A 114,336-nucleotide genomic window follows, 5' to 3' on the forward strand; every position below is an offset into this window, starting at 1 on the left:
ATCCTGTCGACATCGTATGTTGTAGGATGACGTATGAATTGTTGGTGTAGCAGGCGCGGAAGGCGCCATAAGGATCGATGCAATGGAACTGTCTCCGCTCTACATTCGCGTTCACCCCAATGACAACGTCGCGATCGTCGTCAACGACGGCGGCCTGGGTGAGGGCGCAGTATTTCCCGATGGCCTTGTGCTGCGCGAGCGCGTGCCACAAGGACACAAGGTCGCGCTTGCCGATCTTTCGGAAGGCGACGAAGTCATTCGCTATAACGTGGTGATCGGCTATGCACTCAAGTCCCTGCCGAAGGGAAGCTGGATCAACGAACACGTGATCCGGATGCCGAGCCCGCCCGGACTCGAAGATCTGCCGATCGCGACCATCAAGGCGCCGGACATGCCGCCGCTCGAGGGCTACACCTTCGAGGGCTACCGCAACGCTGACGGCTCGGTCGGCTCACGCAACATTCTCGCCATCACCACGACCGTTCAGTGCGTGGCCGACGTGGTTCAGCACGCGGTGACGCGAATCAAGGCCGAGCTGCTGCCGAAGTATCCCAACGTCGACGATGTCGTCGGTCTGGGACACACCTATGGTTGCGGCGTAGCAATCGATGCCCCCGACGCGATGGTGCCGATCCGTACTGTGCGCAACATCAGCCTGAATCCGAATTTCGGCGGCGAGGTGATGATGGTCAGCCTCGGCTGCGAGAAGCTGCAGCCAGAGCGCCTGATGCCGCCGGGCACGATTCCCATTGCCGCGGCCGCCAACGTTGCGGAAGTCGCCGACATCGGCGACCTCGAGTCAGACTCGAATGGCGATGTCGTCGTGCTTCAGGACGACGCACACGTTGGCTTCCAGTCGATGATCGACTCGATCATGAAAACGGCCGAAGGCCATCTGAAGCGGCTGAACAATCGCCGTCGCGAGACATGCCCGGCATCCGACCTGGTGATCGGCGTGCAATGCGGTGGCAGCGACGCATTCTCGGGGCTGACGGCCAACCCTGCGGTTGGCTTCGCGACCGACCTGCTGGTGCGCGCCGGTGCGACGGTCATGTTCTCCGAGGTCACCGAAGTGCGCGACGGTGTCGACCAGTTGACGGCACGCGCGGCAAACGCCGACGTGGCGGCGGCGATCATCCGCGAGATGCAGAGGTACGACGATTATCTGAAGCGCGGCGGCGCCGACCGCAGCGCCAACACGACGCCGGGCAACAAGAAGGGCGGCCTGTCGAACATCGTTGAAAAGGCGATGGGTTCGATTATCAAGTCGGGCAACTCGGCCATCTCGGGCGTGTTGTCGCCGGGCGAAAAGGTCAAGCAGAAAGGCCTGATCTACGCGGCGACGCCGGCTAGCGATTTCATCTGCGGCACGCTGCAACTGGCCGCGGGCATCAACCTTCACGTGTTCACGACCGGCCGCGGCACGCCGTACAGCCTCGCGGAAGTGCCGGTGATCAAGGTCGCGACGCGCTCGGATCTCGCACGCCGCTGGCATGACCTGATGGATATCAACGCCGGCACCATTGCAACCGGCGCCGCGACCATCGAAGACGTGGGTTGGGAGTTGTTCCGCCTGATGCTCGACGTGGCAAGCGGGCGCAAGCAAACCTGCGCGGAGAAGCTCGGGCTTCACAACGCGTTGACGCTGTTCAATCCGGCGCCGGTGACCTGAGCGTGGTGCCGGTCAGTCGTTAATCAAAAAATAACCCGTTCAGAAACCCAGCTACGAGTTCATGACTAAAAAAACAATCCTGAGCGCTATCGCCGGCGCGCTGATCGGCCTCACCGTTTCTGGCGCCAGCCACGCTGCAACTTACGCGTATGTATCGAACGCCGACAGCGAAGATATTTCGGTGTTCAGTCTCAACCGGTCGACCGGGGCGCTCGACGCAGTCGAGACGGTTCACGTCGGCGGGACCGCGATGCCGATGGCAGTCTCCCCGGATCACCATCGCCTGTACGTCGGTCTGCGGTCGAAGCCGTACCGGGTGGTGAGCTTCGCGATCAACCCGATCGATGGCCGCCTGATTCAGCTGGGCACTTCGCCGCTGGCCGAAAGCATGGCGTATCTGTCCACTGACGCAACGGGCCGTTATCTGTTTTCTGCTTCGTACGGCGGCAATCTTCTGGCGGTCAACCCCATCGCTGCCGATGGCGTGGCGGGCGAGGTCCAGCAGACAGTCAGCACCGGTCCGATGGCCCATGCCATCCGCAATGCGCCGGATAACCGCTATGTGTTTGCGTCCGTGCTCGGTTCCGATGCTTGGCTGCGCCTGAAGTTCGACGCATCGAACGGTCATCTGACGCCGGATGCCGCCCCCGCGTATGCGCTGCCGGAAAAATCGGGCCCGCGCCACTTCGTATTCTCGGCGGACCATCGCTTTACTTACCTGATCGATGAGCTTGACGGCAAGCTTCATGTGCTTGCCTTCGACGGTACCCGCGACACCGTCAAGCCGATTCAGACCGTCTCGATTCTGCCGCCTGATTTCAAGGGCGACAAACCGTGGGGCGCGGACCTTCATCTGACACCGGATGGCCGCTTCCTGTATGCATCGGAGCGCACGTCGAGCACGCTGGCGGCTTATCGTGTCGATCCGGCGTCGGGCAAGCTCACGCGTATCGGCACGTATCCGACGGAGAAGCAGCCGCGCGGATTCAATATCGATCCGTCGGGCAACTATCTGCTTGCAGTGGGGCAGTTATCGACAAAGATGAGCGCGTATCGCATCGACCGGAAAACGGGTGCGTTGCTTGCGCTTGGGCAGTACCCGGTGGGTAAGAACCCGAACTGGATCGAGTTCGTGGAGTTCGACGGCTCGAACTAACCTGATCGTCGTGTCACGCTGACGCATTCGCGCGTATCTGGCATTCGCGCGAATGCGGCACAGATGGGTGTTTCAAAGCATGTCGAATGGCCCGTGCGGTAGACGCACGGGCCATTTTTTTGGTGTGCGAAATATCCAGGCATCGCGATGCGGCAGCTACACGATTAAATCGTGTTCCAGCGCATGAAGTCACCCAATTTTCGCTCAAGTCGTCGGCTGGAAATGCCGTTAAAACGTCAACGTACAACTTCGGGTTGAAAAGCGGCATGCGCAACATATCGGTTCAAAACAGCCTCCTCGGTGTCTTTCTGGTCTTCGCGACAATGATCGTGATCGGTGGCGTGGTCGGCGTCACGACGCTTAGCCGCGCAAACGCCAACCTGGAGCGCATTCATCGAATTGCGACGCAGGAAATACTCGTGAACGATGGATACAAGGATTCCACCCGCACGCGTGCCGCGTTGACGCGGGCCTACTCAGCGCTGAAAGAACGCAATGACCAGGCGACGCGCGATTCGGCGCTGAAAAGCGCGGCGACGACGTTCCAGCGCGCAGCCGACGAAACCGAATCATTCCGGAACGCGGCGGCGTTTCGCGGTCTGGACGACGAGTTGAAGCAACAGTTGGTCGCATCGTCCGCGCGTCTCGCGACGATCCTGAGCCAGGCCACCGACGCGTTGCGCGCGGGCGATACCAACGCCTATGTGCAGATCAACGACCGGGATATCACGGCAGCAGGCCAGGCATACACCGCGAACGTCGAGAAATTCCAGACTCTGGCGAATAACCTGTCCAACGACGCCGTCGCGCAGGTCGACAGGGAATATGTGTGGGTCGTCAGCATGGTCATTGTCGGCGTCTGCGGTGCGCTGGTGCTGATCGTGGTCGCGCACTTCGCCTTGCGGCGTGTTGTTACCGTACCGTTGAAGGACGCGGCCACGTTGCTCGATCAGATTGCGAAAAACGATCTGACGGCTCGCATTCCCGAGGCCGGGAACAACGAGATCGGTCAGCTCTTTGCTGCAATGCGCCGGATGCAGCGCGGTCTGTCGCTGACCGTGGCGAACGTGCGGAGCAGTTGCGAAGCGATTTACAGCGGGGCGCGGGAGATTGCCGCGGGCAACCAGGACTTGTCGAGTCGCACGGAGCAGCAGTCCGCTGCGCTGGAAGAGACCGCCGCCAGCATGGAAGAGCTGACGTCCACGGTGAAGCAGAACGCCGACAATGCACAGCAGGCGAGCCAGCAGGCCGCGAGCGCGGCGCAGGTGGCGCAGGATGGCGAAGGCGTGGTGGATCGCGCAATCCAGACGATGACTGCGATCACGGAGAGCTCGCGCAAGATCGCGGAGATCACCGGCATGATCGACAGCATTGCTTTCCAGACCAACATCCTCGCGCTCAATGCAGCGGTCGAAGCGGCGAGGGCGGGGGAGCAGGGCCGCGGTTTCGCCGTGGTCGCGAGTGAGGTTCGCAGTCTCGCGCTGCGAAGCGCGGATGCTGCAAGGGAAATCAAGACATTGATTGGCGCGTCCGTGCAGGACGTCGAGAATGGCAATACGCTTGTGACGCGAGCGGGACAATCGATGCGGGACATCGTCGGCGCCGTGCGGAGCGTCGCGGTCATCATGAACGAGATCAAGTCGGCGACGATCGAGCAAGGCACGGGCATCGAACAGGTCGGCCAGGCCGTGAGCCAGATGGACCAGGTCACGCAGCAGAATGCCGCCCTTGTCGAAGAGGCGGCTGCTGCGGCGAACGCACTTGAGCATCAGGCGCAATCCATGACCGAAGCAGTCGCGGAGTTCCGCCTGACACAGGCATCTACCTTGTAATCGTGATGGGCTGAAGCTGGCCCGGATCAATCGATCCCGTGAAAGACGGCGTCGTCCGGTCCGAGATATACCGGCGGACGCCACGCGGCATCACGCATCGAATGCTGCACGAGCTTCTCGACGCCCAGTAGTATCGCGAAAATCGCCATCCGCACGGGAATGCCGTTGTCCGTCTGACGGAAGATCGCGAGCCGCGAGTCGTGATTCAGGTCGACGCTCAGGTCGTTCGCGCCCGGCCGGCTATCGCGCGGCAACGGATGCATGATCAGCGTATCGATGCCGCACACCGTGTCGACCAGCGCCTGATTGATCTGGAAATCCGGCGTGTAGCCTTCGAACGATTCGTCGGTAAAGCGCTCCTTCTGGATGCGCGTTGCGTAGACGACGTCCGCGCCGCGCAGGCCGGCGGTCAGATCATGGGTCTGCTCGATGACGTGTCCGTTGCGCGAGATCTGCTCGACGATATACGTCGGCATTTCGAGCATCGGCGGCGAGACGAGCGTGAACTTGATGCCGCGATAGAGCGCAAGCAGCTTCACGAGCGAGTGCACAGTGCGTCCGTATTTCAGGTCGCCGACGAGCGCGATATGCGCGCCGTCGACAATCTTGCCGAGCCGCGAGAACTCACGCTGTATCGTGTACAGATCGAGCAGCGCCTGGCTCGGATGCTCGCCGGGGCCGTCGCCGCCATTGATCACCGGAATGTTGGTGGCGCGCGCGAATTCGGCCACAGAGCCCTGCTCCGGATGGCGGATCACCAGCGCGTCGACGTAGCCGCTCATCACGCGGCTCGTGTCGTAGATCGATTCGCCCTTGGCCATCGACGAAAACGTGAAACCCGTCGTATCGCACACCGAGCCGCCGAGCCGGCAGAATGCGGCGCCGAAGCTCACGCGGGTCCGCGTGCTGGCTTCGAAGAACAGGTTGCCGAGCACCGCACCTTCGAGCACGCGTGAGATTTTCCGGCGGCGTGCGATGGGTTGCATGATGTCGGCCACGCGGAACAGCGCTTCGACCGAGTCGCGCGAGAACTGGTCGACGGATAGCAGCTGCGGCCGGCCTTCGAACAGCATCTGACTCGCTAGCGACTGCGAATCTACGCTTTGCGTATAGCCTTCATTGGGCACGCCGCTGACGACGATTTCCGACACAAAACGCTCGACGATCTCCGGCATGGCGCGCGATTCCTGCGAATCGTCCGGCAGCAGCCACGTATCGAGCGCCCGACGCGATACGCCGATGCGGCTCGCGAAGGTCTCGCGGGTCATGTTCATGCGACGCATCGCGTCGCGCAGGAAGGCTTGCTGAGGAACGCTCATGCGGGTCACCCGTCGGTGGTGGTTGAGGTTGGTTATATACGCTGTGCGTATATTAATTCGACGGTGAGAGAAGTCAAGAAATTTTGCGACAAACCGCCGCTGCCCCGCGCCGATGGCGGGCCCGCCCGAAGAAGGGCGCGCGATCTGGCATTCGTTTGCCCGGCTCGTCGGCACGATGTTCGACGAGCCACGTGAAAGCGCGGACTTACATCATCCCGCCGGAGTTGCTGCTGCCCGCGTTGCCTGTTCCACCGCCTGGTGTCGTTGTCGAAGGCGTGGCGGGAATCGGCTGCGCGGCGCCTGCCGCCGTGACGATTGAAAGCGTTGCGATTTGCGGGCCGCCGTCGCCGATCGCGCCGGCCGCCTGCAGCGCATCGAGATCGTGGTCGATCCCTTCGTGGTTGGGAATAAAGGGCGTGGTCAAAAAGTTCGGCACAGATAGTGTCAACGCGAAATGTTGCTGGAGGCTGGTCACGACGGCGGTCTGCGCGTTCAGCACATCGGTCTGGTTGCCCAGCACCAGCTGAAACCGTGCGTTGCTCGCGAAGCTGGCGAGCAACCCGGCCTCATCTGTGCCGAGCTGGCCGCTGAGATACCCGAGCAGCAGGTCGGTTTCCGGCGTGACGTTGAAGGTGCCGCTGGCGAACGCGACGGAATGGAACGTGCGTCCGTTGGCAGTCGCCGTGACGAGGCAGGGCAGTACGGCCTTGAGTGCGACGTTGAACTGGCCATTGGCGTCTGCGGTCGCGCTTGCCGTTCCCTGCACGCAACTCACGCTGATCGTCGCGCCGGCCAATGCCTTGCCGCTCGCGGCCGTGCCCGATACCGTCATGCTCGATGGCGTCGCGGCTGGACTGGCGCTGCCACCTCCGCCGCCACCGCCGCCACCGCATGCCGTGAGCGCCAAAAGCATCGCCGCGCACAGTGAAGCGGGCGCGGAGCGAGGGAAACGCGCGTCGTGAATGTTCATGACAGCCTGCCGTCGGTCGATGAGACGAACGCACCCGCGCCGTGCGGTTGCGCCGCCTGCGTGTGATTGACTATCCGACGTAAACGACTGCGACGGTGCGCATATTCCCGACGCGCGCTTTTCTACGCTTTGCAAATTGTTGTCCCCTCGCTCACCTGCGAAGCCAGTGCGACTCGCCGAATGCCGGCGCCCAATGGGACTAAAGTCCCATACCTTGACAACACGATTACAACTAGACTCTTGTCGAGTTCAGTTCGTCCTTGAACTGGTGGAATAAGGCCGGATCGCCGGCTACCAACATCTTGTAGCGGTCGGCGCTGAGAAGCGCCGACCGGCGTGGCCGGGGTTCAGCCACCACGCAACGCAACGCGTTCTGCGCGAGTTCCCCGGCGTCCGATCAAGCTTCAGCGTTTCGAAGGAGAACCCCATGACGAATGGAAAATTTCTGGTCTTCGCCACCCTGGTGGCCATGGCGTCAGCGGCATGGGCGCAGCAGGACACCAGTGTGCAAGTGATGAAAGCGCCGGGCACGGCAACCATCAAGGGAACCAGAAGGGTGACGGCCACGGTGCAGGATATCGATGCCGCGACGAGGACCGTTTTGCTAAAGACGCCAAACGGCAAGGTCGTTGAAGTGGTCGTCGGGGATGAAGCACGCAACTTTGACCAGCTCAAGGTCGGCGACGTCGTCAATGCTGTTTACCGGGAATCACTCACCTTGAGCCTGAAGAAAAAAGGCGGCGACACGCCTTCGGTCGAAGAGAACGCGTCGATGGAGCGCGCGCCTGCTGGCGCAAAGCCCGGCGGCACCGTGGGCCGGGAAGTGAAAATCGTAGCCGACGTCGTCGCGGTCAACCCAAAAACCAGGACCGTCACGTTGAAAGGCCCCAAGGGCAACACGCTAGACCTGAAAGTGGAGGACCCCGCGCAGTTCGCAAACATCAGGAAGGGTGATCAGGTGGATGCCGTTTACACCGAAGCTCTCGCCATTTCCGTCGAGTCAGCTGTCAAGAAGTAGGTAGCTTGCCGGTTTGTTATTCGTCTTCCGCGCAGCTAGACTCAACAAGAGGCAACGTGCGGTGGCGACTTGCGACGACGGCCTGGTGGCAAGCAGGCCAGACTGTCGAGAAGGGTCAAGGTGTCGTAGTCAGGATTGATTGATCGGCAATCGGCAAACGCCTGACAAAATCCGCGGCCTTGCTCTCAGGAGACAGCGTGAAACACTTCATTGTGAGGCGCACGCCACGCACTATTGCAGGCCTGTCTCTGCTTGCGGCCGTCATCTGGCTGAACCCCGGGCATGCTCAGCCCGTCGAAACAGGGCCGCTGAGCATCAGCGGTTCTCTCGTCGTCCAGGGACCGGTGACGGTGGACGGCCCGCTCACTGTGGCAGGCGATATCTTCGTTCACGGTCCACTTACGGCCGAATGGCTCGCACAACTTCCCCCGAACGACCCCGCAGTGCGCAGGCATTGGGGAGGAAGGACATTTCATGGTCCGCTTACCGTGCACGGCCCACTGATCGTGCATGGCGACCTTGAAGTACGCGGCCCGCTCACGGTGGACGGGCCTGCCGGTGCCGTTGGAAACATCGATGCCGAAGGCCCGATTGTCGAGCGTCGCTGAGCGCCATGAGCAGGCTGCTCAGCGCGGTCCGTGAACGGCCGCTTCAGGTACACGTGCCCGGCAGCATAACGGGTCGAACCCGGCGCGCGGTTGACTGGGAGCCCCAGGCAAAAGCGCACGATGACGCCCGACAGGTCCTGCTGCCGGGGTTGCACACCTGCTGCCTGTTGCCTGTCCGGCTAGTTCCCGTAGCGACTGACCGCAAAGTCGTCGCTGGTAATCGCCGGCGTTGTGCCTGACATCAAATCCGCCAGCAGTTGTCCCGAACCGCAGGACATGGTCCAACCCAGTGTGCCGTGGCCGGTATTGAGCCATAGACCCTTGATCGCGGTCGGGCCGATAATCGGCGTGCCATCAGGGGTCATCGGCCGCAGGCCAGTCCAGAAGCTGGCTTGTGTCACGTCGCCTGCATGCGGGAACAGGTCGGTGACAACATATTCCAGTGTCTCACGCCGGGTACCGTGCAGTTCCTTGTCGAAGCCCACCAGATTAGCCATGCCCCCCACGCGAATTCGATCTTCAAAGCGGGTGATCGCGACTTTGTAGGTTTCGTCGAGGATGGTCGAGACGGGTGCCTGCGCAGCGTCGGTAATCGGCACAGTGATCGAATAGCCCTTGACGGGATAGACCGGAATGCTGACCAGGCCGCGCAGCAGTGCGGTGGAATAGCTGCCGAGTGCCACAACACAAGCGTCTGCAGTCAATGTTTCGCCGTTTGAATGCACTCCCTTTAGCGTGCCATCTTCGACTACCAGGCCATCGATGCTGCGCTTGAACAGGAACTGCACGTGGCGTGCTTGCGCCATCTCGGCCAGTTTGCTGGTGAACACATGACAGTCACCGGTTTCATCGCCTGGCAAACGCAGGCCTCCGACCAGTTTATTCTTTGAGCCCTCAAGCGCCGGTTCGGCGCGAGCCAGTTCGTCGCGCGACAGCAACTCATAAGACACACCCATTTGCTTCAGAACGGCGATGTCCTTGGCGGTACCGTCCATTTGTTTTTGCGTGCGAAAGACTTGCAGCGTGCCCTGCTGGCGACCTTCATAGGTGATGTGGGTATCGTTGCGCAGCGCCATAAAGCAGTCGCGACTATATTCGGCGAGCCGCACCATGCGTGCCTTGTTGACGGCATAGCGCTTTTTAGTGCAGTTAGCCAGCATCTGTGTCAGCCATTGCACCTGAAACAAGGTGCCGTCCGGCTGGAGTGACAGTGGCGGATGCTTCTGCAGTAGCCATTTGATGGCCTTGGCGGGTACGCCCGGCCCGGCCCACGGCGACGCATAGCCCGGTGAAATCTGGCCGGCGTTGCCGAAGCTTGTCTCGAGCGCTACAGCGGGTTGGCGATCAAGAACCACCACCTCATGACCGGCGCGCGCCAGATACCAGGCGCTCGTGACACCGACCACGCCTGCTCCAAGAATCAAGATTCGCATCAAGGTCTCCTGCAAAAAGACTGTTCATTTCTGATTCTGGTGCAAATGCAAAGTATGAACGATGCGTCGGTGTTGCATAAATCGGCATCCCCTCGTTTTCCCTACACTGAGTCAAAGGGAGGCGATCGGGCCGTGGCGCAGACTCAAAGCATAGTCAGTTGAATAGTATGCGATTTCTGTGTGTGTTCGGGCCGTTTGAAAATCGCGCTGCGCGTCATTCCACCTTGGTCGCAGCGAGCTCGAAGCCTTCGTCGAGCCAGCCTGTGATGCCGCCGATCATCACCTTGACCGGGCGGCCGAGCTGGGCGAGCTTTATCGCGGCGCGTGTTGCGCCGTTGCAGTGAGGGCCCGCACAATAGGTGACGAAGAGCGTATCGCGTGGATACTCAGCGAGCTTCGACGCAACAATCTTTCCGTGCAGCAGATTGACGGCGCCCGGTACATGTCCGCGCGCGAAGAGCGCGGGGCTGCGCACGTCGAGCAGTACGAAATCGATGGAGTGCGGATCGCCGGCTTCAAGTGTCGCATGTACATCGGCACAATCGGTTTCGAACGCGAGCGACGAACTGAAGTGGGTGAGCGCCGCGGCACTATCGGCAGCGGGAACGGCTGAGACGGGCGACATGTGAGATTCCTCATGAGTGTTGATGCGATGCATTGTCCCGTTCTCATGGACAAATGGATAGCGGCGCAATTGACAATATCCGGTAACATCTCGCCATGCATGGTCATCTTGTCGTCGCGCTGGTTTACGACCGGCTCTGTACCTTCGAATTCGGCTGCGCGACCGAACTGTTCGCGCTCGACCGTCCGGAACTCGGCGTCGACTGGTATCGCTTCGCGGTATGCGCGGCTGAGAGCGGGCCGATCCGTGCGGCCGGCGGCATCACGGTCGCCGCGCCGTATTCGCTGCGTATGCTGGACCGCGCAGACACGATCGTCATTCCCGGCTGGCGCGATGCCGACGAAATTCCGCCCGAACCGCTGTTGAAGAAAATCCGCGCCGCGTATCGGCGCGGCGCGCGGCTGTGCTCGATCTGCTCCGGCGTGTTCGTGCTTGCGGCAGCGGGCGTACTCGATGGCAAGACCGTTACGACGCACTGGCGCTACGCGGAACGTCTCCAGCGCCGCTATCCGCAGGTAACGGTCAAGCCTGACGCGCTGTATGTCGACGAAGGGCAGATCATCACGTCAGCGGGTTCGGCGGCGGGTCTCGACATGCTGCTGCATCTGGTGCGGCGGGATCACGGCAGCGCGGTGGCGAATCGCGTGGCGCAACGGCTTGTTGTGCCGCCGCATCGCGAAGGCGGTCAGGCGCAATTCGTGCCGCGTCCGATGCCGCAGGATGAAAGCGGGCGCCTCACGAAACTGATGGACTGGGTGCGCGCCAACCCGGCGCGGCTGCACACGCTAGGCTCGCTGGCGCAACGCGCCGCGATGAGCACGCGCACCTTGCAGCGGCAGTTTCACGATGCAACCGGAATGGCGCCGTATGAATGGCTGGTGCGCGAACGCGTGGCGATTGCGCGCGACCTGCTTGAGCAGCAGGCGCAGTTGCCGATCGCGCGCGTTGCGGAGCTGGCGGGCTTCGGCTCCGAAGAATCGATGCGACGGCATTTCCGCCGCATCGCGCTCACGAGCCCGGCCTCATACCGCCGCAAGTTTTCCGGTCAGGAAGCGCCTCTGTGAGCGCGCATGTTTAACCGGCCCGAATCGGCGCACACTGCGTATTACGACATCGAACACATCGACTGCACAACCTGAGAGCGCGACATGCTGCCTGCTTCCACATTGCAAGAAGTGATCCTGCGAATGACGTTCGCGATGGTGATCGGCGTCATCGTCGGCATCGATCGCAACCTGCGCGGCAAGCCGACCGGCATGAAGACGCTCGGGCTCGTGGCCCTCGGCTCGTGTCTTGCGACGATGGCCGGCATGGGCTTCATCGTCAACGGCATTGCCGCCGATGCGAACGTATCGCGCGTGATTCAGGGCATCGTCACCGGCATCGGATTTCTTGGCGCCGGCGTGATCGTACAGAATCCGTCGCAGGACAAGATACGCGGACTCACCACGGCCGCCTCGATCTGGGTTACCGCGGCACTTGGCATCGTGTGTGGGACAGGCGCGTGGTCGGTTGCGGTCGCGGCGCTGGTGCTCGTTTTTGCGTTGCTGACGATCGGCCGCTTCATCGAAAAGCCCCTGCATCGTTTCTGGTTGAGGAGGCCTCAAAAAGAGCGTGAAGAAATCGCGGCCACTGACGATTGATACGCGGCGGCTCACGCCGCGCATCGATTCAAACGCGCCATTCCAGCGCGTTATTCAAACGCCTTGTCGTTAGGGTTCGCGTAGAGCTTCTGCAGCGAATCGCTCATCGGAAAATCGAAGCTGATGTTCCTGGGCGGCACGGGTTTCATGAACCATTTGTCGTACATCGTCGTGATTTCAGGGCCTTTCATGACATCCGCCAGCGTGTCGTCGATCAGCTTCCTGAACTCGGGATCGTCCTTGCGCAGCATGAAGCCATACGCTTCTGACGATTGCGGCGTGCCGGTAATCACCCAGTCGGCAGGCTTTGCCGTCAACGCGCGCGTACCCGCAAGCAGCACGTCATCCATCATGTAAGCCACCGCGCGGCCGCTTTCAATCGTAAGGCGGCCTTCGCCATAGTCTTTGGCGCTGATGATCTGCATGTTCATCTTCTTCTCTTCATTCATCTTGCGCAGGATGCGTTCCGACGTCGTGCCCTGATTCGTCACGACGGTTTTGCCGGCGAGGTCGGGGAAATCCTTGATGCCGGCGTCCTTGCGCGTCAGCAGGCGCGTTGTCGCGACAAAGAACGTGTCCGAGAACGACACCTGATTCTGGCGTGACGTCAGGTTCGTCGTGACGCCACATTCCAGATCGACGGTGCCGTTCTGCACGAGCGGTATGCGGTTCTGCGACGTGACGGGGATGAAGCGGACCTTCAGATCCGCCCGCTTTGTCTTTGCCTTGACCGCTGCAATGATGCGGTCGCATAGATCCTGCGAAAAGCCGACCACCTGATTGTTCGTATCGACATAGGAAAACGGCACCGAGGTTTCGCGATGCCCGACTGCGATCACGCCGCTGGTCTGGATTTTCGCGAGCGTGGACGTCGCGTCCTGCGCAAACACGCCCTGCGCGGCGGCAAGACTGGCAACGAGACAGGCAGCGAGAGCGGGCAGTGTCGAGGTTTTCATGGCGTTTTCGGATCGATGTCAGGTTTGGGGGGACGCGAACGGAGCCCCGGGCACCGTTTTGCATTTGTCTACATATGTTGTCATGAAAAAATATTATGCAACATATGTTAACTACCGATGTAGTGCGACCGGCTCGTGCCGGATCGGTGGAACGCCCAGCCCGGATGGGAAGGCGGGGAGTTGAACCGATGCAGGAAACGGCGGCGCTGTCTTCGCAGGCAACTGACCGAACCAGTCGTTGCTGCCGGGAAAATGCGGGGAAAGCTGGGGAAAGGCAGAACACAGCGGCCGGGCGAGGCAGTGAAACGGGCGTAGTGCGTGGCTGCGTCGACAAACGGTTCCGGCATTCGTCGGGCGATTCAAGGCTCAGGCTCAGTTTTGAGCTACTTCGTTTGATGGGGTTCGTCCGTTTCTGGCGGGGCGCCGGGCAGCGGCGCATTGAATCCTGATGCGCCGCTCGACGTCGTTCTGCGTTCATTCATGAGAATGCCGTTTTCGTCGAACTCGAACACGACAGTCGACGATCGGGTATCGGCTCCACCGAACAGCGGACCAATGAGGGGAATAAAACTTTCGGGGTGAGGCCTGGATGTGATGAATGAATAGATCAACACGGTCGATCCATCTCTCAGCGTGGTCTGTACCGTTGGAGACCCGAGCACAGCGACAACGTCTTCAAGGGTGCTGAACCCCCGCTTGAAGTTCGACAATTGCTCCGGTTTGACGTCGATGCCTGCCGATACACAGGCAGCCATCGCGCTGCAAAGCACAATAACCGCACGCATACGCTTCATGTCGGCACCACTGCTACCCCTTGGGCCGCGACCGAAGAATCAATGAACGCACCTTCCGCGCTTGCGTGTCCGGTGCGTCGGCGCACGAGCGGCCCGGCCGGACACTTACAGAAGGTCCTATCGCGTCGGCTTTGCTCGTCGGTGCATTTGCCTTTTCCCTTGATCGATGCGATATGGGCGGCATCTCTCGTCTGGGAGACTTCAGAAACGAAGGCGCCAAAACGGGCGGCGCGCCGCGCCTTGATACGCCTTTCTCATAGGATACATCTCTGCTGCGACAAGCGCGCCGCCACGCGCTAGCCAGCCGAAAGCCAGCCGACGCCGACGATTCCTGTCGAAAGTCGAACGGCGGCTTTCGGGGCGTGCGCGGGTTTCGTGACCACAAACGCACGCGGGCGTTTCTCTCAAGCCTGGGTCCCGTCCGGCGGCACTTTGCGCTCAAGCGGCATCTGCTGCGCGCTTCGCGCTATCGCAAACATCTCGCGGCCCGATTTGCTGGACTTCCCGCGTGCCGCGAGCGCCCGTCCAGCGCGTGACCGTGTGCGCATCGATGTCGAAGAGGTCTAGAACCCGTCCAAGCGTGTGATCGATCATCGATTCGAGACTGTCGGGCCGTGCGTAAAACGCGGGTACGGGTGGGTAGATGATCGCGCCTGTCTCCGTGGCTGCCGTCATGTTGCGCAGGTGCCCGAGATGCAGCGGCGTCTCGCGCACCATCAGCACGACCCGCTTGCGTTCCTTGAGCATCACGTCAGCGGCCCGCGACAACAAGGAACCTGTGTTACCCGTTGCGATCTCCGCTAGCGTTTTCATCGAGCAAGGTGCGACGATCATGCCATCGACGCGGAAGGACCCGCTCGAAATGGCAGCGCCGATATCGGTATTTGGATAATGCACGTCGGCCAACGCCTGAACGTCCAGAAGTCGCTGGTCAGTCTCGTACGCAAGGGTGACCTGCGCCGACCGGCTCATCACCAGATGCGTCTCCACCTTCAATTCGCGCAGCAGTTCGAGCAACCTGACGCCATACACCACACCTGAGGCGCCACTGATGCCGACCACGATTCGTGTGGGTCGATTTTTTTCTGTCATGTCTATCTGCCGGAAGCGGACGGAAAAGCTGGCTTTCCCATTCGTGTTGCGAAGGAGGTGGGTGAAGGTTGCATCACACGCGCGTGGCGACACAAACGAAATCTGTTCATGTCTTGCATGAAGCCATTTCATCGAGATCCTATGCATCGCATGGCTCGTCCTGACACGCATTACAGATGAAATTCATTCATGAGCCGTATGAAAAATCACCGTTTGCGGGGCCGGTAGTTCTCCTTCAGTCTCCGATCAGAGCCTCGTATGCAATGCCGTGCGGGGCCCTCGAACGTACAGGAGGAGACAGCGCCAGTTCAATGCGAACTTTCGCGGCGGCGCATCGACGACAGAGTGGGCGAGGCGCGTGGAAACGCTGCGCAGTGCTCATCGATCAGACGCCGGATTAGCGGACGCGGTCGCCGCAGGATCCACTGCGCATGCGAGCGACGGCGTACGCGTCTGGCCCTTTGACTCACACCGGCGATGTCTGTCCGTCCCCCTGTACGCGCCGCTGATATGTATGCATGCCGACTGCGAGGCTGACCGGCCCGTGAGGCAATCCCTTTGATTCTCAAACCGGATAACCATGAAGAACTACCCTTCCTTCCAGACGCATCTACAGGCCTTAGAAGAAAAAGGCCTGGTCGTTCACGTTCATCGCGAGATCAACAAAGACACCGAATTGCATCCACTGGTGCGCTGGCAACTGCGTGGCGGGATCCCGGAATCGGACCGCAAGGCGTTCGTCTTTCACAACGTCGTGGACAGCAAGGGTCGCAGGTACGAGTTGCCCGTCGTCGTAGGCGCGCTTTCGATCAATCGCGAAGTCTATTCGATCGGCATGGGGGTTCCGGTCGAGGATATCGGAAAGAAGTGGCAGTACGCCAAGGGCAACCCTATTGAGCCGACCGTGGTGCAAGAAGCTGCGTGTCAGGAGGTCTGTTACATCGGCGACGATCTGGATGTGGACGGTCAAGGTCTTGAACATCTGCCGATTCCGATCTCGACGCCGGGCTTCGACAACGCGCCGTACACGACCTGCTCGCAGTACATTTCCGTGGACCCGGAAAACGGTGTCCAGAACATGGGCACCTACCGCGGCCAGATCAAGGGGAAGCGCCGCGTGGGTTGCAATCCCTCGATCGAAATGGGGCAGGGAATCTATCAGCACTGGCTGAAGTACAAGGCGATGGGCAAGCCAATGCCGGCGGCGCTCGTGATCGGCGGCCACCCGGCCGTGTCTTTCTGCTCGGTGCAAAAGCTCCCGATCGACGTGGACGAACTCGGCGTGGCGGGCGCGATCCTGGGTGAATCGCTGCGCGTGGTCAAGTGCAAGACCAACGACCTGCTGGTGCCGGCCGACGCGGAAATCGTCATCGAAGGTTTTGTTCCGACCGATTCGCTGGAGCCCGAAGGTCCGTTTGGCGAGTCGCACGGGCACGTGAATCTGCAGGAATTCAATCCGTACATGAATGTCACGGCGATCACGCGCCGCAAGAATGCTCATCTGGTTTCGATCATAAGCCAGGTGACGCCAAGTGAAAGCTCACTCGTCAAGAAGGTCGCATTCGAGCCGCTGTTCCTCGATCACCTCAGGAATTCGCTGCGCATCTCTAGCGTGGAGAAAGTGGTGATGCATGAGCCGCTCACGAATCTGCGCAAGCTCGTGATTGTCGTCTTTAGCGACAAGGCGACCGAAACCGAAATCTGGCGCGCGTTGCTGGGTGCGGCTTCGCTTCAGCCGGCGGTCGGCAAGCTGGTGGTGGCAGTGAGCAACGACATCAACCCGGAGAACAGCGACGCAGTCTTCTGGTCAATGAGCTATCGGATGAATGCGATCAAGGACGTGCAGATCATGCACGGACGCGACACGGGCCATGGCCCGCGCACGTCGGGCGCACAACGCGGCGACGACGCGGTGGATGGCGTGATCCTGATGAATGCGACGCGTAAGGAAAAACTGCCGCCGCTGTCGCTGCCGACGAAGCCGTACATGGAGAACGCGAAAGCCATCTGGGAAGAACTGGGTCTCCCGGCGTTACGCCCGGAATGGCCCTGGTATGGCGTCTCGATGGGGGACTGGGACGAGCGGAATGAAGCCATGGCTCAGCGCGCGGTAAAGAGCGAGTACTTCGACACAGGCGAAGAGCAGACGCACCAGCGCGTTGGCCCGGAATGGATCAACAAGGACTCGGGCTGGTACTTCGAGAAAAACGAAGCGGAGTAGCGATAGTAGGCCCGGCGCGGCTGGCCTGGCATCGAGTCAGACCGGCAGGCGCTTTCGCCTGCGGGGCAGTCGCGCGCCGGCGATGCCGATATCAGATCGCTTCAATAAAACTAAATCAATGGAGGAGATATGCACGGGAAGAGAGGAGTTGTCGCAACAGATCGCACCGGTTGCATGACGCGATCACTGGCCGCCCTGGCGCTGCTTGGGCTCGCCACAGGCGCGGCACATGCCCAGAGCAGCGTTACCTTATACGGATCGCTCGACGGAGGTCTGCGCAATCTGGTGAACGGGACCAAAGGCGGCGGCGCGGCGCTCACGATGGCGTCAAATGGCACATACAACTCGAATAGATGGGGTTTCGAGGGCAAGGAGGACCTCGGTGGCGGCTACTATGCCCGCTTCAATCTTGAAGCCGGCTACGTGCTGTCGACGGGCGCCAACAACAACACCAGCAATCAGATCTTCCAGCGCACGTCGACAGTCGGCCTTGGCGGTCCGTTTGGTCAGGTCGACATCGGCCATCAGTTCACGCTGCAGCACTTTCTGATCAAGGATTTCGAGCCGTTCGATTTTCACTACCTCGGCATCACAGAATCGACGGCGATCTCCGGCGGTGTAACCGGACGCGACGACAACGCCATCAACTACCGGGGCATCTTCGGTCCCTGGGTGATTCGCGGCACCTATGCTCTTGGCGGCGTGCCCGGCAGCGCTGCGCATGGCTCGACGTTCGCGGGCGGCTTCAACTATCGCACGGCGCTGGTCAAGCTGGGAGCCGGCTACACGCACAAGTCGAATCCGTTGTCGGCGACCTCTTCCGCGTATTTCGGAGACGACCAGTACACAGCAGGCGGCACGCTCAGCCTGGGTCCCGTCGACGCGATGGTCGGCTATTCGCTCAACATCCAGAACACCCCGGCGTCCGCGAAAAGCCAGACCCGAAATCAGTACCTGTGGGGCGGGCTGCGCTATCAGGCGACGCCCTTTTTCAATGTGACGGCCGCCTACTATGACAACAAGAACACGACGGCTGCAGTGGATGGGAGAAAGGACGTGGCGATACTGGGGATTGTCTATCTGCTGTCAAAGCGCACCGAACTCTATGCGGACATCGACTATACGAAGTTTACCGGCGGCTATGTGACCAATTCGACGCTCAACCCGTCGGGTCATTCGAAGCAAACTGGCGTTTCGTTTGGTATGAACCACTGGTTCTAAAGCTGCAGCGAACGAACGCTGAAATCCGGTTGGGGTCTCCAGACGCCAACCGGATTTTTTGTTGATGACGCGCCAGAACGTAAGCGCCTTGAATCATGTTTCAAAGAGGCGGCCGGGCGGCCGCCTTGGTGAAGACTACTTCGCAAACCGCACGATGCAACAAGAAGCCTCAGTGGTCATCGAGTGAGCCCTGAGCGTTGAAGTGCGCGCGTATTGTTTTCGTGTAGTGCAGGAACGCCGGCGTCGCCATCACTTCGAGTGGACGTGGTCGCGGAAGGTCAATGTCGTAGATGGCGGCAATCGAGCCAGGCCGCTCCGACATGACCAGAACCCGGTCCGACAGAAACACCGCCTCGGAGATGCTGTGTGTGATGAGAAGAACGGTTTTCTTCGATTCCATCCAGATCCGCTGCAACTCGATGTTCATACTTTCGCGAGTCATTGCATCGAGCGCACCGAAGGGCTCGTCCATCAGCAGCACAGTCGGCTCGTGCAGCAAGGCGCGGCAAATCGAAACGCGCTGCTGCATGCCTCCTGAGAGCTGCCACGGGTACTTTTCTTCGAATCCCTTGAGGCCCGCCATCTCGATCAGACGCATTGCCCGTTCGCGGGCTTCGCGCATCGGCATCCTGCGCATTTCGGCTTGAAGCAGGATGTTCTGCAGCACGTTGCGCCATGCGAGCAGCACGGCGTTCTGGAACACGATGCCCACGTTCTTTTGCGGTCCCCGTATCGGATTTCCGGAGAGCGTCATCGACCCGGATGAGATCGACTCGAGACCGGCCACCATCTTGAGCAGCGTGCTCTTGCCGCAGCCCGACGGCCCGACGACCGACACGAACTCCTGGTCGCGAATGTCGAAGTCGAGCGGCCGCAGCGCTTCCATCGTGCCTTGACGACTTGCATAACGCTTGGTCACGTCGCGCAACTGGATCAGCGCTCGTGCGCTTGCGTGCGTGGTCGACCGGTGGGGATTGTCGCTAAGCTTGAGTACGGAAGTCATATCGAGGCTGGTTTCGGGAAGTGGGCGAGTGAAGGACGGGGCAAGCGCGCGTCTGCGCGCAAGGCGGCTCATGGTACGAAGACCCCGGTGTAGTATCTGGCCGGGTCGTTCGCTGATTTATCCAGCTTACTGTATTGCACGATCGCCGACACGGAATCAGTGATGTTCTTCGCGCTGACATGAAAGATGGGCGCGTTCCTGGTTTCGGCCGTGCGGTAGAACGGAATCGTTGCCTTGAGCGTCCGGATCATCGTGTCGCGCGATCCTGCGGCTGGCAGCGTCTTGAGCAAGGCGTCGACAGCGACGGCCGGATCTTTCTCGCTCTCGCTGACCGATCTGGCGGTGGCGCGCATGAAGCGCTTCAGCAAGTCGGCGTTGTCCTTGATCATGTCGTCACGGGCGATGATGCTGAGCGTGGCCACGTTGACGTTGTAGTCGGCAAACAGCAGCGCGTGCGCGGGCTTTCTGGTGGCCTGTTCGACGGAAATCAGTGGAATGGTCGCGAAGCCAACGAGGAGGTCGGCCTGGCCGGTAATCACCGCATTGATCGTCGTTTGCGGATTGCCGGTGATGGTCTTGAAGTCCGATTCCTTCAACCCGACCTTGTTCATGAACATCGTCCACAGCTGGGACGATGCGTCGCCCGGCGCGACCGCGACGGTCTTGCCTTTGATGTCCTGCGGGGTCTTGATGTTCTTTTCCGCAAGACCGACGACCGAAGTCGGATTCTCCTGCATCAGCACGCCGATCGCTTTCACCGGCGCGCCCATCGCCGCGACCTTGACCATCGTGCTGAAGTCGGCATAGCCGATGTCGACGTTATGGGTGGCGACGGCCTGTACGGTCGGTCCGGAGCCGTGCCCTTCCATGAGCTTGAGGTCGATGCCCTCCGCGTCGAAATAGCCCTTCACCTTGCCGAGATAGAACGGCGCGACCGCACCATTGACGGTGTAGTTCAGCATCATGGTGACGGAGTCTTTCGCGAGCGCGTTGCTGCATAAGACGGCGACGCTGATCGCGGCAGCGGCGAGACGGGATAGGGTTCTGTACTTCATGTTGTCTCCTGCTTGTTATATGACGTGGATATCTGGATGAGAAGCGAGCCGCGGCAGTAGCGGCTCACGAGCGACCCAGGACTCGCGAGCGATGCGACGAGTGCCACGGAATCGCGACGCGTTCGAGCATGTCGATCACCACGAACAGCAGCGCCCCGATTACCGACAGCACGACGAGTGCGGAGAAGATCAGCGGCTGGTCGAAGTTGCCGTTGGCGCGTTGCAGGACGAATCCGAGCCCGGAGTTCGCGCCGACGAACTCGCCGACCACTGCGCCCACTACTGCAAGCGTGATCGACACTTTCATGCTGGAGAAGATCGACGGCAGGGCGTGAGGCAGGCTGATCTTGAAGAACGTCTTTAGCGGTGAACTGCCCATCGATTTTGCGAGGTCGATCAGGTCTTTCTCTACCGACTTGAAGCCCATGACCGTCGACACGACCACGGGAAAGAAGCCGAGCAGAAACGCCACCAGCACGCGCGGGAAAAGACCAAAGCCAAACCAGACGACGAACAAGGGTGCGATCGCCACCTTCGGAATGCTTTGTGAGAACACGACCAGCGGGTACAGATAGCTTTCGATGAGCGGCGACGCTGCCACCAGCATCGCAATCGGCACGCCGATCAGCACCGACAGCGAAAAGCCACCGAGGGTCGCGTAAAGGGTCGGCAGCGACTCCTGCAACAGCATTTGCCACTGGGCGGCGATCTGCTCCATGATCGCCACAGGCGTCGGTACCAGGTATGGCGGGATCTTGAAGATCCGGATCACGAGGTCCCATGTCACCAGCAGAACGAAGATGAGCAGGAGCGGGCGCACCCACTGCGAAGTGAGGATTTTTTTAGCGGAGTTCATGACGTTCGACCTTTGTGATTGACCGATTGAAAAGTGGACCGCCGGATCGGCTAACGGCGATGTGGCTAGTGATGGGCTTGCGGGTGCGCGCGCATTGCGCGTTCGTCACGCAACGGGGCGTGGAGCCGCTGGAAGCCGACGCCGTGGCCAGGATCGGGGCCCCGGGGGCACAGGCGGCCGGTGTGATCGCTGGTGCTTCCGCGACGACGGCGTGCCGATGCGGTACACCTTCGCAGGAAGATTGCAGGCGACCAGGTCAGCGGGCAAACGGTAATTGTTCATGCTGCATATGAGAGAAATTCATCCCGGCCGCGCTGCGCCCGGGTATGCGTGCTGCCCGGAACGGCCATTCGCAGCCAATGAATTGTTTTCATACATCGCATGAAAGATCATCGTTTGCTGCCGTACCGACGGACCAGCAATATCCGGCTGCGGGGCTCAATTCCCGAATCCAACCCTACCCGACAGCCTGCGGAACACGCGATGAACAATCAATTCAATCCCGATCTCGTGTCGTCCCACGTCACAGAGCGAGACGGCACGCGCATCGGATACAGCCTGTATGGCGGAACCCGGAACCCCATACGGGTCGTGCTGGTGCATTCGCTGGCGATGGATCGTCATTTCTGGACACCGGTTGTGCAGAAACTCCTTCCCCGTGCTTCGGTTCTTGCAATCGATGCTCGCGGTCATGGCGCTTCTGACAAGGCTGCGGGCCCGTACACCGTGCCGCTCTTCGCGCAGGATGTGCATGACTTAGTGGCCGCACTGCAATTTCAGCCCGTCCTGATCGCGGGCGCATCGATGGGCGGCTGCGTTGCCCTTCAGTTCGCGGCGACCTATCCGGATATTTGCACCGCGGTGGGTCTCATCGACACGACCGCGTGGTACGGCGAGACGGCCTCGCAAGACTGGAATGCACGCGCGCAGAAGGCTGAAACCGGTGGCCTGGCGCCGCTCGTCGATTTCCAGGCAACCCGCTGGTTTAGCGACGCGTTCCGTGCCAACCATCCCGACGTACTACAGCGCTGTGTCGACACGTTCCTGCGTAATGACGTCGCTGCGTTCGCCGCGACAGGCCGGATGCTGGGCGATTTCGACGGTCGGGCGCTGATGCCGGATGTCAAGGTGCCGTGCTGCGTGATCGTCGGCGAGGAAGACTATGCCGCGACGCCGGCCATGGCGCGCGCGCTTCATGCAGGGATTGCCGGTTCGACGCTGGTGGAAGTTCCGAAGGCGCGTCATCTGACGCCGCTCGAAACCCCGGACGTCGTCGCCGCGGAATTGCACACCCTGCTCGACCGTGCGCACTGCGGCCGCTAGACACGTTTTCGAAGTGCCGGCAGGCACGCCGCAATCGTGCGGCAATGACCGCGCTTGTCCTGCCGGCGCTCGCGGAACAGATGAAGCGCGCTGCCAGCGCAGCGCGTCACAAAAAAAGGAGTGCACCCGATGATTCCGTTTGAGCTCGCGAGGCCGAGGTCGCTCGAAGAGGCGATTGGGCTGCTGGATCCGGAGGATCCAGACATTCGCCCTGTCGGCGGCGGCACGGCGGTGATGTTGATGATGAAGGCCGGCGTGCTGCGACCCACGCGGCTCGTAAGCCTGCGTGACATCGAACCCGCGTATTCGCAGGTGCGGATCGGCGGGAACGGCGAATTGCGCATCGGCGGGCTGACACGCCTTGCAACGCTCGAACACTCGCCTCTCGTCAAGGAGGGCTGGCCGATGCTCTCGCGCACGCTCCGCACGCTTTCGAACGTGCGCGTGAGGAACGTTGCGACGCTCGGCGGCAACCTGGGTCACGCGGACCCGCACATGGACCTCCCGCCGGTGCTGACCTCGCTCGGCGCGCGGGTCACGTTGAGCGGCCCGCAGGGCGAGCGCACGGTGCCGATGGAGCAGTTGTGCACGGGCTACTACGAGACGGTGCTGGCCCGCAACGAGCTGATCTCGGAAGTGATCGTGCCGCCACAAGCCGGCAGGCCCGCCGCGTACATGAAAGTGACGACGCGCGCGGCCCACGACTGGCCCGCGCTTGGCGTCGCCGTTGTGCTCGACATGCAGGGTCCGCGGATTCGCAACGCGAGCGTGATCGTCGGCGCCGCGACCGATAAACCGACGCGGCTGACGAAGACTGAGGCGTTACTGCGCGATGCGCTTCCCGACGAGATCACCTTGCGTCGTGCCGGCGAAGAGGGCGCGCAGGAGCTGGATATCGTCGGCGATCCCCACGGCTCGGCCAGCTACAAGAAACAACTGCTCAGGGTTTATCTGGGTCGCGCAGTGCGCTCGGCACTTGCCGCCACCGCTGGCAAACCGGCCGGCCATCACGGAACCCATGCATCATGAAAATCGAAACGGCTCTGGACGAGCAACCAGCAGAGAAGCAGGTGGGCCGCTCCCTAAACCGCCTCGAAGCCCGATCAAAGGTGACCGGGCGCGCGGAATACATTCATAACCTCGTGCTGCCGCGCATGCTTTACGGCAAGATATTTCGCAGCACCGTCGCGCACGGCAGGATTGTCAGCATCGACACGAGCGCGGCGCGCGAGATGGAGGGCGTCTTCGGCGTCTACACCGCGCAGGACATCCTGCGGGTCATACCCGAGCCCTATTTCGGTCCGGCCTTCCATGACCAGCCGATTCTCGCGCTCGAGAAAGTCCGTTATATCGGCGAGGCGGTTGCCGTCGTGCTCGCGGCCGATCCGCACATCGCCGAGGAGGCCACGCATCTGATCATGGCCGAGTACGAGGAATTACCCGCCGTGTTCAACGAAGTCGAGGCGGCGAAATCGGGCGTTCTCGTACACGATTTCCTGAGGCCGGCCGGCACGTTTCCCGATCTGAAGCATCTGGCCGGTCGCAGCGGCACTAACGTCGCGCTCGATTTTCAGCTCAGGCGTGGCGATGTCGACGCGGCATGTGCGGCCGCGGCACACGTGTTTGAGGACACGTTCACGACGCAGCAGGTGATGCATACGCCACTCGAACCGATGGTGTCGATTGCGGAGCCGGGCGAGGACACGCTGACGGTGCACACCGCGTCGCAGAGTCCGTCGTTCGTGCGGATCGAAATCGCGCGCCTGCTCGGCTGGGCGGAAAACCGCATACGCGTGAAGTCGGCGCTGCTGGGCGGCGGTTTCGGTGCGAAGCTGTATATCAAGCTCGAGGCGCTCGTGGTCGCGTTGTCGTTGCTCGCGCGGCGCCCGGTAAAGATTTCGCTGACGATGGAAGAGCAGTTCTTCACCATCACAAAGCATGCAACGACGTTCCGGATGAAGACTGCGGTCTCGGCCGACGGCCGCATCACCGGGCGCAAGTGCGAAGTGTGGTGGAACGGCGGCGCTTATGCGGATATCGGCCCGCGCGTCACGCAAAAATCGGGCTTCACGGCGTCGGGGCCCTACGACATCGAGAACGTTTCGATCGATTCCTACGCGGTGTATACGAATCTGCCGCCTGCCGGCGCCTTCCGCGGCTTCGGTATTCCGCAGATGGTGTGGGCCTATGAGAGCCACGCGGACATGATCGCGCGTGCGCTCAGGATCGATCCGGTGGAGTTCCGTCGCCGCAACATTCTGCGGGAGGGACGGCCGCATGCAACGGGCACGCCGATGCAGGATGCGGCCATCGACCTCGTGCTCGAGCGCGTCGCCGGGCGGATGAACTGGAACGCACCGTTCGAGCGCGGCACGGGCACGGTGCGTCGCGGGCGCGGCATCGGTATCGGCTTCAAGGCGCTGGTTGCGCCGACGACTTCGGTTGCGATGGTGAGTCTCGCTGGCGACGGCAGTTGCACGGTCTACTCAAGTACGGTCGATATGGGCCAGGCGTCGGAGACGGCGATCGCGTTGATGGCGGGCGAAGTGCTCGGCATTCCGGCCGAAAGGATCAAGGTGATGCGGCCGGATACCGACGTCACGCCTTACGACATGGCCACGCTCGGTTCACGTTCGACGTTTCATATGGGACACGCAGTGCGTCTCGCGGCGGAAGACGTATGCAGGAAACTCGTCGACATCGCGAATGAACTCGGCGTGCCACCGGTTCCGGCGGCACGCGCCGGCGAGTTGCTGCGGCGCAAGTACGGTATGCAGGCCGGTAACGTCGTCGGTATCGGCAGCTTCATTCCGGCCTACGAGTCGCCGGCGTATGAATCGGGACAATCGGAGAACATCACGCCGAACTGGATGGTCGGCGGCTGCGGCGTGGAAGTGGAAGTCGACACCGAGACGGGGCATTTCAAGCTGATCCGCTTCGAGCACGTCGTCGATTGCGGTACGCCGATCAATCCCAAGGTGGTCGACACGCAGATTTCGGGCGCGGCGATCATGCAACTCGGCATCACGATGTTCGAGCGCATGGACTTCGATGAAGTGGGGCAGCTTCGCAATGCTTCATTTGCCGAGTACAAGATCCCGGGCATCCATGACATCCCGCCTGTGATTGGCCGCGAGACCGTCGACTCGGTGCAGCACAACGGCCCGTTCGGCGCGAAGGGCGTCGGAGAGAGCTCGACCTTCGGTGTCGCGTCGGCCATCGCCGAAGCGATCGAGGACGCGGTGGGCGTTCGGCTTAAATCGTTGCCGCTGACCCCCGAATCCGTTTTCCGCGCATTGTGCGTCTTGCGCAACGCGCCGCTGTCCGAGGAGTAGTCCATGAGTGCCACGTCCATTACGATCCACTTCACGCTGAACGGCGAACCGGTGAGCGCGGTCATCGAACCGCATCGAACGATTCTCGAAGTATTGCGGCAACACTTTTCGCTGTACGGTGCCCGGGAAAGCTGCGGTCAAGGGCTGTGCGGGTGTTGTACGATCATCGTGAACGGCGAGAGTGTGTCGGGTTGCCTGTTTCTGGCGGCGATGGTCGACGGTGGCGAAGTCGTCACGATCGAACATCTCGATGCCAACGGTCAGCTCGATCCCGTGCAGCAGGCGTTCATCGAATGCGGGGCGTTTCAGTGCGGATTCTGCACATCCGGCTTCATCTTGATGAGCCACCAGTTGCTCGACCGCAATCCCGACCCGACCGAAGCCGAAATCAGGCATTTCCTGTCCGGCAATCTGTGCCGTTGTGCGGCTTACCCCGAGATCATCGAAGCCGTTAAACTCGCGGCGCAAATGCGCAGGTCGGAACAGAAGGAAGTGCTCGCATAAAGCAGTCGCGCTTGTCCCGCGCATCGGTTCAGCGGTGCAGACATCGCATGAAGCCGGCTGTGTGGAGAACAACAACGAAGGAGACAGTCGATGCAGCGACCCTTGGAAGGGCAGGGTGACGGCACGCGTGGGTCGCGCATGCCGACCGCGGTCACGATCAACGACGGCGTTGCGCCCGTCGTCTGGTACCGGTCGATCAACCGGCAACAATGGAGCGCGCTCGTTGCGTCCAATCTCGGCTGGTTCTTCGACGGCTACGAGACCTACGCGCTGATTCTCACAGTTGGCGGCGCACTCGGTCAGTTGCTCGAACCTTCCGCGCATGCGCAGATTCCGTTCTACGCGGGTCTTACCATCGCATTGACGCTGCTTGGATGGGGCATCGGCGGACTGGTCGGGGGTGTGCTCACCGACTACATCGGCCGCAAGCGGATGATGATGCTGGCGATTCTCGCGTACTCGCTGACTACGGGCCTGAGCGCGCTCTCGTGGAACTGGGCGTCGTTTGCGGCGTTGCGCTTCGTAGTCGGGCTGGCGATGGGTTCGGAGTGGGCGACCGGCACCGCCATGACCGCCGAAATCTGGCCCGACCAGCATCGAGGCAAGGGCGCGGGACTCATGCAGTGCGGCCTCGGTATGGGTTTCTTCGTGGCATCGCTGGTGTGGCTCTTCATGAGCGGCATGGGTCAGCATGCATGGCGCTATATGTATCTTCTCGGTGTACTGCCGGGACTGGCTACCTTGTGGATGCGCGCCGGTATACCGGAGTCGGAGCAGTGGGCACGTGTCGACGCGGACCGCAAGGACGCGCAGGTTCGAAGGAAGGCCGGCATGGCGCTCGACGATCGGGAACAGGCCCTCGCGCGTCTCACGCTGTTCGACCTGTTTGCGCAACCGAAATTGCGCCGTCGCACCGTGATTGCCGTGTTGATGTCGCTTAGCACGACGCTGGGCTGGTGGGGTATCTCCACGTGGGTGCCGCCGTATATCGGTTCGGTCGCGGCGCAAGCGGGGCTTTCAGCGCCGGCCTGGGCGAGCTTTGCTGGCATGGCATACAACGTGGGCGCGATCGCAGGCTACATTGGTCTCGGCTTTCTTGCGGACACATATGGGCGCAAGCGTGTCACCTTCCTGTTCTTCGCGATGGCGTTCGTACTGACGCCGGTGCTCTTCATGTGGACGCACGATGTCGTGCTCCTGCTCGCGGTCGCGTGCGTCACGGGATTCTTCAGTCTCGGCCAGTATACGTGGATGCCGACATGGCTACCCGAACTGTATCCGACGCGTGTACGCGGCACGGCGATAGCCTTCTGCTTCAATGTCCCACGCTTTCTTGCGTGGAGCGGTCCGCTCGTCGCAGGAACCCTGATCGCGCGCTTTGGTGGCTACGGTCATGCGGCAGTGACAGTCGGTTTCATCTATCTCGTGGGTCTCGCGCTGGCTCCGCTGCTGCCGGAAACGCGAGGCAAACCCTTACCTGAGGAGGTTTGAACAATGAATTTCGTTTTTACGACCGATGCGCCGGCGCCGGGAGGGCACTATTCGCAGGCAGTTCAGGCGGGTGGCTTCACATTCGTGTCCGGCATGCTGCCGGGGCCGGGCGTCGCAACCGAAGGCCCGGACAACTTCGAGCGTCAGGTGCGCGCGACGCTGCAGCATTGTGAGCACGTCCTTACCGAAGCAGGATGCAGGCTGACCGACGTCGTGCAGTGCACCGCCTATATCGTCGGTGTCGGGCACTGGCCGGAATTCAACCGCATCTATGCGGAATACTTCTGCGACCACAAGCCGGCGCGCGCCGTCGTGCCGGTACCGGAACTGCATCATGGATTTCTCGTCGAGCTGCAGATGGTGGCCCATACATCGGCTTGACGAAGGAGCCGCCACTAGTCGGGCATTGACGGGACAGGAGAACAGCGATGGACAGCATTGACGTAGCCGTCTTGCAGCATGCAGTCGACTGGCTCGGGGCCGGTCGCCGCGTCGTGCTCGTCACCGTGACCCGGACGTGGGGCTCAAGTCCGCGGCCTGTCGGCTCGATGCTGGCAATGCGTGATGATGGCGTCGTAAGCGGCTCGGTGTCGGGTGGATGCGTCGAGGACGATCTGATGGATCGTGCGCGCGGCAATTATTCGCCGGCGGGCGGCCGGAGGTGGCGACTTACGGCATCAGCGCGGAAGAAGCCCTGCGTTTCGGCTTGCCGTGCGGAGGCACGATGGAACTGGTCATCGAGCCGCTTTGGGGTGACGGGTCGCTGGCTGGACTCGTCGATCTCGCGGCGCAACTCGCACAGGGCGCGCTGATCGGACGCGAACTGGATATCGCAAGCGGGCGCACGCGTCTTCGTTGTGCATTGCCGGACGAACAATTGCGCTTTGACGGCAAGACGCTCGTGACCGTGCATGGTCCGCGCTATCGTCTTCTGATCATCGGCGCGGGCGATCTGTCGCGCTTCCTTGCGACGATCGCATGCGGACTCGGCTATCAGGTGACCGTCTGCGACCCGCGGGAAGAATACGCCGATGCGTGGAGCCTGCCGAACGTGAGCATCGTGCGCTCCATGCCCGACGACACGGTGCTCGATATGCGTCTCGACGCGCACAGCGCGGTCGTCGCACTGACGCACGATCCAAAGCTGGACGATCTTGCCCTGATCGACGCGTTGAAGACGGATGCGTTCTACGTTGCCGCCATCGGCTCACGCAGGAACAGTGACAGGCGACGCGAACGCCTCAAGCTCTTCAACGTCAGCGATGCGCAGCTTGGCCATTTGAGCGGACCAGCGGGCATTTTCATCGGCAGCAGGACGCCGCCGGAGATTGCCGTTTCGATCGCCGCGGAGATGACGGCTGCGAAGAACGGCGTGAGCTTGCCGAAAACGCTTCAGGTCGCGCAGGCGAAGGCCGCGCATGAGGACGTTTCCGCGCATGCCCTATGCCCCATCCTGGCAGAGACGGTTTGACGGTTCTGGCGGCGCGACTACTCGCACTCGGGTAGATCCCTGGCGGTATTGACGATTTGCCACCACTGTTGCCGCAACTCGTCGCGCAGGATCTTGCTGCGGGCGTTCCGCGGCAGCGATGCCACAAGATAAACGTGCTTCGGCCATTTCTCTCGGGGGAGATGCGCTCGACAGTACGCACGCAACTCTTCCGCATCGGGAGCGGTGCCCGGGTGCGGGACGACGAAGCATACGGATTCCTGCCCGTACACGGGGTCGGGAACGCCGAGGGCCGCTACGTCCTGCACATCCGGATGGCCCAGCATCGCGTCCTCGATTTCCTGTGGAACGATCTTGACGCCGCCGCGGATGATCAGGTCGTCCATCCGCGCTGCCATTCGTACGAAGCCGTCCGCGTCACGCGCCGCAACGTCACGGGTAAAGAGGGGCGCACCACGAATGGGTTTGATGGTGCCGTCCGCACACAGCAGCCCGAGCGCAAGCTTGGGTCCGCTCACGACCACCTGGCCTTCCACGTCGGGGCCGCACGACACGCCATCGGGGTCGACGATATCGAACTCGATATGTGCGACGGGATAGCCGACGGTGCCGATCCTGCGTCGTTGCGTCCGGTTGCCGCACATCCAGCCCGCCTCCGACGAGCCGTAGAGGTTCAGTATCCGGATGCCATAGTGCTTTTCGAAACGCGCCCACTGGACGGGCGACAGCGGAGCCGTGCTGCAGGTCATCGCGCGCAACGTCGCGAAGGTTCCGTCACGGGTGTCGACAGGCGCTTCGAGGAGCATGTTCAGCACCGTCGGCACGCCCGCGCTCACGGTGACACGATGGCTTTTGATCCAGTCCGCGAACCGGCTCATGGAAAAACGGCGTGCGACGTATAGCGTCGAGCCAAGCTGCAGGAACGGCATCAAACTGAGAATCTGCGCCGAATACCAGTCGAACGAACGATACTCGAGCGCGCGGTCATCGACGTTCAAACCCAGCAGATCGATGCTGTCGAGACTGTTCAGCCAGTAGCATGCGTGATCGTACACGACGATCTTCGGCATGCCGGTCGTGCCGGACGTACAGCACATCGATGCAATATCGCCGGGTGCGGATGCCGTGGCGCCTTCTGGAAGGGCGACGTCGTCGCGATCGTCGCTGTCGAGCCGTAGCGTCTCGGGCGCGGCCTCATCTGCGCCGGTTGACGACCAGGCAGCAAAGCGCGTCACCGGCCCGTCCGTTACCGCACAGATGCTGTCGTCCCCATTCGCGGGAGCGAGGACGAGTGCGGGCGCGATGGTGTCGATCAGCGTGCGGGCGATCGCGGGACGGACGAAGGACACATCCAGCGGACACACGACCGCGCCGATGCGCCAGATGCCAAGCCACAGAAGCAGTTTGTCCAGCCCCTCCGTGCCGGCGAGTACGACGCGCTCGCCCTTTTTTATACCGCGGCGCAGCAACTGGCGTCCAATTCCATCTACGACACCAGCCAGTTCTTCGAAGGAGATGCTCTTGCGGTCATCGACGTCGACGATCGCAGGTTTTTCGGGCGTCCGGCGCCTATGCTGTTCGAGCAGAACCGCTACGGTGCGATACGGCGGGTCGGCTACCGGCTGAGAGGTGCTGGACATGGAGCCATATGGCCTTCGACTGACGACGCGGACGAAGCGTGGCGCGTCGCAGAAGCTGTCTCGCGAGCCGGGTTTTCACCTAGTCGCGCAAGCGCCCATTCGCGAAACTGCTCCACCTTCTTCATCCTGGCCTTGTCGTTTGGCGACGTAACGAAATAGGCGGAGTTCGACGGCACTCGCAGGTCGAATGGCGCGACGAGTTTGCCGCTCGCGAGATCGGCGTCGACGAGCGGCGTGCGGCCGATGGCAATGCCGACGCCGTCGACCGCGGCGGCAAGCGACGTCAGTTGCAGATGGAATACCGACTCGCTGGCAAATTCGACGGGTTTCTGGACAGCTGCTTCGAGCCACGCGGGCCAGTCATCCTGATACATCGAGTAAAAGTACGTGCGAATCTGCCGCATCCGCGCGAGGCATTCTGCGATCGAGCCGAATTCGCCAGTCTCCGCGAGCACCGCTGGCGAGCACACAGGGAAGAACTCTTCGCCATGCAACCGGTCGGCGCGCGAAGATGCCCAGCGCCCCGAGCCGTAGCGAATCGCGACGTCATAACTGTTGCGCTCGAATTCGTTGAAGGTCGAACTGGTGGCGAGATGAACAGTGATCTCGGGATGGTCGCGCTGGAATTCCGGCAGCGCCGGGATGAGGCATTTCACGGCATACGTCGGCAGACACGTGACGGTTAGAACCGTGCTCGGCTTTTTCTTGCGCGCGTGTGCCGTTGCAATCGACAGAAGATTGATCGCTTCGTGCACGGAATTCAGATACTCGCGTGCGGCCGGCGTCAGCGTGAGCACGTTGCGCCGACGAACGAACAGCTTGATTTCCAGCCGGTCTTCAAGGGTCTTGATCTGATGGCTGATTGCGGTTTGAGTCAGTTCAAGTTCCTGTGCTGCGCGCGTGAAGCTGAGATGTCGCGACGCTGCTTCGAAAGCAAGCAGGCTCTGCAAGGAGGGAATGTACGGTCTCATTCGGCGTCAGGGCGGTGCGAGGTCGTCAGGTATCCGATTGTAGTCGGTTTCATTGTTGTGTTCGCGCGCCCGGTTCATACGAATGCGCAACGCGGCTCCCAATGGAAAGGGAATGACGGATGATCAGCCGGTTACGTCCAGCGAGGAAATGAAAGTTTCTCATGTCGTGTATGAGAAAAGTTAGTTTGCGCGTGCGGAAAGCGCTCATGCACTCTTCGATCTTGCTGCCCAACGCATTGAATGACGAACCGTGGTTCCTCGAGGTAACGCCTTCACAGACGCTAACGCATCAACCATTCTGAATTCGGAAAACCATGACTATCGCAAGAGTGAAGGTCCGGACCCCACTCGTGGAGATGGAAGGCGACGAGATGGCCCGCGTCCTGTGGCAATGGGTTCGCGATGAATTGATCCTGCCGTTCGTGGACGTGAGCCTCATCCAGTTCGATCTCTCCATCGGCAACCGCGACAGGACGGACGACCAGGTGACACTGCAAGCCGGACAGGCGGCGAAGGAATACGGCGTGTCGTTGAAGTGCTCGACCATCACGCCGGATCGCGCAAGGCAGCAGGAGTTCGGACTCGCACGGCTTTATCCGTCGCCTAACGGGACGATCCGTAACGCGCTTGACGGAACGATATTCCGTGAGCCGATTATCTGCGTCAATGTCCCGCGCCTCGTCGCGCATTGGAGCCAGCCGGTGGTGATCGCGCGTCATGCGTTCGGCGAGCAGTACCGTGCGAAGGAAATAGTCGTGGGCGGCGCCGGCACGATGAAGCTCGTGTTCGAACCGGCTGACGGCGGCGAGCCGCTCGTTCAGACCATTCACGAATTCCCGGGTGCTGGCGTGGCGCTCGGCCTCTTCAACCTCGACGAGTCGATTCGCGGATTCGCTCGCGCGTGCCTGAACTTCGGGCTGCAGAGGGGCTACCCCGTTTACTTCTCACACAAGGGTACCGTGCTCAAGCAGTACGACGGACGTTTCAAGGAGATCTTCGCCGAGGTGTTTGAAGAGTTCGCACAGGCGTACGAGGCGGCGCAGCTCGTCTATGAGCCGCGTCTGATCGACGATATGGTTGCGTTCAGCCTTAAATCGTCGGGTGGTTATCTCTGGGCCTGCAAGAACTACGATGGCGACGTGCAGTCGGACTATCTCGCACAGGGCTACGGATCTCCAGGCCTCATGACGTCCGTGCTGATGTCGCCCGACGGGCGTTGCATACAGACGGAGACAGCACACGGTACGGCGGTGCGCCACTACCGGCAGCACAAGCGAGGCGAGCCGACATCGAGCAATCCGCTCGCGACGATCTTTGCGTGGAGTCGGGCGCTCTGGCAGCGGGGCCGCCTCGACGAGACGCCCGATGTGATGAACTTTGCGGCGACACTCGAGCGGACGTGCATCGAACTGGTCGAAGCCGGCACCATGACGCGCGACCTGGCGCTGCTGATCAGCCAGGATAGCCCTTACGTCGGAGCGGGCGCATTCGTGCGGCGCGCTGGGCGTGCGTTGCAGGCGCGCTTGAATTGATGCATGGCTCGGGGACGGATTCGCCGCGACCCGTGACACGCGATATTCACGACGCGCGGACAACAGATTGGAAGCGGCGCGCACGAAGGCCTTCCAGGTAGCGGGTGTGGAGAACAATTTTGAATATCGATGTGCTGGATAACCCCTTCCTGGCGAGCCTGGGCGCCACACGTACCGGGTGGCGCGAAGGCTTTGCGGAGTTTTGTGTCTGCTTTCATCCTGCGTTGCTGAACAGACAGGGCGTGCTGCAGGGCGGTGTGATCGCAACGCTGCTCGATGCTGCCTGCGGATATGCGGGCCTTTACAGTCCCGATCCGCAGCGGCCGGTTCACGGCGTGACGCTGTCGCTGACGTTGAACTTCCTCGACAAAGGCCTCGGCGACACGGTCATTGCGCGAGGTTTCCTCGAACGCAAGGGCAAGTCGATTTTCTTCGCGCGTGGCGAGGCGTGGATCGACTCCACGACGCTCATCGCGACCGCACAGGGCACATTCAAATACGCCGGTGGCCGTGCAAGGCGGGAACAGCTGGCGCGCGGGAGCAGCGGAAGCGACTGAGCGGCGCGCCGCCCCCATGTCGCCTCGCCCGCGCATGAAAGAATCTCATCCCGAGCATGAAAGATGGTCGTTTGCGCCCGTCCTGCGATTGCTTCAATGTTCCATTCGAGAAGCGATAGAGCAACAAGGCAGCGTATCCGCTGCGGCAGCGCATGACGCGCATGAATATCAAGGAGACCGAGAAAGTGACAAGTACGTCGACGACCCATTCGCTCGACCTCAGGGCCTGGCTCGAGGAGGCACGCTCGCTTGGCGAGCTGACCGAGGTGTCGGGAGCCGACTGGAATCTCGAACTCGGCGCGATAAGCGAGCTCAATGTGAAGAAAGAGCGGCCGTCTGCACTGCTGTTCGATGATATTCCCGGCTACCCGAAGGGCTTTCGGGTGCTGACCTGCAGCACGGCCAGCCCGGCGCGTCTGTCCTCGATCCTGCGCATCGGTCATGAGTCCACGCATCGGGGGCTCGTAGAGACGCTGCGGGGAAGGCCGAAGCAATGGCAGTCGCAGGCCCCGGAATACGAACCCGTCACCGTTGCCAACGGGCCCATCTTCGAGAATGTGCAATCCGGTGACGATGTCGATCTGTTTTCGTTTCCGTCGCCGCTGTGGCACGAGAAAGACGGCGGCCGCTATATCGGCACCGGCTGCCTGGTTGTCACCAGGGATCTCGACTCGGACTGGGTCAACGTCGGCACGTACCGTGTGATGATTCACGACAGGGATCATGTCGGACTCGACATGATCCCCGGCAAGCACGGTGCGATCCAGTACGACAAGCACATGAAGGCCGGCAAGCCATTTCCCGTTGCGATCGTGATCGGCTGCGATCCGCTCGGCTATCTGATATCGGGCATCGAAGTGCCGTTTGGCATGTGCGAACTGAACTATGTCGGCGCGATCCTGAAGCAGCCGGTGTCGGTCGTACACGGCCAGTTGACCGGTCTGCCGTTCCCGAGCGCGTCGGAGATCGTCATCGAAGGGTACGCGCATCCGGGCGACGTGAAGATCGAAGGCCCGTTCGGCGAGTTTCACGGCTATTACCCGGGCAAGGCGGAAACCGCGCCCGTGGTGACGATCGAGCGCATCTACTATCGCAACGATCCGATCATCATGGGCAGCCCGCCGGCGAAGCCGCCTAACGACTACTCCTATTCGAAGGCGGTCATGCGCTCGGCGCTGCTGCTCGACGCATTGCAGGCTGCCGGCGTGCCCGACGTCGAAGGTGTGTGGGCACACGAGATTGGCGGCGCGCGCATGTTTAACGTGGTGTCGATCAGGCAGCGCTATGCGGGACATGCTCGCCAGGCTGGGCACATCCTCAGCCAGTGCGGCGTCGGCGCTTATATGTCGCGCTATTCGATCGTGGTAGACGAGGATATCGACCCGTCGAATCTTCAGGAGGTCATGTGGGCGGTGGCAACGCGCACCGATCCGGATATCGATATCGACATCATCAAGAGAGGCATGGGATCCAAGAACGACCCGATGTCGATCGCCAATCCCTACAAGGCGCCGTTCAACGCCAAGGCAATTATCGACGCATGTCGTCCCTATGACTTCCTCAAGGAGTTTCCGGAAGTCGCGGAAGCGAGCAAGGAACTGCAGGAAAAAACGCGCGCGAAGTGGCAACACATCCTGGGCTAGCCGGCTGATGCAGCGCCGATGTTCGATGAGGTGATTCACCTGCACGTGCGGGCCGGCAAGCGAGCCGCGGTGACGGCGTAATCGACCCGGCACCGTTGGCGCGTCACCCGGAAGCTTCAACACCCAACCATGCTTGATCGCAACGCCCTGCGAGGGGCTCGCCTGCCCCGGCGATGTCCGGGGAAGGAAAAGGAGAGCTGTAAATGGAACTGACTGGCGAACAAATCTTGCCGCTGCCGCGAGAACGTGTATGGGCGGCATTGAACGACCCCGAGATCCTGAAGGCCTCCGTGCCGGGTTGCGAGTCATTCGAACGTGTGGATGAGAATCAGTTTCAGATGGTGATGGCTGCTTCGGTCGGCCCTATCAAGGCCCGTTTCAAGGGCAAGATGACGCTGACTGACTTGCAGCCGCCCCAATCCTATTCGCTGACGTTCGAAGGCTCGGGTGGCGCAGCCGGGTTCGGCAAGGGTGGCGCGCGTGTCGATTTGCTGCCCGAGGGCGTGGGTACGAAGCTCGTATACAAATCGCATGCTCAGGTGGGCGGCCGCCTTGCACAAGTCGGCGCGCGACTGATCGACGGCGTGGCGAAAAAGATGGCGGAAGACTTTTTCGGTCGCTTTACTGCGGCCGTAACGGGTCCGCAAACGCAAGTCGAAGACGATGGGGCGATGATCGGCCAGCCGGGTGACGCTCGCAGGTCAACGCCGATGGCAGGCAGCGCTATACCGGGTGCAAGCGCAGCCACCCAGCGCGGTGCCGACGACACCAGGGCGATCGGCAACCGCAAGGTGTGGCTCTGGGCGGCCGGCGCGATCCTGGTGGTCGCTGCGGCCGCCGCCTACACGCTGCACTGATACGAAAAGCTTGGTAAATCCCGCGCGTCTCGCACCACCGGCAGCACCAGACCGGCCGCCTGACGACCAATAAGCGGGTATCGAATGAGGAGACCGAGATGCAGGAAGGCGGCGTGTTGCAGAGCGCAGTGAGCCGGAGTCAGGCGTGGGAACCGATGGCTGGCGCATCGTCGGCGAGAGCGGAGCTGATTCGACGCATCGAAAGCGTGCCGTTCTCGTGGTGGCATACGAAGGCTCGCATCATTGTGGGCAGCGCCACTTTTTTCGACGCGTTCGATGCCCTGTCGATTGCCTTTGTACTCCCGGTGCTGATCGGCTTATGGCACATCGAACCGTTGCAGATCGGTGTGCTCATCGGCGCCAGCTACATCGGGCAGTTCGTCGGTGCGCTGATTTTCGGCTGGTACGCCGAACGCCACGGCAGAATCAGGAGCGCAACGATCTCCATCGGCATTATGTCCGTGATGAGCCTCGGTTGTGCGCTGAGTGGAAATTTCACGATGTTGCTCGCCTGCCGGTTCATTCAGGGTATAGGCGTGGGTGGCGAAATGCCGGTTGCCGCGACCTACATCAGCGAACTTTCCAACGCGCGCGGCCGGGGCAAATACTTCATGCTGTACGAGGTGATCTTCCCGGTTGGCCTCATGGCGACCGGACAAATCGGCGCGTGGCTCGTGCCGACGATCGGCTGGAAGATCATGTTCTGGATCGGTGCGGTGCCGGGGCTGTTGATTGCCGCGCTAGTGTCGCGGCTTCCGGAGTCGCCGCGCTGGCTTATCAGCAAGGGCCGTCTCTCCGAAGCCGAAGCCGTGATACGTGAAATGGAGGCAAGCACCGAGCGGCGCATTGCACCAGGTCAATCCGTGCAGCAACACAAAACCGAAGCGGCTTCGAAGGCCGGCTGGCGGGAAGTCCTGTCGCCGCTTTATCGCAGCCGCACGTTGATCGTGTGGCTTCTGTGGGCCAGCGCCTTTTTCGTCGCCAACAGCCTGAACAACTGGTTGCCGACGCTGTACCGCTCTGTGTATCACCTGCCATTGCAAACCGCGTTGCGCGCTGCATCGATGACAAATGTCGCGCAGGTGGTGCTGCTGCTCGTATGTGCATACAGCATTGATCGCGTAGGACGTCGCAGCTGGACGGTCACGGCCTTTGTTGTCGCGGCCGCGCTGCTGGCTGCCCTGGGTTTGTTCGGCGCGCACAGTGTGTGGGGCGTGATGATGCTCGGTACGGTGAGCTACGGGTTGATCGGCTCGATTGCCGCAGTGCTTTACCTGTACACGCCCGAGGTCTATCCGACGCGTATGCGCGCCACCAGCACCGGCCTCGCGACTTCGTGGTTGCGCCTGGCATCGGCGGTCGGACCTTCTCTCGCTGGCCTGCTGTTGCACAAGCAGGGTATCGGATCGGTATTCCTGATGTTTGCGGGCGTGAGCGTGGTCGGTGCGCTAGGCGCCTTGAAAATGATCGAGACACGTGAGCGGAGTCTCGAAGAGATCGCACCCTGACGCGCGGCAATGGGCTGCGATGACTTTTAAAAGACGAGACGCACGGGTTGCAGGAAATCGTGCGGTCCGTTTGCGTTGACAAGTGAATTAGCCTCCCGGGTTACCTATATGGTCGACATCAACGTACCGCATGCGACATCAACCGCAAGAGGCGATTTTGACGCGTGGCCTTGCGCGCTGCAAACGCTTCTTGACGGCATGGACATCGAGTCAAAGGGCAGTTTCACCGCTTCGCTGCTCGCCGTCGACGAGAGCGCCCGGGTGCGCACTTCGCTACTGAGTGTTGGCGAACTCTTCGTGCCCGACGCACATGCGCTGTGCTTCGCGTTGTGGTCCAGTTCACGGACCGCGCGCGCAGTCCATTCGACGGGGCGTGCAGCACTGACTTTTGTCTTCGACGAAGCTTTCTATCAGTTGCAGTTGAATGCTCGTCCGGTTTCCTGCGGCAATTTTCCGCTGACGTGTTTTGTGGCGACCATCGAGGCGGGAGAGTCGCAGCGGGTGGACTATGCACGCTTGACGACTGGAATCAGTTTTCAGCTACAGCAACACAAGACCGTGATCGAGCGCTGGTACGGACAGGTGCAGGTATTGAAGCGACTGGCAAGCATGCATGCTTGAACAGCGCCCGACCGACCGCGTGCGTCCTCGACTGTAATCAATCGCTTCCGTGGAATCCAGGCATGCGCCGTACTGCGCACTGTATGTAGCGTTAAGATAAAGGGTTTACGCTACAACGGGTCTTCGGAGGCCAATCATGAAAGGTCTTTTTCAAGCTGCCGCGATCGCGGCAGTACTTGCTGCGCCTCTTTCCTCACATGCTCAGTCACAATCATCCGTTAGCCGCGCGCAAGTGCGGCAGGAACTGATTGAAATCGAGAACGCCGGCTACAACCCGTCGACGTCCGACTCCACCGCCTATCCGGAGAACGTTCAGGCAGCTGAGCGTCGTCTGGATGCCCGCAATGGGCAAGATAGCGCCTATGGGGGTGTAGCCGCGGGTTCAGGGCGCTCAGGCAGCGGAAGAACGTTCTATGAAGGCGACGACACTCAATAACGCGGTCTATGCGCCGAGTAGCACGCCTGTACGCACCGGACGCGTGCCCGTGACGCGCCCAAGCGGCGCGCCCGCAGTCGCGAAGCGGATGGCACGCCGCATATAGAGGACGCCATCCGTGTGGCTGCTGATCGTGGTCGTCTCGTCCGTCAGTGGATCGACGATGTCGAACAGCGGATCGCCCGCGCGGATCGTGTCGCCGATTTTCGCCCGATGCACGACGATGCCGCTGACAGGCGCATAAAACTGCTCGCTGCCGGCGAGCGGAGTCGCGGGAAAAGGCAGCGGCGGCAGCGCTTTCGGCTCACCGCGAATCGCCCCACGCGACATGAGGTAATCGATGATCGCGTCGGCGTCCTGCTGCGCAACGGCGTACGACACATCGCGCTGTCCGCGGCATTCGACCGTGACCGCGAGCGTGCCATCCGGTACGGGCTTGCCGGCAGGCATCTGCTGCTGAAGATTCCAGCAGATCAGGCTGTGCGCTTCGTCAAAGGCCTGGCCGCCGGAGTGGGTGGCGAGTAGCGAGGCTTCGGCGCCGAGATAGCGGGCAAGCGGTTCGATCGACGGCCACGCGGCTTCGGTGGTGTACACGTGCATCACGGCTTCGAGCGAGCAATGCAGATCGATGACGAGGTCCGCATCGAACGACTGCTTGAACAGCGCGAGTTGCAACGATTCGAATTCGGTCAGCGGCGCCTGCTGCGCGAGTTCTTCGCGCAGCAGTTCACGGATGATGTCGCGATTGCGCATGGCGTCGGCGCCGAGCCGATCTTTCGCGCGCTCGGCGAGCGTCGGAAACTCCAGGAAGTGACGGTTGAAGTTCTTGCCGCTCGCCAGGTCGAAGCGTCCGATGAACTGTCCCATCACGTATTGTCCGAGGCCGACCGGATTGGCGACCGGCACCAGCACGATTTCCGCGGCCAGCGCGCCGGCCGCTTCGAGTTCGAGCAGACGGCGTTTCAGCAGAACGGCCGTGAGCATCGCAGGCGTTTCGTCCGCGTGCAGCGCCGACTGGATGTAAATTTTTTGCCCGCTGTCCGATGAATCCGACGAGGGACCAAAGTGGAAACTCACCAGTTCGCGGTGCGTGCCGACGGCGGGTGACAGAAGGGGCGTGGTCTGCTTTTGCATGCGTGTTCCGTTCAAAGAGACGTTGCGGCACTTTACTGCAGGGTTGTGGCCCTGCGCCGCGGTTCGTTACGGTCGATAGCGGGAGTGTGTGCACGCATGCTAAGGCATAGAGGTGAATCGCAAAAGAGCAGTCCGGGCTATCATGATCACTTTATGTGATCGCAGATCTGCGACCTATGGCGTTGACACTTTCCCAATTGCGCGTGTTTTCCGCGGTCGCGCAGCATGGCAGCATCCGCGCGGCGTCGCGTGCGCTGGGTATCGCGCAGAGCGGCATTACGCATCAGTTGCAGAACCTCGAACTGATGCTCGGCACCACGCTCGTCACGCGCACCAATCGCGGCATCGCGTTGACGGCGTTTGGCCAGCGTCTGTTGCTGCGGGCGGGGACGATTCTCGGTGAGTGCGAGCGGGCCGAGCAGGAGATGCAGCAGTTGAGCGGCGATTACACGGGCGAGGTCTCGTTCGGCATGTCCACTGAACCGCTGATCGATGCGCTCGCACCGGTTCTTGCCGAATACCACGCGCGTTTCGGCAAGGTCGCGTTGCGTCTGCGTACCGGCACGTCGCGGATGATGATCTCGCGGATTCGCGACGGCACGCTCGATTTCGCGGTGGCGCTGGTATCGAAAGAGAGCGATACAGCGGATCTCTCGGTGACGACGCTGTATCCGTCCGATCCGGTGATTGTTTGCCGACGCGGCCATCCGAAAGCATCGGCGACCTCGCTGGCTGAACTGGCGGACTGCACGTGGGTGGCGACGCCGTCTCCCAACCCCGCCGGCGACGTGCCGTCGAACCGGCTGGCCGATCTGTTCGTCGAACACGGCCTTGCGCCGCCGAAGGTCATTGCCACCGTCGAAGGTCTGTTCGAGGCGCTTCATCTTGTCGCGCAGACGGACTGTCTTTCGCTGGAACCGTCGATCCTCACGCAGCGCGGGCTTTTCGCTCAAACGCTGGTGACGATCCCCGTGCGCGAACGTGTGACGCCGCAGGACGTCTGCCTGCTTCAGCGCGCGTCGATGCCGCTGACGCCAGCAGCCCAGCAACTCGCGACGATGCTCGCGTCATACACCCGAACCCTGCATGCGCCCCGCAATGCCGACGCGGAAGGCGGCGCGTCGTTAAGCGATTGAAGCGCGGCCCGTCACCTTGGCGCTTCTTTATGCATGCGCCGGATCGGGCCGCGCGCCCGGATGCTCCACGACGGTATCGTCGATCGGAAAATGCAGCATCGCTGCAAACACCCCCGCAATGGCCGTAGCGCCCCATATCAGCGAATACGAACCGGTCACATCGAAGACGAATCCACCCAGCCACGCGCCCAGAAACGAGCCGAGTTGATGGCTGAGGAAGCACACGCCGAACAGTGTGCCCAGATGACGCGTGCCGAATACCTTCGCGACGAGTCCACTAGTAAGTGGCACCGTTCCGAGCCAGGTGAGACCCATCACCGCTGCAAAGACGGCAACCGAGACCGTTGTTTTAGGCAGAAGGAAGAAGATCGCGATGGCGGCGCCCCGGATCAGATAAAGCCAGCCCAGCACGTACTGCTGGCGAAAGCGTCCGCCCAGCCACCCGCACGCCCAGCTGCCTGCCATGTTGAAGAGGCCGATCAGCGAAAGCGCGGTTGCGCCTGCACCAACGGGCATGTGGCAGAGAAACAGATAGCCCGGCAAGTGCGTGGCGATAAAGGCAAGCTGGAATCCGCAGGTAAAGAAGCCGATGGTCAGGAGGCGATATCCGCGATGCCGGCATGCCTGTGCAACGACGGTCCGCAAGGACGACGCGGGCGGCCCCGAAAGCGGCGCAGCGCCTCCATTCCGGCGATCAAGCAACACGCCAAGCGGCGCGGCCACGATCAGCACGAACGCGAGCACGAGAAGCGACGATGCGATCCCCGACGTTTGCCGGACCGTCTGTGCGAGCGGCACCATGAGCACCTGACCGAGCGAGCCGCCCGCGCTCGCCAGCCCCATCGCCACGCTGCGCTTTTCGGCGGAAGCCAATCGACCGACCGCGGTGAGCACCACACCGAAGCTCGTGCAGCTGATTCCGATGCCGACCAGCACGCCCATGCCGACGACGAGCAACGCAGGCGATGACGTCAGCGCCGCAAGGGCCAGGCCGCCCGCGAAGGCGGCCGCGCCGAACGCGACGACCGGTGTGCATCCGTAGCGGTCTGCTGCCGCGCCCGCGAATGGCTGCGCGAATCCCCACACCAGGTTGTGCAATGCGATGGCGAACGCGATGAGCGTGACAGGCACGCCGCGGTCAAACGAGAACGGGCCGATGAAAAGGCCGAAGGTCTGGCGTACGCCCATCGCTGCACTCAGGATGAGTGCGGCCGCAACGATCACGAGTGCGGTGCGGGTTTGCTGGGATGCAGGGTGCGTGTAGTGTGCTGTCGACATCGTTCAGTCCTCCTCGCGCCAATACTGGCAGCGGGTGACTGAGGCATCAAAGGAAAAGATTTTGACGACAGGTGAGGGTGGCTCACCTGAACATTCAGGAAGCGGGCGCGGTTCGGTCAGGATCTTCGCTGCGCGGTTCCAGATCGACAGCAGCGAAGGTGTCTGCATTGTCTTCGACGGTTGCGGCTTCTTGGAGCAGCCATTGCCGGAAGGTGGCGAGATCGGGGCGATGATCGGCGGCTTCCGCGCTCACGAGCCAGTACGCGGTGCCGGCGACAATCACCTCCGGACTGATTTCGACGAGCGCGTTCGCAGTGAGTTCGCGATCGACGAGCGGCCGTCTTCCAATCGCCACGCCCATGTCCATTACGGCGGCCTCGTACGCAAGCTGGACGGTATCGAAGCGCATGCCGCCTGACGGTTCGATATCCTGCCTGCCTGTTCCGTCCAGCCATGCCTGCCAGTCTTCGCTTGCTGAATCGACGTGAAGCAGCTTTGCGCGACGCAGATCGATGTTGCCCTCGCTATCGATGAGCGTAGCGCGGTACGCCGGACTGCACACCGGCACCAGGCGTTCGCCGAACAACCGGTGCCATGTCGCGCCGGCAACCGGTTTGCGGCTCAACCGGATTGCGAAATCGAAGCCATCGTTGGGGAATTCGACCAGCCTTCGCGAGGTATCGACGGTCACGTTCGCGTCGGGCCAACGGCTGCGGAATGCGTGCAGTCGCGGCAATAGCCAGCGGGACGCGAGGGTGGGCGCGCAGCTCACGGCGATCGTGCGATGCGCCCGCCTGTCGGGCAGACGCTGTGTACCGGTCGCAATCAGCTCAAACGCTTTGGAGATGTACGGCAGATAATCCGCGCCCTCGGATGTGAGCGAAAGCCCACGAGGTTCGCGAACGAAGAGTTCGACGCCGAGTGCCTGTTCAAGGCCGACGATCGCATGACTGACAGCGCTTGGCGTCACGTTGAGTTCCGCTGCCGCGAGCTTGAAACTCTGATGTCTCGCGGCCGCTTCAAAGAATCGGAGCGACGAAAGCGGAGGAAGACGAAGCGGCATTGCATCTCCAGCGAAGCAGGTTTCAGGCGTGATGGTTGGGCACCGCGAAGCTGGACGGCTCTGCGGAAGCTTAAGCGGGTCGACTGTGCTCATCATAAATGCAATGCGCGTCGTCGAGAATGCGCATCAACGAGCGTGCGTTGCGCTGCCCTGATCTTCGAGGCAGTTATTGAAGATCACACGCGTCTGTCCCACGCTCACTGGTCCGGCTTCAGTGGCTGCGCGCGCTCCACTCGCATACGCCCAGGCGGCTCGAAATAGGTCCCGAAACGCACGAGCCCCGCTTTTTTCAGGTGACAGGTCATCCAGAAGCTGACCAGCAGGCCGGGGTCGGGCCTGTCGTCGACCTCGACATCAATTGCGCGGATACGCGGCTCGAACTTCAGCAGTGTTGCCTCCATCCGGTTCCTGAGGTCGTGAACGGAGGCGGGAAGATTCCTGTACACGTCGGTGAGATCCGGGAGCCCATAGTCGGGCACGTGCTTCAGCGCTCCGGCGCGCGTGTTCAGGATGCGCCGGATATTCGCCTGGACGCTGAGGATTTCTAGCGTTTTATCGTCGTGAGCTTCGAGCGGCTCGCCGTCGATATGGCCGAGCAGCATGTCGTAGAGGGAGGGGCCGGCGGGCATCGCATTGACCTCAGGTCGAAGCTTCGGTGGCAGGAACATGACCGACCGTTTCGTTGTGTTCGCCGTCGGCGCGGTCGACGAAATCGATCATGAGGTTGCCTTCATCCGACGCCCCGAAGGAAGTCCCCTTGGGGGACATCGACAGCCGGATCTCGGCGGGTGCCAGACCATCGGCCATCCTGGCGAGCAGTTCACGCGACACTGCCGGCAGAATCCGCTGGTTCAGGAGCGCGTCAACGTTGCGCGCACCGGACTCCCGCGCGAGACACAGTTGCGCGAGGGATGCCGTCAGCGCCTCGTCGCACGAAAGCGCAACGTTATGTTGCCGGCGCAGGCGCTCAGCCACCTTGCCGATTTTCAGTTTCACGATGGATTCGAGCGCCGCCGCTTTCAGTGGGCGGTAGACGAGCGTCTGGAAGCGCGCAAGCAACGCCGGCTGGAAATGCGCGACGAGTTGCGGACGGATCGCCTCGAGCAGTTCATCCTGTGAGATGGCCGGATTATCCGCCGTCGCTTCGTCGATCTGCGCGCTGCCGAGATTCGACGTCATCAGGATCACACAGTTGCGAAAATCGATCTCGCGGCCCTCGCCGTCTCGCATCGCACCGCGGTCGAATACCTGATAGAAGAGGTCTAGCACGTCGCGGTGCGCCTTCTCCACTTCGTCGAGCAGCACCACGCAGTACGGCCGTTGCCGCACCGCTTCGGTGAGCACGCCGCCCTTGCCATAGCCGACGTAGCCCGGGGGCGATCCCTTCAGTTGCGAGACCGTGTGGGCTTCCTGGTATTCCGACATGTTGATGACGGTCAGTGCCGATTCGCCACCGAACAGCAGGTCGGCGAGCGCGAGAGCCGTTTCCGTCTTGCCAACGCCGGATGGACCGGCGAGCAGGAAAACACCCAGCGGAGCGTGTTCGGTTTTCAGGCCTGCCCTGGCGGTGCGCAGGCTCTCGGCGAGCGCGGCGAGTGCATCGTCCTGTGCGACAACCCGTTGGGCCAGGCCGTGTTCGATCGCCAGCAGGCTGCGCAGTTCGTCTTCAACCAGATTGCCGACAGGCACACCCGTCCATTCGGACACGACACGCGCGATCGCCTGCGCATCGACGTCGGCGAAGACCAGCGGCGTCTTGCCCTGCGCATCTGACAGATTACGCTGTGCGGCCTCGATCGTTGCGGCGTCGCTGCCAGTTTCTCGATGGCCGAGCAACCCACCGACCAGTTCGAGTTCGCGCGTGTAGCGTTGCTGCAACTGCTCGCTTTCTGTTCTCGCCGCGGCGAGTGCCTCGTTCAGCGTTTCACGCTCGCCAGCCAGTCCCGGCACACCAACCTGCTGATCGGAATCGAGCGTGGCAAGCTCAAGTTCCAGCGCGGTCACCGTTGCGGCGGCACGCTGCAGGTCCGGCGGTGGCGATTCAAACCCCATGCGCACACGTGCGGCAGCCGTGTCGATCAGATCGACCGCCTTGTCCGGTAGTTGACGCGCCGGGATGTAGCGACGCGACAGCTTCACCGCAGCTACGATCGCTTCGCCGCGGATATGCACGTTGTGGTGTTTCGCATAACGGCTCGCCAGTCCGCGCAGCATCAGGCACGCCGCATCGTCGTCCGGCTCCTCGACCTTGATGACCTGGAAGCGCCGCTCAAGGGCGGCGTCGCGTTCGAAGTATTCCTTGTATTCGGCCCACGTGGTCGCCGCGATCGTGCGCAGCTCGCCACGCGCGAGCGCGGGTTTCAGCAGGTTCGCGGCGTCGGCGCCGCCGGCGGCGTTGCCTGCACCGATCAGCGTGTGGGCTTCGTCGATAAAAAGCAGGATCGGTACGGGCGAGGCCTGCACTTCGTCAATCACGTTCTTCAACCGCTGCTCGAATTCGCCTTTTACACCTGCGCCCGCCTGAAGCAGACCGAGATCGAGCGTGAGAATGCGCACGTCACGAATGACATTCGGCACGCTGCCTTCAGCGACGCGCAGTGCGAGCCCTTCGACAAGCGCGGTCTTGCCGACACCCGGCTCCCCGACGAGAATCGGATTGTTCTTTCGACGTCGGGCGAGCACGTCGACCATCTGCTGGATTTCGCGATCGCGGCCGAAGACCGGGTCGATGTCGCCGCGCCGCGCTTTTTCGGTCAGGTCGATGGCGAAGCGGGCGAGGGCGTCACCGTCTGTGCTTCGGTTCACTCCAGCAGAGGGCGGCGCCTTCCGTTGCGCCCCGCCGTCTGTCACCGCAACACCGTCGGGCGATACAGGTGCTTCGCTTTCCGCGGCGTTCCCCGCATCGTGCCGCACTCCCTCAACCGAATACCGGTCCAGTTCACGCAGCAGCAGCTGGATCTGGGTGGAGCTCACGGACAGAAGCGGCCAGGCGTCGGTCGCGCGAAGCACATGCGGCGCATCTGCAACCGCCTGCAGCAGGTTCGCCGAACGGATCGGCTGCGCGGAATCACCAGCTGACGTATGGAGCCAGGCGCTTTCGAGCACACTCGCGAGTGATCGGGAAAGGGACGGCTTGCCACGCAGCTCGCGAGGCAGACGGTCAATCGCCGTGAGCAGCGCGTTCCATACGGCGTCAATGTCGATCTCGTAGCGGCGCAGGATCGCGGGAATATCGCCGTCGCCTGCTTCGATGAGCTTCAGCAGCCAGTGCTCGACGGTTATCTCACTGGCAAGGCGCGCGTTACAGAGATTCGCGGCCGCTTCAAGCGCGCTCGCGCAATGCGGATTGAGTTTGCGAAGCAGATGAGTGGTGTCGCGCATCGTCATGGTGGTACCCGGTCCTGGGGCGCGGCAGGGAAGAGGTCTGCCGGTAACAAAAAACGCCAGTCCACAGGGTGAACTGGCGAAACGACGGTCGGCACACAACCGATGCGGGGATCAGTCGGGCCGGTACCGGCCTCCTGAGAGACTGTCGCTTAGGAGCGCTCGTTCCACGTGTCCTTGTGGATGATATTGCCGTCCTTGTACGACCACGTGATGGTTTCGTAGCGCAACTCGACCTCTTCGAGGTGGTTGTGCTTCTCGTATGCCGGGTCCTTGATGTCGAGCATCTTCGGGCGCACGGCGACGATCTTCACGTTGTCGAGCTTCGTGTTGAAGTACTCCTTCTCCTTGCCCGCGTCGTCGATCTTGTACCACTTGACCTCGACCGACTTGAGCGTCTGTCCGCTCGTGACGGCCTTGTACAGGTATCAACTTCTCCTCGAGTATTTCAGCTTTCCTGAGAAATTCCTCTTCGTTGATCTCTTCGGCATCGATCTCGCCGCGCTGGCCCCAAGCGTCACCGAATTCGAGGTCGAAGTCGTGCTCAACCAGACGTATCCGGCGGATCTGCGATTCTCCGAAAAGAACATCCGGCTGTTCTGCACGCCGATCATCAACCTGTTCCGGCTCGACGCGGAGCCGGTCCGCGTGGATCACCACGAAACCGAATACGCTGTACGGCCGCGTCAGCGTCACGGCGGCCACGTCGAGACGTATTCGGTCGACGCCCTGGACGCACACGATCACGACTCAGGGGCGCGCATCGAGTACGTGCCGTTCTCCAGTTTCAAACATCGCGGCGGCATGCTGCGGCACGATGCACCGGAGCGCTACTATCACACGCGCGTTCAGCAGGGGGTGAAGGGGCTTTACGAAACGTGGGTGGTGCTCGGTGGCCACGCATGGGAAAACGCGGAAGACCTGCCGCGCGAGACGCTCTCATTGCGCGTCACCGGCACGAACGGGATGCTGCCGCGCAAGGGTCTGCGCGAGGCCAGCATCAACGAACTGATGAGCGGCGTACCGAACGTAGCGCGCGTGCGCAATCTCGTGTCGCCGACCCTGCCATTGCACCCGCCAAGGGGCGACCGCTTCCAGTGGCGGGTGCTTTCGCATCTGGCGCCGAACTATCTGTCGCTGATCGATGCCGAAGTGCTGCGCGGCACGCTCGCGCTCTACGACTGGACGGACGGCGAAATGAACCGGCGGCGTCTTGACGGCATCCAGAAGGTCACCCGCAAGGGCCTGCGCAAGGTAACGGGCGGGGCGGTCGAACGCGGCCTGCAGATCGAGGTGACGCTCGACAGCCGCGCGTTCTCGGGCGAAGGCGACCTGATGCTTTTCGGGGAACTGCTGCACCGTTTCTTCGAACTGTATGCCGACGTGAATCTTTTCACGCAACTGGTGATCGTCAGTCTGCCGACCCAGGAGCGTATCGAATGGCCGGCGAGCAAGTCGGACCGGGCGCCGATATGAGCGAAGCGGACGACGTGCGCTACGGCATGGGTGGCATGGGCTTGCGAAGGCCAAAGCTCGCGCCGTTCGTGCGCGCGGTGCTGGCCAGCGCACCGCGCATGAATATCTTCCAGCTTTGCCGGCTGCTCGAGTTGCATACGCCGGAGCTCCCGGGCTTCGGCTCGCAGGACGCGCTGGAGCATGAACCCGTTCGATTCCGGCCCAAGGGACGCGTGGGCTTTCCAGGCTCCGAAGTGGCGGGGGTGGAGTTCGATGAGGAGCGGCCGGAGGCGCCGCCGTCGGTGCGCACGACCTTCCTCGGGCTGTACGGTGTGAACGCGACGATGCCGTCGCACCTGATCGATGACATCGTGCTGCGGCGCGAAGGACACGAGAAGGCGATGGCCTTTCTCGACATATTCAACCATCGCGTCGTCACGCTCCTTTACCGCGCCTGGCTCAAATACCACTATCCGGTCAGCTTCCGTGCGGGCGGGACCGACGATATCTCGAACTATCTGCTGTGTCTGGCGGGTCTCGGGATCGGTAACGCGGCGCATAAGTCGGGCCTCGCCCCTTCAAGACTGCTGGCCCTGCTGGGGCTGTTCACGCAACGCACGCGCCCAGCCGAAGGGCTCGCGGGCGTGGTGCGATACCTGCTGGACGGTGCACAGGTCGCGGTGCGCGAGTTCTATCCGGTGTGGACGCCTGTCGGGACGCCCCAGGGGCTGACGGCCCGGCCGCCGCTGCGAGCTGCGGGCGGTAAGACGCTGAGTGGTCTGGGCGACGGGCACGTGCTCGGCTCCCGCCTGCTCGACCATTCACAGGCAGTGCTCGTCACGATCCAGCCGCTCGATGCCGCGCAGACTCATGCATTGCTGCCTGGCGAGCCGCTACATGACGACCTGATGCGCCTGGTGGCCGTGTATCTGGGCCAGAAGGCCGACGCCATCCTGTGCATGAAGATCCCCGCGGCAAATGCGCCGCAACTCGCACTGACTGCCGGGCCACCTCCGGCGGGCGTGCACCGACCACGTCTTGCCTGGACGGCGTTGCTTACACCTGCCGCCAACCAGACGGTAACGATTAACCTCGGGCGATACGACTCGCTGAACCCGTGAAAAATCGAGCGCCATGACAACAATGAAGAAACTTGCTGGTGGCCTAGTGCTTTTGCTCTTGAGCACTATGCTCTCCAATTGCCACGCAGCCGCAGACACTATGGGCTTGGGTGTCGTCGGATACCACCATACCGACCACGACATCGGCGATTTCTCTGTCAACGGCGAAGTTGGCTCGTATGTTGGCAAGCACGAAGAACATGGCGAAGCCTGTTGTGTTTCCCTCCCAGCGAAATACAGTCCCGGCATGGCAGTGACGGTGACGTGGACGGATGAATACAACAAAAACCCTCAGATCCGGGCCGTTCCTGTGCCACCTTTCAAGCCAAAAGACACTGGCGTATTTGCGGTACATTTTCTGCGCAACGGTGATATCAAGGTCTTCGTTACAGACCTCGTAATTATAAGCAATCCAGACTACCCACTGAAGGGAGACGAAGATCGCATGTGAAAACAATAAGGATAGCAAGATGTATCGTCTACTAAAAATTCTTGCCTGTATCGTGATACTCGCACTGTCGACTGCTTTGCTCGTCCTTCGCAATGCGGCAGCCGACAACACCATGGGCCTCGATGTTGTGGGCTACAACCATACCGACCACGATATCGGTGGCTTTTCGGTCAATGGTGAAGCTGGTTCGTATCTCGGCAAACACGAGGGTGGCGGAGGATTTTCCTGCTGCGTGTCCCTGCCGGCGAAATACACCCCCGGCATGACCGTAAAGGTGACGTGGACGGATGAATACAACAAGAATCCCCAAAGTCGTACTGTCGCTGTTCCTACCTTCGGTCCAAAGGACACGGGGGTATTTGCTGTGCACTTTCTGCGCAATGGCGAGATCAAGGTATTCATCACGGACCTCGTATTTTTGAGCAATCCAGACTATCCGCTCAAAGGCGACGAAGCCCGGATGTGAAAATAATATGGATAGCAAAATGTATCGTCTACTTAAAATTCTTGCATGTGTCGTGATACTCGTACTGTCGACTGCTTTGCTCGTCCATCGCAATGCGGAAGCCGATGACACCATGGGCCTCGATGTTGTGGGCTACAACCATACCGATCACTCAATTGGCAGTTTTTCAGTCAACAGTCAAGGGAGCTCGTTTCTCGCCAGGCACGAACAGGGAGGCTTTGCCTGCTGCGTGTCCCTGCCAGCGAAGTACAAATTCGACATGACAGTGACGGTGACCTGGACGGATGAATACGACGAGCATCCTCAAAGCCGTGTTGTCGCTGTCCCCCCGTACACGCCTGAGGATGGCGGCATGTTTGCTGTACATTTTCTGCGCGATGGTCAGATCAAGGTGTTTGTCACGATGCTCGGCCCTAGGCACCCCAACTACCCGCTGAAGGGCGACGAAGCTCGGATGTGAACAATAACAAGGACGATCAACATGTCTTACACGATCACTGCTCCCGAACCCTTGCCCGCAGATGGCTATCGCAAGCTTTCCCCGCGCGACATGGCACGAAGAGCGGCTGCGATGGACTGCATCCACAAGAAGGAGGCTGGGCAATGCCCGGGACAGGTGTATGTCACCCTGTTCTTCGACGGCACTGGCAACAACCAAGATTGGATTGAGCCGAAGACCACTGGCACTCAAAGGGATCGCGACAAGCACAGCAATATCGCCCGGCTATTTAACGCCGCGACTCCTGATCCAGATCTTGGATTCTTTCCTTACTGCATCTCTGGCGTCGGCACGCCATTCAAGGAGATTGGTGACAGTAACCAGAGCGGTAGCACGCTTGGTCTGGGTGCTGGCTACATGGGTGCCGACCGTATTAACTGGGGCATCACGCGGGTTTTAAACGCTGTTCACTACTACGTCACGGGCACGCTTCTGCTCAACGACGCAGTCGCCAAAGTCCTCGTGAACTCCATCAGCTCCGGTTCGAGCACAACGTCTGGCACCACGCTCGGGCAGACGCTGGCCACCCCCGCCATTACTAATCTGGGTACAAAGTTAGGTCAGACGCTCGCGAACATGGCAATGGAAAAGCAACGCCGTATTGCTGCTCTGCGTCAATGGGAAGACAGGCTCGCTGCGGTCCTCAAAAGCAGCCAGCGCAAGGTCACTTCCGTCAACGTCGCGGTGTTAGGTTTCTCGCGCGGTGCGGCAGAAGCCCGCGCGTTTGCAAACTGGTTGAGTGAGTTGCTGAAGCGCGATGACGGTGGTTACTACACACTGGCGGGCGTTCCGTTGCGCCTGTATTTTCTTGGCCTGTTCGATACGGTCGCGTCGGTAGGCGTTCCAAACATGATACCCGGTGTGAACGGCCATATGGCATGGGCGGATGGTACGCAGTCCATTCCGGGAATAGTGGAGCAGTGTGTCCATTTCATTGCGCTGCACGAGCAGCGCGCCTGCTTTCCGCTGGAGATGGTCGACAACGTGCGGCAGATAGCCTATCCCGGCATGCACTCAGATGTGGGCGGTGGCTATCTGCCTACCGAGCAGGGTAAATCCGGGCAGTTGTCACAGATTCCGTTGAACGACATGTACTACGAGGCCCTCAAGGCTGGTGTGCCTTTGCACTCACGCGACGAAATCAATAGTAAAGGATTCGAGGCGCTCAAGAAGCAGTTTGACATACCGGCCGATCTGCTTGCGGCGTACAAGGCGTACTGGAGCGATAGCCGTATCAACACGAACGCATCAGGCAATGATGGTGTGCTTGATGTGATTCACCAGCACACGCGCCAGTATCTGCAGTGGCGAAAAGCGCTGCCGGCCAAAGTGGATCTTGAAAACCGCGATTTCTATAATCACGCCACAACCGATGACCGGGACCAGCTGAAGGAAGCTCAGAACGGTCTTGCTGAACAGGTGAATGCAATTCGCGCCACCCTGCAATCTCCGCTGAAAACGGCAGGAACTGACGCACTCCTTAATCTGCTGTCACCTGTCGTGGCAGCAAAATACGCGTGGGAGCACCGTCCTGGCAGCAGCGAAACGCGCGAGCTGTTTTCGGCAGTAATCGAGAACGCCGAAGTGCCCGTTGGAGTAGAAAAGCTATTTAATGGCTACTTGCACGATTCGCGCGCAGGATTCCGCATTCCGAAGAAGATGGAGCCACAGGACATTACGGGCGGCTACCTGCGCTATCGGAACGTCTATCAGAACAACCATGAGCAGACGGTGGCAGCTCTGACACAGGACGATGGTGCCACGTTGGCTGAAAATATCACGGAGAAAGCGTTGAATGGAACTGACGAAGAAGCCACGGTTTGAGCAGATTTTGCACGTGTTGCGGGCATTCTCAAAATCTCGATCGCGACGACTCGCTGAACGCATGAATCACGAAGAATCCGTGCGGACATTTCCTGTAGTGGTCGTCGTAGGTTTGTGCCTCACTCTGTCGGCCTGCGGAGCATGGCAGTCCGTCTCGGAAGGCACAGCGAGCACATACAACGCCGTGTTTCACAAGACAGTCAAGACATTGAACGTTGACCTGAGCGCGCGTTCCGCGTTGAACAGCGGGGCAGCCGGAGAGCCGCTGTCGGTCGCGGTACGAATCTACCAGCTGAAGGACCGCAAGGCGTTCGATGTCGCTTCCTACGATGACCTGCTGCAGAACGACCGCACGGTGCTCGCCCAGGATCTGCTGGATACAGCGAGCGCGATTGTCACGCCTGGAGGAGCGGTCAACCTGTCTCAGCCGATACGCGCTGACACGCAGTATGTCGCCGTCGTTGCATTCTTCCGCGACTCGGCGGGAGGTGGTAACTGGCGCCGCGTGTTCCCTAAAAAGGCGCTCTCGCCCGACAATCCGCTAAAGCTGCAACTGATCGACAACGAACTTGTTGTGACTAGCGACGTACCAGAAGAGCGGCCCGCGCCATGATTGCCGCGGACCTCTTCGTGACGCCGAGGAACTGGCCAGCCGTGCAGGGACTGGTGACGACTTCGGCGCAGCCCGCTTCGCTGGCTACGCCGCCGGAATGTGTTGTACCCGATCGTTGCACGCCGGCGTACATCCAGTCGGGCCTGCAATGTGAACTGCTTGCGCCTACAACGATAAATGACTGTCGGCGTGCGTCATGGATACTTGCGCGCCAGGCTTCGACGAGTAGGCGCCGTGCTCGCCCGACACGAAGACGCAATCGCGGCCTTTCGCTTTCGCCGCATAGAGACAGCGGTCAGTCTCCATCATCCAGGCCGTGAAATCGGTCATGCCGGGCCGGTAGCAGGTGAGGCCGGCACTCGCCGTGCAGCGCAGCGCGCGGTCAGGGTTGCCGGTGCGCAGGCGCAGATCGAGCAGCAGCAATTCGACCATCGGTTGCGCATCCGCCAGTTTCAGCCCCGGCAGAATGACGGCGAATTCCTCGCCACCATACCGGCCGACAATATCGCCGGGCCGCAGCGTCATCTGCAGAAAATGCGCGAAGCTGCGCAGCGCCGCATCGCCGGCGGCGTGGCCCTCGGTGTCGTTGACGCGTTTGAAGTGATCGAGATCGAGCAGCAGCAGGCAGCATGACGCGCCACCCGCGCGGCAGCGTTCGAATTCGATGGCAAGCAGGTCTTCCCAGTGGCGACGGTTCCACAGACCTGTCAGCCCGTCGGTACGGCTCAGGCGTTCCGATTCGCGCGCGTGCGACGCCAGTTTCTGCGACATGCGGTAGGTGGACCAGCCGAGCGCAAGCGGGTACAGCACCAGAAACGGCACACATGCGATAACCGTCGGCATCTGCGATTGCGGCTCGAACGTCAGGCCGAGCGTCAGCGCGCCAATCGCAAAACCAGAGAAGTGCGCGACAACACCACGCAGAAAGAAACGCATGCCGCCGGCCGCGATGTTGTCCATGCTCAGCATCGCGAGAATCAACACGCATGGCAGCAGATTGAAGCGCATCGCGACCACCCACAGGCCGCCGAAGATCGAATCGATCATCAGATTGCAGCGTTCGCCGCGATACGGAATCTGCCAGGTCAGCGCCGCGCGATACGCGACGTGAGGCCAGATAAAACCGTGAAAGACGAGTAATGCCCACAGCCAGAGGCTTGCATGCAGCTGATAGAAAACCGATGCGACGCAGAAAAAGCCGATACCGAGGCCGATCATGCGCAGACGATAGACCCGCCCGGCGAAACGCTTTCCTTTGCCTGCATATCGATTCGTGCTCAACGCTGTCCCCGATGTCGGCGGTAGGCTGGGATGTCGCTTAGGTACAGCGCTCGCCGATGATTGTATCTGATGCAAGCTTTGCCGGGCGACGATGTTGCTACGTCCGAAACGGCTTTGCTGGGATATGCGGCGCGGGCGCGCCAAAACGTCGACGCAAGGCGCGTAAGGAATGAGCCTGCGCGTTCGCCTTATGTGCGTCCATGAGCACCCCTGCGTGCAACCGCCGCGCTGCGTAGCGATGCATCAAACGTTGGCCAGCGCCTCGACGGTCATATCGACGATTGCGCGAAGTCGCGCGACGCGACGCAGGTCGCGGTGATAGCCGAACCAGACATCGCGTCCCGGCGGCGTTTCGCCCAGATCGATGCGCTGCAGGCCCGGCGTCGTATCGCCAAGCGGGCAGGGCAACACGGCAAAGCCACCTCCTTCCGCGCACATACGCGCCTGTGCGCCGCGATTGTTGCTGCCGAATGCGATGGTTGCTTTCGGCAGCATGCGTTTGACCCACACGACGTCAGGCAAGACATCGAATGCGCTATCCATGCTGATGAGCGTGTGACCTTCGCCGTCGCCTGCGCGCGGCGGGACGAGATCGCTGCGCCCGTATAAGGCGTAATCCATGTGCATCAGCTTGCGCTGGATGACATCGGGTTCGTCGAAGGGGGTGATGCGAAACGCGAGGTCGGCTTCGCGACGCGCGAGGTTGTAGGGGCGCGAATCCGTCACGAGTTCAAGGGAGACGCCTTTGTGCCGGGCCAGAAATCTCGCGAATACGGGCGTCAATACGTGGACGCCGAACCAGTCCGAAGACGATACGCGCAAAACGCCGGTCAACTGTGCATCGCTGCCGGCAAGCGCGCGCGTGAAGCCGAGCGCTTCTTCTTCCATTCTTTCGGCGTACGCGAGCACGGCTGTGCCTTCATCGGTCAGGACGAAGCCGTCGCTGGTACGCTGGAAAAGCACGTGGCCAAGCGCTTCTTCCAGCGCGCGCAGCCGGCGGCCCATCGTCGGCTGGGTCTGGCCGACCTGCTTCGCCGCCGCGCCCAGCGTGCCGCTGCGCGCGATAGCAAGGAAGATCCGCACGTCATTCCATTCAGGATTGTGGCCAGTCATTTTCGTTTGGCGGTCATGCAAAAACGTAGATTTACATGCTGTTTCGCATGAACCAGTATGGATGCATCTCCTCCTTCCTTCAACAGGGAAAACATCATGTCCATGCAGGCACTCGTCCTCAATCGCTATAACGGTCCGCTCGAAATGACGGATCTCTCGAAACCCGAACCGTCGCGCGGTCAGGTGCTTGTGCGCATCGCGGCAAGCGGGCTGAATCCGCTCGACACCAAGATCCGCGCCGGTAGCGCTGCGCACGCGAAGCATCCGTTGCCGCTCGTACTGGGCATCGACCTCGCGGGTACTGTCGAGGCGGTCGGCGCGGACGTCAGCGCATTCAAGCCCGGCGACGAGGTGTACGGGATGACGGGTGGCGTCGGCGGTATCCAGGGATCGCTGGCGCAATACGCGGCCGTCGATGCGGACCTGCTTGCGCTGAAGCCTGCCACGTTGACCATGCGCGAAGCGGCTGCGCTGCCGCTTGTGTTCATCACGGCGTATTCGGGCATCGTCGACCGGGCGCGCGTGCAGGCGGGTCAAACGGTGCTGGTGCAAGGCGGCGCGGGTGGCGTCGGACATGTGTCCGTACAGCTCGCGGCCGCGCTGGGCGCGAAGGTGTTCGCCACGGCGAGTTCGCGCGATCTCGACCTTGTCGCGCGCCTCGGTGCGACAGCCATCGACTATCGTGCGCAGTCCGTCGAGCAATACGTGGCGTCGCTGACAGAAGGCGCGGGTTTCGATGTCGTGGTGGATACCGTAGGCGGCGCGACGCTGGACGCGTCGTTCGCGGCGGTGAAGCATTTTGGTCACGTGGTGAGCGCGTTGGGCTGGGGTACGCATGCACTGGCGCCGCTCTCGTTTCGCGAAGCCAGCTATTCGGGCGTGTTTACGCTGCATCCGCTACTGAGCGGCGAGCGCCGGGCGCATCATGGTGCGATATTGCGCGATGCCACGCGTCTCGTTGAAGCAGGCAAGCTCACACCGCGGCTCGATCCGCGACGCTTCGACCTTGCTTCAGCAGAACGCGCGTACGAAGCGATCACGAGCGGAACCGCGCGAGGCAAGATCGTGGTGGACGTCGCGTGATACGCGCCGCCTGTATATACGGCGAATGAGGGCGTGGTTGCAGCGGGTGCGCACAATGCCGGGCGGACGTGTACATTGCCCTTTGTGTCCTGTTGCAAATAACGGGAGCCACGGACCTGGGTCACTTCGCAGTAGCCGTCAGGCTCCGTGTATTCAACGATCGTTCCTGGCGTGGAGGCCAACATGACAATGTCTTGCACAAAAAGCGTGACGCTCCTGCTCGTATCGGCAGCTTTGAGCTTCGGGTTCGCGACTTCGACGATGGCTCAAGGCGCGAGTGATGCTGCCCCGGGCAATGGCGCAGCTGCGGCAACGACCCCTGCCAGTCCGACCAAAGCGGAGAAAAAGGCCGCAAGAAAGCAGGCGCGCGCGAAGAAGAACGCGGAACTGAAGAAGCTCGAAGATGCGGGCTACAACCCGTCGCAGAACGATCCGAACTATCCGGACAAGCTGCAAAAGGCAGAGAAAAAGGCGGGTATCGGTCAGGCCGCCAGCCAGTAAGACCGGACCTCGCTGCGGGCGCTGAAAGGTGCCCGCAGCGTTTTGCATTGAACCACGATGCGGTTTTACCGAAGGCTTTCGAGTCCTGGGCTTTTCGTCTGGTTTCGGTTGGCGCGTGTAAAAGCGCGTTGACCTGCTGTCGACCTGTATCTCAAAAACAGATAGTGCATATCCCTGATATCGCGTTGCGCGATACGGTCTGTGTTCGTCACACTGGGTGCAAATCATTCGCCGCATTCAGGAGACAGACATGCGCACTCAGGTTGGCATCATCGGTGCCGGGCCGGCAGGCCTCCTTCTTTCCCATCTTCTTCATCTTCGCGGCATCGAGTCCGTTGTGCTCGAAACACGCGGCCGCGAGCAGATCGAATCCACTATCCGCGCCGGGGTGCTCGAACAGGGCACGATGGATCTGCTCATCGAATCCGGCGTGGGCGCGCGGATGCAGGCGGAAGGTGCGCTGCATCACGGCTTTGAACTCGCGTTCGAAGGCAGGCGGCGCCGCATCGACCTGACCGGACTGACGGGCCATTCGATTACCGTCTACGCGCAGCACGAAGTGATCAAGGACCTTGTCGCCGCGCGCGTGGCCGCTGGCGGCGAACTGCGTTTCAATGTCTCCGATACATCACTGCATGGCCTCGATACCACGGCGCCCTCGATCCGCTATCGCCACGAAGGCGAAGCGTGCGAACTGCAATGCGATTTCGTGATTGGCTGCGACGGCTCGCAAGGCGTGTCGCGCGCATCGATCCCGCAGGCTTTGCGAAAGGATTACGAACGCGTGTACCCGTTTGGCTGGTTCGGCATTCTGTGCGAGGGCAAGCCTTCGTCGGACGAATTGATCTACGCCCGTCACGATCGCGGATTTGCACTCGTGAGTACGCGCTCAGCACACGTGCAGCGGATGTATTTTCAGTGCGACCCGAAGGATTCTGTCGAGAACTGGTCGGATGACCGGATCTGGGCCGAACTGCATGCACGGGTCGATTCGGAAGATGGCCAGAAGGTTGTGGACGGGAAGATCTTCCAGAAGAACATTGTCGGGATGCGCAGTTTCGTATCGACCACGATGCAGCACGGCCGCCTCTTTCTCGCGGGCGACGCCGCGCACATCGTGCCGCCGACCGGCGCAAAGGGTATGAATCTCGCGGTCGCCGATGTACGCGTTCTCTCGAATGCCTTGCGCGCGTATTACGCGGAGGATCGCCACGATCTGCTCGCGAGCTATAGCGAAACCGCGTTGAAGCGTATCTGGCGCGCCGAGCATTTCTCCTGGTGGATGACGCGCATGATGCACCGTCTCGACGATGCCTCGCCGTTCGAGCAGCGGTTGCAGGTCGCTGAGCTGGAGTACGTTACAACGTCGCGCTTCGCAGCGACCGCGATGGCGGAGAACTACGTCGGCGTTGCGCCGGTGTAAATGCAGCGCTGCGTTGCGCCGCAAGTCATCACGCAGCCATCCGGCGCCGCGCGACAGCTGCGGACACGTATTCCATTCGATCTGTCCGGGATTTTGATATTCGCTTGATAGGGGAAACTAAAACCGGGAAAATAGTTTCTATCGACGGCAGGCCGTTTTCACGGTGCGCGGCGATGCAGACAATTTTTCCGCGCCAGCCCATTGCGTGAAGCGCGTCGTTCAAAGGACGCAGGCAGCATGACAACCCGAGCACCCCGTGTGACGAATCGAACAGAGGACGCGCAGGCGTCGGCCGCACAGCCGCCGCCTGCACCCCCGCACGTCGATTTCGACGACGGTCCATCCGGCCGCATTCTTGCGGCCGCGCGCGAAATCCTCCTGCGCGACGGCTATAGCGGACTCACGATGGACGGTCTCACGCTCGCGCTTGGTATGAGCAAGAAAACGCTGTACGTCCATTTTTCTTCGAAGGATGCGATGGTCTCTGCGATTCTCGCCGCGACGGGCGCCACTGTTCTTCGTCGGGTTGGCGAAATCCTTCAGCGCCAGGGCGGATTCGTCGAGAAACTGGATGGCGTGCTGCGTATCGTGGCCGCGCATATCGGCTGCTACAACGCTGAGATTCTGGCAGATCTTCAACGCTTCGCGCCCCAGCTCTATGACGAAATCGACGCAATCAAGGTGCATAACATTCCGCTGGGCCTGACCCGTGTTCTGAAACTGGGCGTGGAACAGGGCATGGTGCGCGACGATGTCGACACGACGTTTCTGGTCGAGTACTGGCTGGTTGTCGCGAGAGGTCTGCACGATCCGGCCATGCTGGCGCGCACGCAACTTACATCGCAGGACGCATTCAACAAGGCGCTCGACCTGTTTTTCTCCGGGGCGCTGACGTCTTCGGGCCGCGCGCGTGTCCGCGCGCGGCGAGAGTAGTTTCTGCGCGCGGCTTCCTGAGCGTTCGCGGGAGGCGCGCGCCAATATCGCGCGATGTCGCGTCGATATCGGCGCTAACGGCAGAGGCCCTATTTCAGGCCATATTCCAGCTTCGGATACCAGTCGGTGCCGCGGCCGCCGGGCGTCATGTCGAGCACGGTCCATAGCGGCATCGCGTCCGGTGCGCCGCGGGGGTCCTGGCCCGGGTCCGCTGTCCGCAGTCCCATCTCATCGCCCCAGAAATGACGGACGGTGCCGCCAGAGCGGACAAACACGTTGAATGTGGCGTTGTCGTCGCCGTCGGGTCTTCGTTGGCGTAGTCGCGGTTGAAGCTGTTGCCGCCCGACGAATACAGACGTAGATGCCTCCAGCCTCGCTCCTTTTTGAACGCTACCAGGCGTTCGAGCGGCGATCGGGCGATCACAGCAAAGGCCACGCGTTGCAGGATGTCGGCCATCTCGCCGTCCAGTGCAGTGAGCATCGACGTGCACATCGGACACGGCCGTGCGCGCTTCGGGCCGAACATCCAGTTGTAGGTGACGAGCGTGTCATAGCCGCCGAATATCTGCGATAGCGTCGCCGCCCCGTGCTCGCCGTCGAAGCGGTAGTTTTGCGGCACGTCACCGCCGGGTGGAAGGGCGCGGCGCTGCACTGCCACGCGCTCGATGTGGCGTCGCAGTTCGATTTCTTCTTCGAGCAGTGCGTTGCGGGCGCTGCGGTATAGCGCGCTTTCGCCCGGAAACCGCCGGGTCGACTGAGCCAGCTCCGCGGCTGGCTTCAACGGCTGTGCAGATACGTCTACTGAAGTCATGAACGATCTCCTCGCGAGTTAAAGGAAATGGGGGCGCAAGACGGCGCGGTTCTCCGTCTTTTGATGCCACCGCCTTCTCTTCACGACGAGCCAGCCTTCAGGAAATCGACAACACGTTCTATCTATTCTGCTTTCGAGGTCAATCTGCGATCCGCTTGTCGGCCAGCGCGCGCTGGCAGTCGGCGAGCACGTTGCGGACCAGTCGCGCCTGGAAATCGAGGTCGTCGGTACTGAGGATTTCTTCGACGGCGTCCCGCGCCCATTCCGTATCGACGAAAGATGCGTGCTGGCGGGCAATGTCGACGGCGAGTGCGGACAGCTTCGCGATACTGAGCCAGTCGGCGGTGCGCATGTGCCTGTCGAGCCACTTGTGCGCCGCCTCTACCTGGAATGACGGCTCGGGCCACGCCTCGTTGAGATACCAGGCGCCGAGGTTTCCGCAGGTGAGCCAGCAGAGCAACTCGACGCGGTCACGTGGGCTTAACTGGTGACGTACATCACTCATGGCGACGCTCGCGAATCTGACTGAGTTCGGTTCGCGGGTGCGCGAACCGTTGCTAAAACAATAACACGGCGTTATTCGGTTTTCGACACGCTTTTAGTGGCCAAACCGGCGTATATGGGCCAATAGCGCGGGTCAACAGCAACGGATTAAATCCTGTCGACTAGCGCTCGCGCAGCGCTTTTGACGCGCCGGGGCGTGCCGACAGGCACATTGCTTCCTTATATCGTCAGACGAAATGCTTTTGCTGAATGTATGCGGGCATACGTTCCTGATCGCAATTCTGAACGCTATTGCATCTGCAGGGTCAGCCGGGCTTCAAGACCACCGCCCACACGATTATGCAGTGACAAGGTCGCGTTCATGGCGAGCGCGAGCTGACGCGCAATCGCGAGGCCCAGACCGGTACCGCCAGAATCACGATTGCGTGAAGCTTCGACGCGATAGAAGGGTTGAAATACCGCGTCGATTTCCTCAGCCGGTATACCTGGCCCACGATCCAGCACTGCAATGGTGACGTGACCCGTCTGCGAGGTATCGACCACGATTTCGCTTGCGCCCGAAAATTTAAGTGCGTTGTCGACCAGGTTGCCAAGAACGCGATGCAATGCCTGCGGGCGCGCGAGTAGCGGTGTACCGATCTTCCCTTGAAGCGTCACTGCCTGACCTGCATCCGTGTAGTCGGACACCAGACTTTCCAGAAGCGCATCGGGATCGATGCGCAGCGGTGCTTCAACCGCGCCATGCAAGGTGCGCGCGTAGGTGACGCCTTCGCGAACCAGTGCTTCCATTTCCCTCAGGTCCTGCTGAAACTTCGGTTGCAGTGCGTTATCGTCCATCAAATCGGCGCGCAGACGCATACGGGTGATGGGCGTCTGCAAGTCGTGCGAGATGGCCGCCAGAATCTGGATGCGCTCCGTCATGTAGGTCGATATGCGATCCTGCATTGCGTTGAATGCCTTCGCCGCGTGTGCAACCTCGGTGGGGCCGCTTTCGGCGAGGCGCGTCGTTTTCATGTCAGGGCCGAGCGTGTCAGCCGCCTGCGCGAGGAGCTTGAGCGGACGCGTCGCAAGGCGCACGGCGAACCAGGCGCACACGCCAAGCACAATCAACTGGCCTAGCATCATCAACGGCAGCCAGGGGGACACGGGTATGCCAGGTAACGGCCGGTAGTCGATGGTCAATGGCGAGCCGTCGCTCAAACGCAAATGGACCTGCAGATGTTCCTGAAGGCCGGGTACGGCGTTGATGGTCAACGGATAGCGGTTGTCGAGACCCCGGGTGATGGCGGCGACCGCTGTAGACAGGCGCGTTTCGGGCGATGGTCCCGCGACCCCCGGGCCCAGGATGAAGCCATAGGTTCGACGCGCGAGACGCGGCAACCATTTCGCGCGTTCGTCGGGAGGCAGGTGGTCCAGGAAGGCTACTGAAATGGAGACTTCGCGATTGATGTATCCCGTCATCATGGTGGAGAAGGCATCGTCGCGTTCGCTAAGCGTCAGCGAGAAGGACAGCACCTGCGCCAGCATCAGTCCCAGAAAGAGGATCAGGATCAGCCGCGCAAACAGGGTGCGCGGCCATCCTGGCCATTGAGCCCGCGTCATTACCCCGCCCCTTGAGTCGTCACAGCAACCGACAGCACATATCCCTCGCTGCGCAACGTCTTGATGTAGCGCGGCTCGCGCGCGCCGTCGCCGAGGCGCTGACGGAGCCGGCTGACCAGCAGGTCGATGGACCGGTCGAAGGGATCCGGGCGGCGCCCCTGCGTCAGGTTAAGCAGTTGATCGCGCGTAAGCACTCGCTGTGGATGATCGAGAAAAACGCGTAGCAGACGATATTCCCCGCCGCTTAGCGCCACCATCGTGCCGTTCGCATCGAGCAGGTGACGCGCGGTGGTATCCAGCCGCCATTCTCCGAAGTGCAGGAATTGCGCTGACTCGGCGCCTTGCATGTTGGGCGGGAGCATGCGCGCGCGGCGCAACACCGCACGCACGCGCGCAAGCAGCTCACGCGCCGCGAACGGCTTGACGAGGTAATCGTCCGCACCCATTTCGAGGCCAACGATGCGGTCCGCTTCTTCGCTAAGCGCAGTCAGCATCAGGATTGGCACTGAACTCCATTGCCCGGCACGGAGATCGCGGCATAGCAAAAGACCGTCTTCACCCGGCAGCATCAGATCCAGCACGATCAGATCGGGTGTTTCCTGCTCAAGCAACGCGCGCATCTGGCGCCCGTTGGACGCGAGTGACGCCCTCAGACCGTTCTTCGCGAGGTAACTGCCAAGCAGTTCACGGATTTCGCGGTCGTCGTCGACAATCAGGATGTGGTCGGGCTTTTCCATCGTCGGGTTATAGCGTGCGGCGCCTTTCGGGCGGCCGGGAAGTGTGGATCAATGAGCAGCTGAAGGGGGTGCTTAACTCAAACCCTACGCCGCCGGTTAGAAACACGAGCATTGCGATGATACGTTTCATACACCCTCCACCACGGACAGACTCGCGCCATCACCGACCGAGAACTCCAGCGCATACGGGTCGACGCCCTCGATGCAGCCCAGATTCACTCTCCGCAACGCGGGATCCGTGCGGGTCTGATGAAACGTATAGATGCCGCAGTGCCTGCAAAAGTAGTGCTTCGCCACCTTCGTATTGAACTGGTAAAGGTTTAGCGCATCTGTACCGCTAGTCACTTTCAGTTCATCCGCTGCGGATGCGGGCGACATCAGCGCGCCTTTGCGTCGACACAGGCTGCAGTTACAGCGTGTGGCGGGTGTCACCGGTGTACGTACTTCGAATTGCACGGTGCCGCAATGGCACGATCCCTTCAGCCATTCACCAGACATGATTCGCTCCTCGAGTATCGGAGCCTGCTTTATAGCCCGAACTCGCGCGACATTTGTGTCGCAATGTATCTGCAGGCGAAGGCGATACACAACATTGCACTTGTCCCGTCTCCGCGACACAAGCCCGATACCTCCGCGCGTTCCAATGCATCAACGCCGGATTCCAGACGAAATTCATATCGCAAGGTCTGGTCTGACGCGTTCGATCCGTCAAGTACGCGATTGCCGTCGAGTTCCGGCTCTGGCGTCGCCTGACGTCATCGGCAACGTTTTCAGGCAAGTCGCCAGAGAAGGAGAGCATCGCATGTTATTCATTGTCGTGGCCTTTCTGGGTGGTGCGCTTACCATCCTGAGCCCCTGTATTTTACCCGTGCTGCCGCTCGTTTTTTCGCGGTCGGATCAACCGTTTGTACGCAGCGGATTGCCGCTTCTGGTGGGTATGGCGCTAACCTTTTCCGCCGTTGCAAGCCTTGCGGCGATAGGTGGCGGCTGGGCTGCACAGGCGAATCAATACGGCCGCTGGATCGCGATCGCGTTGTTTGGTGTGTTCGGTCTGACGTTGCTGCTTCCGACCTTCGCTGAACGACTGATGCATCCACTTGTGACCGCAGGAAGCCGGCTTACCGATTTCGCGCAGGAGAAGGGCGGCAGCCCGCGGATCATATCGTCGGTATTGACTGGCGTCGCGACGGGGCTGCTCTGGGCGCCCTGTGCCGGTCCGATACTGGGCCTCGTTCTGACAGGCGCAGCGTTGCATGGAGCGAGCGCGGGCACGACGTTTCTGCTCTTTAGTTATGCGGCGGGCGCGGCAACTTCGCTTGCGATCGCGCTGATTATCGGAGGGCGCGTGTTCGCCGCCATGAAACGCTCGCTCGGCGTGGGTGAATGGATCCGCCGCGCAATCGGCGTGGCCATTCTGGGCAGTGTGGCCGCAATCGCGACAGGCATCGATACGAGTGTGCTCACGCGTCTTTCGAACTCCGCCACCGGAGGCTTCGAAGAGAAACTCGTCGAGCGGATTTCATCCCGGTCATCATCGGCAACGAAGGCTGGTGGAGCGGATGGTGTCGCGTACAAGCCTTCGACAACAACCGGGTCTGCGAATACATCGCCTGCGGGCTTCATTACCAGAGTTTCTGTCTCGACCGCAGACGCACCGCTGCCTGTCGAAGGGCGCCTGCCCGCGCTTTCGGGCGCGGTTGAATGGATCAATTCGCCGCCGCTGACCGCCGATGAACTGCGAGGAAAAGTCGTGCTCATCGATGTATGGACGTACTCCTGTATCAACTGTTTGCGGACGTTGCCTTATCTGAAAGCGTGGTCGAAGAAGTACCACGACAAGGGGCTGGTCGTAATCGGTGTGCATGCACCGGAGTTCGCGTTTGAGCGTGACATCGGTGACGTCAAACGTGCGACGCGTGATCTTGGCGTTGACTACCCCGTTGCTGTCGACAACAACTACGCAATCTGGCGTGCGTTGGGCAACCAGTACTGGCCAGCGTTCTATATCGCCGATGCCCAGGGCCGCATCCGGCACCATCGTTTCGGCGAAGGTGATTACGGCAGGTCTGAGCAGGTGATCCAGCAGCTGTTAAGCGAATCTGGGCAGACAAAGGTCACTGCCGCGCCCGAAATGGTGACGGGAAGCGGGGCGCAAATGGCGTCGGATAACAAGAACGTGCGCTCTGCGGAGACGTATATCGGTTATGGCGAGTCCGAAGGCTTTGTATCGCCTGAAGGCACGCTGGAAGACAAGGTGCGTACCTACACCGCGCCAGTGCACATGCAGCTCAATAACTGGAGTCTCGCGGGAGACTGGAACGTGGGCACTGAACAGGCGACGCTTACGGGCGCGTCTGGAAAGATCCAGTACAGGTTCCATGCGCGGGATGTGCACCTCGTTTTAGGGACGAGCCAGGGTGCGAAACCGGTGCGGTTCCGCGTGAGCATCGACGGAGCGCCGCCTGGAGCCGCGCATGGCGCCGATATCGCGGCAGACGGCAGCGGCATAGTCAACGGTCAGCGCCTCTATCAGCTGGTGCGGCAGCCAGGCGAGATCCGGGACCGGACGGTCACCATCGAATTCCTCGACCCCGGCGTCAACGCGTACGCATTCACGTTCGGCTAACACCCGTAGGGCGGCTTCGTTTTCAACGTCGCGGCCGACCGTGGAAATGAGATTTGTATCGCAATGTATAGATAGAACGCGGCGATACACAACATTGCAATTCCCGCGTTTCGCGACACAGGCCCGATACATCCAGACGTTCTAATGCATCAACGCCGGATCCAACCTGTACTGCACTTCGCAGATTTCAGGAAACCGCCACACGAAATGTTTGATATCCGGGCGTCTGTCTCATCCAACCCGTTTCAGGAGAACACCATGAAAGCCTTAATGATCGCAGTGACCATTGCTGTTTCCGCTACAACCGGTGTTGCTTACGCCGCGGATTATGCGCCGGCTAACGTCGAAAAATCGGCCGTCGTGCATCTGGACCCATCGACGCAGGGCAATAACACACTGTCGCGCACTCGCGCACAGGTAAAGGCAGAACTCGCGCAGGCGCAGAAAAACGGCCAGCTTTCCTACCTCAATAGCACGCTTTATCGAGGAGGGAATTGATTATCTGAGGCGGGACCTGCTGCGGGTCCCGACAACGGCGTAATCTCTCCGGGGCCATGTGTATGACAGCAGCGACGGCCAGCGCAGCCTTTGCATGCACTGGCGCAGCTTTATAAACAGCAGGGCTCGCTTGCCAGGGCAGCAAGATCGGTAGACGCGGTATCACACGCCGCGTCTAACCCGGCGCGCCGCTCAATACTCGAGCCGCTCGAAAGCCTTCAAACGCGCGCGATCGAGACCCAGCTCGATTGCACCGAGCAGCACGCCGTCCGTACCCGTCGCGGAGATCGCGAATTCGGGCAGCGGAATCAATAGCCACTCAGCGAGATATTCGCGGATCGCCGGTAGCAGCAGCGTGCCGTTGCGGCCAATACCCCCTCCGAGCACGATCAATGTCGGATCGAGGATTGGCACAATCGACGCCAGTCCCCACGCCAGTTGCCGCGCTTCCTCCGCGACGCACTCCAGCGCGCGACGGTCGCCCGCATCGGCGGCGACGAACACATCTTCTGCGCTTGCGGCGTTCAGGCCGAGGCGATGCGCGTGCGCGACGATCGCTTTTGCGGCCGCGCAGGCTTCGAACAGACCGCGATGGCGCGCACCGGGCAATGGCGCATCGACGGTCGATGGCGCGGGCGGCAACACGGCGATCTCGCCCGCGAAGCCATGCGCGCCGCGATGCAGCTTGCCATCGGCGACGATGCCAAGCCCGATCCCCGTACCCACCGACATGAACACGAAGTTATCGACGCCGCGCCCGATGCCGTGTTTCTGCTCGCCGAGCGCCGCGAGATTGATGTCGTTCTCGATCACGATGTCCGTGCCGAGCGCTTCGCGCAGCGACGAAATAAGGTCGGTGCGTTCCCAGCCAGGTAGGTTGGCGGCGAGCCGCAATCGGCCTTTCTCCGGATCGAGCACGCCTGGCGAACCAAGCACGGTGGCGAGCACCTCGTCGCGCGCGATGTGATGTTGATCGAGCATCGTCCTCACAATGTCGTCGATCTGCGCGACGAGCCGCGCCACGCGCGCGGGCGTGCGTTTCTCGAGCCGCGCGACGACGCGCCCCGTCAGATCGGCCAGCGCGCCGCGAATCCATTCAGCGCCGACGTCGATCGCCACCACAAAGCCGGCTTCCGCGCGCGGCGCGTAAAGGCGCGGCGCGCGCCCCGCGTTGCCCGCCCGCACGCCGCTCTGTTCGACGAGACCGAGCCGTTCGAGATTGTTCAGCGCCGCGGAAATCGTCACCTTCGAGAGGCCGGTGCTTTCGGCCAGTTGCGGGCTGGAGGCCGGCGCGAGATCGAGCAGATGCTGATAGATCGCCCACTCGTTGTCCTGGCGCACGAAGGCGGGGCCACGTGTGACGGGCGGCGTCGGCCGGAGGTGCTTGCGGGTCGGAGGATTCATGGAGGCTGGATTCAGGTGACGAGCGATGCTAACAACCGGACCTCGCGCAATCAAGCTCGTATGCGTTCGGGGCAACCCGCGTCGGCGATTTATTTTGATCTATTTGCATTCGTAAAGAAACTTTCCTATCATCCGGCAATCGACGCCGTACTGACAGAAAGCGGCGCGTCACGGTAACAACCTTCGATGACAGGCGCGGCGCAAGCCGCATGGAGACAGGGATGAGCGACACACCTTCCGCATGGCCGGAGCGCGCTTCGGCGCCGGCAGATCAGACACAGGCGTCCCGCGAGGACGCACCGCATTTCCACCGCTCAGTGGGTCTTTTCCCGGCAATTGCCGTCAACATGATCCAGATCTGCGGGATCGGGCCGTTCATTACGATTCCCGCGATCGTCGCGGTCATGAACGGGCCGCTTGCAGTGGTGGGGTGGATCGTGGGCGCGCTGCTGGCAATGGCTGATGGCCTCGTCTGGGCCGAACTCGGCGCTGCGATGCCGGGCGCGGGCGGCACGTACCTGTACGTGCGCGAGGCGTTTCAGTATCGTACGGGCAAGCTCATGCCGTTCCTGTTTGTCTGGACGGCGATGCTTTCGATTCCGCTCATCATGAGCACGGGCATCATTGGTTTCGTCGAGTATCTGGGCTTTTTCCTGCCAGACCTGTCACAGTGGCAAAGTCACGCCATCGGCCTCATCGTGGTCGGTCTCGTCGTGCTCGCGTTGTACCGGCGCATCGAATCGATCCGCGCGCTCACTACGGTGCTGTGGATCATCATGATTCTCGCGGTCGGCCTGACGACTGCCGCTGCGTACTCGGATTTCCATCTGAGCCTCGCGTTGTCGCTGCCGCCGGGTTCAGGCGATATCGGCAAGTTCTTCACGGGTCTCGGCGCCGGTCTGATCATCGCGATCTACGACTACGCGGGCTATAACACGACCGCCTATATGGGCGACGAACTGAAGAACCCTGGCCGCGTGATGCCGCGTTCGATCATCGTATCGATCATCGCGATGATGGTGTTCTACCTCGCGATGAATATCGGCGTGATCGGCACGGTGCCGTGGCAGACGGTGGCGCAGTCGAAGTCGGTCGCTTCGCTGGTCGTGTCGCGCAACTGGGGGCATACGGCCGCAGCGGTCGTGACGGTGCTGATCCTGATTGCCGCGTTCGCGTCGGTGTTTGCCGGGTTGCTGGGCGGTTCGCGCGTGCCGTTCTACGCGGCCCGCGACGGCGTGTTTCTCTCCGCGTTCGGCAAGCTGCATCCAAAGCACAATTTCCCGCACGTCGCGCTGCTCGTGATGGGCGTCGTCACCGCAGCGGGCACGTTCTTCGACCTGACGACCGTGATCAACATGCTCGTCGCCGTTGCTGTACTGCTGCAATCTGTGGCGCAGATCGCAGCGTTGACGGTGCTGCGTCGCCGTCAGCCGGAATTGCGCCGGCCGTATCGCCAGTGGCTGTATCCGGTGCCGAGCGTGATCGCGCTCATCGGCTGGCTGTATGTGTATTACGCGACCGATCATCTGTCGCAGATCATGTCGACCGCGTGGATTGCGCTGGGCGTGGTCGCGTTCCTGATCTGGGCGCGCGTCGCACACGTGTGGCCGTTTGGTCCGAAAGAGGCGCGTGAGGTGTTTCTGGAGCGCCAGCAACAGGAAGATGCCGCCGCGCGCGGCCAGTGAGCAACAAGGCACGCATGCAGTCATACGAAGAAGGAAGCCCGCCGCGCGGGCAGAGAAGCGGCGACGCGGGCTTTCTGCTCGCGATCGATTTTGGTGGCACCAAGATCGCAATGGCGGCCACGGCGACCGATGGCGAACGGCTCGCTGAACGGGAGATTCCGACGCAGGCAGACGAGGGCGCGGCGCGGGTCATGCAGCGCATGTTCGACGTGGCGCGCGACCTGATTCGCGAAACGGCTGAGCGGCATGGCGGCGCGTTAAGGGCCGTCGCTGCGGTGACGCCAGGCATCATCGAGCCTGGCGGCATCAGGCTCGCGCCCAACAATCCCGGCTGGGAAACGCTTGCACTTGCCGACGTGCTGCGCGACGGCTTTGATATCGACAACGTCGTCGTCGAGACCGACGTCAAGGCCGCCGCGCTGGCGGAAGCGCGCTGCGGGTCGCTGTCGGGCGTCGAATGTGGCATCTATCTGAATCTCGGAACAGGTCTCGCGTCGGCAGCGGTGATCGATGGCAGGGTACTGCGGGGCGCGCACGGCGCAGCAGGCGAAATCGGCTATCAACTGCGCGGTACGGCAGATGATGTCCTGTTCGCCGACGGTGGCGCGTCGCTCGAGCAGTTCGTCTCGGGGCGCGCGTTGCAGGATCGTGTCGGCGCGTTGCTCGGGCGCGAAGTCAGCGCCGGCAAAGTGTTCGCACTGGCAGAGACGGATGCGCGCGTCGCGGCACTGGTCGACGACGCATTGCACGTGCTCGGCGTGCACGTCGCGAACATGGCGCTGACGCTTGATCCGGCTCGTATCGCGATTGGCGGCGGGATGGCGCGTGTGCCGCGTATCGTGCGGGACCTGGCTACGTTCCTTCAGCGCGCGCTGCCGTATCCGCCCGAAGTCACAGTCGCCACGTTCGGGCACGATGCCGCGTTACAAGGCGCCATTCTTTATGGCGTCGATGCGTGCAGGATGCGCGTCCGGACGCCGCAGCGCGACGCCCGTCCTGAGAATGCGCACGCGTGAGGGATGCGACGCTCAACGCGTTGCGATTGCTGCTGCGGCGCCGGCCATCATCGCCGCGCTGCTGCGGTTCGCGATGCTGACGGCGCGCCGGCTGGTCAGCAGCCTGCGCGCACGCACGGCGAGCAGTGCCCACGCGAAGTCGACTGAGATCAGCACGGCCAGCATCGTCATCGTCAGCTCGAACCACGCGACAGTGCCGACATGTGAGAGGTCGATGATCGTGGGCAGCAGTGCAAGGTAGAAGACCATGATCTTCGGGTTGCCGAGTGTGACCATCAACCCCGCGACGAACATGCGCCACGGAGACTGGCCGCCCGGTAGCGCGTCTTTCTGCACGTCGGTTGGCGCGAACCACATTTTCCACGCGAGAAAGGAGATGAGTGGACTTATGCGCGCTGCCTGCGGCCGTTGACGAGCCGCCACAGCCCACTCAGCAGCAACGAGCCGACACCGACACCGACGCCGAGCAATACGATCGAACTCATATGATCGCGCACCACGGGTACATTACCGAACACATAGCCGGCTGCGACGAGCGAGACGATCCAGATGGCCGCGCCGGACACGACGAATGCGACGAATCGCGCAAACGTCATGCGTGCCACGCCGCCGACGAACGGCGCGAATGTACGCACCACGGCGATAAACGGCGACAGCAGAAATGTAATGCCGCCTCGCGCTTCATAGAATGCGTGGGCTTTTCGCAGCGCGTTCCTGTCGATCCAACGAATGTTCGCGGTGTACACCTTTTCGCCGATCGCGCGGCCAATCGCGTAGTTGACGATGCTGCCGGCAACGGTCGCGGTGAAGAGAACGGGCATCACGATCCATACATTCAAGGCATGCGTCGCGGCGAACGCGCCGCAGATAAAGATCAACGGATCGCCCGGCAGAAAGAACAGCGGCAAAAACGCGATCTCGACGAAGACGATGGCAAACAACATCGCGTACACGGCCGTGCCGTATTGCTCGATCAGCGCGCCCAGATGCTGGTCGAAGTGCAACGCAAGCTGTAACAGGTGCATCAGGTCCATGGTGGGGCAAGCAGAACTCAGGTTTCAGAAGTGTAGTCCTGTGCGGGCGGACACGCGCACAGGACTTTCGATGCCGGGCAATGCAGCGGGACCGATGCGTTACGAGGCGAAAACAAAAAGACGCGGGGTGCGCCACCGTTTCATTCCGGTCGCGCACCCCGCGCCTGTTACTGCAACCGCGACTGCCCGTGAAGCGGACAGGTTATCCGTTCACTGCTTCGAGCGCCGGATAGTCCGTGTAGCCGGTTTCGCCTTCTGCGTAGAACGTTTCCGGGATCGGCGCGTTCAGCGGTGCGTCGAGTGCAAAACGGCGCGGCAGATCCGGGTTCGCGATGAAGAGTTGGCCCCACGCGACTGCATCGGCTTCGCCTGCGTCGAGCACGCGCTGCGCGCTTTCCTTCGTGAACTTTTCGTTCACGATGTACGTGCCGCCGAATGCCTGCTTCAGTTGCGGTCCGAGGCGGTCGTCGCCCAGCGCTTCGCGCGCGGCGATAAACGCGATCTTGCGCTTGCCGAGTTCGCGTGCCACGTAGCCGAACGTTGCTGCCGGATCGGAATCGCCCATCGAGTGCGAATCGCGGCGCGGCGCAAGGTGAACGCCGACACGGTTTGCGCCCCAGACAGCGATACACGCGTCGGTGACTTCGAGCAGCAGACGCGCGCGGTTTTCGATCGGACCACCATAGGCGTCGTTGCGCTGGTTCGTGCTGTCCTGCAGGAACTGGTCGAGCAGATAGCCGTTCGCGCCGTGTATTTCGACGCCGTCGAAACCGGCGGCTTTGGCGTTTTCAGCACCCTTGCGATACGCGTCGACGATGCCCGGGATTTCCGCGAGGTCGAGTGCACGCGGCGTCACGTATTCGCGCTTCGGTCGCACGAGGCTCACATGGCCTTTCGCCGCGATTGCGCTCGGCGCAACAGGCAGGTCGCCGTTCAGAAAGACCGGATCGGAAACGCGACCTACGTGCCACAGTTGCAGGAAAATCTTTCCGCCTGCCTGATGCACGGCCGCGGTCACGAGCTTCCAGCCCTCGACCTGTTCCTGCGACCAGATGCCTGGCGTCGCGGCGTAGCCAAGGCCCTGCGGCGTGACGGACGTCGCTTCACTCAGGATCAGCCCTGCCGATGCACGCTCAGCGTAGTACTTCGCCATCAGCGCGTTCGGCACGCGGACGTCACCGGCGCGGGAACGCGTCAACGGTGCCATGAAAATGCGGTTGCTCAGCGTGAGATCGCCAATCTGGATCGGGTCAAAAAGAGTCGGCATAAGTGTTCACCTTGTCTGGCGGGCCAGCGGCCCGCGGCTATGAAACAGCGTGATAAAAGGAACGCGGCGATGCGAATGCGCTGCGTCAGAGATCTGCGTTCATGTGCTGGATAAACGCCTCAATGACGGCTTCATTGCGTTTGAAGAACACCCACTGACCGATACGTTTCGACGTCACTAGCCCAGCGCGCTGTAAGGCGGCGAGGTGCACGGATACGGTCGACTGCGACAGTCCGCAGCGGCCTTCGAACTTGCCGGCGCACACGCCGTAGTCGAACGGAAGCTCCTGATCCGCAAAGTGCGCGGACGGATTTTTCAGCCAGCCGAGAATCTCGCGGCGCACAGGATTGGCGAGCGCCTTGTGGATCGCATCGACGTCAATTGCTTTCGGTTCAGTGTGGGTTTTCATCAACGGTCACTCCGGCACAGCATGAAAACATCCCGCGCGAATGAATCGCTACGGAACGAATCATATATCGTAATTGTACGATATTCGCAAAATCCTTGTTCCAGATGGGGTTGATGGCTGTCGGCACACAAAGATGTCTGCACTTTTCGGATGGCGCGAATTTGGACTACATCGATCAGAAATTGCTGGAATACAAGTCCCTCGTGCGAGCTACTGACCGTCCTTTCCACTCTTTTCGAAGCCAACGTTTCGCCGTCGCGAGGGAGATCGTCGGGATGGGCACTGGCAGGGGCCTGAGACTTCGCCTTGAGCAGGCGAGGGGGAACGGTACCGGTACACTCGACGGGATAAATGCCAGTACGGAATTCTGGGGGCGAATGTCCGGACTCACCGGCGGACGGTAATAGTGAGATTCACGCCACTATGAGTGAGACTGGCGACACGATTAGTGAGTCCGCGCCGCCACGCAATTCCATCGCGGATTGCGACGTCGTCCAAGCTCGGGATCGCTTTGAATTTGTATGAGCGGACGAAATGCGGCTCGAGCGCGCGATATCGGCGACGCTTACTTGGTGCTCGTCGCCTTCTCCGAATCACTCCCCGTCTGGGCTGCCCCGATCGGCGGCACGGCGTCGTTCATCGACGGCAGCGTCTCTTTCGGCGCCGCAGCGGTGTCAACTGGGGCCGGCTGGGCGGAGTCGGCCTTCAGGTAGTGCTCGACTAGCGCGAAGAAACGCTGATAGAAAACGCCGGCGGGAATCGTCTCGCTCGCAACCTTCACCATCGAGTCATCGCTCGAGCCGATCGGCAGCGACAGCGATCCGAACACGCTCAGGCCGACGCTCGCCGACGTGTTGCTCTTCTTCAGCGCATAGCGATCCTGCACCGCGTTCACGTACGCGGTGCTGCTGTTGCTTTTGGGGTCGTCGGTTGTGCAGACCACATGGATTTCGATCACCGCGTGCGAATCGCTGGTGGGCTGGAAATTTTTCGAACCATCGACCGAATCAGACCTCGTCGAACTGGCGATATATCCCTGGCTGAGCAACGCACGGCGGGCGGCTTCGCAAGCGGGCTCCGTCTTCGCGGCGAACTTGTGCGTATAGGGGCTGTCGCCTGCGTCGAACTGTTCTTGCTGGTAAAGCGGCTTCGGCGTCGAGCACGCAGACAGTGCGCTCGCAAGCGCAAGCACGAAAGCCGCGGAGGAAAAGCGGAATTGAGTATGCATGATTGAATAGGGTGGATCGGCTCGAGCGGCGAAGGGGTCTGATCCAGAAGGTCAGGACGCCCAATGCCCTTGCGCGGCATGAGAGGGACACATCATGCGGGCGATCCGAAAGTGAACGAGGCGCGCCCATTATAATTTTCTTTCCCTACAACAACCTTCGACGTTGTCGTGAGCGCAAGCTTACGCAGTGTTTCCGGGCCGCGCGGGTAGTGTACGTGGTCAACATGCTATCAAAGACACGGGCGCCCTTGAACGGCAGCTTCCGGGGCAGCCGAAAGTCCGCTCCGGGTCGATACCGCCAGTTCGCTGTACCCGGGTCCGTTGCAGGCATCGATCACCGGCACGCGTCGTCACGACGCCCCAACCTCCTCATGGATCGCGACGCCCCGCATCAAGCGCCGGGCGATGTCCGCCGTCTGCAGCGCCCCGCGTTCGGTCGGTGAATGGGCGGCGAGATAGCGGGCGACCGCAATGAGGACGTGCCGGGCCTCGCCAGTATTACCCCACGCGGTAAACTGCCGGACTCCGGCCTCCAGCATCTGATAGGCATGGAAGCCAGCATCTTCGCGCAGCACAGCAAGCGCAAGCGTGGCGATCAGCGCCTGTGGCGAATGGCCGAGCGTGAGATGTCGCGCCACCAGCCTTGCGGCAAGATCAACCTGTCGCTGCCTGTCGAAGGCATCGAGCAACGCGGCGCGGATCGTCTCAACATCAGCAGGGAGGTCGTCGAGTTGCTCGCTGTCCTCACCTGGGATGCGGGCCGGCGGCACATTCAGATAGCGGGCAAGGTAGAGCGCCATGGCTCCGTGCATTATGGCGCGCACGGCCGTGACGTAACCGTCGATGTCGGCAGTCCCGATCCGCCTGAGCATCTGGTGGACCGCGTTAGCGTAGGTAAAGACGTGGTGCGCCGTATCCCAGTCGGCGTGCTCGTTGGCATTGCCGAAGCGGGCCACCCGCAGCGCCGCTCCGTAAGCGAGCGATTGTCCCAGGTCAGCAGGAGTTGCGCCTGAGCGGATCGCCGCCTTCAGCGCATCAATTATCTTCGCTGGATCGTCTCCGAGCAGCTCTCGGGCGAGCGCCGCGTGGTGCGACCATCCACACAAGGTGCGCGCGGCAGCGAACAGTTCCGGCATCTGGCTGGCTGATTCCTCACATAGCGCAACAAGATCAACGGGCTGGCGCCAGGCGGTCGATTCCTCCGCGCCACGGGCGGCCACCATCTGGCCGACGATAGCAGGCAGCAAAGCTGGCGCGTGGTCCCAACCGATCAGGTCGAGGCACTCGAGGGCTTTGTTGATGAAGTCGAGCGAATGACCGGTGTCGGCAAACGCCCTTTCGGTCGCGGCCGAGAGCAGGGCATCGGCAAGCACAGCTGGCGAGACACCGGCCGCAATCGCCGTCAGCAGGGTGCGCTCGCCCGCTTCGCGATGGCGCACACTTGTCCAAAGACGCAGCCAGCGCTTGAGTGCGGCCGGCTCCGGCCGGCTTCCAAGCGGCGCACGTTCCCGCCGCGGCGCCTCGCCGGCGCAGTCCGCCGCCACGCGGCGCGCACCATGAAACAGGGCAAGATAGGCTTCGTCCTCTGGCAAGAAGGGGAAGAGATTGGCCAGCGCCGTCAGTATCGTGAGACCGACGCCCCAGCCGTCGCGGTTCTGCGCCCCAAACAGCGCCACCTGCCGCACGGTCTCGGCCATCGGCACATTGGCCGCGAGCTGACCATGCACGGCCTTGGCGATGACGAGATCGAGGTCATGTGCGAGGCCGTCCGCAAGCCGCTGACGCCAGTGCGCCGCGGGATCGGGATGACCGAACGTGGTCGTTACCCAAACGTCGCCATTGCGTACCTCGACCGCGCAGATGGGTATATCGTCCGCCCATAGGTCGAAGGTGCAGCCGCTTTCAAGATCGAAGCGGGCGTGGTGCCAATGACAGGTCAAGATGCCGTCCGCGACGCTGCCGCGCTCGAGCGGGAAGCCCATGTGCGGGCAACGATTGTCGAGGGCGAAGACGCGCCCGCGGTCGTAGATGACGAGGATCGGACGATGACCACCTTGCACAACCAGCCGCCCCTCCGCCTTCAGCGCTTCAAGGCTGCCCACGAGCATGAATTCCTTGTTCGGTGCATCCATGCGCACACCTCCTGCACGCGTCCCTTAAGGGACATAGTAGATGCCGGCGATCTCCTGTCAACTCTCGGGTAAAACACGATATGCCGCCGTGGTTTGGCTGGGCGTTCGCATATCGGCTGCGATCAGCGATCGTGTAAAAGTAACGAATGTCTGGCGTTGCTAGCGGTTTGCAGTGAGCGCAGGCGTGAAAACGCCAGCGAGATCACGAGCGGCGTCTGAACCATCCCGTGAGCGATAAGCGGTCGCGCGTCGCGGGCAATACTTCGTGCAGCATGTCGGCGGATAGAAACACCACGAGCCGGCTGCCGACCGGCGAGATGTCCTGTGTGCTCAAGCCCTCTGGATGCAGTCGCAACGCGCCGCCGTGCTCAGGCAGCCAGTCCCTGTTCAGATAGACGATGACGGACACCGTGCGGCTATCGTCGTGGCGAAATCGATCGCGGTGTTGCCGGTACGAAGCGCCCGGCGCGTAGAACGCGAAGTGGCTTTCGTATTCATCGAGTCCCAGAAAAAGCCCGCGATTCAACGCGATACGCAGCGTTTCCACAATCGCGAGATACCGGTCGCAGGCTTCGGATTGGCCCGATTCCAGCCACTGAATCCGGTCGCCGCGCACATCCGGCTGGAGCGAACTCGCCGCGCCCTGGCTGACACGCGCCAATGTGAGCATCCCCGCCGCCGCAAGCGCCGCACATTCCAACGCCAGCGCGAGCGTCAAATCCGGTGGAAGAAAATTGTCCTGTTCGGACCAGCCATGGTCATGAACGGCATCCACGATACGTCGATGCCGTTCATCGCCGGACGCGTCAAAATGCGCCGGCGAGTGCGATCGGGTCACTGCTTGTTCCTTTGAACGAAGGTGCTGAGTGGAAATTCGAACGGTCGTCCGAGGCGGGGTATCGGCGAGGTGGGCTTTAAGGCAACGCTGAACAAGTACCTGATTTTCGCGGATGGCCACGTGACGACAAGGCTTCGCGGGGAGCGAAAAGGACTTGATCAGCGTTACTGCGGAAGATATTAACACCGGCTTCTGACGGTTCCTGTGACCGGCCCCCACGTCGTCGCTGCATGGAACGAACGAAATGGGATCAGCGGCAGACATATGGATGCCGCGAGAATTCTTCATCTGCCCCATGACGACCATACGCATGACTTCGATGCCGCCCGGCAGGATGTGGTCGCAGCGGATAGGCGGGTCACTACGTCCCACGGTCGAAGCGGCATGCGGGCGTTTTTGCCCGGCAGCGAGACCCAGAAGGTCCTGACGCACAGTCAGATCCCTGTCCTCGTCGTCCGGCAGTCGACGTTGGACAACCGGTAGTAGTCGGGCCAACAGCGGCCAGTCGATGCTATTGCACGGATCGTCGACAATCGGTACCAGGAGCGTGCGGATCCAGGGGGCAGTGTCCATTGCATCGCGGCGAGGAGCGGACTCTGCAGCGGTGCCGCCGAGAATGACAAGCCAGCTATGAGGGCATTCACTGCTCCGCGCTGGCACCGGTCAGGGCTCGAACCCGGCTTTCATCGGCGGCGAGCGCGCGCGCATCTCCCGAATAGACGATGCCGCCATCGTCCAGCACGTAAGCATCGTCTGCGATCTCGAGACTCATGCGTGCGTTCTGCTCTACCAGCAGTACCGAAATCCCCTCATCGCGCATCTGCGACACGACTCGAAACACCTCGCGAACGATCAGCGGGGCCAAGCCTTGCGATGGCTCATCGAGAATGAGCAGCCGGGGATTGAGCAGGAGTGCGCGGGCAATCGATAGCATCTCCTGCTCGCCGCCGGAGAGCAGGCGCCCGCGGCTGAACTTGCGCTCGGCCAGGCGTGGAAACAGCTCGTAGATCCGCGCGATCGTCCACGGTCCGCCGCGCTCCAGCGGGACCTTCAGATTTTCCTCAACACTGAGGTTGGCGAAGATTCTTCGCCCCTCGGGCACGTAACCGACGCCGCTCGCGGCGATCTGGAAGGTCGGCCAGTGGGTGCTATCCGCTCCGAAGATCGTCACGCGCCCTTGGCGCGCGGGCGTCAAACCCACGAGGGTACGCAAGGTCGTGGTCTTGCCGGCTCCATTGCGACCGAGCAATGCAGTGATCCGGCCCTCCGCAACCTCCAGACAAACGCCATGCAGGATATGGCTCTTGCCGTAGTAGGTATGCAGCCCTTCGGCGGTGAGTGCGGCGCTCATGCTGTGTTGCCCAGGTAGGCGGCCTGTACGGCCTCGTTGGACGCGATCTCCTCTGGCGAGCCTTCGGCGAGGAGGCTGCCCTGGTCGAGCACCGTGATTCGATCGGCCAGATGGAAGACCACGCGCATGTCATGCTCGATCAGCACGATGGTGAAATTGCCGTCGCTATGCAGGCGGCGCACCAGCTGCGTAATCTCGAGAGTCTCCTGATCGCCCATGCCAGCGGTGGGCTCGTCGAGCAGCAACAGGCGCGGCCGCAGCGCCAGCGCCATCGCGATCTCGGCAACCCGCTGGTCGCCGTGCGGCAGCTCTCCGACCAGCCGGTGCGATTTGTCGCCAAGACCCGTGAGCTCGAGCGTCTCCTCGACGTGACGACGAACTCGCGTCCGCTCGGTGCTGCTGATCCATGGGCGCAGGCGAAAACCCTCCGTTACCTCCGCACTGATGCGCACGTTCTCGAATACAGTCAGTTCGGGAAAAATCTCGGTGATCTGGAACGTGCGGGCGATGCCGGCCGCAACGCGCCGATATGCAGGAAGCGCCGTGATGTCGAGTCCATCGAACACGATCGCTCCCAGGCTCGGCGGGAAAAAGCCGCTGATGAGGTTGAAAAAGGTAGTCTTGCCGGCGCCGTTCGGCCCGATGACAGCGCGCAGCTCGCCCTTCTCGACGGTGAGCGATACGTCGCGCACCGCGGCCAGGCTGCCGAAGCGCTTGCTGACGCGCCTGACTTCGAGCACGCTCATGAGTCGCTCCTGCGCTGAATGAAGCCGAGCAGCCCGCGCGGGAAAAACAGCACGATCGCGACGAACAGCATGCCGACGAACGACATCCAATTGACCGTGATGCTCGAAAGATAATCCTGCAGCACGACGAATACCGCGGCGCCGAGCAGCGGCCCCCACAAGCTGCGCATGCCGCCCATGACCGCCATCATCACGAAATCGCCGGACTGGCTGTAGTGCAGCCCGCGCGGATCGGCAAAGTTGTTCAGGAGAGCGTAGAGTGCTCCGGCGAACCCCATGAAGAAGCAGGACAGCGTGAAGGCGATCCAGATATGCCGATCGACGGGAATGCCGAGAAAGCGCGCACGCCGCTCATTTTCGCGGATCGCAATCATGGTGCGCCCGAACGGGGAGCGCAGGATGAAACCCATCACGCCGATCGCCAGCGCAAGGCAAAACAGCACGAAGTAGTAAAACGCGTTGGCGTTCGACAGGATGTCGATCCGGGCGACGCCGAGATCGAGCGGCTGACGCGAAAAGCCGCGCAACCCGTCGTCGCCGCCGGTGACGGAGCTCCATTGGAAGGCGATGTAGTAGAAGACCTGCCCGAAGGCGATGGTGACCATCGCGAAGTAGACACCGCGTCGCCGTGCAATGAGCGCGCCCAGCAGTGTGCCGGCAATGCCGCCGAGCAGCGTGCCGCACAGCAGCGCGAGCGATGTGCTCGGCGCGAGAAACTTTAGTGCGAGGCCGGCGCCATAGGCGCCGAGCCCGAAATACGCCGCGTGTCCGAAGGACAGCACGCCGGTGAAGCCGAGCAGGAAGTTCACCGACATGGCTGCCAATCCGAGCACGAGCACACGCGTGCCGAGCGCGGTATAGCCGCCGAGCAGCGGCATCCAGTAGGGCGCTAGCAAGAGCGCTGCCCAGAGTGATGCGATGACGAGCAGCCGGGGAGGATGGAGGTATTCGCTCATGTCATCATGCCTTCTTCGCCGAGGAGGCCGCGCGGTCGGATCAGCAGGACTACGGCCATCAGCACGTACATGATGGCCTCGCTCGCCGCGGGGAGGAACACCGCGGTGATGCCCGAGGCGACGCCGATCAGCAAGCCGCCGAGCAGCGTGCCGGTGAGGCTGCCAACCCCGCCGACAATGATGGCGATGAAGCTCGGCATCAGGAGGCCTGTTCCCATCGTCGGCTCCAGCCCGAGCTGGCCCGCGGCGAGCACGCCGCTCAGACCGGCGAGAAAGATGCCGACGGCGAAATTGAGCGCGCGCAGCCTGCCCACATTGATGCCGAGCGCCGCGACGGTCTCGAGGTCAAGCGTGCCGGCCCGGATGCGTATGCCAAGCCGGCTGTAGCGCAACAGCATGAAGAGCAGTGCAACCGCGATGGTCACGGTGCAAACCATGAACAGGCGGTAGCCGGTGATGAAGAAGAACTCGTTGCTCAAGGGCCGAGCCAGCGCGGGCGGAACGGTCACGGGCTTGCCCTGCGCACCCCAGATGAAGCGGGTACCGTCCTCGATCATGAAGGCGAGGCCGAACGTCAGCAGCAGGCTGTAGAGCGGATCGCGCCCATAGACTCGCCGGATGAGCACCCGCTCAACGGCGAGACCGATGACGGCCGTGCATACCGGCGCGATCAGTAACGCACCCCAGAACCCGACATACGGCGTGATCGTATAGGCAATGTAGCCGCCGATCACGAGAAAGCCGCCATGGGCGAAGTTGATCACGTTGCTCAAGTTGAGAATGAGCGACAGGCCAAGCGCCATCAGCACGTAAAACGCCCCGATGATCAGCCCGTTGGTGACGTTGAAAAGGAGTAGTTGAGTCATCGGCCGCTCATGTCCTGACGCAACCCGTGCACGAGCCGCGTCGGGCAGCCTGGGCCGCTGTGTTGTCACGCACGCGTGTCAGGGTCATGGGAATGGCTTCCGGCACGACCGCGCGGACATCGTCTTCGGGATCAGGCCGGCCACTGCAGCTTGCAGCCGGTCGCAGCCTCGGGCGGCGCAGTCTTGTCACCGGCGACCACGCGCTCGACACGGAACAGATCCTCCGGGTCGCCCGCTGGCTGAGACAGCGCTTCGCCGACGAACGACGAGGTCATCAACTGGTGGTCTCCCTTGCGGTAGTAGCACTTGTTGGGCTGCAGCTTGACGTCGTCCGCGAGTTCGAACCCGCCGAGCGCCTCGGCGAGCTTTTTTGCATCGAGGCTCTTTTCCTTGTTGGCGATCGCGGCGAGCGTATGAACCGACGTGTAGCCGAACCAGTGGCGTGCAGTGGGGACTTTGCCGCCATTCATCTTGCGGATGTCGGCGACGAACTTCTCGACGCCCGGGACACCCGGCTGCTTCCAGTACCACTCGAACATCCAGATGCCGACCCGCGCCTCCGGCGGCATCGCCTCGAGCGATTCGAGCTCCTGCTGAAGCCCGGCAACGTGGATCTGCTTTCCGATGCCGAACTGCGCGATCTGCTTCAGGCAGTTGACCATGTCGGAACCTTGCGGCAGCACCAGCAGAACATCGGGGTTGGCGGCGCGCGCCTTGATCAGGTAGGCCGAGAAATCGGTCGTGCCGAGCGGCGTGAGCTCGTTGCCGGTCATCGTGCCGCCGAGCTTTTCCAGATCCGCCAGCGCGGCCTTCTGCAACGTATGGCCGAAGGCGTAGTCCGGCGTAATGAAATGCCACTTCTTGCCGTACCTGGTGAAGAGGAGGTCGGCGACCGCGTTGGCCTCCATGCTGGTCGTATTGCAGACGCGAAAGACGTTCCATTTGCAATCGCTGCCGGTGATCGTGTCGGTGTGGCCGCCCGAGACGATGTGCAACACCTTCTTCTCGTTGCTGACCTGGGCGATTGCCTGAGCGATGCCGGAATTCACGTCCCCGATAAGAAACGTGACCTGATCACGATCGATCAGCTTGCGCGCCTTCTGCACGCCGGTGCCGACGTCGTTCGCCGAGTCTTCTACGAGCAGCTCGATGGGGCGCCCGAGAATGCCGCCGTTGGCATTGACCTGTTGCACGGCGAGCCTGGCGCCCGTCACTTCATTCTGTGCAACTGCAGCATAAACGCCGGTCAACGGATCGACCATGCCGATGCGCAGCGGTGTCTCGCCACGTGCCTTGATGATGAAGGGCGAGGCGAGCTGCAACGCTGCAGCAGCCGCGGCTCCCTTGAGCAGCGTGCGACGACGAACGGTGCGGATATGACCCGGAGCTTTCATAGGGGTTCTCCCTAAATTTATTCACGTCGAACCGGTCAAACGCCTGAATCCTGGACCGAAGCGCGAGCATCCTCGGTCAGCACAATCTTGATCTTGTTAGATGGGATCCACAAGTCCTCGTTATGCCGCCGGCAGGCTAACGGAGATCAGCTTTCGCGAGATGCCGACGACGGGTCGGAGTCGACACGACGTATCCGGCCGCCGGTGCAGGTGGCGAGCTGTAGGTCTATCCTCCGCTCCCCGTCGAAGTTGGCATCGCTGAATTCTTGCCGTCCTCGAGCAACGGCTGCAGCGCCGGTGCAAGCGACTTCAGCAACTGCACCGACAACGCACTCGTAAAAGCGTAGTGCGCTGCATACGGCTCATGCACATAGGCGGTAAGTGTGCCGAAGAAGCGATCGCCGATCACGAAGACGAAAGTCGCTGTCCGGTTGACCTTGCGCGACTCGATCAGACGTGCGCCGCGGGCGAACACATTGAAGCGCTGGTCGCCCGTTCCCGTCTTTCCATACACGCCGAGCGTCTGTCCGTCGGGGAATGTCATGCCGGTCGCAAGGCGTCTCGCCGTGCCGCCGAGTACCACGTCGCGCAACAAGCCGTGCACCACATCGACGATCTCCGGCGACAACGCCGTGCGCGGCGTCGTCGCTGCCCGCCTGAAACGCGTCTCATAGGGCGTGTCCTTCGCGAACTCGAGTTCGGCAAACGTCTGCGTCGGCAGCATCTTGCCGCCATTCGCAATCGTGCCGACGAGCTGTGCGAGCGCGAAAGGCCGGTCGCCCGACGCACCGATCGCCGCTGCGTACGACGGCGTGAGCGTCGCAAACGGATAGCCCAGCGCGCGCCACGACTTGCCGATCTCGGCGAAGGCCTGCAATTCGACCATGCGTTTGATGCGCCGATCCTGCGTCCCGTGGTAGCGCGTCTTGAAGAGCCACGAATACGCAGTGAAACGCACTGCGCGGCTCGCCTCCTGCAACTGGCTCTCAGTCGCGACCGGATGATCCCGCAGATAATTGACTGTCCACAGTTCGAGCGGATGGACGCTCGCGATATAGCCGCGATCGTTCAAACTGAATTTCTCGATGCCATACTTCGTGGAGAGCTTTGCGAGATCGTCGGACGACAGCGTAGCCGCGGGCGTACGCTTCAGCGCGGCGCGCATCCGCGCGTCGAACCACGCTTGCGGCTCATCAGGCGCAACACTGCGCAATACGGTCGCGACCTTGGGCGGCGACTTGCGCACGTCATGCAGCAGGATGGCGAGCGCTTCATCGGCTGTCTTGCCCTGATACTTCGTGTAGAAACGATGCATATACACGCGGCTTTCCTGATCAGCAAAACGCGTGAGATAAGCATGGCGTGTGGCCGGATCGTCGAGCCATTGCGACGACGGCCCCGCGGTCTGGACCATCTCGTAGTGCACAATGTCGCGCATCAGCCGCACGAAGACCAGATTCACCGAATGCTGGAACGCGCGGTGCACGGTGAGGATGCGGCCGTTGTCGCTCGCTTCGAAGTTATTGAACGTCTGTGCGCCGCCGCCCGTGTAGAAGGTCTCGCCGGGACTCGCCGAATACTTGCGCTCGACTGCTGCATCGAGCATCGCGCTCAGCGAGCGGTCCGATGTGTGCGACAGGTAATCGAGCGCCCAGCGCGTCAACATATCCTGCTTGTCGGGTTTCGCATCGTGTAGTTGCGCCACGCTCATCGACGCATAACGCGCATGCAGCGCGGAGACGATCTGCAGGTACGTGATCAGCGTGCGCAACTTGGCGGTCGATCCGAGGTTCAGGCGCGCGCCCTGGTTGATGTCGAACGGCTGGTTCACGCTATCGGTCTGGACCCGCACGAGGTTCGCCCCGTCGCGACGCTCGAACAGCGTAAAGCTGTAGGCGATCTTCGATGGATCGTCCTGGGTGCGCAGCATCTCGAAGCCGTACAGGCCGGCCGCCCGTGCGCCCTCGCGTGTGTCGGCGCTCGCGAGCCTTTCGCTGACCGCTTGCTGGACCCTGTTGTCGAGTGTGGCGGTTGCAGTCAGATCGAGCCGGTCGAGGTCGTAGAAGCTCGAGACGCCGAGCGTGGCGAGCAGATGGGCGCGCAGCCCGGTGACGGCCTTGCGCGTCACGAACGACACCGGGGGGCGAACCGCGGGCGCGCGATTCAGTTCGAGCGGCACCGCCAGCGCGGCGTCGCGTAACGACATCGAAATGATTCCGTTGGCCGCCAGGAGGCGCAAATAGCTGTCGGTCAGGTGGTCGAGTTCCATGTTCCCGGAACGCAGGAAACGCGACGGCGCGCGCTGCGCGATCATCAGTGACAACGCTTGCTTGAACGCGAGCGCCTGCGTGTCGAGCGATTCGGCGGAAGCCGGCTCTTTCAGGATGCGGTTGACCTCGTCAAAGTCGCGTCCGTACCATTCCGCCAGACCATCGCCGATGCCGCTGATTTCGCCGACGCCGGGTTTCGCGGCGAGCGGCACCGAGTTGAGGTAACGCACGACGATCTGCCGACGCGCGGTCAGTGTCTGCGGTCCGTCGAGATAGGCGCGCACGGACGCCGAGGCGATTTGCCGCAGCTTCTCCAGCGGCGTCGCGGTGCGGCCACCCGGCGAGTGGCGGAATTTCTCGATCTGCGTGGCGAGCGTGCTGCCGCCCGGCGTCGGCTGATGCCTGTCGATCGCTCGCAAACCCTGATCGAACAGCGCACGGCTGAATCGGCCCCAGTCGATCGCCGGATTGCGGTTCGGCTGGTCCGGGTCGAGCAGGTAGCGGTCTTCGATGAAGAGCAGCGTGTCGACGACGAGTGGCGGAATCGCGTCGAAGCTGCCGTAGACCCGATCCGGATACCGCGCGCTGAAAAGCAGGGTGCCGCTCGCATCGTAAAGCAGCAGGCCGCCCTGATCCTTTTCGTCGTACGGCAGGAACAGGCCGTCGTCTGCCAGCGACACCATCCTGGCGGAATCGCGCGCCTGAGCGGTGACGGCAAAACCGCGCGCAGTCAGGCGTTGTTCAAAGGTCGGCAGCGAGGCATAGCCGAGGCGCACGTCGTACGGGCCGCTCGCAGGAAACCGGATACTGTTGCTCGCGCCATCGGCGACCGTAAAGGCGATATCGCGCCCCAGTCCGGTCAGATAGCGCGCCTGCAGCCGGGAGGTGTTGATTTCAATTTGAGCAAGGCGCCCCGCGGTCGCGAGCGCAAGCAGAAAGGAGGCCACGCTCAGCCATTTGAGCCATTGCCCGACCGACGCCCTGCCGATCGCGTGGAGGGGGGATCGAATCAGCGGCCGATTCATGGCGGCGTCTCCTTGACAGCTGCCAAACCGCAAAAAATGCACCTGGTAATAGTCTAACGCGGCGCAACGGGACAGCACCGTCCGGGCTTACCCGGCGTTGTCGATCGTGGCCGCCCTGACTGGCGGATTGCGCTCGCCATATACGTGGTCCAGGCGACGAAGAATGAAGACAGGTCGACCGGCATATTCGTTTGCCGCTTGCGAGTTCAAGCGTGCAGGGCATCGGTCACTGATCGGCCAAAACCGGCCTTTCGTCTCTGGGACCCAGATCGTCGGCAATCGTCCACTCCCGACATGTCAGTCAGTAGCTTCTGGATGCGTTGGCAAAATGATGCACGATAAAGCTCATCAAACGATGCTATTATAGGTGCTCCAACTTGTGGGGCTGTCCATGCGTACTACCATCGCTCTCGATGACGAATTGATCGCCAAGGCTCAAGCCTATACGGGTCTGGAGGAAAAATCGGCGCTTGTGCGTGAAGCGCTCAAAGCCCTGATCCAACGTGAGGCCGCGAGGCGGCTCGCGAACCTTGGCGGTAGTCAACCCGGTATAAAAGGGGTGCCGCGTCGCCGGCAGGACATCGAATGATTCTGGTCGATACGTCAGTCTGGATCGACCACCTTGACGTTTCCGATCCCGTGCTGGTCAGTCTGCTTGCCGGGGAGCGTGTCCTGGCGCATTCATTTGTGATTGAAGAGATATCGCTGGGTAGTCTGCGCAACCGTGACGTTGTGCTCGGTGCCTTGCTCGATCTGCCACGCGCGTCAATTGCAACGCCGGAAGAGACGTTTTATCTGATCGAACGAGAAAGGTTATTCAATCGTGGAATCGGATATGTCGATACATCGCTGTTGGCATCTGCACGTCTGCATCCCGGCGTCACCATCTGGACTCGCGACAAGCGATTGAAAAAAGTTGCCGACGAACTCAACCTGGGCGCGATGCTCGGGCACTAACCGAAGCGCAACCCTCGGCGGCCCCTTGAGGTAATCAGCCCCTTTTCCTCGTAGAACCGCAGCGTTGATGCGGGAACGCCGGATCGATGCACCACCTCGCCAATATCTAGCTTGATCATCGCTTGACCTGAAGTCGACTTGAACTTGCATAGTTTAGCTTCCGCTCCCCGGAGCAAGCCAAGGACAACGATCATGGATCTCACACACCAGACCGAAAACGCTCAGACGGCACTTTGGAACGGCAGCGCCGGGCGCGCATGGGTAGCCGCGCAGGAGGTACTCGACCAGATGTTTAAGCCCTTCGAGGATCTGCTCGTCGACATGATGGGCGCCGGAGCCGGGCTCAGGGTGCTCGACGTCGGCTGTGGCACGGGCAGCACGACGCTGGCCGCAGCGCGGTGGCTTGGCGCGAAGGGCCATTGCATGGGAGTCGACGTTTCGGCGCCGATGATCGCTGTCGCCCAAGGGCGTGCCGAACGGGAGAACTCGACGGCAAGCTTCACCTGTGCCGACGCTCAGACCCATGCCTTTGAGCCGGCGAGCTTCGACAGGATCATGTCGCGCTTTGGCGTCATGTTCTTCGATGACCCGGTGTTGGCCTTTGCGAACCTGCGGCGCGCTGCAAGGGACGGAGCCGAATTGCGCTGCATCGCCTGGCGCAGTGCCGTGGACAATCCGTTCATGACAACCGCCGAGCGTGCCGCCGCGCCTCTGTTGCCGAACCTGCCCGCCCGCCGGCCCGACGCGCCGGGGCAATTCTCCTTTGCAGACCAGCATCGGGTTTCGTCTATCCTGGAAGAGAGCGGCTGGGCGGAGATCGACATCCGGCCGATCGATATAGACTGCACCTTGCCCGAGAAGGAGTTGGTCGGTTACTTCAGCCGGCTCGGCCCTGTCGGTATGATCCTTCAAGAGACGGACGAGCGGACGCGCACGCAGGTCATTGAATCTGTTCGCACTGCTTTTGATCCCTATGTACACGGAACCGAAGTTCGCTACACCGCTGCCTGCTGGATGGTCAGCGCGCGAGCGCTGTCTACGTCAGCCCCGCAGAAGGAGGTCGTCAATGTCTGAGCAGTGGACTATCCAATGAGCGCTCTTCGATAGGGGCGGGCGCGACGACGGCGGCGGAGGTCCAGTCAACCTAAATGAGCACGACAAACTTCCCTGGGGCTTCATTACGCTCCATCAACTCATGAGCAATCGGTACCTCGGCAAGACAGAATACGCTTGCGGGTCGACCTCGATAGCAACCGCTTGCGGCCCGGTCTACGATTTTCTGCATTGGCACGTCCGATAGTGGAAATTGCGGAGTCCCAAACATGAAGCTACCGAAAAAACTTAGCTGAACGCCGCTTGACATCTGGGCGAGCGGATCGAACTCAGCTAGTGGCGTGAGCCCCCCCAGAAATCCGGCCAGGCACACGCGGCCGCCACGACGTGTGGCGCGCATCGAGTCGAGAACGGTACTGTTTCCGATGAGGTCAAGCACCACGTCGACCTTGCCGCCGGGCCATCCGCGCGCTGCACTTAACTCACCTGAACCCATCACCACATGTGTGGCTCCCTGCGCGCGGAGCATGTTTTCGCGATCGGGTCGACGCGTGGTTGCAATGACCTCCGCGCCGAGTTGGGAGCCGATATCGATCGCCGCCAGCCCGAGGCTCGAAGTACCTCCGCGCACGACGAGCCGCTGCCCCGCCGTGACTTCCAGGTTCCTGTGAAGACACGTCCACGCAACCGCGTAAGCTTCCGGCAGGGCGGCGAGTTCCGTCCAGTCGAGGGTGGTTTCAAGGGCGAGGACATTGGTGGCGGGTACGACGACATATTCTGCGTAGCTGCCGTCGATCGTTCGCCCCATACCGCCCATCAGCGCGACGACCATCCGTCCCTCGGGCAGCATCCCGGTTGCATCCACCACGACAGACCCAACACATTCGATGCCGCTCACTTCCGCCACCTCTCCCCATAACCCTCGCCGCATGTAGAGCTCGGCGCGGTTCAGACCAAACGCCCGGACACGAATCAGGACACAGCCGGGTTTCACGACGGGGAGCGGCCTCTCGACGATGTGAAGCACCTCGGGACCACCGAACTTGTCTCTCACGATTGCCTTCATGTCGATCTCCTCAGTTTGAGACTGAATGGTAGGATCGACATTCGTCGAAGAAAATTACTATCTTTCGACAAAGACTGAATGGTATCCCTACAATGAACGAGCCCACACTTTTACAGTTGCAGTGCTTTGACGCACTGGTTGCCGAAGGCAGCTTCGCCGCGGCCGCCGCGCGGTTAAACCGAACGCATCCAACGGTCCATGCTGCGGTGAGGGCGCTTGAAGCTCAAGTGGGAATGATCCTGCTGGACCGGGCCGGCTACCGTGTCACGCTTACTGCGGAAGGTACGGCGTATCACGAGCGGGTGGCGCAGTTTCTTCGTCAATACGCCAATCTCCGGCGCGAAGCGGCGCAGCTCGCTGCTGGACAGGAGGCTGAGTTACGCGTCGTCGTAGGTGATCTGTGTCCATTGCCCGAGACGCTCGGCACGCTCAAACGGTTTTTCGAGGCTAGTAGCGGCACGCGTCTTACGCTTTTGTTCGAGGCGATTAGCGGGCCTTGGGAACGGTTGCAGAACGGTGAGTGCGATCTGATCTTCCATCACCTCGACAAACCCTCGCCGACGATCGAGTCGGTTGAACTCTTCGAGGTTCAACTGGTGCCGGTCGCCGCACCACGGTTTCTCAAGCAATTGCCTGTCGAATCGCTGGTGCCTGCAGACTTGAGGCCCTATGTTCAGTGCATCATCCGCGACACAAGCAAGCACTCCTCTGACGCTAATTACTATCTGATCGAGGGCGCGCCAACCTGCACCGTGCCTGACCAGTTGATGAAGCGCGAGTTGATCGTGCAGGGACTCGCGTGGGGGCACATGCCTTATCACCTTGTTGCTCGCGACCTCGAGGAAAACCGACTGGTGTCACTCGAGGGGCGGCACCTGGAAGGAGCGACGCTCAAGCACTACGCCGCGCGACGTAGAGATGCCGCGCACGGTCCCGTCGCGCAGCGTCTTTGGACTGAGTTGCTAGAGCGGGGCACAAGTTGAACGCGTGGTCGCTATCGGGTTGCGACAACCCGGACTATCGGCCGCTCAAGGTTACCTGGGGGGAATTCGTGAGTGCCCGTTTCGGGCGTGACGACGATCTCAACTGCAGCGACCTGAGACGGTATGCCATTGGGGACAGAGTTAGCCAGTTTGCGAACCTCCAGCGCCCGGGGTCCCGCAGGACACGGCGCTTGGGGTAGGCGGTCCCCGCCCTCTGGCCATTTCGACCTAGACTTGAATTGATTCGCTCGCCCGGTTCGGCGTCCGGAATCGCCACTGACGCGCGCAAACGCGCCATGCCCGAATGCCATAAGCGCGCGCACCCTGCGCGCGTCCGAACGACGGAGGTCAATGCCATGGCCGAGAACTGGAAGGTTGCCGGTACGTATTTCGAGAGTTGCAACTGCTACGCCCCGTGCAGTTGCGTTTGCCTCAGCCCGCCGTCTGACGGAGACTGCGCGGTGCTGATCGGTTGGCACGTCGATCAGGGCGAGTTCGCCGACGTGACACTGGACGGACTCAACATCGCTCTTTTTGCGTATTCGCCGGGTCACATGCTGCAAAACAAGTGGAAGGTGGCGCTTTATCTCGACGAACGCGGGACACCACAGCAGCAAGAGGCGTTGGGTAAGATCTTCTCCGGTCAAGCCGGGGGGCCGCTTTCCGCGCTGGGCCCGATGATTGGCGAAGTCATGGGCGTCAAACCAGCCGCGATCGACTACCACCTCGACGGGAAGCGTCGCAGCCTTCGCATCCCCAATGTCGCGGACGTCGAAATCGAAGCGTTGTCTGGTCAGGACGGAGGCGACGTCACCATCAGCAATCACCCGTTTACCGCTGTCCCAGGATTCGCGGCGGTGATCGGGAAATCGAAGCGCTTTAGCTTCACCGACCACGGCTTTTCCAGAGAAATCTCAGACCGAAACGGGTTCTATTCCCCGTTCGCCTACCAGGGCTGAGCGAGGTTTTCGAAGTGGGTTCGTGACTCGACGGCTGCCGGTGCGGGACCGCGTGATTGTACTGTCGGGACTCACGGCCGCGTCAAGGCGAGCTGCGCTATGGACACAACGAGCAACTGCGGCGCATCGCCCAGGAAATCGTGGTCGAGCAACAGCAGGAGATCGTCGCGATGCGGCTCGCGCTGGGTCAACTGCTGCCGACGCCCGCCCCGGCACCCGACCAGCCGACGCCCGCATCCGCCCCCGCACCGGCACATTCGATGTCGCATAACAGCATGCAAATGAACGTGCAAAAGGAGCCTTGATGAAACCCACGTCCATTGCCGCTATCGCCGTCGCGATTATCGTATTCACCGCTGCGCAGGCTGCCTCGGCTGGCCAGGCGCCCGGTTCGCTGTCCGATCCGGACATCCCGGTCACCCACCATGATCGCGTGTACGCGGCCGAGCAGTTCTCCAACACGGTCTCCGTTATCGATCCCGCGGACAACCATCTGGTCGGTGTAATTCGCCTCGGCGATCCGGCGCCCGCCAACTTCAGCCCGCTGTATCGCGGCCAGGTGCTTGTGCACGGCATGGGCTTCTCGCCGGACCACCACACGCTCGCAGTGGTGTCGATCGGCTCCAATTCCGTCACGTTCATCGACACGCAGACGAACGCGATCAAGCATGTCAGCTACGTCGGCCGGTCGCCGCATGAGGCGTTCTTCACGCCGGACGGCAAGGAAGTCTGGGTGACCGTGCGTGGCGAAAACTATGTCGATGTGCTGGACGGCAAGACCTTCGAAGAAAAGACGCGCATTACCGTTCCCGCGGGCCCCGGCATGCAGATCTTTTCTCCGGACGGCAAGTATGGATACGTGTGTTCGTCGTTCAATCCGGAGACCGATGTGATCTCGGTGGCCGACCACAGGATTATCGGCAAGGTCATGCAGGGAAGCCCGTTTTGCCCTGACCTCGCGGCGACGCCGGACGGCAAGCAGGTCTGGTTCACGCTGAAGGATGTGGGCAGGACCCAGGTGTTCGACGCGCGTCCGCCCTTTGCGGTGCTGAAGACGATCGACACCGGTCCGATCACCAATCACGTCAACATCGTGCAGAACGCAAATGGGATGTTTGCCTACGTCACCGTGGGCGGCCTGAATCAGGTGAAGGTATTCCGGACCGACGACTTCTCGCAGGTCGCAACGATTCCTGTCGGCAACCTCCCGCATGGCATCTGGCCGTCAGGTGACGGCAGCCGCGTTTATGTGGGCCTCGAGAACGCCGATGCGATGGCCGTGATCGATACGCTGACCAACAAGGTCATCGCCAACGTGCCGATCGGGCAGGCGCCGCAGGCAGTGACCTACGTGCCGAACGCCGTGCCAGAGGGTGACGGCACTCAGAACACGCAGCCGCTCGGGTTGGCGGGGCAGACGACCCATCTCGCCCTGATACCCGTTGGCACTGGCAAACCGGCGGGCGCCGTGAGCGTCCCCACCACCGTCACGCTTTTTGATCAGGGACTGGTGCAGGTTCTCCAGGCGGCCGTCACTGGGCTGCAGCCGAAGCAGCCCTACGTGCTGGGTCTCTCGAACAAACCCGATGGCAGCGGCAACGTGGAGCCGCTCGCCAACTTCATGACGAACCCAGCCGGTGCTGCGATTGTTACTGCGCTGGGCCAGATTCGCCAAGTGGTTGCACCGGGGGGAAACGCGGCGGGCGACAGGCACCGTTACCTCGTGATCGCTCCGCAAGTATCGGGTAAGGCGGGCGCGCCGGTCCAGGTGCAGGCGCTTTAAGGAGTGGGCGGACCTTTCATGCGGAAAATGGCGGCGGCAGGGCGTCGAACCGACTTGAAGCAAGGCTGTGCGGTCCCACGGATTTCGCGCGATCGGAAGGGAGCAATGCGTATCGTGGACAAGCGTTCAGGCGGGCGCCGTATGTCGATCTAGCGCCGCGTTCAACTTTCGTTGCCGAACATCGGCATCCGCCTCAGGATCCATTCGAGCAGTTCCTGCGCCCCGGCCGCAAGCGGCCGCCCGGATTTAACGAGCAATCGTGCTTTCGTGCCCTGAAACAGAGGGTGCGCGATCGGCACGATACACAGGTCGCCGGCCGCGATCTCGCGATAGGCGGCGAACTCGCCGATCAGCGTCACGAAATGCCCGGCTGAAACGAAGCGCTTCAGCGCGGCCAGCGAATTCGTGGTCAATGTCGGGCTGATTTTGATGTTCTCGGCGAATTCCAGCATCTTGACGACATGGCCGATTCCGAACGTCGCAGGCATCAGCGCGAGCGGCCAGGCGAGCAGATCGTCGACATTCGCCGGGCCGCCGCGTGTCGCCAGCGGATGATCGCGGCGAACGAGCAGCACAACGGGTTGCGCCGAACTCGCGCGATATTCGATACGCGGATGCGGCGGCGGGTTGTACGCGAGCCCAATATGCGCGCGGCTTTCCGCGACTTCATTCAATACATCGTCGACGGGCAGCATCTCCACGCCGACGTCCAGCTTCGGATACTGCGCGCAGAATTGCGCGAGCACGTCGTCGACCAGCGTGTCGACATAGCCTTCGCTGATGGCCAGCTGAATATGCCCTTGCTGAAGGCCTTTCAGCGCATGCAGCTGGTCTTCCAACTTTTCCTGTTGCGATCGATACCCCCGCCAGAACTCCAGCAGATGCATCGCCGCCTCGGTCGGCTTGACGCCGCGCGCCTCACGCTCGAAGAGCGTCGCGCCCAGCTCGTCTTCCAGCAGCTTGATCTGCCGCGTGATCACGGACGGCGACGTGTTGATGTTGTCCGCGGCGCCGCGAATCGTGCCGTGAACCAGCACTTCGTGGAAATAGCGCAGCCGTGCCTGGTTAATTTCGCGCATTGAAAGGCTCCGATTCATTGTGTTGCTCATGGAGCAACGATACGTGAACATAGTTGCTCTTGCTAGCAGGTTTTCTCCGCGGCACGATGCTCATACCCGACGAGCCAGGCGAACAACGGAGGCACACATGTCAGCGATTCAGACCTTGAGAGCCGAAGATGCTGTTTCGTCTCTCTACAGCAAGCTCAACTGGCGGCTTTTGCCGTTTCTCGTCACTTGCTACATGTTCGCGTATCTGGACCGCGTGAACGTCGGGTTTGCCAAACTCCAGATGCAAAGCGAACTCGGATTCTCCGATGCCGCTTACGGCGTCGGCGCGGGCATCTTCTTTCTGGGCTACGTGCTGTTCGAGATTCCGAGCAACCTGATGCTGCCGAAAGTCGGCGCACGCAAGACCTTCAGCCGCATTCTCGTGCTGTGGGGTATTACGTCGGCGTGCATGCTGTTCGTGCATAACGTGCCGATGTTCTACGCGATGCGGTTCCTGCTCGGCGTATTCGAAGCCGGCTTCGCGCCCGGCATGATCTATTACCTGTCGCGCTGGTACGGCCCCGCGCGCATGGCGCGCGCGATTGCTGTCGTGTTCGTCGCCGGACCGATTGGCGGCATTGTCGGCGGGCCGTTGTCGGCGTGGCTGATGTCGACGTTCTCGGGTGTCGGCGGATTGTCTGGCTGGCAATGGATGTTCCTTGTCGAAGGATTGCCGTGCATCGTGCTCGGCGTGCTGACGCTGTTCGTGTTGTCGAACCGTCCGTCCGAAGCGAAGTGGCTTTCCGCCGACGAGCAACATCTTCTCGAAAGCGAGGTCGGTGCGCCCACCACGCACGACCATTCGTTCCGCGCCGTGGCGAAGAATCCGCGCATCTATGTTCTCGCGCTCGCTTACTTCTGCATCATCTTCCCGATCTATGCGATCAGCTTCTGGCTGCCGACGTTGCTGAGAGATCAGGGTGTGGCGGACACGACGCGGCTCGGCTGGTACGTCGCGATTCCTTATGTTGCGGCCGCGTTTGGCATGTACTTCGCCGGTCGCCGTTCGGACCGTCTCGGCGAACGGCGCCATCACAGCGCGGTGCCCGCGTTCGTCGGCGCGCTGCTTCTCGCGTCGATCATTTTCACCGACGGCAATCTCTTCCTGACGCTCGCTACGCTGACGCTTGCGACGGCAATGATGTGGATGGCGTACACGGTTTTCTGGGCCATTCCGCCTGAGTACATCAAAGGGCCGGCTGCGGCGGGCGGCATTGCGCTCATCAACACGATCGGATTGTCCGGTGGCTTCTGGGGACCGGCCGTCATCGGCTGGACGAAGGCCGCCACGGGCAACATGCACGCAGGTTTGCTCGTCATGGCAGGCATGGCTGCGATTGCATCGGTCGTGATTATCACGAACAAGCGCGGCATCCATTGACGATTTAACAATGCTGCCATGCAGCGCCAGGCGGCTGAGTGTTTCCCCAGACAACGAGTTATAGCTTTGGAAAGGCCACGTCCTTTCCATATCGAACCGAAGGATGAACGGCAATGAAAATTCTGATCGCAGGCTTTCAACACGAGACCAACACGTTCGCGCCGACCAGGGCGTCGTTCCAGAGCTTCATCCAGGGCGAAGGTTTTCCGCCGCTGGCACGCGGCGTCGACGTGCTGAATCTGCGCGACGTGAACGTGCCGATCGGCGGTTTCATCAAGGTCGCGGAGGCGCAAGGGCACGAGCTGATTCCGGTGATCTGGGCGGGCGCGAGCGCGTCGGCGCATGTGACCGTGGACGCATACGAGCGCATTGCCGGCGAGATCACCGATGCTGTCAAAGCGGGTGGTTTCGATGCCATCTATCTGGACTTGCACGGAGCGATGGTCGCTGAGCATGCCGACGACGGCGAAGGCGAGTTGCTTGAGCGCGTGCGTGCGGTGGTCGGCAACAGCATGCCGTTTGTGGTGTCCCTTGATTTGCATGCGAACGTGACCGAGCGCATGTTGAAGCATGCGGACGCGATGGTCGCGTACCGGACGTACCCGCACGTCGACATGGCCGAAACGGGCGAGCGCGCGGCGCATCTGCTCGACAGGCTGGTCGCGGAGAAGCGCAAATTCACACGCGTCGTCCGGCGCATTCCATTTCTGATTCCGGTGAACGGCATGTGCACGCTGGTCGCGCCCGCCCATGACATGTACACCGCGCTGGCATCGCTTGAGCGCGATACGGTCGTGTCGCTGTCGTTTGCGCCGGGTTTTCCGGCTGCGGACTTTCCCGAGTGCGGTCCGGTGATCTGGGGTTACGGATTCGACAATGACGCGCTCACGAAGGCGATCGACACGCTGTACGCCAGGATGCTCGCGGAGGAATCGTCATGGGAAGTGCCGTTCCTTACACCCGACGAAGCCGTTATCGAAGCCATGCAGATCAGCCGGAACGCCAACAAGCCGGTCATCATCGCCGACACGCAGGATAACCCCGGCGTGGGCGGCGACTCGAATACGATGGGCATGGTGCGCGCGCTGCTGCGCAACGGTGCAACTGATGCGGCCGTCGGCGTGATCTGGGATGCGGACGCGGCCGCCGCCGCGCATCGCGCCGGTGTCGGCGCGCGCATCGAGCTTGCGCTGGCGGGCCGTTCGGGCGTGCCCGGCGATGAGCCGCTGAAAGGCACGTTCGAGGTGGAGCATGTGTCCGATGGCCGCTTCCGCTTTGACGGCCCGATGCTGAACGGCATGACGGGCGAACTCGGACCCGTTGCGTGCCTGCGTATCGACGGCGTGCGAATCGCTGTCAGCAGCGTCAAGATGCAGATTTTCGATCGCAATCTCTATCGCGTTGCGGGCATCGAACCCGAGCAGATGAAGATTCTGGTCAACAAAAGCTCCGTCCATTTTCGTGCGGATTTTCAGGCTATCGCAGAGACCATTCTTGTCGCGAAGGCGCCCGGACCGATGGCTGCGGACCCGGCCGATCTGCCGTGGCAGCGTCTTGATCCGCACATCCGGGTACGTCCGAAGGGGCCTTCCTTCGACGAGATTCGCTCAGCCGCCGCATGACGACACACTCGACCACGCGAACTTTGCATGCATACCGGCGCGATCCAAGCCCGCGCGCTCATGAATGAAATCAACCCAAGAGGAGAATTCTTATGTCGGATCAGATCAACTCTCGGCGCCGCTTTCTGCGGACCACGGCAGTCGGTATCGGCGCAATGCAATTGAGCCTGACCGGGCTTGTTCGCGCCCAGTCGAATCAACCCGCGCAAGGCGTCGCTGCGACGAATGGCGCGACGTCGAATGCGTCGTTCGGTCAGATCAAACAGATCAACGCGGGCACGCTCAACGTGGGCTATGCGGAAGTCGGGCCGGAGAACGGTCCCGTCGTCATTCTGCTGCATGGCTGGCCTTATGACATCCATAGCTTTGTCGAGGTCGCGCCGATTCTTGCCGCGGCGGGCTATCGGGTCATCGTTCCGTATCTTCGCGGCTACGGCTCGACGCGTTTCCTGTCGAGCAAAACGATGCGCAATGGGCAACAGGCCGTGGTCGCGGTCGACATCATCGCATTGATGGATGCGTTGAAGATCCAGAAGGCGGTGTTTGGCGCTTTCGACTGGGGCGCGCGGACCGCGAACATCATCGCGGCGCTGTGGCCGGAGCGTTGTGCGGGGCAGGTTTCCGTCAGCGGCTATCTGATTGGCAGCCAGCAAGCCAACAAGGCGCCGTTGCCGCCGAAGGCCGAATTCGCGTGGTGGTATCAGTTTTACTTCGCCACGGAGCGCGGGCGGCTTGGCTACGAGGCCAACCGGCATGATTTTTCGAAGCTCATCTGGCAGCTTGCGTCGCCGAAATGGAGCTTCGACGATGCAACTTATGACCGTTCCGCAGAGGCGTTCAAGAATCCCGATCATGTTGCAGTCGTGATTCACAACTATCGTTGGCGGCTGGGTCTCGTGAAAGGCGAGTCGCAATACGACGCGTTGGAACAGCGTCTTGCAGCGGCGCCCGTCATCACGGTCCCGACGATCACGATTGAAGGCGATGCGAACGGCGCACCGCATCCTGATCCGGCGGCGTACGCAAGAAAATTCACCGGCAAGTATCAGCACCGGAATATCGAAGGCGGCATTGGTCACAATTTGCCGCAAGAAGCACCGAAAGCCTTTGCGGATGCCGTGATCGACGTAGCGCGCATGTGATCCGCCGCATCATCCTGGCGCGTCGCCAGTAAAGACAGCGACGCCGCCGTCAACAACTGCCCGAAATTCGAGCTATGTCGGGCGAAGCCTTGCCGGGCGTGGGTCGTAAACGTTTATCCAGGGGTGCCCTCAAGAAACGGATTTTTAAGTACGCCAGGCACCCGGACCGGACGTTTCGAGTGTCTCCGCGCACACCCACTCCGGCCAGTCAGTCCCCCCCGAAGCAGCCGTTCAACGTTTGACATGAGTCGCGTACGCCCGCTTGTTCGCGCCTCGCCGCTCGATGAAGAAGAAAACAGATTGCCCGCTCCGCTTTTCCGAATAGTACGGACGTGGGTCCGTTGAATGCAGTCAGGCGGCAAGAGAGCCAGAAGTGCCGCATTGTGACGAGCCCGAAGGATTCGCAAAAGGCATGTCTGGACGAATCAGGCAAGACGTGGGCGTGAGGAGTGGACGGTGAGGCCGGTTGCGTACGTCCCAATCCGCCCGCTGAACTCACGCGCTGCCAGTCGAAAGGCAAAGTTACTTCAGGTGAATGAGGACTGATCCCTCCGATATCTCCGGCGCGCCCACGCCCGTGCTTTCGGCGTCTTTCGCGATCCAGTCCTTCGCCTTTTGCACGCTATCATCAATGCCTGCCTTGTCCTGGCAAACAGTCACCGAGAATCCGCCATCGCCGCTGCGTGCGAGGGTGCAGCCGACAAAGCCTTTGACCGGACGCATCAGTTCTTCGACGTCAGCCGTGCGCTTCTCCAGCAGATCGAACAACTCCTTTGCGCCCTTTCCGGAAAATCTCCTTATAACAGTTTGCATGATTGCATCCTCCTGTTTGATGGACCAGCGAGACGAGCATGCCGCACGAACAATGTGTGCAGCGTGCAACTGCTCTTTCCGACAGCGTGTAGTGCGTGGAAGTAATTGAGAAGGCCTGTACTGAAAACGCGAACAGCTCAACCTTTTCCGCAACTCGCCGATATACCGCTCGAACGCAGCGTTGAGTTGGACAGACGCGACACTTACTGGAGCGGCGAGTGGACAAGGACAGTTTCCTGCGCCGGGCACGCTTCGAAGACGACCCGTCCCGATCGAAGAATCTTCCAGCCCATAGCGCGCGTGCCAGCACGACAAGGATGGCAGCCACAGGAACCATCGGTCGATCCCCATGTAAAGTCCATCAGGTTGTCAACGCTGCGAGCATGGGCCAAACCGCAATCCCCCGATTCAGGTGCCTCAGGAGGGCACGCTTCATGATCATGAAACGAATCTATGCCACGTTCCTCGCCACACTGCTGATCGCTACGCTTGCGCCGGAGTGCCAGGGACAGTACACCACCGACTGGGTGGCGAACACATTTGGGACCAACGCTACCCGCGTGGGTAGCGTCGCGCGCTCCATGTGGATAGCGCCCGAGGGTGTCATCTACACGGCTTCCATGTGGGACGAAAACGAAGGTGGTGTCGCGATATACCAGAACGGCCAAAGCCTGGGGTCCATAGGAGGTCACGGCGAGTTTCAGGGCAGCGCCATTACGGGTAATGCAACTTCGATCTTCGCCGCTCTGCAATTTAATACCGCTTACGGCAGCGGCGCGGTGGGGCGGTACAACCGAACCACTCGAACTCGCGACTTTCTCATCCCGGTCAGCACGACAACGACAGAGCGGCGGGCTGATGTAATCACGGGACTCGCGACATCGGGCTCGCTCCTTTATGCGAGCGACTTTCCTGGAAATCGCGTCCGCGTCTATACCACCGACGGCGTCTGGCGGCAGGATATCGCCGTCTCAGGCCCTGGCGCACTCGCGGTGGACAGCGCAGGAAACATCTGGGTTGCGCAGAAGAGTGCGGGCGCGATCCTCGAATTCAATCCGGCCGGCGTGCTCGTGAACACCATCCAGACGTCCGTCGCCTCTCGACCGTCCTCGCTGTATTTCGATTCGTCGACCGGGTGTCTCATGATCGGCGACGAGGGCCCCGACATGAACATCAAGATCTATAACATTTTGGGCATTCCATTTCTGGTCAGTACATTTGGCATTCAGGGGGGATATCTCGATACGACAACGGGAATCAAAGGCCAGGTTGGCGACAAGCGTTTTACCCGCGTCACCGGCATCGGCAAAGACGCCGCCGGCAACCTGTACGTGCTCAACAACCCGTGGGGCGGAAGCTGGGACCTCGGCCGCGACGGCGGCACCGATATTCACTCCTACGACAGTTTTGGCCACCTGCAATGGAAGCTTCAGTCTCTCAACTTCGAGGGGGTCGCCGCTCCGGACCCGGGTACTGACGGCACGTACTTCTATGGAGGCACCAACATCTACACCGGCACCGCGGGGGGAACCTTCGTAGCGAACACGGTCGATCCGATCGACTATCCATCCGATCCGCGCATCAACATCAACGATCACTCACGGGATGAGCACTTCGGTCAACTTGCCACCGTCGGCGCCAACCGGATCCTCGTGGCGTCGGGCCAGAATCCCGATACCTTCTACTTCTTCCACTTCAATGCTGCGAATGGCTACATCGCAATACCGGACGCCACGCTTCCAGGTACGGCGTTCAATACGACCGCACCGGTCAGGGACGGATTCTGCCTCGACAGCAAAGGGGAAGTCTGGGCCGGTTTGGACAAAACGAATGCCATCTGGCACTTTCCGCTGACCGGCTTCGATGCCAACGGTCGGCCGAGTTGGGGAGCAGGAATTGCAACGCCCGTTCCGCGCACGATCACACCATTGACGCGGATCATCTACCTGCCGGAAAGCGACACGATGATCCTGGCACAAGGCGTTGTCGGGAGCACGGACTGGACATCGATCGGAACGCGGATCGAGGTGTATCACGGCTGGCTCGCAGGCAACACGACCGTTCCCAATCCGGTGATCAACCTCACCAGCGCCAATCCCAAGTCGATCACGGCGGCCGGCAACTATCTCTTCGTCGGATACGTACACACCGTGCCCAACATCGATGCCTTCAATCTGATCACAGGCAGCTTGGACACCACGTTGATCAACAGCAACCCCAATACCGTCTACGTCGGCAATGATGTGGATTCGATGTACGGCCTTAGATCGTACCGTCGGTCGACCGGGGAGTACGTGATCACGAAGGACAACTACAACGGGGCCAGCGTCATCATTTATCGCTGGACACCCTGATCAACAGTGCTCGCCGCGGCTACGCCCCCGGCGAGCACCTCACGTCATGTCGACTTATTGACGTGTGATGTCAGGCAAAGCCGTCAGAATCGTCATAGATTTCAAGCTGACACATTCGGCGTCGGCAGGCGTGCAAGCCGTGCAGCGGCCAGACTCACGCGGAAAAGGCAACTAACGGTCTAGCGCGCCCAGCGTCTTCAGATTGGGCCGGCGCGCCGCGCAAGGAAAGAATGAACCGTCGGTGAGGCAAAAGCGGCTCGTAGGGAGAGGAGGTCGTCCGCTTACCGGTTACCGTCAAGCAGATCGCCGAGGAGCCCGTCGAAAGCGGCCTGCGCGTCTTCGAGTTCTTGCAGCGCTGCATCGAAGGTCTGCAATGCCATCTGCGACGGCCGGCCATCGCCGGCGGGCGGGAATTGCGATTGCAACGACGCAAACGCCGTCTGTACTTTCTTCGTCGCGTTGAGCACGCGCTCCATCGCACTGCGTTCTTCAGCTCGTGCCTGTTCGTGATCCATGAAAACTCCGTCGTTCATCGGGTAAAAAATATGACATCGCTGGCCACTATGCCACGGGTCTTCGCGAGCAACCTCCGCTGCGGCACGCGCTGGTTGTACACGGCATCGGCTTAAGGCAGCGGCAGGCCACCGTTGGCTTTGACCTCTCGCAGCGACAGCGACGACTCAACCGATGTCACCCCAGGCAGGCTGCGCAACTGATCGCGCATGAAGGTGCCGTAATCGTCGAGGTCGCGGGCGACGACCTGAAGCACATAGTCCGCGCTGCCCGATACGTTATGACACGACAGGATGCGGGGAATCGCAAGGACTTCGCGCTCGAAGCGCGTCGCGACCGCCCGGTCGTGCACAGCAAACCGCACATACACAAACGCGACCACGCCGAGCCCAAGCGCCGAACGCGACAGCATCGCGCGATAGCGCTCGATGTAGCCTTCGTTTTCCAGGCGCTTCAATCTGCGGGCACACGGCGTTTCACTCAGACCGACCAGTTCGGCGAGGCGAGCGTTGGACATGCGTCCATCCGCCTGCAACGCGGCGAGGATGGCGCGATCGACTTTGTCGAGATCGTCGGTCATGTGGGTGGAAAGCGCTATTTTAATGATGAATTTTAGCGCAATAACCCAGCGAGTTATCTCTAGCCCATGCAAATCGCCAGAAATCTCTCCGTTGACGATAGCAAGATAGAGCCTTGAAAAACGCGGGGTTCGTCATGGTCTCAACTCATCTAATGGTCGTTTTTGTCGCGGCACTGGCTGTCGTCTACGCAGTTCCGGGCCCGGACATGGCGCTCGTCATGCAGACAAGCATCGGGCGCGGTGCGCGAAATGGTTTTGCGGCAGCCGGCGGTCTTGCGATGGCGCGAGCGACGCATGTCACGCTGTCCGCGTGCGGCGCCGCTGCACTGTTTCGCAGCGCGCCCTGGCTTTACGAAGTCGTCCGCTATGGCGGCGCGGTATATCTAGCATGGATCGCGGTGCAGATTTTCCGGTCACCGGTTTTCGCGTTGCCGGCGGGCGGGGTCGTCGCACCTGAGCCGCGCCCGTTGCGCGCGGCCTTCGTCAAGGGTTTGTTGACCAACTTGCTGAATCCAAAGGCGTTGTTGTTCTGTTCAGTGTTGTTGCCGCAATTCGTTCGGCCGGAGGCGGGGCCGGTCGCCGTTCAGGTTGCCGAACTGGGCATCGCGCTTCTGATCGTTGGCGCGTGTTTCGATGCGGCCTACGCGATCGGCGCCGCACGGATCGCGAACTGGATGCGGAGCCATCCGCTCGCGCAGACCGTCCAGCGGTGGACATTTTCAGCGGCGCTGGTTGGGTTCGCGTTGCGGCTATCGCTCGATTGATCTGCCAATGGCGCAAGGTCCCTGGTTCAGCGATCAGTGTGGCCTGGTCTACCTGTTCAGCTTCGATTCACGACGCGGTCTGTCGTCGATAATCTTGCGACGGTGTTTGTCTTTCATCGTCTTCCATCCCTTGCATTCGTCGCGGGTACGCAGGCAGCCGATGCACAGGCCAGTTTTGCCGTCGAACCTGCAGATGTCGACGCAGGGAGATTTGGCGGTCATGACATACCGGGGAGATTGAAGAGGTGCGGTGACTTTCGCATGCGGATCGGGCCGCGGGCAAAGTGATTGTGTTAATAAAAGCCATAGACGATTTGCGTGTTATCTACGTCCGTCGACAACTTCCTCCTTCACAACACCCCTTCGCTCATCAATGACGACATTCCTTCTTTATGCGGTGACCGCGATTGCCGAGATCGTCGGTTGCTATCTGCCGTGGCGCTGGCTCAAAGAGGACGGCTCACCGTGGCTGCTTGTACCGGGCGCGCTAAGCCTGGCGCTGTTTGCGTGGCTGCTGACGTTGCATGGCACGGCCGCGGGGCGCGTCTATGCCGCATACGGCGGCGTCTATGTCGCGGTCGCGATCCTGTGGCTGTGGGCCGTCGATCAGGTGCGGCCAACGTTGTGGGATCTTGTCGGCGTCGCCGTGACGCTGGCCGGCATGAGCCTCATCGCATTCCAGCCCCGGGTGTGATGCGCGGGTCTGGTCTCGCAACGGTGACTGATCTGCAGGTGGCGTCCACGTGAAGTCCGGGTCGCCGCCGTTCTACTGCTGGCACTGCGCCATCGCCGCCTGATGAATTCAGACGACGATGGCAACACACGCGTCACAGGCGGCGACGTTTGCAAAAGCGTCGCCGCGTTGTGTGGTGTCACGCAGATCGGCCGGATCAGCCGAGTGTGCTGCGGCCAAGGAAATCGAGCTTGCCCAGATCGACGCCGTTATGACGCAGGATGTCGTAAGCGGTCGTCGTATGGAAGAAGAAATTGGGCAGCGCGAAATGCAGCAGATAGCCAAGCCCGACAAACTCAACCGGACCCGTGCGCATCTTTAGCGTGATGGGACGCTCTTCTGATCCGTCGATCTGCTCGGGCTTGAATTCCTTCAAATAATCGATCGTCTTCTGGATACGGGCATCGAGTTCGTCGAATGTCTGTTCGAAGTCCTCGTACTTCGGCGCTTCGACACCCGCGAGGCGAGCGGCGCAGCCTTTCGCCGTGTCGGTCGCGATGCAGACCTGACGCTTCAACGGCAGCATGTCGGGAAAGAGGCGGGCGCCGGTGAGGACGAGCGGGTCGATCTGTTTTTCTGCGGCGTGCGCCTCGGCTTTGCCGAGAAACGTCTGGAGGTTGGTCAGGCCGCGCACGAGCACGGGCACGGATGCTTGATACATTGAAATGGACATGGGAAGGTTCCTCGGATTCTTCGATCGGGCGCATGTACGGCGCGCGAGGCAACGGACGCGCTGGTTAGCGCGCCGCGCAATCATAGCGCGATCACGGACATCCTACCGACGGCGCTCGCCGTTGCAAACTGGCCGGATGGCCGAGTGTGACGGCGACAGGAACTGTGTTTGAATGGATTTGTCGGACGGTTCAGCGATGTCGTTGAAACACAGGCGCCGTGCGGGTTCCAATGCAGGCCCGCAGGCGTCTCGAAGTCCACTGTGCCAACGCGCGGCGTGATGTCCGTGCACGGAGGAGGATCAATACCATGGCAAAACATCCACTGGCTGGAAGCGATCGGGCGGTACAGGCGGGCTCGAAAGTCGTTGGCAGTTGCAACCCGGCGGAAACCATTGAGGTCGTTGTCATGCTGCGTCGCCAGGGCGGGCAGCAGTTTCAGGCGCTGATGACAAAAATCGAGTCGGGCGACCCGAAAGTGAAACCTGTGTCGCGTGAGGAATTCGCGAAGCAGTTCGGTGCCGCGCCCGATGACGTCGCAAAGCTGAAAGCGTTTGCCGCGGCACATGGCTTGAATATCGTGCGCGAGGATCCCGCGGCGGCGACCGTCGTGCTGACTGGCACGATCGCGCAGTTCCAGAGCGCATTCGATGTCCACCTGCAGCATTTCGAACATCATTCGATGGGCCAGTATCGCGGGCGCACGGGCGTCATCAGCGTGCCTGACGATCTGCAAGGCGTTGTCACGGCGGTGCTCGGGCTCGACAACCGCCCGCAGGCGCGGCCGCACTTTCGCATTCGCCCGCCGTTCGTGCCGGCACAAGCGCATCAGGGCGCCTTCACGCCGTTGCAACTGGCGTCGCTATATGACTTTCCGCCGGGAGACGGCAAGGGCGAGTGCATCGCCATCATCGAACTTGGTGGCGGCTATCAGTCGGCGGATCTGAACGCCTATTTTTCGGGGCTCGGCGTGGCGACACCGAAGATCGTCTCTGTCGGTGTTGACCAGGGCAGCAACCAGCCGAGCGGCGATCCGAACGGACCCGACGGCGAGGTCACGCTCGATATTGAAATCGCGGGAGCCATCGCACCGGGCGCGACGATCGCCGTTTATTTCACCGCGAACAGCGACGCTGGCTTTATTGATGCTGTGAGCCGCGCAGTGCATGACACGACCCACAAGCCGTCGGTCATATCGATCAGCTGGGGCGGCCCGGAAACGATCTGGACCGCGCAGTCGCTGAACGCCTTCAATGGCATTTTGCAGGCCGCCGCGACAATGGGGGTGACGGTTTGCGCGGCGTCGGGCGACAGCGGGTCGTCCGATGGCGTGGGCGATGGCGGCGAGCATGTCGATTTCCCTGCGTCGAGCCCCTACGTGCTTGCGTGCGGCGGCACGCATCTGCAGGCTTCCGGCACGTCGATTACACAGGAAGTGGTATGGAATGACGGCGTGGACGGCGGCGCGGGCGGGGGCGGCGTGAGTACCGCATTCCCCGTGCCGGCGTGGCAGAAGGGGCTGTCGGCTACGGCCGCGCATGGCGGCAAAACGGCCCTCGGCGGACGCGGCGTACCCGATGTCGCCGGTGATGCATCGCCTGCCACGGGCTACGACGTATTGATTGACGGCACGCGGACAGTAGTCGGCGGCACGAGCGCGGTGGCGCCGCTCTGGGCTGGACTGATTGCGCGCATCAACGCAGCAAAAGGGCAGCCCGCCGGCTTCGTGAATCCGAAGCTTTATCAGGCTCACGGTGCCTGCAACGACATCACGCAGGGCAATAACGGCAGCTTTTCCGCCGGCCCGGGCTGGGACGCATGCACCGGCCTCGGCAGCCCTAATGGTCAGAAGGTGGCGGCAGCACTATAGTTCGACCAGCGGGCCGGTGGTCAGTCAGGTCGATAGCGTGGCGACCGGTGACCCGCTTGCGTCGATGATGGGCAGCATCTTGCACGACTTAATATGACGTCAACGAATCCGATGGAGCGATCATGACTAACCCCGAGTCAGCTTCCGGCAGTTCGCAGTCGCCGCACAATTCCCACGCCACGCAGTCGCCGATGGCGGCCGCCGCACCGCACCGGGCGGGGGACAAACCGTTCTTCGATCCGGTTGCGTATGGCAACGGCCCCGACGACTCTGTGAACGACAGCACCGAAAATGCAGCGATCACAAAGCATACGACCACGATCGGAGGTCGCCAGATCAATTACACGGCGACGGCGGGTCACCTCGTGACCGTCGACTCGAGCAGTTCCTTGCCGAGCGCCAAGATGTTCTACGTGGCGTTCACGCAGGATAACCAGAAGGAAGAAACGCGGCCCGTCACGTTCTTCTACAACGGCGGGCCCGGTTCGTCGTCGGTGTTCGTGCTGCTTGGCTCGTTTGCGCCGCGTCGCATCAAGACGTCGATGCCGGGTTTCACCCCGCCAGCGCCCTATGCGATGGAGGACAATCCCGACAGCCTGCTGGACAGGAGTGACCTCGTTTTCATTAATCCTGTCGGTACCGGTTACTCGGCTGCGATCGCGCCGCACAAGAATCGCGATTTCTGGGGCGTGGATCAGGACGCCGATTCGATCAAGCAGTTCATCAAGCGTTTTCTGACGAAGAACAGCCGCTGGAATTCGCCGAAGTTCCTGTTCGGCGAATCGTACGGCACCGCCCGTAGCTGTGTCCTTGCGTACCGGTTGCATGAGGACGGCGTCGACCTGAACGGCGTTACGCTGCAATCGTCGATTCTCGATTACACGCAGTCGGGCAATCCGGTTGGTGTGTTGCCGACCGCAGCCGCCGATGCCTGGTATCACCGCAAGCTCGGCGTAGCGCCAACGCCGACCGACCTCGGCGCATTCGCCGAAGAAGTCGCGCAGTTTGCGCGTACCGATTACCTGGCCGCGCTACGCAAGTTTCCGACTACGGACAATGCGACAGTCGAAAAGCTCAGCGAATACACCGGGATCGACAAAACCACGCTGCTCGCGTGGAGCCTTGATGTCGCGGCCTACGACAGTCGTGGCAATTCGCTCTTCCTGACCACGCTGCTGAAGTCGAAAGGACTTGCGCTCGGAGAGTACGACGGTCGTGTCACCGGCATTGAAACGGGCATCGCGGGCAAGATCGATCCGAACTCGGGCGGCAACGATCCCACGATGACGGCCGTGACGGGCGTGTACACCACGATGTGGAACGTGTATCTGAATGAGCAGTTGAAGTTCACGTCGAATTCGTCCTTCACCGATCTCAACGATCAGGCGTTCGCGAACTGGGACTTCGGTCATATCGATCCGACTGGTGCGCAGAAAGGTCTTGATTCGAAAGGCAATATCGTCCTTTACACGGCAGGAGATCTGGCTGCGGTAATGGCGCTCAACGTCGATCTGAAAGTGCTGTCGGCGAACGGCTTCTATGACTTCGTTACGCCGTTCTACCAGACCATCCTCGATCTGCAGGAGATGCCGCTCGTCAGCAGTCAGGTCCGGCAGAATCTGTCGGCGCGCTTCTACCCGTCAGGGCACATGATTTATCTCGATGGCGGGTCCCGCACGGCGCTGAAGGCCGATCTCGCGCAGATGTATGAATCGGCAGTCGCCAATACCGGAGCAATGACGCGAATCCGGGCGTTGCAGGCGCGCAAGAAAAGTTAGGGGCGCGGGCGGCGCGCAGGTGAACGATGCCCATATAGAAACGGCGAGCTGACACAAGTCAGCCCGCCGCCTCACTTATCACTGCACACGTGCGTAACAGCGGCCACGCGCGTGACAGTCTGGCAAGAGCTCGTCACGGCACTGCCGCGTCCGGCCCTTTCTCTCGCGTTCGTCCACCGCTTGACGGCGGACGATGCCGACGCTTTGCGCTTGCTGCGCGCGCCGACCGCCCCGTAAAACAACCGTACACCCTCGACATTCAGCAGCACGCTTTGCTTCTGGCAAACTGTTACCGCTATCCCCCCGTTTCGGCCCTGTTTGGTGGGCCATGGAAAAAAACTGTTCTTGCTATTTTTTTTGTCGTTCAATCAGGTACAGTCCATTGATAATGCCTTGCAGTCATATGGGCAAGGCATGTCGGGGCTAACAGAGCGTTCCGCTTTTTGAATGGGTCTGAGAGCCTTGTCGTAGCTGGAATGCCGGTCGCCGTTCACGTCATGGCAAATTGTCGCATCGCATTTGAAGCACGTTCTGACTATCCTGACATCAGGACGAAATGCACAGGGGAGATTTGAAATGATTGTTTTTTATGTCTCAGTAGCTTTACTCGGCGCGGCGATTATCCGTCATGCGGCAGCAAAAACCAGGCGAGCGCGTCTGCAACCGGTACGTGCGCGCACCAGTGAGCGTCGCGTCCGGTAATCATGGAACGCCATGAATCTCACCGTCAGGAATATCCCGGAATCGTGTACTGAGCAGGAAGTGCGTGACTTCCTCAAGAAGGAGTTAGGACACTACGCGTCCAAAATTGCCGTGTACGAGGCGGGAACGCCGGGTGCATACGCAGTCGTTGAACTGGACGCGAATGTGCCTTACGTTGGAGAGGTCATTGCACGTCAGGTACATACGCTCCATCTGAACGGCGTCGCGCTCGAGGCGAGTTCTTCGCTATTTGGCGATGAACCTCCCGCACGGCAGAAGTGAGGTGATCCATCTCGTCCGCGTGATCATTGATTTACATCCAACGCGCTTCGTCACTCCAGTGACGAAGCGCGTTGTGTTTTCAGCTAGTTGTCCATCGGCCAGTCGAATGGCGTGTAGGGCAACGCGCGCTTGTGGCGCGTCGCCTGGTGGAAGCGGAAAACTGTCTCGTACACATCGTCGCTGACCGGTTTGCCTTCCAGAAAGTCGTCGATGTGTTCGTATGTGATGCCATACGCATCTTCGTCGGGGCGCAGTGGGCGCAGCGTTTCCAGATCCGCGGTAGCCGTCTTTGACGCGATGCCCTCGGACGCACCCAGCGCGCGAGCAACTTCACGCACCCGCCGTTTATTCAGCCCCGCGAGCGGCAACACGTCCGCACCGCCATCGCCGAACTTGGTAAAGAAACCCATTACCGATTCAGCGGCGTGATCCGTACCGATCACAACGCCCGTTCGCGCGCTCGCCACCGCGTATTGAGCGATCATCCGCTGCCGCGCCTTGATGTTGCCGTGGACGAAATCCTGCTGCGCGGGATCCGCGAACTGCGTGCCGGCCGCGATGAGCGCGGCGAGCATCGCATCGGCGGCGGGCTTCACGTCGACGGTCAGATTTTCGTCGGCGCGGATGAATGCGAGCGACTGCTGCGCGTCGTCTTCATCATGTTGTGTGCCGTACGGCAGCCGCATCGCGACAAAGCGCGCGTCATGGTTGTCCGCACGCAGGCGTTCGACGGCGAGTTGCGCAAGCCTGCCGGCCGTCGTCGAATCGACACCGCCGCTGATGCCGAGCACGTACGTCTTCAACCCGCTGTCGCGTAGATACCGCGCGAGAAAGCCGACGCGCCATTCGATTTCCTGTACCGCGTCAAAATGCTGTGTAATGTGCATTTCTTCGATTATGCGTCGCTGATACGCGGCGGGATCTTTCAGAGTCATCGATTTTCCTTTGGAACGTTTACCTGTTTTCACGTTGCGGTGATGGTGCGTCGATCGATCCAGTCACAAAACGCTGGTTAAAATCCCCTTCACCACGCTTCCGGTGCAGGCTGGCGCATCGCGATTCCGGTGCGCATTATTTGACCGGGCGTTTCCGCGTCGGCGGATTTCATATTCGACCACGATACTGGATGCGCCTGGTAACATCCTTCAGGCCCATCACGTGCTGGCTCATTGAGATTAATTCAAATGCGGGCTCGCCCGAAGAGACGAGATGAACATCGATGTATGTCCTGATCAGGCTAGCAGAAAGAGCGGAATACCGGGGACTGCAGGAAAGCCGCAACATAACTACAAGTCCGACCATTGCCACGCCTGGATTGTCCGGCTGGCAGTGGCCGGTCTGTGTGGATTGTCTTGCGTTGCCGCGCTCGCCGCTGGCTCGACGCCGGCTGCGAATGTCAGCAATGCCGCGTCGCTGACACCAGCGAACCCGTTGCCGGCCTCGTCGGCGCCGTCATCGGCAACCGCAACTGCAACCGCGTCGGCACCTGCGTCCGCAGCTTCGGCGCCGCCGCCAGCCCGAGCATCCGTCGCCCCACCGAATGCCGGCGTCGTCGTCGATCCGCGCCGCGCGCTTCTGATGCGCGACGCGTTCGCACGCGAAGTCACACGCCGGCTCAAGGTGCCAGCCGCGGAGCAGGCCGCATACGGCGCCCGCCTGCAGGCGGCGCTCGCGGCCAATGATTCTGGCGGGTTGTCCGGTGAGTATGTGGTGCTGGTCGATCGTAGTGCCAATGTGCAGGCGCTCTTCATCTACTTTCGCGCGGCGCCGGCCGACAAATGGCAAATGATCGGCGCATCGCCTGTCGCGACAGGCCGGCCGGGCGAGTTCGATCATTTCATCACGCCGCTTGGCGTCTTCGAACATACGCCCGACAACATGGATTTTCGCGCTGAAGGCACGATGAACCAGAACGGTATTCGTGGTTATGGCAAGCACGACATGCGTATTTTCGATCTGGGCTGGGCTGACGGGGAGCGGGGCTGGGGGAAGGGCGGCGTGTCGCAGATGCGCTTCCAGATGCATGCCACCGATCCCGACCGGCTGGAGCCGCTGCTGGGCATCCGTCACTCGAAGGGTTGTGTGCGCATTCCCGCGTCGCTGAACGTGTTTCTCGATCATCACGGCATTCTCGACGCCGAATACGAAGCGCTCGTTGCGTCCGGCGCGTCGCTCTGGGTGCTTCATTCTGACCGGCAGATGACGCCGTGGGCGGGGCGTTACATTGTTGTGGTTGATTCGCAGCGCAAGGCGCGACCGGCATGGTCACCGGCTCCGGGCTCCACGGCGCACAGGAAATTGCCCGCCGGCGGCGACACCGCCGATTGAGATCACGACACGCGTTCAAACCGTGCGCCCGCCGACGGTGGCCAGGCGCACCGCCGGCCGACGGGCGATTTCAACGCCCGTCGCGAGCCGCGATCGACTCCGGCCTGCTGGGGTCGCGGCGCGGGTCCCAGCGCACGACGTTCAGGACCGCGAAGACCGCGCGAGCCAGACGCCCGCAAGCGCAAAAACGAAACCGGCGATCTGGACCGGAAGCAGCTTTTCGCCGAAGCCGATATAGCCTTCGAGTGCGGCAAGCGGCGGCGCGAGAAACAGGAGCACCGTCGCGCGCGATACTTCGCCGCGCCGGACCATCCACATCAGCAGCGTGACGCTGACGCCCGATAGCATCACGATGCCCCACGCGAGCGACGCCCACAACTGCGTCGACGGGATCCAGCGGTGCTCGCCGAGTGCAAGCGCCAGCGCCGTGGCCACGACGGCCGCGCCAAAATTCTGCACGGCGCTCGCGCTGCGGATATCGGCTTTCGCCAGGGACGTCTTCTGAAACAGCGTCCCAGCCGTGATCGACACAACCGCAAGAATCGAAATCAGGACAACGAGCCACGGCGGCGCGCTCCCGCGCGGCACGGGAGCGCCTGCGGCTGCGAGCTTCGGTTCCAGCACGAGCGCGACGCCGATCAGGCCGAGCGCCATGCCGGCCCAGCCGCGCCGCGACTGTCGCTCCCCGAAGAGCGGCGCGGCGACGGCCGCGGTCAGCAGCGGCTGAAGCGCGCCGAGCAGCGCCATCACGCCCGCGCTCAGCCCCTGCGCGACGGCCCAGTAGCCCGCGCCAAGGTAGACGCCCTGCAACAACGCACCGGCCAGCAGATGCTTGCCGAGGTCGCGGCCGGTCGGCCACGTCGCGCGTGTCGCGAGCGCCACAATTGCGAACAGCACCGCGGTTCCGCCGAAGCGCGCGAGAAGAAAGAGATTCGGATCCGCAAACGGCGTGATCGCGCGGGCGACGACAAAACCCGTCGACCACAGCACGACAAAGAGCGCGGCATTGAAGGTAACCCACATCGGAAAATCGACGCCTCGTGTCCGGTAGAAGCCGGCAGTGTGGTCGACTGTAGAAGGCGCGTCTTGTTCGAGCCTGCACCCGGCCGCGTGACCGGGGCTACTGGACCAGCAATATCGCGCCAGCACCCAGTACGGCGCCGCATACCGCGCACGCCCACAGCAGCGCGCGCGTGCGCCGGTACTCTCGACCCAACTCATGCGCGAGCTCAGCGCGCTGTTGCTGGGGCGCCAGGTCGTGCTGATGCTGCAGATAGCGCACGGCGAGTTGCGGCAGGCGCGGCACGATATGCGCCAGATGCGGCAATTCCTCCGAAATGCGCTTGATCCAGCCGCGATGCCCGAGGTCGCGTCGCGCGATGTCGCCCAGCGTCCGTCGCGCGATATTCCATGTGTCGACGCCCGGATGCAGCGCGCGCGCCAGCGCTTCCGCCTGCTCGAACGAGCGCTGCGCATTCGCGAGGCGCGCAGACACGGCGCCCTCGAACGGCTGCACCGCGTGCAGCAGATGATGGAACAGCGCGCCGGCCGAGCGCTGTTCAGGCTCGTCGGCGAAATGGGCCTCTGCGCGCGTGCGCAGTTCGGCTTCGAGCACTTCGGTGCGCGTGGTGGACGGCACGTGACCGGCGTTGCGATGCAGGTCGGCGAGGCGTCCGTAGTTCTGTTCGAAGAGCGCGCTCGCGCCGTGCACGAAGAACTGCCTTTCCTGCGACGACAGGCTCGACATGATCGCGAAATCCGCCAGCACCAGCCGGCCCAGCGAGTCCGGTTCGATGCTCACGCGCACACGTTCGGCATCGAGCGCCGCGTGGAAGAAACCGTGTTCGAACGCCTGCTCGCTCACCACTTCGATGATATGGGCGGCGAGCGTCGCGAGCTTGATGTGGTGTGCGTGCAGCCCGACGACGTTGGCGACCGATAACGTTTCGATCCGCTGTACGGTCAGCGTGGTGGGCGTGCACAGATCCCAGATCACGTTCGGGACGGCGATTCGCTTGTCATTGTCGAAATGATGTCCGGTCTGGCTCAGATTGGCCGCTTCGGCGCGCAGGTCGAAGCGGCGCAGCAACTCCTGCGTGAACGACTGGGCGAGCGCCCGCAGTTCCAGGCGACGCGCTGTTCCTGAAAACTTTTCGAGCCAGCGCGCGACCCAGCGCAACAGCGCGGCTTCATCGCCGATCTGCTCGACCTCGGCAAGCCGCAGTACCTTGATCGTCACGTTGCAGTGTCCGTCGATGGGGTCGATCAACTGCGCGATATGCGTCTGCTCGGCGAAGCCGTTGCGCGCGGGTGTGAGATCGATAGAAGCAAACAGCGCAGCGAGCGGCCGCCCGAACGCAGCCACCAGCGCGCGCTCGACTTCCGGCGGCGTAA

General features: G+C 61.6%; 98 protein-coding genes and 11 pseudogenes (1 of these 109 running past the window's edge). 58 read left to right on the forward strand and 51 right to left on the reverse strand.

Features of this window, described 5'->3' with window-relative positions; translation table 11 throughout:
* Positions 1-82: 82 nt before the first annotated feature.
* The 3 genes from garD to P3T21_RS02805 all read left to right on the forward strand — a co-directional run bounded on the left by garD (position 83) and on the right by P3T21_RS02805 (position 4,660).
* On the forward strand, positions 83-1,672 hold the full coding sequence (garD, locus tag P3T21_RS02795) for a galactarate dehydratase (protein ID WP_429254389.1): 1,590 nt from the start codon (positions 83-85) through the stop codon (positions 1,670-1,672).
* Between the two features lie 61 nt (positions 1,673-1,733).
* On the forward strand, positions 1,734-2,828 hold the full coding sequence (locus P3T21_RS02800; RefSeq protein ID WP_429254390.1) for a lactonase family protein: 1,095 nt from the start codon (positions 1,734-1,736) through the stop codon (positions 2,826-2,828).
* Positions 2,829-3,094: 266 nt separating this feature from the next.
* A complete protein-coding gene (locus P3T21_RS02805) occupies positions 3,095-4,660 on the forward strand; it encodes a methyl-accepting chemotaxis protein (protein WP_429254391.1) in 1,566 nt (521 codons plus the stop codon).
* Between the two features lie 26 nt (positions 4,661-4,686).
* On the opposite strand, the gene P3T21_RS02810 is transcribed toward P3T21_RS02805, so the two are convergent.
* Both P3T21_RS02810 and P3T21_RS02815 read right to left on the reverse strand, forming a co-directional pair.
* Positions 4,687-5,979, reverse strand: coding sequence for an aspartate carbamoyltransferase (locus P3T21_RS02810; RefSeq protein WP_429254392.1), 1,293 nt, complete (start codon positions 5,977-5,979; stop codon positions 4,687-4,689).
* Between the two features lie 205 nt (positions 5,980-6,184).
* On the reverse strand, positions 6,185-6,949 hold the full coding sequence (locus P3T21_RS02815; protein WP_429254393.1) for a carboxypeptidase-like regulatory domain-containing protein: 765 nt from the start codon (positions 6,947-6,949) through the stop codon (positions 6,185-6,187).
* A gap of 427 nt (positions 6,950-7,376) precedes the next feature.
* Here P3T21_RS02815 and P3T21_RS02820 point away from each other — a divergent pair, with 427 nt between their 5' ends.
* On the forward strand, positions 7,377-7,967 hold the full coding sequence (locus P3T21_RS02820) for a hypothetical protein (RefSeq protein ID WP_429254394.1): 591 nt from the start codon (positions 7,377-7,379) through the stop codon (positions 7,965-7,967).
* A gap of 197 nt (positions 7,968-8,164) precedes the next feature.
* A complete protein-coding gene (locus P3T21_RS02825; protein ID WP_429254395.1) occupies positions 8,165-8,575 on the forward strand; it encodes a hypothetical protein in 411 nt (136 codons plus the stop codon).
* Between the two features lie 179 nt (positions 8,576-8,754).
* On the opposite strand, the gene P3T21_RS02830 is transcribed toward P3T21_RS02825, so the two are convergent.
* Together P3T21_RS02830 and P3T21_RS02835 are read right to left on the reverse strand one after the other, a co-directional pair.
* Complete coding sequence (locus tag P3T21_RS02830) at positions 8,755-10,008, reverse strand: D-amino acid dehydrogenase (RefSeq protein ID WP_429254396.1); 1,254 nt, start codon at positions 10,006-10,008, stop codon at positions 8,755-8,757.
* 214 nt (positions 10,009-10,222) lie between these two features.
* Positions 10,223-10,633: a rhodanese-like domain-containing protein gene (locus tag P3T21_RS02835; protein WP_429254397.1), complete on the reverse strand. Its 411-nt coding sequence runs from the start codon at positions 10,631-10,633 to the stop codon at positions 10,223-10,225.
* A 95-nt stretch (positions 10,634-10,728) separates the two neighbouring features.
* On the opposite strand from P3T21_RS02835, the gene ftrA reads away from it, so the two are divergent.
* Positions 10,729-11,697, forward strand: coding sequence for a transcriptional regulator FtrA (ftrA, locus tag P3T21_RS02840; RefSeq protein ID WP_429254398.1), 969 nt, complete (start codon positions 10,729-10,731; stop codon positions 11,695-11,697).
* A gap of 84 nt (positions 11,698-11,781) precedes the next feature.
* Complete coding sequence (locus P3T21_RS02845) at positions 11,782-12,276, forward strand: MgtC/SapB family protein (protein ID WP_429254399.1); 495 nt, start codon at positions 11,782-11,784, stop codon at positions 12,274-12,276.
* Between the two features lie 50 nt (positions 12,277-12,326).
* Here the strand turns inward: P3T21_RS02845 and P3T21_RS02850 are convergent, their stop codons facing one another.
* Both P3T21_RS02850 and P3T21_RS02855 read right to left on the reverse strand, forming a co-directional pair.
* Entirely contained in the window at positions 12,327-13,232 is a 906-nt protein-coding gene (locus P3T21_RS02850; RefSeq protein ID WP_429254400.1) for a glutamate/aspartate ABC transporter substrate-binding protein, read from the reverse strand.
* Positions 13,233-13,615: 383 nt separating this feature from the next.
* Entirely contained in the window at positions 13,616-14,026 is a 411-nt protein-coding gene (locus P3T21_RS02855; protein WP_429254401.1) for a hypothetical protein, read from the reverse strand.
* Between the two features lie 356 nt (positions 14,027-14,382).
* Between P3T21_RS02855 and P3T21_RS02860 the strand changes: the two are divergent.
* A pseudogene (locus P3T21_RS02860) lies at positions 14,383-14,523 on the forward strand (IS6 family transposase); the annotation flags it as partial.
* Here P3T21_RS02860 and P3T21_RS02865 read toward each other — a convergent pair.
* Complete coding sequence (locus P3T21_RS02865) at positions 14,465-15,118, reverse strand: UbiX family flavin prenyltransferase (protein WP_429254402.1); 654 nt, start codon at positions 15,116-15,118, stop codon at positions 14,465-14,467. The pseudogene P3T21_RS02860 and the gene P3T21_RS02865 overlap by 59 nt on opposite strands.
* Before the next feature lie 580 nt (positions 15,119-15,698).
* On the opposite strand from P3T21_RS02865, the gene P3T21_RS02870 reads away from it, so the two are divergent.
* Together P3T21_RS02870 and P3T21_RS02875 are read left to right on the forward strand one after the other, a co-directional pair.
* Complete coding sequence (locus P3T21_RS02870; RefSeq protein ID WP_429254403.1) at positions 15,699-17,339, forward strand: UbiD family decarboxylase; 1,641 nt, start codon at positions 15,699-15,701, stop codon at positions 17,337-17,339.
* Between the two features lie 174 nt (positions 17,340-17,513).
* The gene (locus P3T21_RS02875) at positions 17,514-18,560 is read left to right on the forward strand and encodes a porin (protein ID WP_429254404.1); all 1,047 of its coding nucleotides are present in this window, start codon (positions 17,514-17,516) and stop codon (positions 18,558-18,560) included.
* Positions 18,561-18,729: 169 nt separating this feature from the next.
* On the opposite strand, the gene P3T21_RS02880 is transcribed toward P3T21_RS02875, so the two are convergent.
* The 3 genes from P3T21_RS02880 to P3T21_RS02890 all read right to left on the reverse strand — a co-directional run bounded on the left by P3T21_RS02880 (position 18,730) and on the right by P3T21_RS02890 (position 21,474).
* A complete protein-coding gene (locus P3T21_RS02880; protein WP_429254405.1) occupies positions 18,730-19,563 on the reverse strand; it encodes an ABC transporter ATP-binding protein in 834 nt (277 codons plus the stop codon).
* Positions 19,564-19,631: 68 nt separating this feature from the next.
* Positions 19,632-20,618 (reverse strand): ABC transporter substrate-binding protein, encoded by a 987-nt coding sequence (locus P3T21_RS02885; protein WP_429254406.1) that lies wholly within the window; start codon positions 20,616-20,618, stop codon positions 19,632-19,634.
* A gap of 64 nt (positions 20,619-20,682) precedes the next feature.
* Positions 20,683-21,474 carry an ABC transporter permease gene (locus tag P3T21_RS02890; RefSeq protein WP_429254407.1) on the reverse strand — a complete coding sequence of 264 codons (792 nt, stop codon included), beginning with the start codon at positions 21,472-21,474 and terminating at the stop codon, positions 20,683-20,685.
* A gap of 483 nt (positions 21,475-21,957) precedes the next feature.
* On the opposite strand from P3T21_RS02890, the gene P3T21_RS02895 reads away from it, so the two are divergent.
* The 7 genes and pseudogenes from P3T21_RS02895 (at position 21,958) to P3T21_RS02925 (ending at position 29,598) form a co-directional block, all read left to right on the forward strand.
* The gene (locus P3T21_RS02895) at positions 21,958-22,797 is read left to right on the forward strand and encodes an alpha/beta fold hydrolase (RefSeq protein ID WP_429254408.1); all 840 of its coding nucleotides are present in this window, start codon (positions 21,958-21,960) and stop codon (positions 22,795-22,797) included.
* A 129-nt stretch (positions 22,798-22,926) separates the two neighbouring features.
* Complete coding sequence (locus P3T21_RS02900) at positions 22,927-23,826, forward strand: FAD binding domain-containing protein (protein WP_429254409.1); 900 nt, start codon at positions 22,927-22,929, stop codon at positions 23,824-23,826.
* On the forward strand, positions 23,823-26,132 hold the full coding sequence (locus P3T21_RS02905) for a xanthine dehydrogenase family protein molybdopterin-binding subunit (protein WP_429254410.1): 2,310 nt from the start codon (positions 23,823-23,825) through the stop codon (positions 26,130-26,132). Before P3T21_RS02900 ends, P3T21_RS02905 begins: the two co-directional genes overlap by 4 nt.
* Before the next feature lie 3 nt (positions 26,133-26,135).
* Positions 26,136-26,636: a (2Fe-2S)-binding protein gene (locus P3T21_RS02910; protein WP_429254411.1), complete on the forward strand. Its 501-nt coding sequence runs from the start codon at positions 26,136-26,138 to the stop codon at positions 26,634-26,636.
* A 90-nt stretch (positions 26,637-26,726) separates the two neighbouring features.
* Positions 26,727-28,127, forward strand: coding sequence for an MFS transporter (locus P3T21_RS02915; RefSeq protein WP_429254412.1), 1,401 nt, complete (start codon positions 26,727-26,729; stop codon positions 28,125-28,127).
* 3 nt (positions 28,128-28,130) lie between these two features.
* Positions 28,131-28,508, forward strand: coding sequence for a RidA family protein (locus tag P3T21_RS02920; protein ID WP_429254413.1), 378 nt, complete (start codon positions 28,131-28,133; stop codon positions 28,506-28,508).
* 47 nt (positions 28,509-28,555) lie between these two features.
* Positions 28,556-29,598 (forward strand): annotated as a pseudogene (locus P3T21_RS02925) (XdhC family protein).
* A gap of 17 nt (positions 29,599-29,615) precedes the next feature.
* On the opposite strand, the gene P3T21_RS02930 reads toward P3T21_RS02925, so the two are convergent.
* Together P3T21_RS02930 and P3T21_RS02935 are read right to left on the reverse strand one after the other, a co-directional pair.
* A complete protein-coding gene (locus P3T21_RS02930; protein WP_429254414.1) occupies positions 29,616-31,217 on the reverse strand; it encodes a class I adenylate-forming enzyme family protein in 1,602 nt (533 codons plus the stop codon).
* Complete coding sequence (locus tag P3T21_RS02935) at positions 31,193-32,188, reverse strand: LysR substrate-binding domain-containing protein (protein ID WP_429254415.1); 996 nt, start codon at positions 32,186-32,188, stop codon at positions 31,193-31,195. Before P3T21_RS02935 ends, P3T21_RS02930 begins: the two co-directional genes overlap by 25 nt.
* A 314-nt stretch (positions 32,189-32,502) precedes the next feature.
* Between P3T21_RS02935 and P3T21_RS02940 the strand changes: the two genes are divergently transcribed.
* From P3T21_RS02940 to P3T21_RS02970, 7 genes are all read left to right on the forward strand, one after another.
* Positions 32,503-33,720 carry an NADP-dependent isocitrate dehydrogenase gene (locus tag P3T21_RS02940; RefSeq protein WP_429254416.1) on the forward strand — a complete coding sequence of 406 codons (1,218 nt, stop codon included), beginning with the start codon at positions 32,503-32,505 and terminating at the stop codon, positions 33,718-33,720.
* A gap of 119 nt (positions 33,721-33,839) precedes the next feature.
* Positions 33,840-34,277 (forward strand): PaaI family thioesterase, encoded by a 438-nt coding sequence (locus tag P3T21_RS02945; protein WP_429254417.1) that lies wholly within the window; start codon positions 33,840-33,842, stop codon positions 34,275-34,277.
* Between the two features lie 161 nt (positions 34,278-34,438).
* Complete coding sequence (locus P3T21_RS02950; protein WP_429254418.1) at positions 34,439-35,920, forward strand: UbiD family decarboxylase; 1,482 nt, start codon at positions 34,439-34,441, stop codon at positions 35,918-35,920.
* Between the two features lie 203 nt (positions 35,921-36,123).
* Positions 36,124-36,777 carry a CoxG family protein gene (locus P3T21_RS02955; RefSeq protein ID WP_429254419.1) on the forward strand — a complete coding sequence of 218 codons (654 nt, stop codon included), beginning with the start codon at positions 36,124-36,126 and terminating at the stop codon, positions 36,775-36,777.
* Positions 36,778-36,875: 98 nt separating this feature from the next.
* Complete coding sequence (locus tag P3T21_RS02960) at positions 36,876-38,285, forward strand: MFS transporter (RefSeq protein ID WP_429254420.1); 1,410 nt, start codon at positions 36,876-36,878, stop codon at positions 38,283-38,285.
* A gap of 108 nt (positions 38,286-38,393) precedes the next feature.
* On the forward strand, positions 38,394-38,906 hold the full coding sequence (locus P3T21_RS02965; protein WP_429254421.1) for a hypothetical protein: 513 nt from the start codon (positions 38,394-38,396) through the stop codon (positions 38,904-38,906).
* Positions 38,907-39,042: 136 nt separating this feature from the next.
* On the forward strand, positions 39,043-39,342 hold the full coding sequence (locus P3T21_RS02970; RefSeq protein WP_429254422.1) for a DUF4148 domain-containing protein: 300 nt from the start codon (positions 39,043-39,045) through the stop codon (positions 39,340-39,342).
* A gap of 6 nt (positions 39,343-39,348) precedes the next feature.
* On the opposite strand, the gene P3T21_RS02975 is transcribed toward P3T21_RS02970, so the two are convergent.
* On the reverse strand, positions 39,349-40,476 hold the full coding sequence (locus P3T21_RS02975; protein WP_429254423.1) for a succinylglutamate desuccinylase: 1,128 nt from the start codon (positions 40,474-40,476) through the stop codon (positions 39,349-39,351).
* A gap of 176 nt (positions 40,477-40,652) precedes the next feature.
* Here P3T21_RS02975 and P3T21_RS02980 point away from each other — a divergent pair, with 176 nt between their 5' ends.
* Positions 40,653-41,612, forward strand: coding sequence for a LysR substrate-binding domain-containing protein (locus tag P3T21_RS02980; protein WP_429254424.1), 960 nt, complete (start codon positions 40,653-40,655; stop codon positions 41,610-41,612).
* Positions 41,613-41,639: 27 nt separating this feature from the next.
* Here the strand turns inward: P3T21_RS02980 and P3T21_RS02985 are convergent, their stop codons facing one another.
* From P3T21_RS02985 to tssD, 5 genes and pseudogenes are all read right to left on the reverse strand, one after another.
* Positions 41,640-42,890, reverse strand: a complete 1,251-nt coding sequence (locus P3T21_RS02985; protein ID WP_429254425.1) for an MFS transporter — start codon at positions 42,888-42,890, stop codon at positions 41,640-41,642.
* Between the two features lie 94 nt (positions 42,891-42,984).
* Positions 42,985-43,953, reverse strand: a complete 969-nt coding sequence (locus tag P3T21_RS02990) for a LysR substrate-binding domain-containing protein (RefSeq protein ID WP_429254426.1) — start codon at positions 43,951-43,953, stop codon at positions 42,985-42,987.
* A 197-nt stretch (positions 43,954-44,150) separates the two neighbouring features.
* The gene (gene tssE, locus P3T21_RS02995) at positions 44,151-44,582 is read right to left on the reverse strand and encodes a type VI secretion system baseplate subunit TssE (RefSeq protein ID WP_429254525.1); all 432 of its coding nucleotides are present in this window, start codon (positions 44,580-44,582) and stop codon (positions 44,151-44,153) included.
* A gap of 10 nt (positions 44,583-44,592) precedes the next feature.
* Positions 44,593-47,340 (reverse strand): type VI secretion system ATPase TssH, encoded by a 2,748-nt coding sequence (gene tssH / locus P3T21_RS03000; protein WP_429254427.1) that lies wholly within the window; start codon positions 47,338-47,340, stop codon positions 44,593-44,595.
* 149 nt (positions 47,341-47,489) lie between these two features.
* Positions 47,490-47,765: pseudogene (gene tssD, locus P3T21_RS03005) on the reverse strand (type VI secretion system tube protein TssD); the annotation flags it as partial.
* Here tssD and tssF point away from each other — a divergent pair.
* From tssF to tssJ, 7 genes and pseudogenes are all read left to right on the forward strand, one after another.
* Positions 47,764-48,813: pseudogene (gene tssF, locus P3T21_RS03010) on the forward strand (type VI secretion system baseplate subunit TssF); the annotation flags it as partial. The pseudogenes tssD and tssF overlap by 2 nt on opposite strands.
* The gene (tssG, locus tag P3T21_RS03015; protein ID WP_429254428.1) at positions 48,777-49,913 is read left to right on the forward strand and encodes a type VI secretion system baseplate subunit TssG; all 1,137 of its coding nucleotides are present in this window, start codon (positions 48,777-48,779) and stop codon (positions 49,911-49,913) included. The pseudogene tssF and the gene tssG, both read left to right, overlap by 37 nt.
* Positions 49,914-49,926: 13 nt before the next feature.
* A complete protein-coding gene (locus tag P3T21_RS03020; protein ID WP_429254429.1) occupies positions 49,927-50,364 on the forward strand; it encodes a DUF3304 domain-containing protein in 438 nt (145 codons plus the stop codon).
* A gap of 19 nt (positions 50,365-50,383) precedes the next feature.
* Positions 50,384-50,830, forward strand: coding sequence for a DUF3304 domain-containing protein (locus tag P3T21_RS03025; protein ID WP_429254430.1), 447 nt, complete (start codon positions 50,384-50,386; stop codon positions 50,828-50,830).
* A gap of 19 nt (positions 50,831-50,849) precedes the next feature.
* A complete protein-coding gene (locus P3T21_RS03030; RefSeq protein ID WP_429254431.1) occupies positions 50,850-51,290 on the forward strand; it encodes a DUF3304 domain-containing protein in 441 nt (146 codons plus the stop codon).
* 21 nt (positions 51,291-51,311) lie between these two features.
* Positions 51,312-53,153, forward strand: coding sequence for a T6SS phospholipase effector Tle1-like catalytic domain-containing protein (locus P3T21_RS03035; RefSeq protein ID WP_429254432.1), 1,842 nt, complete (start codon positions 51,312-51,314; stop codon positions 53,151-53,153).
* 61 nt (positions 53,154-53,214) lie between these two features.
* Positions 53,215-53,766, forward strand: a complete 552-nt coding sequence (tssJ, locus tag P3T21_RS03040) for a type VI secretion system lipoprotein TssJ (protein ID WP_429254433.1) — start codon at positions 53,215-53,217, stop codon at positions 53,764-53,766.
* A gap of 165 nt (positions 53,767-53,931) precedes the next feature.
* Here the strand turns inward: tssJ and P3T21_RS03045 are convergent, their stop codons facing one another.
* Positions 53,932-55,047, reverse strand: a complete 1,116-nt coding sequence (locus P3T21_RS03045; protein ID WP_429254434.1) for a diguanylate cyclase — start codon at positions 55,045-55,047, stop codon at positions 53,932-53,934.
* Positions 55,048-55,290: 243 nt separating this feature from the next.
* A complete protein-coding gene (locus P3T21_RS03050; protein WP_429254435.1) occupies positions 55,291-56,160 on the reverse strand; it encodes a LysR family transcriptional regulator in 870 nt (289 codons plus the stop codon).
* A 96-nt stretch (positions 56,161-56,256) separates the two neighbouring features.
* Between P3T21_RS03050 and P3T21_RS03055 the strand changes: the two genes are divergently transcribed.
* From P3T21_RS03055 to P3T21_RS03070, 4 genes are all read left to right on the forward strand, one after another.
* On the forward strand, positions 56,257-57,243 hold the full coding sequence (locus P3T21_RS03055) for a zinc-dependent alcohol dehydrogenase family protein (RefSeq protein WP_429254436.1): 987 nt from the start codon (positions 56,257-56,259) through the stop codon (positions 57,241-57,243).
* Positions 57,244-57,426: 183 nt separating this feature from the next.
* The gene (locus P3T21_RS03060) at positions 57,427-57,744 is read left to right on the forward strand and encodes a hypothetical protein (RefSeq protein ID WP_429254437.1); all 318 of its coding nucleotides are present in this window, start codon (positions 57,427-57,429) and stop codon (positions 57,742-57,744) included.
* A 250-nt stretch (positions 57,745-57,994) separates the two neighbouring features.
* Positions 57,995-59,167 carry a 4-hydroxybenzoate 3-monooxygenase gene (locus tag P3T21_RS03065; protein WP_429254438.1) on the forward strand — a complete coding sequence of 391 codons (1,173 nt, stop codon included), beginning with the start codon at positions 57,995-57,997 and terminating at the stop codon, positions 59,165-59,167.
* Positions 59,168-59,425: 258 nt separating this feature from the next.
* Positions 59,426-60,100 carry a TetR/AcrR family transcriptional regulator gene (locus tag P3T21_RS03070; RefSeq protein ID WP_429254439.1) on the forward strand — a complete coding sequence of 225 codons (675 nt, stop codon included), beginning with the start codon at positions 59,426-59,428 and terminating at the stop codon, positions 60,098-60,100.
* A gap of 89 nt (positions 60,101-60,189) precedes the next feature.
* Here the strand turns inward: P3T21_RS03070 and P3T21_RS03075 are convergent.
* The 5 genes and pseudogenes from P3T21_RS03075 to P3T21_RS03095 form a co-directional block, all read right to left on the reverse strand.
* Positions 60,190-60,911 (reverse strand): annotated as a pseudogene (locus P3T21_RS03075) (DUF899 family protein).
* 139 nt (positions 60,912-61,050) lie between these two features.
* The gene (locus P3T21_RS03080) at positions 61,051-61,416 is read right to left on the reverse strand and encodes a hypothetical protein (protein WP_429254440.1); all 366 of its coding nucleotides are present in this window, start codon (positions 61,414-61,416) and stop codon (positions 61,051-61,053) included.
* Between the two features lie 287 nt (positions 61,417-61,703).
* Positions 61,704-63,017 carry a sensor histidine kinase gene (locus tag P3T21_RS03085; protein WP_429254441.1) on the reverse strand — a complete coding sequence of 438 codons (1,314 nt, stop codon included), beginning with the start codon at positions 63,015-63,017 and terminating at the stop codon, positions 61,704-61,706.
* Positions 63,017-63,754 carry a response regulator gene (locus P3T21_RS03090; protein ID WP_429254442.1) on the reverse strand — a complete coding sequence of 246 codons (738 nt, stop codon included), beginning with the start codon at positions 63,752-63,754 and terminating at the stop codon, positions 63,017-63,019. The genes P3T21_RS03085 and P3T21_RS03090 overlap by 1 nt, the downstream gene beginning before the upstream one ends.
* 126 nt (positions 63,755-63,880) lie before the next feature.
* Positions 63,881-64,252, reverse strand: coding sequence for a GFA family protein (locus P3T21_RS03095; RefSeq protein ID WP_429254443.1), 372 nt, complete (start codon positions 64,250-64,252; stop codon positions 63,881-63,883).
* A 304-nt stretch (positions 64,253-64,556) separates the two neighbouring features.
* Here P3T21_RS03095 and P3T21_RS03100 point away from each other — a divergent pair, with 304 nt between their 5' ends.
* Both P3T21_RS03100 and P3T21_RS03105 read left to right on the forward strand, forming a co-directional pair.
* Positions 64,557-66,380, forward strand: coding sequence for a cytochrome c biogenesis protein DipZ (locus P3T21_RS03100; RefSeq protein WP_429254444.1), 1,824 nt, complete (start codon positions 64,557-64,559; stop codon positions 66,378-66,380).
* A 207-nt stretch (positions 66,381-66,587) separates the two neighbouring features.
* Positions 66,588-66,878: a DUF4148 domain-containing protein gene (locus P3T21_RS03105; protein ID WP_429254445.1), complete on the forward strand. Its 291-nt coding sequence runs from the start codon at positions 66,588-66,590 to the stop codon at positions 66,876-66,878.
* A 192-nt stretch (positions 66,879-67,070) separates the two neighbouring features.
* Here P3T21_RS03105 and P3T21_RS03110 read toward each other — a convergent pair whose 3' ends face one another.
* Positions 67,071-68,282, reverse strand: coding sequence for an ROK family protein (locus tag P3T21_RS03110; RefSeq protein WP_429254446.1), 1,212 nt, complete (start codon positions 68,280-68,282; stop codon positions 67,071-67,073).
* Positions 68,283-68,503: 221 nt separating this feature from the next.
* Between P3T21_RS03110 and P3T21_RS03115 the strand changes: the two genes are divergently transcribed.
* Both P3T21_RS03115 and P3T21_RS03120 read left to right on the forward strand, forming a co-directional pair.
* A complete protein-coding gene (locus tag P3T21_RS03115) occupies positions 68,504-69,967 on the forward strand; it encodes an APC family permease (RefSeq protein WP_429254447.1) in 1,464 nt (487 codons plus the stop codon).
* A 14-nt stretch (positions 69,968-69,981) separates the two neighbouring features.
* Positions 69,982-70,983 (forward strand): ROK family protein, encoded by a 1,002-nt coding sequence (locus tag P3T21_RS03120; protein WP_429254448.1) that lies wholly within the window; start codon positions 69,982-69,984, stop codon positions 70,981-70,983.
* A 12-nt stretch (positions 70,984-70,995) separates the two neighbouring features.
* On the opposite strand, the pseudogene P3T21_RS03125 reads toward P3T21_RS03120, so the two are convergent.
* The 8 genes and pseudogenes from P3T21_RS03125 to P3T21_RS03160 form a co-directional block, all read right to left on the reverse strand.
* A pseudogene (locus P3T21_RS03125) lies at positions 70,996-71,355 on the reverse strand (LysE family translocator); the annotation flags it as partial.
* A gap of 14 nt (positions 71,356-71,369) precedes the next feature.
* Complete coding sequence (locus tag P3T21_RS03130) at positions 71,370-72,017, reverse strand: VTT domain-containing protein (RefSeq protein WP_429254449.1); 648 nt, start codon at positions 72,015-72,017, stop codon at positions 71,370-71,372.
* A 202-nt stretch (positions 72,018-72,219) separates the two neighbouring features.
* Positions 72,220-73,284, reverse strand: coding sequence for an alkene reductase (locus P3T21_RS03135; RefSeq protein ID WP_429254450.1), 1,065 nt, complete (start codon positions 73,282-73,284; stop codon positions 72,220-72,222).
* Between the two features lie 85 nt (positions 73,285-73,369).
* On the reverse strand, positions 73,370-73,693 hold the full coding sequence (locus tag P3T21_RS03140; RefSeq protein WP_429254451.1) for an ArsR/SmtB family transcription factor: 324 nt from the start codon (positions 73,691-73,693) through the stop codon (positions 73,370-73,372).
* A 622-nt stretch (positions 73,694-74,315) separates the two neighbouring features.
* Positions 74,316-74,921, reverse strand: a pseudogene (locus P3T21_RS03145) (DUF2242 domain-containing protein); the annotation flags it as partial.
* Between the two features lie 350 nt (positions 74,922-75,271).
* Positions 75,272-77,053 carry a Rieske (2Fe-2S) protein gene (locus P3T21_RS03150; protein WP_429254452.1) on the reverse strand — a complete coding sequence of 594 codons (1,782 nt, stop codon included), beginning with the start codon at positions 77,051-77,053 and terminating at the stop codon, positions 75,272-75,274.
* 202 nt (positions 77,054-77,255) lie between these two features.
* The gene (locus tag P3T21_RS03155) at positions 77,256-78,155 is read right to left on the reverse strand and encodes a 2OG-Fe(II) oxygenase (RefSeq protein WP_429254526.1); all 900 of its coding nucleotides are present in this window, start codon (positions 78,153-78,155) and stop codon (positions 77,256-77,258) included.
* Positions 78,141-78,239: pseudogene (locus tag P3T21_RS03160) on the reverse strand (IS6 family transposase); the annotation flags it as partial. The pseudogene P3T21_RS03160 and the gene P3T21_RS03155, both read right to left, overlap by 15 nt.
* A 9-nt stretch (positions 78,240-78,248) precedes the next feature.
* Between P3T21_RS03160 and P3T21_RS03165 the strand changes: the two are divergent.
* Positions 78,249-78,374: pseudogene (locus P3T21_RS03165) on the forward strand (universal stress protein); the annotation flags it as partial.
* 157 nt (positions 78,375-78,531) lie between these two features.
* Here the strand turns inward: P3T21_RS03165 and P3T21_RS03170 are convergent.
* From P3T21_RS03170 to P3T21_RS03195, 6 genes are all read right to left on the reverse strand, one after another.
* Positions 78,532-79,242, reverse strand: coding sequence for an ABC transporter ATP-binding protein (locus tag P3T21_RS03170; protein ID WP_429254453.1), 711 nt, complete (start codon positions 79,240-79,242; stop codon positions 78,532-78,534).
* Complete coding sequence (locus P3T21_RS03175; RefSeq protein ID WP_429254454.1) at positions 79,239-79,988, reverse strand: ABC transporter ATP-binding protein; 750 nt, start codon at positions 79,986-79,988, stop codon at positions 79,239-79,241. The genes P3T21_RS03170 and P3T21_RS03175 overlap by 4 nt, the downstream gene beginning before the upstream one ends.
* On the reverse strand, positions 79,985-80,944 hold the full coding sequence (locus P3T21_RS03180; protein WP_429254455.1) for a branched-chain amino acid ABC transporter permease: 960 nt from the start codon (positions 80,942-80,944) through the stop codon (positions 79,985-79,987). The genes P3T21_RS03175 and P3T21_RS03180 overlap by 4 nt, the downstream gene beginning before the upstream one ends.
* Entirely contained in the window at positions 80,941-81,810 is an 870-nt protein-coding gene (locus tag P3T21_RS03185; protein ID WP_429254527.1) for a branched-chain amino acid ABC transporter permease, read from the reverse strand. Before P3T21_RS03185 ends, P3T21_RS03180 begins: the two co-directional genes overlap by 4 nt.
* Before the next feature lie 131 nt (positions 81,811-81,941).
* Positions 81,942-83,204, reverse strand: a complete 1,263-nt coding sequence (locus tag P3T21_RS03190) for an ABC transporter substrate-binding protein (protein WP_429254456.1) — start codon at positions 83,202-83,204, stop codon at positions 81,942-81,944.
* Positions 83,205-83,430: 226 nt separating this feature from the next.
* Positions 83,431-86,499, reverse strand: coding sequence for a transglycosylase domain-containing protein (locus P3T21_RS03195; RefSeq protein WP_429254457.1), 3,069 nt, complete (start codon positions 86,497-86,499; stop codon positions 83,431-83,433).
* Positions 86,500-86,890: 391 nt separating this feature from the next.
* On the opposite strand from P3T21_RS03195, the gene P3T21_RS03200 reads away from it, so the two are divergent.
* The gene (locus P3T21_RS03200) at positions 86,891-87,088 is read left to right on the forward strand and encodes a type II toxin-antitoxin system VapB family antitoxin (RefSeq protein ID WP_429254458.1); all 198 of its coding nucleotides are present in this window, start codon (positions 86,891-86,893) and stop codon (positions 87,086-87,088) included.
* Positions 87,085-87,456, forward strand: a complete 372-nt coding sequence (locus P3T21_RS03205) for a type II toxin-antitoxin system VapC family toxin (protein ID WP_429254459.1) — start codon at positions 87,085-87,087, stop codon at positions 87,454-87,456. The genes P3T21_RS03200 and P3T21_RS03205 overlap by 4 nt, the downstream gene beginning before the upstream one ends.
* Positions 87,457-87,461: 5 nt before the next feature.
* Here P3T21_RS03205 and P3T21_RS03210 read toward each other — a convergent pair.
* Positions 87,462-87,575 (reverse strand): annotated as a pseudogene (locus P3T21_RS03210) (MerR family DNA-binding transcriptional regulator); the annotation flags it as partial.
* A gap of 73 nt (positions 87,576-87,648) precedes the next feature.
* Between P3T21_RS03210 and P3T21_RS03215 the strand changes: the two are divergent.
* The gene (locus P3T21_RS03215; protein WP_429254460.1) at positions 87,649-88,530 is read left to right on the forward strand and encodes a class I SAM-dependent methyltransferase; all 882 of its coding nucleotides are present in this window, start codon (positions 87,649-87,651) and stop codon (positions 88,528-88,530) included.
* 70 nt (positions 88,531-88,600) lie between these two features.
* On the opposite strand, the gene P3T21_RS03220 is transcribed toward P3T21_RS03215, so the two are convergent.
* Positions 88,601-89,575, reverse strand: coding sequence for a zinc-binding dehydrogenase (locus tag P3T21_RS03220; protein WP_429254461.1), 975 nt, complete (start codon positions 89,573-89,575; stop codon positions 88,601-88,603).
* 92 nt (positions 89,576-89,667) lie between these two features.
* Between P3T21_RS03220 and P3T21_RS03225 the strand changes: the two genes are divergently transcribed.
* The 4 genes and pseudogenes from P3T21_RS03225 to P3T21_RS03240 all read left to right on the forward strand — a co-directional run bounded on the left by P3T21_RS03225 (position 89,668) and on the right by P3T21_RS03240 (position 93,300).
* The gene (locus tag P3T21_RS03225; RefSeq protein ID WP_429254462.1) at positions 89,668-90,558 is read left to right on the forward strand and encodes a LysR family transcriptional regulator; all 891 of its coding nucleotides are present in this window, start codon (positions 89,668-89,670) and stop codon (positions 90,556-90,558) included.
* 356 nt (positions 90,559-90,914) lie between these two features.
* Positions 90,915-91,517, forward strand: coding sequence for a DUF1326 domain-containing protein (locus tag P3T21_RS03230; protein WP_429254463.1), 603 nt, complete (start codon positions 90,915-90,917; stop codon positions 91,515-91,517).
* Positions 91,518-91,600: 83 nt separating this feature from the next.
* Positions 91,601-91,822 (forward strand): annotated as a pseudogene (locus P3T21_RS03235) (DUF305 domain-containing protein); the annotation flags it as partial.
* The gene (locus tag P3T21_RS03240; RefSeq protein WP_429254464.1) at positions 91,822-93,300 is read left to right on the forward strand and encodes a YncE family protein; all 1,479 of its coding nucleotides are present in this window, start codon (positions 91,822-91,824) and stop codon (positions 93,298-93,300) included. The pseudogene P3T21_RS03235 and the gene P3T21_RS03240, both read left to right, overlap by 1 nt.
* Before the next feature lie 161 nt (positions 93,301-93,461).
* Here the strand turns inward: P3T21_RS03240 and P3T21_RS03245 are convergent, their stop codons facing one another.
* Positions 93,462-94,379, reverse strand: coding sequence for a LysR family transcriptional regulator (locus tag P3T21_RS03245; protein ID WP_429254465.1), 918 nt, complete (start codon positions 94,377-94,379; stop codon positions 93,462-93,464).
* A 127-nt stretch (positions 94,380-94,506) separates the two neighbouring features.
* Here P3T21_RS03245 and P3T21_RS03250 point away from each other — a divergent pair, with 127 nt between their 5' ends.
* The 3 genes from P3T21_RS03250 (at position 94,507) to P3T21_RS03260 (ending at position 98,554) form a co-directional block, all read left to right on the forward strand.
* Positions 94,507-95,790: an MFS transporter gene (locus tag P3T21_RS03250; RefSeq protein WP_429254466.1), complete on the forward strand. Its 1,284-nt coding sequence runs from the start codon at positions 94,507-94,509 to the stop codon at positions 95,788-95,790.
* Positions 95,791-95,903: 113 nt separating this feature from the next.
* Entirely contained in the window at positions 95,904-97,412 is a 1,509-nt protein-coding gene (locus P3T21_RS03255) for a M81 family metallopeptidase (RefSeq protein WP_429254467.1), read from the forward strand.
* Positions 97,413-97,504: 92 nt separating this feature from the next.
* The gene (locus tag P3T21_RS03260; protein WP_429254468.1) at positions 97,505-98,554 is read left to right on the forward strand and encodes an alpha/beta fold hydrolase; all 1,050 of its coding nucleotides are present in this window, start codon (positions 97,505-97,507) and stop codon (positions 98,552-98,554) included.
* A gap of 522 nt (positions 98,555-99,076) precedes the next feature.
* Here P3T21_RS03260 and P3T21_RS03265 read toward each other — a convergent pair.
* Positions 99,077-99,367, reverse strand: a complete 291-nt coding sequence (locus P3T21_RS03265) for a hypothetical protein (protein ID WP_429254469.1) — start codon at positions 99,365-99,367, stop codon at positions 99,077-99,079.
* A gap of 434 nt (positions 99,368-99,801) precedes the next feature.
* Between P3T21_RS03265 and P3T21_RS03270 the strand changes: the two genes are divergently transcribed.
* Positions 99,802-101,721, forward strand: a complete 1,920-nt coding sequence (locus P3T21_RS03270; protein ID WP_429254470.1) for an SMP-30/gluconolactonase/LRE family protein — start codon at positions 99,802-99,804, stop codon at positions 101,719-101,721.
* A 281-nt stretch (positions 101,722-102,002) separates the two neighbouring features.
* Here P3T21_RS03270 and P3T21_RS03275 read toward each other — a convergent pair whose 3' ends face one another.
* Both P3T21_RS03275 and P3T21_RS03280 read right to left on the reverse strand, forming a co-directional pair.
* On the reverse strand, positions 102,003-102,236 hold the full coding sequence (locus P3T21_RS03275; RefSeq protein ID WP_429254471.1) for a hypothetical protein: 234 nt from the start codon (positions 102,234-102,236) through the stop codon (positions 102,003-102,005).
* 110 nt (positions 102,237-102,346) lie between these two features.
* Complete coding sequence (locus tag P3T21_RS03280; RefSeq protein WP_429254472.1) at positions 102,347-102,814, reverse strand: Lrp/AsnC family transcriptional regulator; 468 nt, start codon at positions 102,812-102,814, stop codon at positions 102,347-102,349.
* A 134-nt stretch (positions 102,815-102,948) separates the two neighbouring features.
* Here P3T21_RS03280 and P3T21_RS03285 point away from each other — a divergent pair, with 134 nt between their 5' ends.
* A complete protein-coding gene (locus P3T21_RS03285; protein WP_429254473.1) occupies positions 102,949-103,578 on the forward strand; it encodes a LysE family translocator in 630 nt (209 codons plus the stop codon).
* Between the two features lie 48 nt (positions 103,579-103,626).
* On the opposite strand, the gene P3T21_RS03290 is transcribed toward P3T21_RS03285, so the two are convergent.
* Positions 103,627-103,800, reverse strand: coding sequence for a DUF1289 domain-containing protein (locus P3T21_RS03290; protein ID WP_429254474.1), 174 nt, complete (start codon positions 103,798-103,800; stop codon positions 103,627-103,629).
* Between the two features lie 151 nt (positions 103,801-103,951).
* On the opposite strand from P3T21_RS03290, the gene P3T21_RS03295 reads away from it, so the two are divergent.
* Positions 103,952-104,272, forward strand: coding sequence for a YnfA family protein (locus P3T21_RS03295; protein WP_429254475.1), 321 nt, complete (start codon positions 103,952-103,954; stop codon positions 104,270-104,272).
* Between the two features lie 196 nt (positions 104,273-104,468).
* Here the strand turns inward: P3T21_RS03295 and P3T21_RS03300 are convergent, their stop codons facing one another.
* Positions 104,469-104,984 carry a DUF1993 domain-containing protein gene (locus P3T21_RS03300; RefSeq protein ID WP_429254476.1) on the reverse strand — a complete coding sequence of 172 codons (516 nt, stop codon included), beginning with the start codon at positions 104,982-104,984 and terminating at the stop codon, positions 104,469-104,471.
* Positions 104,985-105,292: 308 nt separating this feature from the next.
* Between P3T21_RS03300 and P3T21_RS03305 the strand changes: the two genes are divergently transcribed.
* From P3T21_RS03305 to P3T21_RS03315, 3 genes are all read left to right on the forward strand, one after another.
* On the forward strand, positions 105,293-106,852 hold the full coding sequence (locus P3T21_RS03305; protein ID WP_429254477.1) for a S53 family peptidase: 1,560 nt from the start codon (positions 105,293-105,295) through the stop codon (positions 106,850-106,852).
* Between the two features lie 122 nt (positions 106,853-106,974).
* Positions 106,975-108,630: a S10 family peptidase gene (locus P3T21_RS03310; protein WP_429254478.1), complete on the forward strand. Its 1,656-nt coding sequence runs from the start codon at positions 106,975-106,977 to the stop codon at positions 108,628-108,630.
* A 714-nt stretch (positions 108,631-109,344) separates the two neighbouring features.
* Complete coding sequence (locus P3T21_RS03315) at positions 109,345-109,614, forward strand: RNA-binding protein (protein WP_429254479.1); 270 nt, start codon at positions 109,345-109,347, stop codon at positions 109,612-109,614.
* A gap of 83 nt (positions 109,615-109,697) precedes the next feature.
* Here P3T21_RS03315 and nadE read toward each other — a convergent pair whose 3' ends face one another.
* Positions 109,698-110,549: an ammonia-dependent NAD(+) synthetase gene (gene nadE / locus P3T21_RS03320; protein WP_429254480.1), complete on the reverse strand. Its 852-nt coding sequence runs from the start codon at positions 110,547-110,549 to the stop codon at positions 109,698-109,700.
* A 274-nt stretch (positions 110,550-110,823) separates the two neighbouring features.
* On the opposite strand from nadE, the gene P3T21_RS03325 reads away from it, so the two are divergent.
* On the forward strand, positions 110,824-111,942 hold the full coding sequence (locus P3T21_RS03325; RefSeq protein WP_429254481.1) for a L,D-transpeptidase: 1,119 nt from the start codon (positions 110,824-110,826) through the stop codon (positions 111,940-111,942).
* Between the two features lie 141 nt (positions 111,943-112,083).
* On the opposite strand, the gene P3T21_RS03330 is transcribed toward P3T21_RS03325, so the two are convergent.
* Together P3T21_RS03330 and P3T21_RS03335 are read right to left on the reverse strand one after the other, a co-directional pair.
* Positions 112,084-112,965: a DMT family transporter gene (locus P3T21_RS03330; RefSeq protein WP_429254482.1), complete on the reverse strand. Its 882-nt coding sequence runs from the start codon at positions 112,963-112,965 to the stop codon at positions 112,084-112,086.
* A gap of 97 nt (positions 112,966-113,062) precedes the next feature.
* Positions 113,063-114,336, reverse strand: partial view of an ABC1 kinase family protein gene (locus P3T21_RS03335; protein ID WP_429254483.1) — the 3' portion only. Its footprint extends 283 nt past the window's final position; the window shows 1,274 of its 1,557 coding nt (coding positions 284-1,557); the start codon falls outside the window, past its right edge; it ends in the stop codon at positions 113,063-113,065.

Source organism: Paraburkholderia sp. GAS334, from assembly GCF_050436625.1.
In the GTDB taxonomy this organism is placed as follows: domain Bacteria; phylum Pseudomonadota; class Gammaproteobacteria; order Burkholderiales; family Burkholderiaceae; genus Paraburkholderia.

Coding starts and splice junctions, on each gene's coding strand:
- P3T21_RS02910 (WP_429254411.1), top strand. CDS start 26,136: ATGAGTGCCACGTCCATTACGATCCACTTCACGCTGAACGGCGAACCG.
- P3T21_RS03260 (WP_429254468.1), top strand. CDS start 97,505: ATGTCGGATCAGATCAACTCTCGGCGCCGCTTTCTGCGGACCACGGCA.
- nadE (WP_429254480.1), bottom strand. CDS start 110,549: ATGACTCTGAAAGATCCCGCCGCGTATCAGCGACGCATAATCGAAGAA.
- P3T21_RS03025 (WP_429254430.1), top strand. CDS start 50,384: ATGTATCGTCTACTAAAAATTCTTGCCTGTATCGTGATACTCGCACTG.
- P3T21_RS02920 (WP_429254413.1), top strand. CDS start 28,131: ATGAATTTCGTTTTTACGACCGATGCGCCGGCGCCGGGAGGGCACTAT.
- P3T21_RS03205 (WP_429254459.1), top strand. CDS start 87,085: ATGATTCTGGTCGATACGTCAGTCTGGATCGACCACCTTGACGTTTCC.
- P3T21_RS03120 (WP_429254448.1), top strand. CDS start 69,982: ATGCAGTCATACGAAGAAGGAAGCCCGCCGCGCGGGCAGAGAAGCGGC.
- P3T21_RS03080 (WP_429254440.1), bottom strand. CDS start 61,416: ATGAGTGATGTACGTCACCAGTTAAGCCCACGTGACCGCGTCGAGTTG.
- P3T21_RS03240 (WP_429254464.1), top strand. CDS start 91,822: ATGAAACCCACGTCCATTGCCGCTATCGCCGTCGCGATTATCGTATTC.
- P3T21_RS03105 (WP_429254445.1), top strand. CDS start 66,588: ATGTTTGATATCCGGGCGTCTGTCTCATCCAACCCGTTTCAGGAGAAC.
- garD (WP_429254389.1), top strand. CDS start 83: ATGGAACTGTCTCCGCTCTACATTCGCGTTCACCCCAATGACAACGTC.
- P3T21_RS03325 (WP_429254481.1), top strand. CDS start 110,824: ATGAACATCGATGTATGTCCTGATCAGGCTAGCAGAAAGAGCGGAATA.
- P3T21_RS03200 (WP_429254458.1), top strand. CDS start 86,891: ATGCGTACTACCATCGCTCTCGATGACGAATTGATCGCCAAGGCTCAA.
- P3T21_RS02810 (WP_429254392.1), bottom strand. CDS start 5,979: ATGAGCGTTCCTCAGCAAGCCTTCCTGCGCGACGCGATGCGTCGCATG.
- P3T21_RS03050 (WP_429254435.1), bottom strand. CDS start 56,160: ATGACTGGCCACAATCCTGAATGGAATGACGTGCGGATCTTCCTTGCT.
- P3T21_RS03275 (WP_429254471.1), bottom strand. CDS start 102,236: ATGGATCACGAACAGGCACGAGCTGAAGAACGCAGTGCGATGGAGCGC.
- P3T21_RS02870 (WP_429254403.1), top strand. CDS start 15,699: ATGAAGAACTACCCTTCCTTCCAGACGCATCTACAGGCCTTAGAAGAA.
- P3T21_RS03270 (WP_429254470.1), top strand. CDS start 99,802: ATGATCATGAAACGAATCTATGCCACGTTCCTCGCCACACTGCTGATC.
- tssE (WP_429254525.1), bottom strand. CDS start 44,582: ATGCCCGCCGGCCCCTCCCTCTACGACATGCTGCTCGGCCATATCGAC.
- P3T21_RS03110 (WP_429254446.1), bottom strand. CDS start 68,282: ATGAATCCTCCGACCCGCAAGCACCTCCGGCCGACGCCGCCCGTCACA.
- P3T21_RS03135 (WP_429254450.1), bottom strand. CDS start 73,284: ATGCCGACTCTTTTTGACCCGATCCAGATTGGCGATCTCACGCTGAGC.
- P3T21_RS02820 (WP_429254394.1), top strand. CDS start 7,377: ATGACGAATGGAAAATTTCTGGTCTTCGCCACCCTGGTGGCCATGGCG.
- P3T21_RS02970 (WP_429254422.1), top strand. CDS start 39,043: ATGAAAGGTCTTTTTCAAGCTGCCGCGATCGCGGCAGTACTTGCTGCG.
- P3T21_RS02845 (WP_429254399.1), top strand. CDS start 11,782: ATGCTGCCTGCTTCCACATTGCAAGAAGTGATCCTGCGAATGACGTTC.
- P3T21_RS03060 (WP_429254437.1), top strand. CDS start 57,427: ATGACAATGTCTTGCACAAAAAGCGTGACGCTCCTGCTCGTATCGGCA.
- P3T21_RS02850 (WP_429254400.1), bottom strand. CDS start 13,232: ATGAAAACCTCGACACTGCCCGCTCTCGCTGCCTGTCTCGTTGCCAGT.
- P3T21_RS03315 (WP_429254479.1), top strand. CDS start 109,345: ATGAATCTCACCGTCAGGAATATCCCGGAATCGTGTACTGAGCAGGAA.
- P3T21_RS02950 (WP_429254418.1), top strand. CDS start 34,439: ATGAATATCAAGGAGACCGAGAAAGTGACAAGTACGTCGACGACCCAT.
- P3T21_RS03085 (WP_429254441.1), bottom strand. CDS start 63,017: ATGACGCGGGCTCAATGGCCAGGATGGCCGCGCACCCTGTTTGCGCGG.
- P3T21_RS03190 (WP_429254456.1), bottom strand. CDS start 83,204: ATGAAAGCTCCGGGTCATATCCGCACCGTTCGTCGTCGCACGCTGCTC.
- P3T21_RS02935 (WP_429254415.1), bottom strand. CDS start 32,188: ATGAGACCGTACATTCCCTCCTTGCAGAGCCTGCTTGCTTTCGAAGCA.
- P3T21_RS03030 (WP_429254431.1), top strand. CDS start 50,850: ATGTATCGTCTACTTAAAATTCTTGCATGTGTCGTGATACTCGTACTG.
- P3T21_RS02960 (WP_429254420.1), top strand. CDS start 36,876: ATGCAGGAAGGCGGCGTGTTGCAGAGCGCAGTGAGCCGGAGTCAGGCG.
- P3T21_RS02815 (WP_429254393.1), bottom strand. CDS start 6,949: ATGAACATTCACGACGCGCGTTTCCCTCGCTCCGCGCCCGCTTCACTG.
- P3T21_RS02875 (WP_429254404.1), top strand. CDS start 17,514: ATGACGCGATCACTGGCCGCCCTGGCGCTGCTTGGGCTCGCCACAGGC.
- P3T21_RS03100 (WP_429254444.1), top strand. CDS start 64,557: ATGTTATTCATTGTCGTGGCCTTTCTGGGTGGTGCGCTTACCATCCTG.
- P3T21_RS02805 (WP_429254391.1), top strand. CDS start 3,095: ATGCGCAACATATCGGTTCAAAACAGCCTCCTCGGTGTCTTTCTGGTC.
- P3T21_RS03130 (WP_429254449.1), bottom strand. CDS start 72,017: ATGGACCTGATGCACCTGTTACAGCTTGCGTTGCACTTCGACCAGCAT.
- tssH (WP_429254427.1), bottom strand. CDS start 47,340: ATGACGATGCGCGACACCACTCATCTGCTTCGCAAACTCAATCCGCAT.
- P3T21_RS03055 (WP_429254436.1), top strand. CDS start 56,257: ATGTCCATGCAGGCACTCGTCCTCAATCGCTATAACGGTCCGCTCGAA.
- P3T21_RS02940 (WP_429254416.1), top strand. CDS start 32,503: ATGACTATCGCAAGAGTGAAGGTCCGGACCCCACTCGTGGAGATGGAA.
- P3T21_RS03225 (WP_429254462.1), top strand. CDS start 89,668: ATGAACGAGCCCACACTTTTACAGTTGCAGTGCTTTGACGCACTGGTT.
- P3T21_RS02965 (WP_429254421.1), top strand. CDS start 38,394: ATGGTCGACATCAACGTACCGCATGCGACATCAACCGCAAGAGGCGAT.
- P3T21_RS02885 (WP_429254406.1), bottom strand. CDS start 20,618: ATGAAGTACAGAACCCTATCCCGTCTCGCCGCTGCCGCGATCAGCGTC.
- P3T21_RS03220 (WP_429254461.1), bottom strand. CDS start 89,575: ATGAAGGCAATCGTGAGAGACAAGTTCGGTGGTCCCGAGGTGCTTCAC.
- P3T21_RS02990 (WP_429254426.1), bottom strand. CDS start 43,953: ATGCCGCTTCGTCTTCCTCCGCTTTCGTCGCTCCGATTCTTTGAAGCG.
- tssJ (WP_429254433.1), top strand. CDS start 53,215: ATGAATCACGAAGAATCCGTGCGGACATTTCCTGTAGTGGTCGTCGTA.
- P3T21_RS02835 (WP_429254397.1), bottom strand. CDS start 10,633: ATGTCGCCCGTCTCAGCCGTTCCCGCTGCCGATAGTGCCGCGGCGCTC.
- P3T21_RS02895 (WP_429254408.1), top strand. CDS start 21,958: ATGAACAATCAATTCAATCCCGATCTCGTGTCGTCCCACGTCACAGAG.
- P3T21_RS03265 (WP_429254469.1), bottom strand. CDS start 99,367: ATGCAAACTGTTATAAGGAGATTTTCCGGAAAGGGCGCAAAGGAGTTG.
- P3T21_RS03090 (WP_429254442.1), bottom strand. CDS start 63,754: ATGGAAAAGCCCGACCACATCCTGATTGTCGACGACGACCGCGAAATC.
- P3T21_RS03245 (WP_429254465.1), bottom strand. CDS start 94,379: ATGCGCGAAATTAACCAGGCACGGCTGCGCTATTTCCACGAAGTGCTG.
- P3T21_RS03305 (WP_429254477.1), top strand. CDS start 105,293: ATGGCAAAACATCCACTGGCTGGAAGCGATCGGGCGGTACAGGCGGGC.
- P3T21_RS03215 (WP_429254460.1), top strand. CDS start 87,649: ATGGATCTCACACACCAGACCGAAAACGCTCAGACGGCACTTTGGAAC.
- tssG (WP_429254428.1), top strand. CDS start 48,777: ATGGCCGGCGAGCAAGTCGGACCGGGCGCCGATATGAGCGAAGCGGAC.
- P3T21_RS03290 (WP_429254474.1), bottom strand. CDS start 103,800: ATGACCGCCAAATCTCCCTGCGTCGACATCTGCAGGTTCGACGGCAAA.
- P3T21_RS03035 (WP_429254432.1), top strand. CDS start 51,312: ATGTCTTACACGATCACTGCTCCCGAACCCTTGCCCGCAGATGGCTAT.
- P3T21_RS03230 (WP_429254463.1), top strand. CDS start 90,915: ATGGCCGAGAACTGGAAGGTTGCCGGTACGTATTTCGAGAGTTGCAAC.
- P3T21_RS02890 (WP_429254407.1), bottom strand. CDS start 21,474: ATGAACTCCGCTAAAAAAATCCTCACTTCGCAGTGGGTGCGCCCGCTC.
- P3T21_RS02855 (WP_429254401.1), bottom strand. CDS start 14,026: ATGAAGCGTATGCGTGCGGTTATTGTGCTTTGCAGCGCGATGGCTGCC.
- P3T21_RS02905 (WP_429254410.1), top strand. CDS start 23,823: ATGAAAATCGAAACGGCTCTGGACGAGCAACCAGCAGAGAAGCAGGTG.
- P3T21_RS02900 (WP_429254409.1), top strand. CDS start 22,927: ATGATTCCGTTTGAGCTCGCGAGGCCGAGGTCGCTCGAAGAGGCGATT.
- P3T21_RS02955 (WP_429254419.1), top strand. CDS start 36,124: ATGGAACTGACTGGCGAACAAATCTTGCCGCTGCCGCGAGAACGTGTA.
- P3T21_RS02930 (WP_429254414.1), bottom strand. CDS start 31,217: ATGTCCAGCACCTCTCAGCCGGTAGCCGACCCGCCGTATCGCACCGTA.
- ftrA (WP_429254398.1), top strand. CDS start 10,729: ATGCATGGTCATCTTGTCGTCGCGCTGGTTTACGACCGGCTCTGTACC.
- P3T21_RS03330 (WP_429254482.1), bottom strand. CDS start 112,965: ATGTGGGTTACCTTCAATGCCGCGCTCTTTGTCGTGCTGTGGTCGACG.
- P3T21_RS03310 (WP_429254478.1), top strand. CDS start 106,975: ATGACTAACCCCGAGTCAGCTTCCGGCAGTTCGCAGTCGCCGCACAAT.
- P3T21_RS03280 (WP_429254472.1), bottom strand. CDS start 102,814: ATGACCGACGATCTCGACAAAGTCGATCGCGCCATCCTCGCCGCGTTG.
- P3T21_RS02800 (WP_429254390.1), top strand. CDS start 1,734: ATGACTAAAAAAACAATCCTGAGCGCTATCGCCGGCGCGCTGATCGGC.
- P3T21_RS03175 (WP_429254454.1), bottom strand. CDS start 79,988: ATGAGCGTGCTCGAAGTCAGGCGCGTCAGCAAGCGCTTCGGCAGCCTG.
- P3T21_RS03115 (WP_429254447.1), top strand. CDS start 68,504: ATGAGCGACACACCTTCCGCATGGCCGGAGCGCGCTTCGGCGCCGGCA.
- P3T21_RS03020 (WP_429254429.1), top strand. CDS start 49,927: ATGACAACAATGAAGAAACTTGCTGGTGGCCTAGTGCTTTTGCTCTTG.
- P3T21_RS03255 (WP_429254467.1), top strand. CDS start 95,904: ATGAAAATTCTGATCGCAGGCTTTCAACACGAGACCAACACGTTCGCG.
- P3T21_RS03250 (WP_429254466.1), top strand. CDS start 94,507: ATGTCAGCGATTCAGACCTTGAGAGCCGAAGATGCTGTTTCGTCTCTC.
- P3T21_RS03300 (WP_429254476.1), bottom strand. CDS start 104,984: ATGTCCATTTCAATGTATCAAGCATCCGTGCCCGTGCTCGTGCGCGGC.
- P3T21_RS02915 (WP_429254412.1), top strand. CDS start 26,727: ATGCAGCGACCCTTGGAAGGGCAGGGTGACGGCACGCGTGGGTCGCGC.
- P3T21_RS02865 (WP_429254402.1), bottom strand. CDS start 15,118: ATGACAGAAAAAAATCGACCCACACGAATCGTGGTCGGCATCAGTGGC.
- P3T21_RS03065 (WP_429254438.1), top strand. CDS start 57,995: ATGCGCACTCAGGTTGGCATCATCGGTGCCGGGCCGGCAGGCCTCCTT.
- P3T21_RS03170 (WP_429254453.1), bottom strand. CDS start 79,242: ATGAGCGCCGCACTCACCGCCGAAGGGCTGCATACCTACTACGGCAAG.
- P3T21_RS03180 (WP_429254455.1), bottom strand. CDS start 80,944: ATGAGCGAATACCTCCATCCTCCCCGGCTGCTCGTCATCGCATCACTC.
- P3T21_RS03185 (WP_429254527.1), bottom strand. CDS start 81,810: ATGACTCAACTACTCCTTTTCAACGTCACCAACGGGCTGATCATCGGG.
- P3T21_RS03140 (WP_429254451.1), bottom strand. CDS start 73,693: ATGAAAACCCACACTGAACCGAAAGCAATTGACGTCGATGCGATCCAC.
- P3T21_RS03150 (WP_429254452.1), bottom strand. CDS start 77,053: ATGGATGCACCGAACAAGGAATTCATGCTCGTGGGCAGCCTTGAAGCG.
- P3T21_RS03195 (WP_429254457.1), bottom strand. CDS start 86,499: ATGAATCGGCCGCTGATTCGATCCCCCCTCCACGCGATCGGCAGGGCG.
- P3T21_RS02985 (WP_429254425.1), bottom strand. CDS start 42,890: ATGTCGACAGCACACTACACGCACCCTGCATCCCAGCAAACCCGCACC.
- P3T21_RS03095 (WP_429254443.1), bottom strand. CDS start 64,252: ATGTCTGGTGAATGGCTGAAGGGATCGTGCCATTGCGGCACCGTGCAA.
- P3T21_RS03155 (WP_429254526.1), bottom strand. CDS start 78,155: ATGTCTGCCGCTGATCCCATTTCGTTCGTTCCATGCAGCGACGACGTG.
- P3T21_RS03285 (WP_429254473.1), top strand. CDS start 102,949: ATGGTCTCAACTCATCTAATGGTCGTTTTTGTCGCGGCACTGGCTGTC.
- P3T21_RS02975 (WP_429254423.1), bottom strand. CDS start 40,476: ATGCAAAAGCAGACCACGCCCCTTCTGTCACCCGCCGTCGGCACGCAC.
- P3T21_RS02880 (WP_429254405.1), bottom strand. CDS start 19,563: ATGACTTCCGTACTCAAGCTTAGCGACAATCCCCACCGGTCGACCACG.
- P3T21_RS02830 (WP_429254396.1), bottom strand. CDS start 10,008: ATGCGAATCTTGATTCTTGGAGCAGGCGTGGTCGGTGTCACGAGCGCC.
- P3T21_RS03295 (WP_429254475.1), top strand. CDS start 103,952: ATGACGACATTCCTTCTTTATGCGGTGACCGCGATTGCCGAGATCGTC.
- P3T21_RS02980 (WP_429254424.1), top strand. CDS start 40,653: ATGGCGTTGACACTTTCCCAATTGCGCGTGTTTTCCGCGGTCGCGCAG.